Source organism: Criblamydia sequanensis CRIB-18, assembly GCF_000750955.1.
Lineage (GTDB): Bacteria > Chlamydiota > Chlamydiia > Chlamydiales > Criblamydiaceae > Criblamydia > Criblamydia sequanensis.
Window position 1 is genome coordinate 107,868 of sequence record NZ_CCEJ010000001.1, and the last position, 115,343, is coordinate 223,210.

The 115,343-nt window shown below is 38.0% G+C and carries 100 protein-coding genes and 5 tRNA genes (2 of these 105 cut by a window edge); 45 read left to right on the forward strand and 60 right to left on the reverse strand.

The window, feature by feature from the left end:
• Positions 1 to 349 carry the 3' portion of a hypothetical protein gene (locus tag CSEC_RS00360; protein WP_041016437.1) on the forward strand. It extends 554 nt beyond the left edge of the window, so 349 of the gene's 903 nt are visible here — the last part of the coding sequence; its start codon lies off the left edge, out of view; its stop codon occupies positions 347 to 349.
• Here the strand turns inward: CSEC_RS00360 and mfd are convergent.
• Together mfd and alaS are read right to left on the reverse strand one after the other, a co-directional pair.
• The gene (gene mfd, locus CSEC_RS00365; protein ID WP_237559182.1) at positions 346 to 3,651 is read right to left on the reverse strand and encodes a transcription-repair coupling factor; all 3,306 of its coding nucleotides are present in this window, start codon (positions 3,649 to 3,651) and stop codon (positions 346 to 348) included. The two genes, CSEC_RS00360 and mfd, sit on opposite strands and share 4 nt — an antisense overlap.
• Positions 3,648 to 6,281: an alanine--tRNA ligase gene (gene alaS, locus CSEC_RS00370; RefSeq protein ID WP_041016439.1), complete on the reverse strand. Its 2,634-nt coding sequence runs from the start codon at positions 6,279 to 6,281 to the stop codon at positions 3,648 to 3,650. The genes mfd and alaS overlap by 4 nt, the downstream gene beginning before the upstream one ends.
• A gap of 365 nt (positions 6,282 to 6,646) precedes the next feature.
• Between alaS and CSEC_RS00375 the strand changes: the two genes are divergently transcribed.
• The gene (locus CSEC_RS00375) at positions 6,647 to 7,153 is read left to right on the forward strand and encodes a hypothetical protein (protein ID WP_041016440.1); all 507 of its coding nucleotides are present in this window, start codon (positions 6,647 to 6,649) and stop codon (positions 7,151 to 7,153) included.
• Positions 7,154 to 7,159: 6 nt separating this feature from the next.
• On the opposite strand, the gene nqrE is transcribed toward CSEC_RS00375, so the two are convergent.
• Genes nqrE through CSEC_RS00395 form a run of 4 tightly spaced genes read right to left on the reverse strand, consistent with a single transcriptional unit; the run spans position 7,160 to position 10,987 of the window.
• Positions 7,160 to 7,882, reverse strand: a complete 723-nt coding sequence (nqrE, locus tag CSEC_RS00380; protein ID WP_041016441.1) for an NADH:ubiquinone reductase (Na(+)-transporting) subunit E — start codon at positions 7,880 to 7,882, stop codon at positions 7,160 to 7,162.
• A gap of 2 nt (positions 7,883 to 7,884) precedes the next feature.
• Positions 7,885 to 8,526: an NADH:ubiquinone reductase (Na(+)-transporting) subunit D gene (gene nqrD, locus CSEC_RS00385; RefSeq protein WP_041016442.1), complete on the reverse strand. Its 642-nt coding sequence runs from the start codon at positions 8,524 to 8,526 to the stop codon at positions 7,885 to 7,887.
• A gap of 3 nt (positions 8,527 to 8,529) precedes the next feature.
• The gene (gene nqrC, locus CSEC_RS00390) at positions 8,530 to 9,471 is read right to left on the reverse strand and encodes an NADH:ubiquinone reductase (Na(+)-transporting) subunit C (RefSeq protein WP_041016443.1); all 942 of its coding nucleotides are present in this window, start codon (positions 9,469 to 9,471) and stop codon (positions 8,530 to 8,532) included.
• Positions 9,443 to 10,987, reverse strand: coding sequence for a Na(+)-transporting NADH-quinone reductase subunit B (locus CSEC_RS00395; protein ID WP_041016444.1), 1,545 nt, complete (start codon positions 10,985 to 10,987; stop codon positions 9,443 to 9,445). The genes nqrC and CSEC_RS00395 overlap by 29 nt, the downstream gene beginning before the upstream one ends.
• Before the next feature lie 172 nt (positions 10,988 to 11,159).
• On the opposite strand from CSEC_RS00395, the gene CSEC_RS00400 reads away from it, so the two are divergent.
• The 4 genes from CSEC_RS00400 (at position 11,160) to CSEC_RS00415 (ending at position 18,685) form a co-directional block, all read left to right on the forward strand.
• On the forward strand, positions 11,160 to 16,250 hold the full coding sequence (locus CSEC_RS00400) for a hypothetical protein (protein WP_041016445.1): 5,091 nt from the start codon (positions 11,160 to 11,162) through the stop codon (positions 16,248 to 16,250).
• A 118-nt stretch (positions 16,251 to 16,368) separates the two neighbouring features.
• Positions 16,369 to 17,325, forward strand: coding sequence for a hypothetical protein (locus tag CSEC_RS00405; RefSeq protein ID WP_154017588.1), 957 nt, complete (start codon positions 16,369 to 16,371; stop codon positions 17,323 to 17,325).
• Positions 17,313 to 17,981, forward strand: coding sequence for a hypothetical protein (locus CSEC_RS00410; RefSeq protein WP_041016446.1), 669 nt, complete (start codon positions 17,313 to 17,315; stop codon positions 17,979 to 17,981). The genes CSEC_RS00405 and CSEC_RS00410 overlap by 13 nt, the downstream gene beginning before the upstream one ends.
• A gap of 11 nt (positions 17,982 to 17,992) precedes the next feature.
• Positions 17,993 to 18,685 carry a PIG-L family deacetylase gene (locus CSEC_RS00415; RefSeq protein WP_053331647.1) on the forward strand — a complete coding sequence of 231 codons (693 nt, stop codon included), beginning with the start codon at positions 17,993 to 17,995 and terminating at the stop codon, positions 18,683 to 18,685.
• Here CSEC_RS00415 and corA read toward each other — a convergent pair.
• Positions 18,682 to 19,746 carry a magnesium/cobalt transporter CorA gene (corA, locus tag CSEC_RS00420; RefSeq protein WP_041016447.1) on the reverse strand — a complete coding sequence of 355 codons (1,065 nt, stop codon included), beginning with the start codon at positions 19,744 to 19,746 and terminating at the stop codon, positions 18,682 to 18,684. The two genes, CSEC_RS00415 and corA, sit on opposite strands and share 4 nt — an antisense overlap.
• A gap of 116 nt (positions 19,747 to 19,862) precedes the next feature.
• On the opposite strand from corA, the gene bshA reads away from it, so the two are divergent.
• On the forward strand, positions 19,863 to 20,981 hold the full coding sequence (bshA, locus tag CSEC_RS00425) for an N-acetyl-alpha-D-glucosaminyl L-malate synthase BshA (protein ID WP_041016448.1): 1,119 nt from the start codon (positions 19,863 to 19,865) through the stop codon (positions 20,979 to 20,981).
• Here the strand turns inward: bshA and CSEC_RS00430 are convergent.
• Positions 20,935 to 22,350, reverse strand: coding sequence for a hypothetical protein (locus CSEC_RS00430; protein WP_041016449.1), 1,416 nt, complete (start codon positions 22,348 to 22,350; stop codon positions 20,935 to 20,937). The two genes, bshA and CSEC_RS00430, sit on opposite strands and share 47 nt — an antisense overlap.
• Positions 22,351 to 22,668: 318 nt before the next feature.
• On the opposite strand from CSEC_RS00430, the gene CSEC_RS00435 reads away from it, so the two are divergent.
• On the forward strand, positions 22,669 to 23,514 hold the full coding sequence (locus tag CSEC_RS00435) for a CDP-alcohol phosphatidyltransferase family protein (protein ID WP_041016450.1): 846 nt from the start codon (positions 22,669 to 22,671) through the stop codon (positions 23,512 to 23,514).
• A gap of 5 nt (positions 23,515 to 23,519) precedes the next feature.
• On the opposite strand, the gene CSEC_RS13075 is transcribed toward CSEC_RS00435, so the two are convergent.
• From CSEC_RS13075 to CSEC_RS00450, 3 genes are all read right to left on the reverse strand, one after another.
• A complete protein-coding gene (locus CSEC_RS13075) occupies positions 23,520 to 23,915 on the reverse strand; it encodes a YidH family protein (protein WP_041016686.1) in 396 nt (131 codons plus the stop codon).
• 5 nt (positions 23,916 to 23,920) lie between these two features.
• Positions 23,921 to 24,922, reverse strand: coding sequence for a formylglycine-generating enzyme family protein (locus CSEC_RS00445; RefSeq protein ID WP_053331648.1), 1,002 nt, complete (start codon positions 24,920 to 24,922; stop codon positions 23,921 to 23,923).
• 210 nt (positions 24,923 to 25,132) lie between these two features.
• The gene (locus CSEC_RS00450; RefSeq protein WP_154017589.1) at positions 25,133 to 25,822 is read right to left on the reverse strand and encodes a phosphatase PAP2 family protein; all 690 of its coding nucleotides are present in this window, start codon (positions 25,820 to 25,822) and stop codon (positions 25,133 to 25,135) included.
• Between the two features lie 336 nt (positions 25,823 to 26,158).
• Between CSEC_RS00450 and CSEC_RS00455 the strand changes: the two genes are divergently transcribed.
• Positions 26,159 to 27,634: a DNA recombination protein RmuC gene (locus tag CSEC_RS00455; RefSeq protein ID WP_053331649.1), complete on the forward strand. Its 1,476-nt coding sequence runs from the start codon at positions 26,159 to 26,161 to the stop codon at positions 27,632 to 27,634.
• Here CSEC_RS00455 and CSEC_RS00460 read toward each other — a convergent pair.
• Complete coding sequence (locus CSEC_RS00460) at positions 27,627 to 28,028, reverse strand: hypothetical protein (RefSeq protein WP_041016452.1); 402 nt, start codon at positions 28,026 to 28,028, stop codon at positions 27,627 to 27,629. The two genes, CSEC_RS00455 and CSEC_RS00460, sit on opposite strands and share 8 nt — an antisense overlap.
• 276 nt (positions 28,029 to 28,304) lie before the next feature.
• On the opposite strand from CSEC_RS00460, the gene CSEC_RS00465 reads away from it, so the two are divergent.
• Both CSEC_RS00465 and budA read left to right on the forward strand, forming a co-directional pair.
• Positions 28,305 to 29,447, forward strand: coding sequence for a branched-chain amino acid transport system II carrier protein (locus CSEC_RS00465; RefSeq protein WP_053331650.1), 1,143 nt, complete (start codon positions 28,305 to 28,307; stop codon positions 29,445 to 29,447).
• A 103-nt stretch (positions 29,448 to 29,550) separates the two neighbouring features.
• On the forward strand, positions 29,551 to 30,231 hold the full coding sequence (gene budA, locus CSEC_RS12875) for an acetolactate decarboxylase (protein ID WP_272913366.1): 681 nt from the start codon (positions 29,551 to 29,553) through the stop codon (positions 30,229 to 30,231).
• Here the strand turns inward: budA and yidD (CSEC_RS00475) are convergent.
• From yidD (CSEC_RS00475) to CSEC_RS00620, 30 genes are all read right to left on the reverse strand, one after another.
• Positions 30,185 to 30,559, reverse strand: a complete 375-nt coding sequence (gene yidD / locus CSEC_RS00475; protein ID WP_041016454.1) for a membrane protein insertion efficiency factor YidD — start codon at positions 30,557 to 30,559, stop codon at positions 30,185 to 30,187. The genes budA and yidD (CSEC_RS00475) overlap by 47 nt on opposite strands.
• An 11-nt stretch (positions 30,560 to 30,570) precedes the next feature.
• Positions 30,571 to 31,545 (reverse strand): hypothetical protein, encoded by a 975-nt coding sequence (locus CSEC_RS00480; RefSeq protein WP_053331651.1) that lies wholly within the window; start codon positions 31,543 to 31,545, stop codon positions 30,571 to 30,573.
• The gene (locus CSEC_RS00485; protein ID WP_053331652.1) at positions 31,514 to 34,456 is read right to left on the reverse strand and encodes a secretin N-terminal domain-containing protein; all 2,943 of its coding nucleotides are present in this window, start codon (positions 34,454 to 34,456) and stop codon (positions 31,514 to 31,516) included. Before CSEC_RS00485 ends, CSEC_RS00480 begins: the two co-directional genes overlap by 32 nt.
• Positions 34,457 to 34,716: 260 nt before the next feature.
• Positions 34,717 to 36,318 carry a serine/threonine protein kinase gene (locus CSEC_RS12480; protein WP_053331653.1) on the reverse strand — a complete coding sequence of 534 codons (1,602 nt, stop codon included), beginning with the start codon at positions 36,316 to 36,318 and terminating at the stop codon, positions 34,717 to 34,719.
• Between the two features lie 190 nt (positions 36,319 to 36,508).
• Positions 36,509 to 37,954: a type III secretion system cytoplasmic ring protein SctQ gene (sctQ, locus tag CSEC_RS00495; protein ID WP_041016455.1), complete on the reverse strand. Its 1,446-nt coding sequence runs from the start codon at positions 37,952 to 37,954 to the stop codon at positions 36,509 to 36,511.
• A 143-nt stretch (positions 37,955 to 38,097) separates the two neighbouring features.
• Positions 38,098 to 39,186: a hypothetical protein gene (locus CSEC_RS00500; RefSeq protein ID WP_041016456.1), complete on the reverse strand. Its 1,089-nt coding sequence runs from the start codon at positions 39,184 to 39,186 to the stop codon at positions 38,098 to 38,100.
• 100 nt (positions 39,187 to 39,286) lie between these two features.
• Positions 39,287 to 39,790, reverse strand: coding sequence for a type III secretion T3S chaperone (locus tag CSEC_RS00505; RefSeq protein ID WP_237559183.1), 504 nt, complete (start codon positions 39,788 to 39,790; stop codon positions 39,287 to 39,289).
• A gap of 22 nt (positions 39,791 to 39,812) precedes the next feature.
• Entirely contained in the window at positions 39,813 to 41,129 is a 1,317-nt protein-coding gene (fliI, locus tag CSEC_RS00510; RefSeq protein WP_041016457.1) for a flagellar protein export ATPase FliI, read from the reverse strand.
• Positions 41,130 to 41,267: 138 nt separating this feature from the next.
• Positions 41,268 to 41,936, reverse strand: coding sequence for a hypothetical protein (locus tag CSEC_RS00515; protein ID WP_041016458.1), 669 nt, complete (start codon positions 41,934 to 41,936; stop codon positions 41,268 to 41,270).
• Between the two features lie 58 nt (positions 41,937 to 41,994).
• Entirely contained in the window at positions 41,995 to 42,450 is a 456-nt protein-coding gene (locus CSEC_RS00520) for a CdsG family type III secretion system protein (RefSeq protein WP_041016459.1), read from the reverse strand.
• Between the two features lie 174 nt (positions 42,451 to 42,624).
• Positions 42,625 to 42,897: a DUF5407 family protein gene (locus tag CSEC_RS00525; protein ID WP_041016460.1), complete on the reverse strand. Its 273-nt coding sequence runs from the start codon at positions 42,895 to 42,897 to the stop codon at positions 42,625 to 42,627.
• A gap of 249 nt (positions 42,898 to 43,146) precedes the next feature.
• Positions 43,147 to 43,389 (reverse strand): DUF5398 family protein, encoded by a 243-nt coding sequence (locus CSEC_RS00530; RefSeq protein WP_041016461.1) that lies wholly within the window; start codon positions 43,387 to 43,389, stop codon positions 43,147 to 43,149.
• Positions 43,390 to 43,532: 143 nt separating this feature from the next.
• Positions 43,533 to 45,548 (reverse strand): type III secretion system inner membrane ring subunit SctD, encoded by a 2,016-nt coding sequence (gene sctD / locus CSEC_RS00535; RefSeq protein ID WP_041016462.1) that lies wholly within the window; start codon positions 45,546 to 45,548, stop codon positions 43,533 to 43,535.
• Between the two features lie 232 nt (positions 45,549 to 45,780).
• Positions 45,781 to 46,173 carry a type III secretion system chaperone gene (locus tag CSEC_RS00540; protein WP_041016463.1) on the reverse strand — a complete coding sequence of 131 codons (393 nt, stop codon included), beginning with the start codon at positions 46,171 to 46,173 and terminating at the stop codon, positions 45,781 to 45,783.
• Between the two features lie 76 nt (positions 46,174 to 46,249).
• Complete coding sequence (locus CSEC_RS00545; RefSeq protein ID WP_041016464.1) at positions 46,250 to 47,293, reverse strand: hypothetical protein; 1,044 nt, start codon at positions 47,291 to 47,293, stop codon at positions 46,250 to 46,252.
• A 72-nt stretch (positions 47,294 to 47,365) separates the two neighbouring features.
• Complete coding sequence (locus tag CSEC_RS00550; RefSeq protein ID WP_041016465.1) at positions 47,366 to 49,018, reverse strand: hypothetical protein; 1,653 nt, start codon at positions 49,016 to 49,018, stop codon at positions 47,366 to 47,368.
• Positions 49,019 to 49,073: 55 nt separating this feature from the next.
• Positions 49,074 to 49,841, reverse strand: coding sequence for a hypothetical protein (locus CSEC_RS00555; protein WP_041016466.1), 768 nt, complete (start codon positions 49,839 to 49,841; stop codon positions 49,074 to 49,076).
• Between the two features lie 67 nt (positions 49,842 to 49,908).
• Positions 49,909 to 52,761, reverse strand: a complete 2,853-nt coding sequence (locus CSEC_RS00560; RefSeq protein ID WP_041016467.1) for a phage tail family protein — start codon at positions 52,759 to 52,761, stop codon at positions 49,909 to 49,911.
• A 158-nt stretch (positions 52,762 to 52,919) separates the two neighbouring features.
• Complete coding sequence (locus CSEC_RS00565) at positions 52,920 to 53,516, reverse strand: SycD/LcrH family type III secretion system chaperone (RefSeq protein ID WP_237559184.1); 597 nt, start codon at positions 53,514 to 53,516, stop codon at positions 52,920 to 52,922.
• A 44-nt stretch (positions 53,517 to 53,560) separates the two neighbouring features.
• The gene (locus CSEC_RS00570) at positions 53,561 to 54,025 is read right to left on the reverse strand and encodes a hypothetical protein (RefSeq protein ID WP_053331654.1); all 465 of its coding nucleotides are present in this window, start codon (positions 54,023 to 54,025) and stop codon (positions 53,561 to 53,563) included.
• 98 nt (positions 54,026 to 54,123) lie between these two features.
• On the reverse strand, positions 54,124 to 55,260 hold the full coding sequence (locus CSEC_RS00575) for a hypothetical protein (RefSeq protein WP_041016468.1): 1,137 nt from the start codon (positions 55,258 to 55,260) through the stop codon (positions 54,124 to 54,126).
• Between the two features lie 377 nt (positions 55,261 to 55,637).
• The gene (locus CSEC_RS00580) at positions 55,638 to 56,573 is read right to left on the reverse strand and encodes a hypothetical protein (RefSeq protein WP_041016469.1); all 936 of its coding nucleotides are present in this window, start codon (positions 56,571 to 56,573) and stop codon (positions 55,638 to 55,640) included.
• A 39-nt stretch (positions 56,574 to 56,612) separates the two neighbouring features.
• Positions 56,613 to 57,881 (reverse strand): ATP-dependent Clp protease ATP-binding subunit ClpX, encoded by a 1,269-nt coding sequence (gene clpX, locus CSEC_RS00585; RefSeq protein WP_041016470.1) that lies wholly within the window; start codon positions 57,879 to 57,881, stop codon positions 56,613 to 56,615.
• Between the two features lie 183 nt (positions 57,882 to 58,064).
• The gene (locus CSEC_RS00590; RefSeq protein WP_041016471.1) at positions 58,065 to 58,688 is read right to left on the reverse strand and encodes an ATP-dependent Clp protease proteolytic subunit; all 624 of its coding nucleotides are present in this window, start codon (positions 58,686 to 58,688) and stop codon (positions 58,065 to 58,067) included.
• A 187-nt stretch (positions 58,689 to 58,875) separates the two neighbouring features.
• Positions 58,876 to 60,195, reverse strand: coding sequence for a trigger factor (gene tig, locus CSEC_RS00595; protein ID WP_041016472.1), 1,320 nt, complete (start codon positions 60,193 to 60,195; stop codon positions 58,876 to 58,878).
• A 205-nt stretch (positions 60,196 to 60,400) separates the two neighbouring features.
• Positions 60,401 to 60,472: transfer RNA gene (locus tag CSEC_RS00600), tRNA-Gly, on the reverse strand.
• A gap of 94 nt (positions 60,473 to 60,566) precedes the next feature.
• Positions 60,567 to 60,638, reverse strand: a tRNA-Gly gene (locus CSEC_RS00605).
• A 57-nt stretch (positions 60,639 to 60,695) separates the two neighbouring features.
• Positions 60,696 to 60,923, reverse strand: a complete 228-nt coding sequence (gene yidD / locus CSEC_RS00610; RefSeq protein WP_041016473.1) for a membrane protein insertion efficiency factor YidD — start codon at positions 60,921 to 60,923, stop codon at positions 60,696 to 60,698.
• Complete coding sequence (locus CSEC_RS00615) at positions 60,920 to 61,714, reverse strand: RMD1 family protein (protein WP_041016474.1); 795 nt, start codon at positions 61,712 to 61,714, stop codon at positions 60,920 to 60,922. Before CSEC_RS00615 ends, yidD (CSEC_RS00610) begins: the two co-directional genes overlap by 4 nt.
• Positions 61,715 to 61,798: 84 nt before the next feature.
• Positions 61,799 to 61,880, reverse strand: a tRNA-Leu gene (locus CSEC_RS00620).
• Between the two features lie 140 nt (positions 61,881 to 62,020).
• On the opposite strand from CSEC_RS00620, the gene CSEC_RS00625 reads away from it, so the two are divergent.
• Positions 62,021 to 63,172, forward strand: coding sequence for a phosphotransferase (locus CSEC_RS00625; protein ID WP_041016475.1), 1,152 nt, complete (start codon positions 62,021 to 62,023; stop codon positions 63,170 to 63,172).
• On the opposite strand, the gene recO is transcribed toward CSEC_RS00625, so the two are convergent.
• On the reverse strand, positions 63,169 to 63,981 hold the full coding sequence (gene recO / locus CSEC_RS12880; RefSeq protein ID WP_079977916.1) for a DNA repair protein RecO: 813 nt from the start codon (positions 63,979 to 63,981) through the stop codon (positions 63,169 to 63,171). The two genes, CSEC_RS00625 and recO, sit on opposite strands and share 4 nt — an antisense overlap.
• Before the next feature lie 8 nt (positions 63,982 to 63,989).
• Between recO and CSEC_RS00635 the strand changes: the two genes are divergently transcribed.
• Together CSEC_RS00635 and CSEC_RS00640 are read left to right on the forward strand one after the other, a co-directional pair.
• Positions 63,990 to 64,062 (forward strand) — tRNA-Arg (locus CSEC_RS00635).
• 214 nt (positions 64,063 to 64,276) lie between these two features.
• Positions 64,277 to 64,876: a class IV adenylate cyclase gene (locus CSEC_RS00640; protein ID WP_041016477.1), complete on the forward strand. Its 600-nt coding sequence runs from the start codon at positions 64,277 to 64,279 to the stop codon at positions 64,874 to 64,876.
• Between the two features lie 75 nt (positions 64,877 to 64,951).
• Here CSEC_RS00640 and CSEC_RS00645 read toward each other — a convergent pair whose 3' ends face one another.
• Positions 64,952 to 65,926: an alpha/beta hydrolase gene (locus tag CSEC_RS00645; protein ID WP_161780935.1), complete on the reverse strand. Its 975-nt coding sequence runs from the start codon at positions 65,924 to 65,926 to the stop codon at positions 64,952 to 64,954.
• A 382-nt stretch (positions 65,927 to 66,308) separates the two neighbouring features.
• On the opposite strand from CSEC_RS00645, the gene CSEC_RS00650 reads away from it, so the two are divergent.
• The 7 genes from CSEC_RS00650 to CSEC_RS00680 all read left to right on the forward strand — a co-directional run bounded on the left by CSEC_RS00650 (position 66,309) and on the right by CSEC_RS00680 (position 72,525).
• Positions 66,309 to 66,809, forward strand: a complete 501-nt coding sequence (locus tag CSEC_RS00650; protein ID WP_041016478.1) for a GNAT family N-acetyltransferase — start codon at positions 66,309 to 66,311, stop codon at positions 66,807 to 66,809.
• 112 nt (positions 66,810 to 66,921) lie between these two features.
• Positions 66,922 to 68,796 carry a hypothetical protein gene (locus CSEC_RS00655; protein WP_041016479.1) on the forward strand — a complete coding sequence of 625 codons (1,875 nt, stop codon included), beginning with the start codon at positions 66,922 to 66,924 and terminating at the stop codon, positions 68,794 to 68,796.
• Between the two features lie 80 nt (positions 68,797 to 68,876).
• A complete protein-coding gene (locus tag CSEC_RS00660) occupies positions 68,877 to 69,287 on the forward strand; it encodes a GlcG/HbpS family heme-binding protein (RefSeq protein WP_041016480.1) in 411 nt (136 codons plus the stop codon).
• Positions 69,288 to 69,372: 85 nt separating this feature from the next.
• The gene (locus CSEC_RS00665; RefSeq protein WP_041016481.1) at positions 69,373 to 70,692 is read left to right on the forward strand and encodes a glycine zipper family protein; all 1,320 of its coding nucleotides are present in this window, start codon (positions 69,373 to 69,375) and stop codon (positions 70,690 to 70,692) included.
• Positions 70,693 to 70,833: 141 nt separating this feature from the next.
• Positions 70,834 to 71,274 (forward strand): hypothetical protein, encoded by a 441-nt coding sequence (locus CSEC_RS00670; RefSeq protein WP_041016482.1) that lies wholly within the window; start codon positions 70,834 to 70,836, stop codon positions 71,272 to 71,274.
• Positions 71,275 to 71,443: 169 nt separating this feature from the next.
• On the forward strand, positions 71,444 to 72,079 hold the full coding sequence (hpf, locus tag CSEC_RS00675; RefSeq protein ID WP_041016483.1) for a ribosome hibernation-promoting factor, HPF/YfiA family: 636 nt from the start codon (positions 71,444 to 71,446) through the stop codon (positions 72,077 to 72,079).
• The gene (locus CSEC_RS00680; protein WP_041016484.1) at positions 72,079 to 72,525 is read left to right on the forward strand and encodes a type I restriction enzyme HsdR N-terminal domain-containing protein; all 447 of its coding nucleotides are present in this window, start codon (positions 72,079 to 72,081) and stop codon (positions 72,523 to 72,525) included. Before hpf ends, CSEC_RS00680 begins: the two co-directional genes overlap by 1 nt.
• On the opposite strand, the gene CSEC_RS00685 is transcribed toward CSEC_RS00680, so the two are convergent.
• Together CSEC_RS00685 and CSEC_RS00690 are read right to left on the reverse strand one after the other, a co-directional pair.
• Complete coding sequence (locus CSEC_RS00685) at positions 72,522 to 72,830, reverse strand: Rieske (2Fe-2S) protein (protein WP_041016485.1); 309 nt, start codon at positions 72,828 to 72,830, stop codon at positions 72,522 to 72,524. The genes CSEC_RS00680 and CSEC_RS00685 overlap by 4 nt on opposite strands.
• A 1-nt stretch (position 72,831) precedes the next feature.
• Positions 72,832 to 74,409, reverse strand: coding sequence for a hypothetical protein (locus CSEC_RS00690; RefSeq protein WP_041016486.1), 1,578 nt, complete (start codon positions 74,407 to 74,409; stop codon positions 72,832 to 72,834).
• A gap of 213 nt (positions 74,410 to 74,622) precedes the next feature.
• On the opposite strand from CSEC_RS00690, the gene CSEC_RS00695 reads away from it, so the two are divergent.
• The 5 genes from CSEC_RS00695 to CSEC_RS00715 are packed head-to-tail and all read left to right on the forward strand — an operon-like array spanning position 74,623 to position 83,348.
• Positions 74,623 to 75,096, forward strand: coding sequence for a hypothetical protein (locus tag CSEC_RS00695; RefSeq protein WP_041016487.1), 474 nt, complete (start codon positions 74,623 to 74,625; stop codon positions 75,094 to 75,096).
• A 33-nt stretch (positions 75,097 to 75,129) separates the two neighbouring features.
• Positions 75,130 to 78,096 carry a 6-hydroxymethylpterin diphosphokinase MptE-like protein gene (locus CSEC_RS00700; protein WP_041016488.1) on the forward strand — a complete coding sequence of 989 codons (2,967 nt, stop codon included), beginning with the start codon at positions 75,130 to 75,132 and terminating at the stop codon, positions 78,094 to 78,096.
• A 42-nt stretch (positions 78,097 to 78,138) separates the two neighbouring features.
• Entirely contained in the window at positions 78,139 to 80,841 is a 2,703-nt protein-coding gene (locus CSEC_RS00705; RefSeq protein WP_041016489.1) for a 6-hydroxymethylpterin diphosphokinase MptE-like protein, read from the forward strand.
• Between the two features lie 4 nt (positions 80,842 to 80,845).
• Positions 80,846 to 82,777: a motility associated factor glycosyltransferase family protein gene (locus tag CSEC_RS00710; RefSeq protein ID WP_154017590.1), complete on the forward strand. Its 1,932-nt coding sequence runs from the start codon at positions 80,846 to 80,848 to the stop codon at positions 82,775 to 82,777.
• A gap of 1 nt (position 82,778) precedes the next feature.
• The gene (locus CSEC_RS00715; RefSeq protein ID WP_053331656.1) at positions 82,779 to 83,348 is read left to right on the forward strand and encodes a toxin-antitoxin system YwqK family antitoxin; all 570 of its coding nucleotides are present in this window, start codon (positions 82,779 to 82,781) and stop codon (positions 83,346 to 83,348) included.
• A 13-nt stretch (positions 83,349 to 83,361) separates the two neighbouring features.
• Here the strand turns inward: CSEC_RS00715 and CSEC_RS00720 are convergent, their stop codons facing one another.
• From CSEC_RS00720 to CSEC_RS00735, 4 genes are all read right to left on the reverse strand, one after another.
• Positions 83,362 to 84,747: a sigma-54-dependent transcriptional regulator gene (locus CSEC_RS00720; protein ID WP_041016490.1), complete on the reverse strand. Its 1,386-nt coding sequence runs from the start codon at positions 84,745 to 84,747 to the stop codon at positions 83,362 to 83,364.
• Positions 84,748 to 84,749: 2 nt separating this feature from the next.
• Positions 84,750 to 86,087: a two-component system sensor histidine kinase NtrB gene (locus CSEC_RS00725; protein ID WP_053331657.1), complete on the reverse strand. Its 1,338-nt coding sequence runs from the start codon at positions 86,085 to 86,087 to the stop codon at positions 84,750 to 84,752.
• A gap of 69 nt (positions 86,088 to 86,156) precedes the next feature.
• The gene (locus CSEC_RS00730; protein ID WP_041016491.1) at positions 86,157 to 87,458 is read right to left on the reverse strand and encodes a hypothetical protein; all 1,302 of its coding nucleotides are present in this window, start codon (positions 87,456 to 87,458) and stop codon (positions 86,157 to 86,159) included.
• 120 nt (positions 87,459 to 87,578) lie between these two features.
• The gene (locus tag CSEC_RS00735; protein WP_041016492.1) at positions 87,579 to 88,922 is read right to left on the reverse strand and encodes a hypothetical protein; all 1,344 of its coding nucleotides are present in this window, start codon (positions 88,920 to 88,922) and stop codon (positions 87,579 to 87,581) included.
• A 268-nt stretch (positions 88,923 to 89,190) separates the two neighbouring features.
• Here CSEC_RS00735 and rpsD point away from each other — a divergent pair, with 268 nt between their 5' ends.
• Positions 89,191 to 89,808, forward strand: coding sequence for a 30S ribosomal protein S4 (gene rpsD, locus CSEC_RS00740; RefSeq protein WP_041016493.1), 618 nt, complete (start codon positions 89,191 to 89,193; stop codon positions 89,806 to 89,808).
• Between the two features lie 73 nt (positions 89,809 to 89,881).
• On the opposite strand, the gene murJ is transcribed toward rpsD, so the two are convergent.
• Positions 89,882 to 91,429 (reverse strand): murein biosynthesis integral membrane protein MurJ, encoded by a 1,548-nt coding sequence (murJ, locus tag CSEC_RS00745; RefSeq protein ID WP_053331658.1) that lies wholly within the window; start codon positions 91,427 to 91,429, stop codon positions 89,882 to 89,884.
• A 124-nt stretch (positions 91,430 to 91,553) separates the two neighbouring features.
• Here murJ and CSEC_RS00750 point away from each other — a divergent pair, with 124 nt between their 5' ends.
• From CSEC_RS00750 to asnS, 3 genes are all read left to right on the forward strand, one after another.
• The gene (locus tag CSEC_RS00750) at positions 91,554 to 91,751 is read left to right on the forward strand and encodes a hypothetical protein (protein WP_041016494.1); all 198 of its coding nucleotides are present in this window, start codon (positions 91,554 to 91,556) and stop codon (positions 91,749 to 91,751) included.
• A gap of 351 nt (positions 91,752 to 92,102) precedes the next feature.
• The gene (locus CSEC_RS00755) at positions 92,103 to 92,966 is read left to right on the forward strand and encodes a deoxyribonuclease IV (RefSeq protein WP_154017591.1); all 864 of its coding nucleotides are present in this window, start codon (positions 92,103 to 92,105) and stop codon (positions 92,964 to 92,966) included.
• A gap of 36 nt (positions 92,967 to 93,002) precedes the next feature.
• Positions 93,003 to 94,400, forward strand: coding sequence for an asparagine--tRNA ligase (gene asnS / locus CSEC_RS00760; protein WP_041016496.1), 1,398 nt, complete (start codon positions 93,003 to 93,005; stop codon positions 94,398 to 94,400).
• 47 nt (positions 94,401 to 94,447) lie between these two features.
• On the opposite strand, the gene CSEC_RS00765 is transcribed toward asnS, so the two are convergent.
• The 3 genes from CSEC_RS00765 to pseB all read right to left on the reverse strand — a co-directional run bounded on the left by CSEC_RS00765 (position 94,448) and on the right by pseB (position 97,773).
• Positions 94,448 to 95,488, reverse strand: coding sequence for a Rossmann-fold NAD(P)-binding domain-containing protein (locus CSEC_RS00765; protein WP_053331659.1), 1,041 nt, complete (start codon positions 95,486 to 95,488; stop codon positions 94,448 to 94,450).
• Between the two features lie 261 nt (positions 95,489 to 95,749).
• The gene (locus CSEC_RS12485; RefSeq protein ID WP_053331660.1) at positions 95,750 to 96,616 is read right to left on the reverse strand and encodes a glycosyltransferase family 92 protein; all 867 of its coding nucleotides are present in this window, start codon (positions 96,614 to 96,616) and stop codon (positions 95,750 to 95,752) included.
• A 134-nt stretch (positions 96,617 to 96,750) separates the two neighbouring features.
• Entirely contained in the window at positions 96,751 to 97,773 is a 1,023-nt protein-coding gene (gene pseB, locus CSEC_RS00780; protein WP_041016498.1) for a UDP-N-acetylglucosamine 4,6-dehydratase (inverting), read from the reverse strand.
• A 209-nt stretch (positions 97,774 to 97,982) separates the two neighbouring features.
• Here pseB and CSEC_RS00785 point away from each other — a divergent pair, with 209 nt between their 5' ends.
• Genes CSEC_RS00785 through CSEC_RS00800 form a run of 4 tightly spaced genes read left to right on the forward strand, consistent with a single transcriptional unit; the run spans position 97,983 to position 103,856 of the window.
• Positions 97,983 to 99,800, forward strand: a complete 1,818-nt coding sequence (locus CSEC_RS00785) for a DNA topoisomerase IV subunit B (protein ID WP_041016499.1) — start codon at positions 97,983 to 97,985, stop codon at positions 99,798 to 99,800.
• 21 nt (positions 99,801 to 99,821) lie between these two features.
• Positions 99,822 to 101,735 carry a DNA topoisomerase IV subunit A gene (locus CSEC_RS00790; protein ID WP_041016500.1) on the forward strand — a complete coding sequence of 638 codons (1,914 nt, stop codon included), beginning with the start codon at positions 99,822 to 99,824 and terminating at the stop codon, positions 101,733 to 101,735.
• Positions 101,735 to 102,349, forward strand: coding sequence for a regulatory protein RecX (locus tag CSEC_RS00795; RefSeq protein WP_041016501.1), 615 nt, complete (start codon positions 101,735 to 101,737; stop codon positions 102,347 to 102,349). The genes CSEC_RS00790 and CSEC_RS00795 overlap by 1 nt, the downstream gene beginning before the upstream one ends.
• Positions 102,350 to 102,407: 58 nt before the next feature.
• Positions 102,408 to 103,856 (forward strand): tetratricopeptide repeat protein, encoded by a 1,449-nt coding sequence (locus CSEC_RS00800; RefSeq protein WP_041016502.1) that lies wholly within the window; start codon positions 102,408 to 102,410, stop codon positions 103,854 to 103,856.
• Positions 103,857 to 103,913: 57 nt separating this feature from the next.
• Here CSEC_RS00800 and CSEC_RS00805 read toward each other — a convergent pair whose 3' ends face one another.
• Both CSEC_RS00805 and CSEC_RS00810 read right to left on the reverse strand, forming a co-directional pair.
• Positions 103,914 to 104,264, reverse strand: coding sequence for a hypothetical protein (locus tag CSEC_RS00805; RefSeq protein WP_041016503.1), 351 nt, complete (start codon positions 104,262 to 104,264; stop codon positions 103,914 to 103,916).
• 93 nt (positions 104,265 to 104,357) lie between these two features.
• The gene (locus CSEC_RS00810; RefSeq protein ID WP_041016504.1) at positions 104,358 to 105,782 is read right to left on the reverse strand and encodes a DUF1254 domain-containing protein; all 1,425 of its coding nucleotides are present in this window, start codon (positions 105,780 to 105,782) and stop codon (positions 104,358 to 104,360) included.
• Between the two features lie 97 nt (positions 105,783 to 105,879).
• Here CSEC_RS00810 and CSEC_RS00815 point away from each other — a divergent pair, with 97 nt between their 5' ends.
• Positions 105,880 to 106,614, forward strand: coding sequence for a glycosyltransferase domain-containing protein (locus CSEC_RS00815; protein ID WP_041016505.1), 735 nt, complete (start codon positions 105,880 to 105,882; stop codon positions 106,612 to 106,614).
• 1 nt (position 106,615) lies between these two features.
• On the opposite strand, the gene CSEC_RS00820 is transcribed toward CSEC_RS00815, so the two are convergent.
• Positions 106,616 to 107,248, reverse strand: a complete 633-nt coding sequence (locus CSEC_RS00820; protein WP_041016506.1) for a hypothetical protein — start codon at positions 107,246 to 107,248, stop codon at positions 106,616 to 106,618.
• Positions 107,249 to 107,377: 129 nt separating this feature from the next.
• Between CSEC_RS00820 and CSEC_RS00825 the strand changes: the two genes are divergently transcribed.
• From CSEC_RS00825 to CSEC_RS00845, 5 genes are all read left to right on the forward strand, one after another.
• Positions 107,378 to 107,647, forward strand: coding sequence for a hypothetical protein (locus tag CSEC_RS00825; protein WP_041016507.1), 270 nt, complete (start codon positions 107,378 to 107,380; stop codon positions 107,645 to 107,647).
• The gene (locus CSEC_RS00830) at positions 107,647 to 107,958 is read left to right on the forward strand and encodes a hypothetical protein (RefSeq protein WP_041016508.1); all 312 of its coding nucleotides are present in this window, start codon (positions 107,647 to 107,649) and stop codon (positions 107,956 to 107,958) included. Before CSEC_RS00825 ends, CSEC_RS00830 begins: the two co-directional genes overlap by 1 nt.
• 3 nt (positions 107,959 to 107,961) lie before the next feature.
• The gene (locus CSEC_RS00835) at positions 107,962 to 108,933 is read left to right on the forward strand and encodes an RluA family pseudouridine synthase (protein WP_053331661.1); all 972 of its coding nucleotides are present in this window, start codon (positions 107,962 to 107,964) and stop codon (positions 108,931 to 108,933) included.
• Positions 108,934 to 108,952: 19 nt separating this feature from the next.
• Positions 108,953 to 109,393 carry a D-aminoacyl-tRNA deacylase gene (dtd, locus tag CSEC_RS00840; RefSeq protein WP_041016509.1) on the forward strand — a complete coding sequence of 147 codons (441 nt, stop codon included), beginning with the start codon at positions 108,953 to 108,955 and terminating at the stop codon, positions 109,391 to 109,393.
• Between the two features lie 284 nt (positions 109,394 to 109,677).
• Positions 109,678 to 109,935: a KH domain-containing protein gene (locus tag CSEC_RS00845; RefSeq protein WP_041016510.1), complete on the forward strand. Its 258-nt coding sequence runs from the start codon at positions 109,678 to 109,680 to the stop codon at positions 109,933 to 109,935.
• A 1-nt stretch (position 109,936) separates the two neighbouring features.
• On the opposite strand, the gene CSEC_RS00850 is transcribed toward CSEC_RS00845, so the two are convergent.
• Positions 109,937 to 110,009: transfer RNA gene (locus tag CSEC_RS00850), tRNA-Arg, on the reverse strand.
• Positions 110,010 to 110,214: 205 nt separating this feature from the next.
• Between CSEC_RS00850 and folK the strand changes: the two genes are divergently transcribed.
• From folK to lptB, 5 genes are all read left to right on the forward strand, one after another.
• Positions 110,215 to 110,733: a 2-amino-4-hydroxy-6-hydroxymethyldihydropteridine diphosphokinase gene (gene folK, locus CSEC_RS00855; RefSeq protein ID WP_041016511.1), complete on the forward strand. Its 519-nt coding sequence runs from the start codon at positions 110,215 to 110,217 to the stop codon at positions 110,731 to 110,733.
• Positions 110,734 to 110,816: 83 nt separating this feature from the next.
• The gene (gene kdsA, locus CSEC_RS00860) at positions 110,817 to 111,647 is read left to right on the forward strand and encodes a 3-deoxy-8-phosphooctulonate synthase (protein WP_041016512.1); all 831 of its coding nucleotides are present in this window, start codon (positions 110,817 to 110,819) and stop codon (positions 111,645 to 111,647) included.
• 5 nt (positions 111,648 to 111,652) lie between these two features.
• On the forward strand, positions 111,653 to 112,219 hold the full coding sequence (locus CSEC_RS00865; RefSeq protein WP_041016513.1) for a hypothetical protein: 567 nt from the start codon (positions 111,653 to 111,655) through the stop codon (positions 112,217 to 112,219).
• Positions 112,212 to 113,639: a hypothetical protein gene (locus tag CSEC_RS00870; RefSeq protein WP_041016514.1), complete on the forward strand. Its 1,428-nt coding sequence runs from the start codon at positions 112,212 to 112,214 to the stop codon at positions 113,637 to 113,639. Before CSEC_RS00865 ends, CSEC_RS00870 begins: the two co-directional genes overlap by 8 nt.
• A 14-nt stretch (positions 113,640 to 113,653) precedes the next feature.
• On the forward strand, positions 113,654 to 114,391 hold the full coding sequence (gene lptB / locus CSEC_RS00875; RefSeq protein WP_041016515.1) for an LPS export ABC transporter ATP-binding protein: 738 nt from the start codon (positions 113,654 to 113,656) through the stop codon (positions 114,389 to 114,391).
• A gap of 199 nt (positions 114,392 to 114,590) precedes the next feature.
• Here the strand turns inward: lptB and ndk are convergent, their stop codons facing one another.
• A complete protein-coding gene (gene ndk, locus CSEC_RS00880) occupies positions 114,591 to 115,067 on the reverse strand; it encodes a nucleoside-diphosphate kinase (RefSeq protein ID WP_053331683.1) in 477 nt (158 codons plus the stop codon).
• Positions 115,068 to 115,202: 135 nt separating this feature from the next.
• A protein-coding gene (locus CSEC_RS00885; protein WP_041016516.1) for an anthranilate synthase component II crosses the window boundary here: on the reverse strand, positions 115,203 to 115,343 show its 3' end. Its footprint extends 420 nt past the window's final position; the window shows 141 of its 561 coding nt (coding positions 421-561); its start codon lies beyond the right edge, outside the window; the stop codon is at positions 115,203 to 115,205.

Below are 115,343 nucleotides of genomic sequence, written 5' to 3' on the forward strand. Positions count from 1 at the left end.
GCAAAAACTTCTTATCATGAAAAGCACCGGGAAAACGGAAATCTCCATTACCTTTAAATCGGGAAGTTTTTTAGGAGCCAAATTATCGATTGTTGAGTTTGACTCGGCAAAAGGCGAGTTTAACATACAATTCGATCACCTTTCTTCTAAAGCGCATGCGCTCGTCACAAATCCCATGAATCAAGACATTCTAAAGGATTCTTTGAGAGAAAAAGGGTTTGTCCTTCACACTCTTTATGCCACAACTCTTGAAGTTGAAAACCTAGGATCTCTAAGCGAGTCGAAAGAAAGAGAATTTTCAGGGGATTCCCATCAACCTCAAGAGGAAGATGAAAATCATTTTGGCTAGAGACTTGATAGAGCCTTGATGACGTTTTTTTCTAACTCTTTCGGGTCTTGAATTTTGCCGATTAGAAAACGCCTTTCCTTGGCTTCTTTTCCTTTTTTTCGGATGGCTACGAGAGTGAATCTTTCCAGTTTAAGTTCATCAAGTCCAAGTTTCGCAGCAAAAACACGAATTTTTGTCATATGGTAGAGCCAAAGTGCTTCAATTGGAGGCTTGCCGAAACGGTCATTGATTTCAGACCAGATAGCGTCCACTTCCTCAAATGATGTGGCATCCCCAAGACGATGGTAGAGTTCCCGCCTTAAAGAAGGTTCATTTACGTAATAGTTTGGAAGTCGATAATCAAACGGAAAGTCCATTTTTACCTCTGAAAAGACAGAGCTTCCTTGCCCTTGCAAGGTTTTAATGGTTTTAGTTAAAAGCTTGCAGTAGAAGTGAAAACCGATTGCAGAGACATGTCCTGACTGTTCAAGCCCTAAAATATCGCCGGCGCCTCTAATTTCTAAATCCCGGAGGGCAAGCTTCATGCCTCCGCCAAAGCCGACTGACTCTGAGAGCGCGGTCAGCCTCTTTCTTGAAAGTTCCGGCAAGTTCGAGAATTTTTTCACAAGAAAGTAAGCATAGGCAAGTCTATTCCATCTCCCGACACGGCCTCTAAGCTGATAAAGTTCTGCAAGTCCAAAGTGGTCTGCTCTATCAATCAAAATGGTATTGGCATTCGGAATATCAAGGCCGCTTTCAACTATAGTTGTTGCGCATAGAATATCTATATGGCCGCTTTTAAAAGCATGGAAGGTCTTATCGATTTCATCAGAAGACATCTGACCATGAACGATGCCTATACGGGCTTCAGGGATTAGTTTTTTTAACTTATCCGCAGTTTGAGGAAGAGTCTCCACTCGGTTATGAATAAAGTAAACTTGCCCGTCTCTTGTCAGTTCCCTAAGAAGAGCTGTTTTAATCAGAGCATCTGTCGGCTCAACAATAAAGGTTTTAATAGGGATTCGATCGTAGGGAGGGGTATTAATGACAGAGATATCCCTTGCGCCGACAAGAGACATATAAAGGGTTCTCGGAATCGGGGTTGCAGAAAGAGTGAGACAGTCTACACCCGATTTGATTCTCTTTAAATGCTCTTTAGCTTTAACTCCGAAGCGATGCTCTTCATCGATAATGATCAAGCCAAGATCTTTAAAGATCACATCCTGGCTGACAATACGGTGCGTGCCTATGACAATATCTATAGAGCCATTCAGAATCCCTTCAAGGGTTTGTTTGATCTCTTTGGGCTTACAGAATCTGGAAAGAAGACCCACTCTTACAGGGAAGTTGCCCATGCGGTCTTTAAAATTCTCATAATGCTGCATAGCAAGGACAGTGGTCGGCACAAGAAGCGCTACTTGCTTGCCGCCATCTAAGACTGCTTTAAAAGCGGCTCTCATGGCAACTTCTGTTTTTCCATAGCCCACATCTCCGCAAATCAGCCGATCCATCGCTTTATTGGAGATCATATCTTTTTTTATGGCCGAGATGGCGCTTAATTGATCTTCAGTTTCTTCGTAAGGGAATTCTTCTTCAAAGGAGGCTAAATCCGGGCTATCTTCCTTAAAAGAAAACCCTCCTTTCCACTCTCTTTTGGCGTAAAGTTCAAGAAGCTCTTTTGCATAACCGATAATGGCCCGTTCTGTTTTTTCCCTAACCTTAAGCCATTGCTTTCCCCCGAGAATATGAAATTTTGGGCTTTCGTCGTTTGAGCCGATATACTTTGTAACAAGATGGCTTTGATTCATTGGAACAAAAAGTCTTGCTCCTTCAGCGTATTCTATAAGAAGATGCTCTTTTTCAGTACCGTCTGTACTTTTACCGTTTTCCTGGCCTAAAAATTTGCCGATCCCATGGTTTAAATGAACGACAATTTCGCCGGGCGATAACTCATAGATTTCGTTGCCTGCCGTATGGAAAGTGCTTCTTAACTTTTGTCTTCTAACTTTTGTCTTTCCGGTAAACTCTGCTGTCGGCAACACTAAAAAACTAAGAGAGGCTATGGCAAAACCGCTTGTTAGGTAGCCAAGCTCTAAAAGGGTGTTAGTCGGAAGAGAAAGGGAAGCATCGGCAATTCTTTTCTGCAAAAAAGCTTTGTCCGATTCTGTTGTAGATAGAAGATAAAGCCTGCAATTTTTAGCAAGACGGCCTAAGCTAAAAAAGATTTCCTCACCGGAAATTTTTTCCTCAGGGTCTCTTTCCGGCATCAGATAATCAGCAGCCGTAAGAAAAGGATGAGGGGATTTATAGGCGCTTAACTTTCTTTCAAAAAGGTCGAAAGCGACCTCGTAGCCTTCCGCCTTCTTTCCAAAGAAGCTTGTTGATTTTTTTCTTTTTACGGAGATATCAGAAAGGGATTCGATATTTTCATCGGAGAAGTAAATTTTCTGCAAAGGCGCAATTTTTTCGAAGAGTTCTTCAAGGCTTGCAAATTGTGGGTGTTTAGCCCCTAAAAGCCCTATTAGATCGGCGTAGCGATCCTCAATTTCGACAAGTCCGTTAAAAATGACAAGGGTGTCTTCTCCAAGGTAATCTAAAAGAGTCTCATTGTTTTGAGCCTCTTGCAGCATCTCCAGTTCTTTGGCAAGAGTAATTTCAATTTCGCTTGCCTTTTCAACGGATTTTTGACCGATAGGATCGTATTTTCTAATAGATTCTATGGTATTACCAAAAAATTCCACGCGGTAGGGATCCCTTGATGAGACAGGATAGACATCTATAATGCCTCCCCGATGCGCAAATTCCCCCTTTTCCTGAGCTCTTGGAACCCTTTCATAGCCCATTTGAGAGAGTTTTTGAATAAGGGCCTCAAACTCAACTTCCTCTCCCATTTTTAGATTTAGATGGTGATTTTGAAATCTTTTTTTCGGAACTAATTTTTGAAGAAGCGATTGAAGGCTTGAAACTACAGTGACAGGACCTTCTTTTTTAAGAATTTTATCCAGGACTCGATACCTTTCTCCTACAATGTCACGGCTCGGAGGGATGTTTTCATTAGGAAGCGTTTCCCAAGCCGGAAATTCAAGGACCGGTCTTTCAGAAAAAAAATCAAGATCAAAAAGAAGGTTGTTCTCTTCTTTGCTTTCTGCAAGAAAAAGAATGTTTTTACCGGTTGTTTTTTCAGCCAAAACGGAAAGGAGGGCCTTTGGAGTATTCCATAGGCCCTCAAAAAGAAGGGATTTACCGGCTTGAAGGCTCCCTCGGATGTCTTCAATATGGGGTGATTCCGATAAAAGCTGAAAAATTTTTTCTTTTAAATTCATAATGTTTGAACAAGATGATTTTTAGCTTTGTCTAGAGCTTCTTGAAGCCTTTCTGAGGATTTTCCTCCTGCTTGAGCCATTAAATCCTTACCTCCTCCGGAGCCTTCTATAAGAGGGGAAATAAGCTTAATCAGATCAATTGCTTTAATCGATTGACGGCTTGCTTTATCTGATATTTTTGAGAGAACCTGGCATCTTCCGTCAAAAAGTTTTACACCAACTGCAAGCACATCTAAATTAAACTTGCTCATTAATAAATCGGCTAGTGCCTTAAGATCTTCAGGTTCAATTAAGGCAATATCCACTAAAAAACGGATCCCTGATTTCGTCTCAACATGGTTTGCAAGCTTTTCGGCGACATGTGCGAGCTTATCGTTTTTAAATTCTTTAATTTTTTCATTTAATTTTTTTTCTTCTTCAAGAAGGGATGCGATTCTAGATAAAAGCTTATCTTCTGTTGTCTTAAGTTCCTTTGCCGCTTTCTCAAGGGTGTCTTCAGCCATTCTTGCAAACGTTTCAGCGTCAGATCCGCTTATCGCTTCAATTCTTCTAACACCCGCAGCTATGCTGCTTTCTTTTAGAATCCTAAAATAGCCGATGTTCCCAAGTCTCTCAGTATGGGTTCCTCCACATAATTCTTTAGAGAAATCAATATCGATGACCCTGACCTGATCGTCATATTTATCTCCGAAAAATTGTTTTATATCTTCCCGCTTTTGAGCGGTTTCATAAGACACTTCATAAGATTTGACAGAAGCGTTTGATCTTATTTTTTCGTTAACAAGATCCTCGATATTCTTAATCTCATCTTTAGTCATCGCTTTATGATGGGAAAAATCAAAGCGAAGCCTTTTATCATCAACAACAGATCCGGCTTGTTTAATGTGGCTTCCTAAAACTTTTTCAAGAGCCCAGTGCAAGAGGTGCGTGGCGGTATGATTATTGGCAATTTTTTGACGCCGTTCTTGATTGACTTTTGCTATCAGTGAATCATTAATTTTTAACATGCCCTTCTCGATTTTTCCAATATGAGCTGTCACTCCCTTAAAGGGAGATTTTGCATCCTTCACATCAAAGATCACATCTTTAGAGACAAGAGTTCCTTCATCTCCAACTTGTCCTCCCATTTCTGCGTAGAAAGGGGTTTTATCCAAGATGACAAGGCCTTCTTCCCCTTCATTGAGGCGGGACACAAACTCGCCATCTTTTACAAGGGCTTTCACTTGGGCATCAGAGGATATATGGTTATAACCTGTAAATTGAGTGGGCCCTTCTTTCTCTAAGAATTCGAAAAATAAATTGACAGATGCCATTTGTTTGGAGGCTTTATGGGCTTGCTTTGATCTTTCTTTTGCTTCTAATTCGAGCTCATCAAACCGCTTAGAGTTAACAGTAAGGCCTGAATCCTTAGCAAGAAGAAAAATTTCTTCGAAAGGCAATCCGTAGGTGTCTTTAAGTTTAAAAGCATCCTCACCGGATATTTCATTCCCATGGGATTTTGAAGAGGCAATGATTTGATTTAAAATAGTGCCGCCCCGTTTTAGAGTTTTTAGGAATGATTCTTCTTCAACAGTTAAGATCTCGGCAATTCTGCTCTCATTTGTCTTTAACTCTTTATAGTCATTCCCCATGGTTTCTACAAGCTTTGGCAGAATATCCTTTAAAAAGGGTTTATCAAGGCCAAGTTGTCTGCCATACCTCACAGCGCGTCTTAAAACTTTTCGTAAAACATAGCCCCTATCCACATTGCTTGGAACAACCCCGTCTGAAATGGCAAAGGATAAGCAGCGCAAATGATCGGCAATAACCCTGAAGGCAGGGCTTTTTTGGCTATCCTCAGGATTATATTTGACATTAGACACTTCTTCAATTTTTGCAATGAGGCTTCTTAGGACATCTGTTTCAAAAACATTATCGACATCCATAGAAAGGCTTAAAATCCGCTCAAGGCCAGCGCCTGTATCAACAGCAGGTTTTGGGAGGGGCTCAACTGTTTTTGGATCAAGTTTGTTGAACTGCATGAAAACAAGATTCCAAAATTCAAGATAACGCTCACCGGATGCGTCTTCATAAGGGTTTTTAGCGGAGCCATATTTCTCTCCTCGATCATATAGAAGCTCTGAGCAAGGGCCGCAAGGGCCTGTGTCTCCCATGGCCCAAAAATTCTCTTTTTCGCCAAAGCGGACAATTCGTTTTTCCGGGATGTAAGCTTTCCAAAGTTCAAACGCTTCATCATCTTTTTCAAAAACAGAAGGCCAAATTCTATCCGGATTAAAGCCAAATACTTCAGTGGAAACTTCAAAAGCGAAACGAATCGCATCTTCCTTAAAATAATCTCCAAAAGAAAAGTTTCCGAGCATTTCAAAGAAGGTCAAATGGCGTCTTGTATGACCTACATTCTCAAGGTCGTTATGTTTTCCGCCCACACGAATGCATTTTTGAGAAGTAGAGGCTCTAGTGTAATCCCGTTTGCTTTTTCCAAGAAATACATCCTTGAACTGGTTCATTCCGGCATTTGTGAAAAGCAAAGTCGGGTCGTCATGGGGGACCACCAATGAGGAAGGTACAATCGTATGGCCTTTACTTTTAAAGTAATTCAAAAATTTCTTTCTAAGCATCTCAGTTTGCATTTAAAAATTTCCTTTACGTGAGATTGTTGACTATCTTTATGGCACTTAAGTGCTTCTTGAAAAATTTGAAATAAGCGGATAGTCGGAAAAACACCTAAATTTTAAATTACTTATCCCAAATCCTTAATAATAGGTTTTTTAAAGAGATGAATAAGAAATAAAAAAAATAAATTTTTTGTTTTTATTAAAATTTTAAATAAATTCTTAGGGGTAATAGTAGACCAAAAAGATTTAGTTTACAAGCAAAAGCAAACTTTATTCCTTCCTAGGGAAGCGCTTAGCGTAAATAATAGTATTAAACTTGAAAACATGTTATTTTAAAGAGAGGAAAGAAATTAAGCCTTTATAGTCAAAAAGGGTGGTTGATGGAGAAAAAAATGATTTCAGGTAAAGAGACTTTGCATCAAGCTCTTGATTATGAAATTTCAGTATTAAGGGAGCTCCTTGCAAGTTTTTTTGAAGAAGAAAGGGCTCTTTTAGAACAAAATAAGAACGCTTGCGGCTCTATTTTGGAAAATCGGCTTGAGCTCATGAAGCACCTAGAGACCTGCCACCCGGCCGTCATGAAATTGACTTTAAAATTTGCAAAAGATCGAAAAATCAGCTTGCCCAAGATAAGACAAATTAGCTATTCCGACTCCTTTAAATTGCTAAAAAGCTGTCTCATAGAAAACGATGTGGAGCTTCTTACTCAATGCACTCAAATTGAAGCAATTATTGACACGATTGTGGCAAAAAGCGACCGCATAGGACAATTAATAAAAAACCGCGTGTCTCTACCGACGCCCCCTGTTTTAAAACCCATTCCTCAAGAAAAAACCCTCCCAAAAACTCGAGTTTCGGTTATCGGGTTGGATGAGAAAGAAGAATAGATTTTTTTATTCAGGAGAAGACATTTCAGCTTTTGAATCCGGCAGTTTAAGTTCAATTGCTGAAGACTTCTCACCGGATGGGTTAGCAAGTTTTATCCCCGTAAATCCCTGAAAAGCCATGGACATAAGCCCTGTCATAATAAAGGTGATTCCCATACCTCTTAAAGCTGGGATCACATCAGATGTCGCTAATTTTTCACGAATGGATGCAATGAGAGCTATCGCAAGCCACCAGCCAAGCCCTGATCCAAGAATGTAAATAAGGTTAGGTATAAATGGATAGTCTCTTGTAACTGCAAAAAGGCAAGCGCCAAGAATGGCGCAATTAACGGCAATTAAGGGAAGATAGATGCCGAGGGTTAAATAAAGTCCGGGCGTTAATTTTTCCATGACGATTTCAGTCATCTGGACAAAACCTGCAATGACCGAAATAAAAAGCAAAAATTCCAAAAAGTTCAAATTGATTTGGCTTGCGTCTAGGCCAATAAAGCTTAACCAGGATAGAGCCCCGGGCTTTGTCACATATTGATGAACTAACCAGTTTAAAATTCCGGAAAAAAACAAGACGAAAACAACTGCGACGCCAAGGCCATTGGCTGTTTTTAATTTAGTTGAGCAAGCAAGGTAAGTGCACATGCCAAGGAAGTTGGCTAGAAGAAAGTTTTCAATTAAAACAGATTGCAAGAGAAGCCCGAACAAATTAATCGGCAAGTAATTATCCATCCACATGATTAATTTCCTTTTTTATTATTGTAAATATTATAAATCCAAATCATGCAACCGATAATAAAGAAAGCAGCAGGAGGGCTGACCATCATGGCGAAATTTTCATAGGCATTCGGATTTTCTTGGGAAGCATACCAAGAGGTTGGAATCACTTGCAGATTGAATAATTGACCAAAACCAAATAACTCTCTAATACCCCCTACAATAAAAAGAACCCAAGCATAGCCAAGGCCGGCGCCAAGGCCATCAAAAAAAGCAGGCAATGGGGCCACAGATAAAGCCATGCCTTCTGCTCGACCCATTACTATGCAGTTGGTGATAATTAACCCCACAAAAACGCTTAAAACTTTAGAAATTGGAAAGAAGTAAGCTTGTAAAAACTGATCGATGATAATTACAAATACGGAAATAATGGCAAGCTCTGTAATCATTCTCACGCTGTCAGGAGTTATCTTTCTTAAGAGCGAAACAAAAAAGGAGGAAAAGGCAGTGACAAAACTGACCGATAAGCCCATGGTTAAAGCAACAGAAAGCCTGTTTGTTACGCCAAGCGCCGAACAAATCCCAAGGACTGCCACAAGCACCTGGTTGCTGTCCCAGACTTGATCGGTAAAGTAAGAAAAAGGTTTTGATTTATTTACAGCCATATCCTACGTCGCATCTTTTGGTTTAGTTTGTTTTTGACTTGCTTCATGAATTTTTATTAAGAAAGGCCGATAGGGAGCTAAAGTATCCTTATAAGCATCAGTAACGCCATTGCCTGTAAGCGTTGCGCCTGCCATGCCATCGACCGCGCTTTTAGCTTTTGGCGAATCCCCATAAACTTCCCTGACAAGGCCTTTAACGACTGTAATGCCAAGAGGCGCTGTTTTAAAATCGGTTTTACCGCTTGAACTTTCTTGAAATATTTTTTTATTCTCAAACAAGTTCTGCCAATAAGCTTCTGCGATATTGGCTCCTAAACCAGGGGTTTCTTTTTGGTCATACCAAGTAATGCCAATGACGTCATCGCCGTTAGTTTCGATAGCTAAATACCCGTATATGGCATCCCACAGGCCAAAACCGTTAACCGGTATCACCCAACCTTCTGCTTTTTCCTTAAGTGGATCGCCTATATTTTTTTCTGTATTTGGCAAAAGTTTGTAGATGAGCATGAGCGGAAGCTTGTAGTAGCCCACCGTCCTGTAATCCGGTATGTATGTGTCCGGATCCAATCCTACGTTTTTAAAAGTCGTGATATCACCTTTATGATCAACAAGAAGGGGGACGAGCCGTTTGGTATAGACTTCAATTAGTTCATCTTTTGAGGCAATTTTCTTTTGGTCATCAGGGACGAGATACCCATTTTTCTCAAGCTTTGCCGGGATATAGCTATCTTCCTTATCTTTAACAAGAAAATACCCGTTATGATCTAAAATTTTAGCCGCTATCATCATTTGTTTACTTCTATCTAAATCTCTAGCAATCTCTTTTGGTTTGGCAAGAGCACTTGCAATGACAGATAGAATGGTGGCGCAAATCAAACTTAAAACCATCATAAAAAGGATGGTTCCTACGTTACTGCTAATTTTCGTAGGCAAGCTTCCTTCCATGGCTACTCCTTCTTCTTCTATAGAATTTGGCGGTATAGTAATCAAAAAGCGGTGAGAAGACATTTCCAATCAAAATCGAAAGCATCACGCCTTCGGGATATGCCGGATTGATTTGACGTATTACAATAGCAATCATTCCGCAGAACAGCCCATAAATCCATTTAGCAAGCGGCATGGAAGGGGATGAAACCGGGTCTGTCGCCATAAATACAAGACCAAAAGCTAAACCGCCTAAAAGAAGATGCTTATAAGCCGGAAAGGTAAAAGATGCAGGATTCCATGCTCCTTGGTCTGCCGAAAAATACCCAGCACCCACTTGAAATAGCAAGGCTGTAAGGTATGCGCCAATTGCCATAGAGACCATGGTTCTCCAAGAGCCGACACCCGTATAAATCAGAAAAAGGGCACCAAGTAAAATGGCAAGGCCGGAGGTTTCACCTATGCATCCAAGCTTATTGCCTAAAAAAAGATTCCAATCGCTATTATTTCCAATGCCATAATTCAAACTCGCAAAACGATAAGCATCTTCATAAGCGCCGGGAGAAAGTCCAAGACCTCCATCCGCTAGGGGGGTAGTTACAAATTGCTGCATTTGTTCCGGACTAAGCTTTCCGAGAACGGCTTCTTGTCCTGAAGTGGAGGTCCAATTGAGGAACTTTTCCTTCAAGGCTTCATAACTGCTGACATTAGAACCAAGGTCATTAGAAGCAATAGCATCAATCTGAATTCTCTTGATCTCAGGACTTATTTTAAATTGCGCTAATTTAGTCGCTTGCGTAAAGCCGTCGAGTGACCCTAAGCCTGATTCCTGATTCATTTTGACAAGACTTGCCCTAACATCCGGGGCTGAGCTTCCGACCCAAACATTTCCGGACATTCTTCCAGGAAAACCAAAGAAAAGAAAGCATCTGCAAGCAAGGGCCGGATTCACGATATTCATTCCGGATCCGCCAAAAACTTCTTTGCTAAAGATAATTCCGACAGAAACCCCGACGGCTACCATCCAAAGCGGAATAGTGGGAGGAAGGATAAGCGCATAAAGAAGGCCTGTCACAAGAAAGCCTTCTGAAATTTCGTGGCCGCGGATGCATGCAAAAATAGCTTCCCAAATTCCACCCACCGCATAAGAGACGATGATGATAGGAAGAACAATTTTTAAACCTTCACCAATAATTGAAATCCATCGATTGTCTTTTCCCGCAAACCCTAAATAGCTGTCTAAAGAAGAGCTGCTTGCAATAAACTCATTCATTAAATGATAGTCGCCGCTTGAATAAACAAAACTTTGAATCCCTGTATTCCAAATTCCTGCAAGAAGAGCTGGAATCAAGGCCACAACCACAATAACCATCCATCGCTTAATGTCTATGGCATCCCTTATATGAGGGCCGTTTTTAGTATTGAGGGGAGCTTCATATAAAAAAGTATCCCCTGCTGTTACAAGCGGCTTTAATCTGTGAAGCGGCTTACCTTTTTCAGTTAAGGAAAGTTGATAATCTAAAAACTTTCGTAGCATAAAACGTCTACCTAAACAGCTATAAATTGATGTTTTCTAAACTATCAGATTCCCATCAAAAGTCAAATGAAAAAAGGGGTAATTTTTTTGTTGAAAGGAAGAGAGGTTTGTTGAATAACTATAAAGTCGGATAAAAATGAAAAAATGAACTTTTCATTTAATAACATAAATCATGAAAAAGCGAATCGTTTTACTTCTATCGGCAGCTCTTTTTATAGGTTTCTTCGTCTTTATTTTTCATAAAGATTTAGAACGCACTCTATTCCTTAAGAATTTTGAGTCTCATTTTGAAAAAGTCATGGGAGGCAAACTGAAAGTCAAGGATAGACGCGTCAATAATAGCCTAATCGCTTATTCCGGCGTTCAAATAAATAATTTTTCTCTTTCAAGCGCAGACGCAATGTCTTCTGAAATTGAATCTCTAAACGTTGCATACGAAATTGATTTTTTTTCCAGAACAATAGCAATTAACTTAGATTTTGGCAGATCGATTTTTAATATTAAAGGCGATAAGGCTTTAAATAAAATCACTCATTTTATTGAAAGCGAGCCTCATTTCTTATTCTTCAAAATCAAGCCTAAAATTAGCTCTAAAGAGTGTCTCTTAAATATCGAATCTAAAATGAATGGGGCTTTGCTTAAAGCTCATTTGCAATTTGAATATGAAAATCAAAGCCTAATGGATTTGAAATTAACGTTTTTTAATGAACAAGATAATGAGAAATTATTATTCGATTACAACAAAGATTTGAAAAGTTTCAAGCTATCGACTCATAAGTTTTCCATGTCTTTTCTGAATCCTATTCTCGAACTTATTTTTAAGGATAAAGCGTTTCTTTTTGAAAAAGGAATTTTAGACTCTCAAGCATTTATTAAATGGGATAATGGAGTTTTTTTTGAGGGTGGGCTAACTCTCTTTGATGCTTCACTATATGATGTTGATAAAAGACTAAAACTTGAAGCGCCAAAAATTAAAATTTTTCAAAATGAAGGCGGAGGTGAATCTCATTTATTTATAGAGAATTTTTTAAAAATTGCTTTAAAAAGAAAAAATGGTTTTTTGAATCTTTTTTTTACTCCATTTATTGGGGATCTTTGTTTTTCAAGTCAAACGCTACGATTCTCTAAAATCCCCTCTCTTATAGCCCTTAAAGATTACCAAGCTAATTTAAATTTAGAAGGGACCGTTGAATTAAAATCAGGACATTTATTAGCAGAAATCAAAGCTATTTATGAAAAGAATCGTGAAGCGCATCTTCTTTATGATTTGAATCCTTTTCAAGAGGTCCTTTCTCTTAAGGCCGATTTAATGGATATGAAGCTTAAAGATGTGCTGCCTCTTTATAGCTTTCTTTCCAAAAATTCCGAAGAGATTGAGGTTCATCAAGGTTCTTTTAATGGATCTTTGAAATTGGCTTCTTCAAATAAAGAAGATATCTTTGAAATTAGTTCTTTTTTTGTCAGATCGCCTAATCTATACTTTCCTGACACTCGGATTACTCTTTCAGCGGATGAAGTAAAGGGCCATCTTTATGCATTAAAAAATGAGGCTTTAGAAGAAATTGAAAGCCTCCATCTTAATTTAAAAAACGGCTATATAAGAGATGCTAAACAAAACATAGAAATCAATAATTGCCATGGCTCGCTTACATACAAAGACAAGGGTTTGAAAGAGCTGGATTTCACATTTGAACCCGCCCGATTTTTTGCTTCTTTAAAAAAAGACCCGGAATTTGAAGAAAAGATAACTTTTAATCTTTCCGGAAATCTGGATCACTTAGCGAAAAGTTTCTTAGATGAAGATCTATATAAGTTGTTTGATTTTAAAGAAAAAGAACCTTTTCGTTTTTCCGGCGATTTAATTCTTAAAATGCCAAACAGCCATTTAATGCCGCTTTTAAAAGGTCAATTCTTTTTTTCGGAAAAAAATAAAGATCTATTTGTCGATGCCGCTTTAGTTTCCAAAATGAAAACCACCTTGTCCACATTCATAAACCTTAATAATTACGAAATCCACTCCGCAAACTTTAACATGGAGTCTTTAGCCTTAGAGAACTTTTATTTGCCTTTTGGCTATATTACAGGTAAGGGTCGCCTTAAAGGGAATTATGAATCCAAGAAAGGGACGCTTAATTTTTTCTTAGAGGAAGCGCTTTTTGAAAATAATAAGTTCCTTTTAAAGCTTAAACAGATGAAAGACCTCAGTAAAAGTTTTCTTAAATGGAATGAGGAAGGGATTCTGACCGCATCCTTTCCAATAAGCGAAGCTTCATATCAAGATAAGAAAAGCCATCTTGAAGCGTTTAGTTCTTTTTTTGAAATTGGCATAAAGGGGAATGAAATTAAGATTCCTGAATTAAATATTACTTCCATGGGAATTGATATCCAAGGTCATTTGCAAGCGTTATTTAAAGCAGGCTTCGGATTAGACACGTTATTTTCAATAACCAAAGCGGATTTGAATGCTGAAAACTTTAAAAAGATGGCCTCGATTTTTAATGACAACGAGTCCTATTTGAATTTGCCGTTTGATGGAAGGCTCTCTTTTAACGGAAGTTTTAAAAATTCATTTTTTCTGGAAGCTTCAAAAGCTATCCAATCCCATGTGAGCTTAAATTTTTATGATGTATTTTTGAATTTTACAAATTGGGGGGCAAAAACCCGAGACTTTGAGTTTAAGCTCAATTATGACGAAAGTAAAAGTCAATTTTCAATTGATAATTTACAAGGTTTTTTATTTTTAGGTAGGAATGGTGATTTATTCGAATTGCCTCTAGAGGGTGAGATTTTCCTTGATGATGCAAAAAAACAAATTTTTGGATTTGATCTAAAAGCTGAAATGCTTGAGGAATATTTCCGGCTTAAGGGAAAAACTGAAAAAGACTCTCAGGACCGTCTACATTTTCTATTAGACCGAAATACCAGCCATTTTTTTAATAATGGCATCGATGATTTTTCCTTAATTTTAAATGCAGAAAAAGAAATCGAAATTTTTAATTTTTCTTCAATTTTTGAATTAGCTCATTTAAATCCTTACTTTACCAAAATTGAAACCCCTTTTCTTAAGCAATTTAAAGAAGAATTTCTAAAAGATGGTTTTTTTGCAAAAGGGGGCATTGGGTGCGAGGTCAAATATTCTTTAAATAAAGCCTTATCTGAAATTTTCCTAAAAGGCCAGGAGCTGACCGTTTATGGAAAAAAGGTGTCCCAGTTTAATTTAGAGGGTACTTTGAAGGATAAGACATTCAATTTAAATGAACTTTTAATCGATGATTTTTCAAGTTCTTTTGAGATTATTAGGGATGATAAATTTTGGGATGTTAAATCATTTACTATTAATTATGAGAATTATTTAAAACTTGCTTTATCTGGAAAATATAGCCCCTCCGAGTTATTCTCAGGAAAAATTGAACTTCTAGAAGCTGATTTGCATAATGTATCCTGGCTTTATGACAACCCCTCCTTAAATAAACTTTCCCTTGAGGGAAAGACAAAAGGAAAAGGACTTTTTTCTTTGAAAGAAGGAAAAAAACCTGCGTTTGAATGTCAATTGTCTTTAAAAGGTTCAAACATTTCTATAGGGGACTTTTTTATGGAGGAAATCCCTGCATTCCACATTAATTTTGCCTCTGATTCAGGAGTTCAAATTCATAATTTGAAAAGCTATCTAAGATCACGTTTCAAGGATCGAGTTTTTGGCCAATTCAATTGCAAATATTTAAGTATTCCCAAACAATTAAATTTTCTCTCTTTTGCTGAAATTGATTTTGAACTGGATAATAATTATCTTGCGGACTTCTCAACTGCTCTTGAAAGCATTTATTTTACCAAGAGATCAAGTTTATTAAAGACGCTCTTAAAAAAATTAGAATCATCTTATAAAAGCGAAGGGTCTTTTTTATACAAAAATGATGGCCTAGACAATTGCTTAAACCTTAATTTAAGAAGCGGTCAATATTCATTTTTAGGAAGAGATCATCAATTAAAAGACATTAAAATCTCCTTTAAAGACGGCGGATTTTTTTTAGAAAGCGATTATTTTTTAGACTCTCGTTGGCTAAAATTAAGCATTCACAACTCGTTTGGCGCAAGTGAAATCAATTTAGACCCTAATCTAACAAAGTTTTTAGAAGAGCTTCCTTTTAGAAAAGGAAAAAACCATTTTGATCTTTTTAAAGAAGCTTTTTCATTTGATGACCTTCTCTACAAAGGGACTTTAAAGCTGCAAGATAATGATGAAAAGAAACAAGCCGTAACTATGAAGTATGAAATAGATCCTTTAAAAGGCTTTTCTATTTTGTCAGTTATTGGTGAAGTTGCAGATGTCTTTTTTAATTTAGTTAAAGAGAAGGGTTCTTCTTGTTTAAAAGGTAGTCTTGAATTCAATCAGCCGAATTTTTCTTCATTTTTTAATGCTTTGAAGGATAAAAATTTTGAGAAAATCAACGGTCATTTTATCTTGAATGGGTCTTGGGATTTTTCATCTAAAACTTTATTTAAAGGCCATATTCTTGGAACAGAAGTGAATTTTTGCAATCATCTCGTTTCAGATTTATCGGGACTTTTAGATATTGAAGGTAAAAGCGCAATTTTTAAAGACCTTACGATACAAGACCCTTCATTTTTAGCATGCATCCCTTCTTTTATTTTGACCAAAAATGAAAATAAATGGCTTTTCAATATCCCTAAAATGGGAGTTAAAAAAATAAAGACAGATTCATTATTTAATGAAACAGGAATGTCTTATGAAAGCCCATTTAAGATTGCTCTTTTAGATTTTAAAGACATTAAGGGTAATCTTAATGACTTTCCAAAGTCTTTAAAAAGCGAAGGAAAATTAAAGTTTACTAATTTTACGAGAGGGAAAAAAGAGGGGAGGGAAGAGAGTTTGCAAAAGCTAAGTGTTAGCACAACAAACCCTTCATGGCTTGAGCCTACACAAGGAACAGTTTATTTTGAAATTGCAGATAATAAAATAAAGCTTAAACGTTTAAAAGATGTCTATAGCGATGCAAAGGCTTCAAAATTCTTCCTGGCAGATAAAGAAGGCGAGTCTTACATAGATTTCAATAAAGGGGAACTTAACCTTAATTTTCGGATGAAACATACAAACCTATTCTATAAGCTTGCTGAAATGTTTATGTTGTCCTTACGAGGAAATATTCATAAACCTGAAGTGCATCTTGAAAAAATGGAGCGGAAGAACAACCTTAAAAAATCAAAATCGGGAACCGTTCCCAAAAAACGCTTCCTTTCCTTTTGACCTGCACGGATTACATTTTCTTGATAAAAAAGGACTCGCTTGTAAATATAACAAGATCCAATAATGATCGCGTTTCCATCTCTCACACTATAGGATTTACAAGCGGTAAATTTTGATGATGATGCCTAAAAAACTTCTTATCTTAACTTCATTGGCTCTTGTAGGATTCCTTCTTTTTTCCTTCATTAAACAAGTTCGGCAAAAGTCTTTTTTTGGTTTGGATGAAATTTCAAAACCACTTCCTTTCTATGAAAAATGGGAAATTGATCCACTTTCGAATGAGGAAAAAAAAAGTTTAGAAGAAGCTCTAAGTCAGTCTTATTCCTATTTAGGAAAAGGAGCTCAAAGCTATGCTTTTTTAAGCAAAGATGGGCGTTATGTGATTAAATTTTTTAAATTTAAACATCTCCAATTAAATTTTATCCAATCGATCATCCCCGAATTCGGTCCTTTAAAGAAGTGGAAGGAAAACAAATTAAAAGAAAAATCAAAAAAATTAGAAAAGCTATTTGATGCGTATCGTTTAGCCTTTGAGGTTCATAGGAAAGAATCCGCACTGGTCTATATTCATTTGAATCCGACAGACAAACTTCTTCCTGCTTTAGACGTTTTGGACCCATCGGGGAAAAAAGTTAGCCTTAATTTAGACTCTATACCCTTTTTGATACAAAAAAAGGTCGAAATTACAAGATCGATTTTTGAAAGATTGTTTAAAGCTAAAAAAATCGACGAGGTTAAGTTAAAGATCAATCAAATTGTTGAACTCTATCTTAGCGAATATCGGAAAGGAATATTCGATCATGATCATGGGGTGATGCATAACACAGGCTTTATTGATGGACTTCCGGTTCACTTAGATGTTGGGAAAATATATTTTGATGAAGCCATAAAACTTCCTGAAAATGCTTACTTGGATCTTGTTAAAATTGGTTGGAAAATTAGAGAGCACATGCTTAGGAAGTTTCCCGAACATGAGAAGGAAATTACAAAGTATTTAAATACAACTATTGGAAATGCATTTAAAAGACACCTCGATTATGACCAAATCGATGGGGCTATTCTTTGGAAACGCTAGTCAAGCAAGCTTTGGATTTTTTATATCCGCCCGTTTGTTTATACTGCCGATCTTGCCTTTTAGAAGAAAAAAACAAGCCATTTAATTGGTTTTGTCAAAATTGTTCAATTCTAATAGAGTTTTTAACCTTTGAAGATCGTTGCCATTATTGTTTTGAATCTCTAAATAAGCATGAATGCGCCTTAAAGACGGAAAATCTAAAAGTATTTAATTGTTTCGACCATAAAAGTCCGGTAACGGAACTTGTTAAAAGTTTTAACTATAACAAAAGTAAAAGTTTAGCAAGCTCTTTTGCAGCTTTTATTGTTTTGCAGCTCAATCAGTTAAATATTCCAAGTCCTGATCTCATTTCAGTTCTTCCGCTAACATGGCAAGAGAAGCTATTTCGGGATGATTTAAATCAGATTGTAGCAGAGGAACTTAGTTTTTTCTTAAAAGTTCCTTTTCAAAAAATTTTGAAAGCTTCATTTGTTACAGATGTTGGATCAAAAAGAAATGAGATTCGGTTTGCATTAAAGTCGCAAAACCTTCTAGCTAAAAAAAATATCCTCTTAATTTCCCTTTCTAAAAGAACAAGGGAAGAATGGGTTAATATTTCAAGGCAATTTGATCCTCATAATATTAGAAATTTGCATCTTATGCAATTTTTAGTCTAATCAAGGGGCTTATGACTAATTTCGTTGACATTTTAGCAATTGGAGCTCATCCCGATGATGTCGATTTTGGAGCCGGAGCTATTTTATTAAAAATGGCCGCAAAGGGTCGCAAAATTGCTATTTTGGATGTAACTTCAGGTGAAATGGGTACTCACGGGAATGCTAAGATAAGAGAAAAAGAGAGTTTAAAAGCCGGCAAATTCCTTAAAGCGGATAGATTTTTTTTACATTTAAGCGATACCAAGCTTGGGGACACTCTTGAAATTAGACAAGAGCTTACTTCTTGGATTAGGAAGCTGAAACCAAAGCTTGTTTTAGCGCCTGATTTTCAAAAGGAAATGAATCATCCTGACCACGCAGCTTTAGGACTTGCTGTAAGGGCAGCTGCACGTTTTGCTCGTTTCCCTAAAATTTTACCTGACCTGAAGCCCCATAGAGTGGAAGGGGTTTTGCATTACCATTATCCAACCAATCGTATGCCCGATTTCTTATTCGATGTTTCTGATTTTACAGAAAAATGGGTTCAAGTGATGAAGTGTTTTGAGTCTCAGCTTAAGACACTTGATTATATAGACCGTAATTTAAAGGCGGCTTCTTATTTTGGAAGTCTAGTCGGGGTTCCCTATGCTCAAGGCCTATCTAAACATAATCCTATTCTAGTCGGGGATCTTCTTGAGGTTTCGAAAGGAACGCTTGAAATTTAAATCCACTTTTTTCTTCTGAAATAATAAAGCATCCCACAACCTACTGCTAGCATAAGAAATAAAGCGTAAAAGTAGCCATACTTCCATTGCAGCTCGGGGATATTGTTGAAATTCATTCCATAGATGCTGGCAATAAAAGTTAAAGGTACAAAAATTGTGGCCATAATCGTTAAGACTTTCATGATCTCATTCATTTTGTAGCTTAAATTCGAGACATATACTTCTATTAAACTGCTTGAAATATCTCTAAAAGATTCGATGGTTTCTATCGCTTGAATGGAATGGTCATAAACATCTTGTAAATAGAAACGCGTGGTCTTCGAAATTAGATTGGATTCTAATCTTTGAAGCTGGCTTATAATTTCCCTTGTTGGCCAAATGGCTCTTCTTAAGGTTAGAATTTGTCTTTTGACAGCTAGAATTTTTTTTATGGTTTTTGGATTAGGCCGATCCAATAACTTTTCTTCCACTCTATCTAAAACTTCATCAAAGTTTGCAAGAGTGATAAAATAATAATCAATAATGCAATCAATTAGGGCGTAGCATAGATAGTCAGCCCCTCTTGATCTTAAACGGCTATTTTTCACTTTAAGCCTATTCACAACAGGTGCAAAAAGATCTGTTTCGGCTTCTAAAAATGAAACGACAAAATCTTTACCCAGTATAAGACTGATCTGAGAATCTTTTAATTGTTCACTTTCGGAATTAAAATCGAGCTGGCGCATGACAATGTAGAGAGTGTCTTTATAATTATCAACTTTTGAGCGCTGAACGTTGCTTAATATATCTTCTAAAACAAGGGGGTGCAGTTTTAAATGAGACCCGATTTTTGCGACTAACTGAATATCGTGAATACCGGTAATATTAATCCAGGTCACAGGAGGATGCTCTTTTGAAAAGACACATTCATCAAGTGAAGCATTATCTTTTATTTTTAGCGTGTCGGCATCAAATTCGATCAGCTGAACTTTTACTTTCGTATCTTTCGGTTCCCCTGTTAAAACAAGAGAACCCGGCGAAAGACCATATTTTTTTCCTCTTTTTTTGATAAATGAGGTCATTAGTTTTCTCTATTTTTTAGCTTTTTTATCTATATTTAAGACAAGATAAATTAAGATGTCAAATTATTATGAAAGTGCTTTTATGAGTTTTTTCATTTTAACCTAAAAGATTTTTTATGCGTATAGGAATTGTTTGTTACCCAACTATTGGAGGAAGCGGCGTTTTAGCCACAGAACTCGGTCATCAATTGGCCCAAAGAGGCCATGAGATCCATTTCATTACATACGCCATTCCCTTTAGATTAAGGTTAGAAGAAAGAAATATCTATTTTCATGAAGTCATTTTAAACCAATACGACTTATTTCCAAACCCGGATTACGCTTTAACACTTGCCGTTAAGATAGCTGAGATTGCAGTCTCAAATCGGCTTGACCTAATTCACGCTCATTATGCTATTCCTCACGCAACAAGCGCTTACTTGGCGAAAAAAATTTCCAAGGATAAATTTAAAGTGATCACAACCCTTCATGGAACAGATATTACTCTTGTTGGCAGTGATAGCAGCTTTAAAAGCATCGTAAAATTCAGCATTGAAAATAGCGACGGGATCACTTGCGTTTCAAAGGATCTAAAAAAGAAGACCAAGGCATTTTTTAATCTAAAAAACCCAATTGAGGTCATTTATAATTTTTTTATTCCAAAGCCCGAACTTACTGATCAAAAACCCTTTCGAAAAGACTTTGCGCCCTATGGAGAAAAGCTTCTTATCCACGCCTCTAATTTCAGGCCTGTAAAACGCCCTATGGACGTGCTCCGTATCTTTTGCAAGCTAAGGGAAAAAATAAAATGCCGTTTAATATTAGTGGGAGGGGGAAATGGCATTAATGAGATCAGACAAAAGGTAGAAGAGAAAAGATGGTGCAATGAAGTGATTTTTTTAGGAGAAAATCGAGAAATAGACCCTTTTATTGCCTCCTCCGATTTACTTTTACTTCCAAGCGAACAGGAAAGCTTTGGACTTGTCGCACTTGAAGCTATGGCTTATGGTGTGCCGGTTATCGGATCTTGTGCAGGAGGTATTACGGAAGTCGTGGAAAATGGCGCTAATGGCTTTTTAGAGCCGGTTGGAAGTATTGAGAAAATGGCAAATGATGCCCTTCTTCTACTAAAGAATAAAAAGTTATATCAAGAATTTAGTGAGAATGCCAAAAAAAGAGCGGAAAATTGTTTTTCCGCTCCAAAAATAGTTACACAGTACGAGACATATTATCAGAAAGTGCTTGATCTGCCGTAATCTTGGCAACAAGCTTTCTTACCTCCAGGATATGAAAATCGATAATTCCTTCAATGACAGATAACTTTTGCAATGGAGGAGGAATGTTTACCGGAATTTTTCTTTCATTATTCGACTGATAGGCTTTTTTTCCATCCATTCCCCAGGTGAGCTTCTCTTCCGCATCTTCCAAGAGTTTTATTTTGGCTTTATCGAATAGCTCAAAACTTTCCGGCTTCCATTCATACATCATAATAAAGCGATGAAAGTGAAGAGACTTTGCGATCCTTGCAAGTCCATATTTCACGCGAATGACTATTTTATACCGCTCTAAACTTGTTAAAGAGCCGCTTGTGCAGACGAAAAGTTGGGAAAGCTCATTAAAGTGTCCTTCTAGCTCAGGCTTATGAACTTTAGATAGGTTTTCTAAACTATCTTCAACAAAGGACTCTACGTATTTCTTTTCTTCTTTAAAAACCTGACAAGGCAAATTAAAAATTCTCTCCTCTAGACTTGAAACTTTGAATTCCAAATCCGAAATTTCACTTCTCACAGATTTTTTTTTCTCAAGAATCTCAAGCCTTGCAATTTCTTGTTCTAGCTCAATGTCTTTTTTTTCAAGAAAGTTTGTTATGAGTTTAAGTTCCCTCTCTTCTTTTTCAGTCGGATCTTTCTTTAGAGGGAAATCTTTTAGCAACGCCTCCATGTCTTTGACACTGTCATTGAGTTCGTTTTCAAAATCATCAAATTTAGGATTTTCTTCTTTTATCGCTGTTCTAAATCGAAGAATAATTTTTTCCTTAGTATCAAAAATAAAAAGTTTTTTGATTAGAAAGTCGGCCTCTTTTTTTATCGAGGTCAAACTTTTTAAACAATCGAAGATTAATTCCATTCTTTTTGTATCTAAAAGCGTCTCTTTCAATTGACGAAGAAGCTTTTCTTTTTCTTTTTCAGCTTTTTCTTTCAAGGTCAGGATTTCGGATTCTTCTTCTCCTTCAAGTTTTAATTCATCAATATCAAGGGATGAAGAAAGCGAAAGCGATTCTTTTTGCTCTTCTAGCTTTTTTCCATTCATTAAATTTAGAAGCAGGGCGCTATAGAATTGAAGACATTTTCCTAAATAGAGCGGCCATTCCGTTTGGTAAAGAAGGGAAAGTTGTTTATGGGCCTCTTGGGTAATTTCATTGATTCTTAGATTATCAGAAGCGATTAAATATTCTACTTCGGCTTTTTGTATGATTTGACCCATGGTCTCTTTTGAAGACTCCGTATCAAATCCGAGGGATTGTACCGCCTCGGCCTTAAGCTCAAGGCTTCTTCTTTTTTCCTGTAATTTAGGGGGAATTATAGAATCGGTATCCGGAAAACTTTTATCTTGTCCAACTTGCATAGATCTATCTCCACTTTTTGTAAAAACTAATTTTTAATTTTTTAAATCCTAATATCTCCTTTTTTTTATAAATAAAAAAATATATTGATAAATTAAGAATCTGATTTCTTTTTTAGAGGAAAAATAATCAGAAAATCAAGTTATAAATACACTTCTTGATTGAGAGACTGTTTACAAATAAAAGGGATCCCGCAAGGAAAAATTTAAAATTCTCATTTGCCGTAAAGCCTCGGTTTACAATTTTAAAAAAATAGACTATACTCCTCATATATTTGATTTATAAAAAGTTATAGTTCTTTTAAGCCTTAGGAAAAGTTTGTGAAAAAGGTCTTTCTTTTACCCAATTTTATTACAGCTTTTGGTCTGATGTGCGGACTTTTTGCTATTTTCAAAATGAATATGACTGGAATTGGCGAGACGACTACCCCCTTGCTAACACAAATTTCAGGAATTCTTATTTTGGCAGCCATTTTGGACCTTTTAGATGGCGCTATAGCTCGTGTCATGAAAGCTGAAAGTGAATTTGGAGGGCTTTTTGACTCCTTAGCCGATGCCATCACTTTTGGCCTTGCCCCTTCTGTCATTATCTTGAAGACCCTATCCTTAAGGCCCGGAAGCGAGATGTCTTTTTTCTTAACTTTTGCTGCGATGGTATTTACTGTATGCGGTGTTTTAAGACTGATTCGCTTTAACGTCATGAATAAAAAAATAGAGCAGGATGACGAGCTGCTTGCCGCTAGCAAAAAAAATTTCACAGGGTTGCCTATTCCGGCAGCCGCCGGCGCTGCAATTTCTTGTAATCTCTTACTCTCTTCTATAAGCGATGGGATGGAGGAAGGTTTTCCTTTAGGCCTGCGTTCCTGGATCCTTTTCTTTGTCCTGCTTTTCTTAGGATACGTAATGATTAGCCGATGGCGTTTCCCAAGCTTGAAAACTCTTCATTTTAGAGTTTCTTCTTTTAAAGTGGTTATCTTTACGGTTTTTGCGGCTGTTTTGGTTTTTTTCGGGATCCAGCATAACTTTCCGCTTCTATTTTTTGGAGTTATTTGGCTTTATCTTTTGGGGTCTTTAATCTTATCGATTATTCGATTGATTGCAGGAAGAAGAACAAAAGCTCTTGAAGATTTTGAAAGAGCCCCGGAAGATGAGGAACTAGGGGAATAATTTTTTCAGTACATTTCTAAAGTGATAAGCATATGGACAAGAAGAGAAAGTCCTACAATCGAAAGTAAAAGCGATGCTGCAAGAGAAGTGGAAACATGAAATTTCTTGTGGGCTTTTTGATCAAGTTTTCTGATAAAAGAAAGATACTCTCCCGTTGCCAATATTAAAAAAATAACTCCAAGCGCTACTAAAATAACTCCCAAATGGTGCGGGGATTTAGCTGACAGCTTGCCATTAAAATCATCGATTGTTTTTAAATATTGAAAAAATTCGAAAATGCTAAATCCAAAACCTATTAAAGCAAGAGAAGTTCTTATCCAAGCAAGAATGGTCCTATCAGCTGCAAACCGATCCCTATCATAGGCAATAGGGGTTTCAAAATCCGTAAAATCTTTATTCATATTTTTTACTCTTTGCTTTTGGCGCAGCGAAATCCCAAATGATTTAAACTTGTGTCGGGACAAGTTTTCATTCTGGCTGAAATACGGTATCCCTTACAATAACTTTTGTGGCATAGAAAAGAGCCTCCTCGATGCACTCTTTTTTCAGCGTAAGGCTCATCAGGGTCCAAACTTTTATCAGCCCCTTTTGGATTGATGGAAACCCCTTTTTTTGCTTCCGCCTCATAATAAGCATGGTGGTAAAGGTCGCTGCACCATTGCCAAACGTTTCCGGCCATGTCATAAAGATGATTCTCATTGGGAGGGTATTTTCTTACCGGAGTTGTCCCATAATAGCCTTCATTTTTTGAGCTTTGGTAAGGGAATTTACCTTGCCAAATATTAGCCTGAGGATCTTTTTCATTAAATTCCTCATTCCCCCAGACATATTTCTTATCATGGGTGCCTTTAGCGGCAAATTCCCACTCAGCTTCGGTTGGAAGCCTTTTTCCGGCCCATTTGGCATAGGCTTCGGCATCATACCAAGAAACTTGAACGACAGGGTGGTCTTCTTTGCCGTCAATTGAACTTTCAGGTCCTGTCGGGTGCTTCCAATCAGCGCCCCCTTTCCATTCCCACCAAAATCGATTGCTGTAAAAGGGAACCGGCCCATCGCTTGGCTTAAAAACAAGAGAGGCTGCAATAAGCTTTGAAGGATCGGGCTCTTTAGTTCCAATAGGCACCTGAGCCATTATTTCCTCAAGTGTGGGCGCTTTTTCGGCTGTCGTAATGTAACCTGTAGCGTCTACAAATTCTTTAAATTGACGGTTAGTTACAGGGGTTTCATCCATAAAAAAACCATCTACCCTCACCAGGTGGGCAGGCTTTTCATCTTTTTTGGCGTCTTTGTCATCCGATCCCATGGTAAAAATGCCGGGCTTTATCCAAACCATTGCTTTTGGAGCCTGTGAAGCATTCAGGGTTTGAGAGGCAAATAGAACATTTAATATTAAAAGAAGCTTCGTCATGAAAAGCTCACGGATGATCTAGCAATTAAAAAAAGTTTTGCCATTTTCCGATCAAATTTGCAAGTTCAATAGACTCTTATTTGACAAAATAAGGAGAAAAAATTTGAAAGTAGTCTAAATCCCCAGGTCATCTCACCTCTCAGAGAATGTCATTTCTTCCACTTTACTTTTCGGGAATGTAAAATTGAAAAATTTGACCCGGCGACAGCTTTAAGAACCTCTGACCAGATCGCAATCCTGGGTTAAAGGATAAGAAGACTCTTTTTCATAAAGAATCCGATATAGGCCCCAAGCAATGAACCACATCAAAGCCCCCCCTGCGACTACATCTGAAAAAAAATGTCCTCCTTGCGCCATGCGAAGAACTCCAATAGCGGTTCCATAGAGGAAGGAGAAAAGGAAAACCATCCGGCTTAATTGAAAAAGATGTCTTTTCTTTAACCAAAAACCAAATACAAAATAGTAGTATCCGGTAGTGCAATGACCGCATGGAAAAGAACGGAAATGTTCTTTTTCCTTAAAGGTCGGGCCAGGGTCATAAAAAGCTCTATAGTTTTCAGTTCCCCCAAACTCAATGACATGCTTCGGCCTAGGCCGGCCATAAAATTCCTTGAAAACAATGTGCGTGATAAAGCCTGGACCCATAGCAAAAGAAAGCCAAAGAAAAAGAAGCGTTTTCCTATGCATTTTTAATTTTTTGAAAAAAGGAGAAAGTACAAATAAAATAAAGCAAAAAATGCCAAGCAAAATGGCAGGCCAGGGAGTTAATTTAAATAAGTAATGCATCCATTTGGTGTGGGGGAAAGCGAGGCCTTTTTCGCCAAGGCTAAAGAAAAATCTTGAGGCTGCTAAATCTATGGATTCGGAAGTGAAAAAAAAGATGAGAATCAAAACGAACAAAATGAATATTTTAAGATAAAAACGTAAGTTTTTGAACAATTTTGTTGCATGCCTTTCTTTCAATTTTTTAAGAGGCTCTCATTAAAAGGTATAAATTAATTTTGTTGAAGCTTTTTTAAATGAAAAAATGATAAAAAAGAGACCTATTCACTTTGTTTTCTATAAGGAATTGAAAACCAAATTGCGTCAACCTGATTCGAATTTTTTTCCCTTAAGAGCTCGCACTTTGGCTGCAAATAAGTCCGTCCTATTTTAAAATAAGAGGGACTCATTTTTTCGGGGCTTCAAGAGAATAATTTCGAATATGAACCATTATATGTGAAACCAGGGTTTAAAATGCCTGTCTCCCTTCTTTTGATCTGTGTCCTCTTTATTTTTTGCATCTTGCTTCTGTATTTATTTTTTAAAAAGAAAATTGATAGCCAAAGCCATAAGCTTTTGTGGGTTGAAACTTCCTTCACGGAAGCTAAAACTCTTTTAAAACTCAGAGAGGATGAAATTGAAAAAATTAAAGACAAACTCCTCGAGGAGAGCAAAACAAGAAGTCGTTTGGAGGGATTGCTTGAACAGCAAAAAGAGCAGCAATTAAAACTAAAGACTGCAGAAGAAGCTTTGCTATCTGAAATGAAAAGGGGAGAAGAGCTAAATTCGGAGCTTGCCAAAGTTAAAGCTCACCTTGAAGAAGAAAAAAAATTATTCTCGCATAAAGTTCAGGTCTTGGAAGATGCGAAACAGCAGTTTGAGACGGTCTTTAAATCGCTTTCGCAAGATGTTTTAAAACAAAATTCCCTATCTTTTCTACAACTTGCAACAGCTAAGTTTGAAAAGTACGATGAATCGTTAAAACATCAACAGGCTCAAAGAGAGCAACTATTTGTAAACGAGTTAAATCCCTTTAAGGAATCCGTTGGAAAATTCGACTCTTTATTAAGAGACATGGAAAAAACAAGGCATAATGTTTTTAACTCTCTTACAGACCAGATAAAGAATTTAAGTGAAATGCAACTTAAGCTTGGCGCTGAAACATCCAAATTAGCCAATTCCTTAAAATCTACCCAAATTAGGGGAAGGTGGGGGGAAATTCAACTGAAAAGGGTGGTCGAGCTTGCCGGAATGATTGAATATTGCGATTTTGAAGAGCAGGTGGTCGTTTCAAAAGAAAGCGGGTTTATAAGGCCCGACATTGTCGTTCGACTCCCTAATGAAAAATCTATTATAGTGGATGCTAAAGCTCCTTTACAAGCCTATTTGGATGCCCATGAAACTCAAAATGAGGAAGAAAGGCAGCATCACCTAAAGGCGCATTCAAAACAAGTGAGGAGCCATATCCAGCATCTTTCCTCAAAAGCTTATTCTGAAGAGATCAAAGAGTCTTGTGAATTCGTCGTCCTTTTTCTTCCGGGAGATCCATTTTTTAGTGCGGCTCTGCAAAATGACCCCGGTTTAATCGAATTCGGCGTTGAAAGAAAAGTTCTTCTTGCCACACCTACCACTTTAATCGCAATACTTCGCGCTGTGGCTTTTGGTTGGAGACAAGAAAAATTAGCCTTAGGGGCAAAAGAGATTTCACTTCTTGGAGGTGAACTTTTTGATAGGCTTTGTGTAATGGTAGGCCACATGGATACATTGAAAAGGGGGTTGGATGCAGCGGTTTCAGGTTTTAACCAGACTGTAAGCTCCCTTAACTCAAGAGTTGTTCCGACCGCAAAAAAATTAATTGAAAAAGGAGCTGCGTCCAAAAAAGAAATGCCGGAGCTTATCGAAATTGAAAAAGTGCCTAAGGATTTAGAAAGGCTTCATTCTCTTAGTTAAGAAGAAGATAGCCTTTTCTTCTCTTAAAGAGAGATTCAACTTTTGTTGACCTTCGTAGAGGTGTGACTCTCTTAAGATTCAGAGGGGGGTGAGCCGAGGTTTCATCTCTTCTTTCAACAGTTATTTCATATTCTTCCCTGCCCTTTATTAGCGTGCCCTTGAGTATATAGACATTGAATAATTGCAACGCCTTGATAGTTTCCTCTAAATGACATCTATCTACAACAAGAGGCTTACTTTTGTTGTAGTACATAATGTAAACCAGGCCTTCTTCCACATTTTTTACCTCAAGTAGTGTGAAACCTTTGTTTAATAAATCACACTCTAGTTTTCCAATTTCCTGAGGAACGCAATTTACGACGTGCAGCCCTTCGACAGAGAACAATGGATTCATAAATTTCTCCTATTTTAAAAACTATTTGAATTAAATGAGTTTATTTAATATTATAAATCAATATAAAGCCCCTTATAGGCAAAAAATGATAAAAAATTATACAAAAAACAATTATCTAAGCTCATTTTTCCTAAGAAGACTTGTCTCCTCTTTTGTGCGCATCGCGCACACATAATCCCCCCATTAAATACCTTTTCTCAATTTAAAGTTTGTAACTATAAACACTTAAGTGTTGTTACTAAGTAATTTTTTTAATTGTTTTTTTATGGTTGTTCTATGAAATTTTCTAAAAGTCTATCCATCATTGCTGCCGGCCTTGCCATGTTTTCGATGTTTTTTGGGGCAGGGAACGTTATTTTTCCTCTTATGATCGGTTTTACAGTCAAGGAAATGGTTCCTTTTGCGTCTTTTGGACTCCTTATCGGAGCGGTCGGCTTACCTTTCTTAGGTTTATTTTCCATGATTCTTTGCGATGGAGATGTGAATCGATATTTTAACAAGCTAGGCAAACCTTTTGGATTTATAGTAGGTTTTTTCACTATTTCTCTCTTAGGGCCGCTTGGCGCATCTCCGCGATGCATAGCTTTTGCTTCTTCAACCCTTCAAGCATCGGGTTTAACCCTCCCGCACACTTTGTTTTGTGCTTTAGCATGTCTTGTTGTCGGTCTTTTAGCGATGAGAAAAAATAAAATCATTGAAGTTTTAGGTTACTTTCTAACGCCAATTCTTGTTCTTTTGCTTGGAATAATGATGGTTAAAGCGGTCCTATCAGAAGGGTCGTTTCCGGCTTCCGAATTTACAGAGATGCAGTCTTTTTATCTCGGATTGAAAGAAGGCTATCTTACAATGGACTTGCTTGCCGCTTTGTTTTTCGCCCCACTTATTCTAGCGAATCTAAAGCAAAGCCAAGCTTCTTGCAGCCTTTTTAAAAAAGCGTTTTTAAGCTCATTAATTGGAGGTTTGCTTTTAGCTTTAACCTATCTTGGTTTTTCCTATGCGGCAGCGATTCACTCCGAAACTTTAAGCCATGCAAAACCTGAGGCGCTTCTTTCTGAGATCGCATTTAAAATTCTTGGCGATCATGCAGGCATTTTTATTTCTCTTCTTGTAATTTTAGCCTGCTTAACAACCGCTATCGCCCTTCTTTCTGTATTTGCAAGTTTTGTTGAAACTGCCTTTCCTAAAAAATGGAAAATTTCTTACGAAAAAGCTTTATTTTCCGGGATTTTGATAGCCGGGCTCATAGCGACTCTTGAATTTAAAGGAATTACCCTTCTATTAGGGCCGATTCTTGATTATTTATACCCGATTATCATCTTACTTGCTCTAACGCACGTAGCCGAATATTTTTGGAAAGCTAAAAAAGAATTGGCTCTAGACCCGGTTGATGGGAATGAAGTAGAGGGTATTTCGCCTTAGATTTTAATCTTTTGTCTCTATAAATTGCTTAAATACTAATTTTTAAGAGGCAACGCTGAAAAGGCTTAACTTTCTAAAAGAGAAAAACTATCCCCGTACACTAATACAATATTCGGGGATAGAAGCTTTTGATTTAAAAGATTATGATGGTTCACTTCGCATCTCAAATCTATCCCATTATGGAGACTTTGGTTTAGGCAGCTTTAATGCTCTTGATGGAGAATTAATCTATTTTGATGGAAACGCCTACCATGCCACCTCCGATGGACGTTTAAAGCCTGCCGATTCTGAATCACTTCTTTCATGCGCTTATTTCACAAAATTTGATTCAAAGACTTCAGTTCAGTTGGAAGACTTAAGACTTTCATTTTTGTTTCAGAAGATTAAAAATAGCTTTTCCCACCCGGGCCAAATTTTTTCCGCACTTCGTATAAATGGTTTTTTTAACATGATTCGGTTGAGAAGTGTGCCTCCTCAAAAAAAACCTTATCCTGCCATAGAGGAAGTTGTTAAAGAACAGGCTCTTTACATTTACAAAAATGTTTCAGCAACTGTGATTGGTTTTTATTTTCCGACCTATTTCAATGGACTTACTTATTCCGGTTTCCACTTGCATTTTATAACAAATGATTTAAAGCATGGCGGGCATGTTTTAGATTTTGAATTAAATCAGGGAGAGGTCTTTTTAAGCCCTCTTGAAAATTATCTTTATCTTTTACCGGATTATGCTCTGAACCTTAAGGAACAGGATTGTACTTTATCTTGCAGCCATCAGGGAGAGTGATGGTTCTATAGACCCAAGGGTCTTCATTTTCCCGCATTAAGCGGTCACACCCCATGAGAAAGCCTTCAAAAAAGCCGTATTTTCTCATGGCATCTAAAGTATACTGAGAGCTTGATGGGTAGAAATGGCTTCTTGGACCGTCAGCCGGGGAGATGACATTTTGATGAAAGGCAATGGCTGTTTCTGCAAAAGAGCCTAATAATAAAGTATTGCAAGTCGTTTTTTCTTTTTTTAGCTTCTTATTGACAAGATCGGCATCCTTACCCCAAGGGTCTGCCCTGAGTAGTAGGGGGAGGACCGTTAAAATTAAAAGAGCAAATCGATTCATTGGAAACTCATTTAAAAACTTGTTTCGAGCATTAAAATAGGGAATAAATCAAGCGAGGTCATCATGGCTCTGCCTGTATGATTATAGAAAGATTCATTGTATTCTTTAGCTTCAAGACCGGCCCCATTGATGCCGCCAAAGTACCATCCTGTTTCAAGGCTTGCTGTGATTAAGCCCATCGGCCAATTGCCGCTTTCAAAGAAATAGTAAGAGGCTCCGATAAATAAGGCGTTGATGACAAAGGAAGTAGCAGCAGATTTTTTTTGACCGACATACCAATACCCAAGCCCGGGTAGGACGGCGTTGTAGATTTGGGCACGCCTTGGAGATTTCCATTCCCTTCTTATAGAATCACCGAAAGAATAAATAGTGTTGGCGTACTTGGTATCAATGGCGAGGCTTTCAGCAAGGCCCAAGTCTCCGATTCGAAGAGCATCTGAAAGTCTTATAGCAAGGCTTAAGTTGCATTCTTTTTTCTCAATGAGCTGTAAAATTTTATCGGCTTTATCGCATTCCCCAAGTTCTGAATAGCACTCATAGAGAAGAATCAAAAGCTCTCTAAAGCTCGGAAAATCCCCTTGTACGCCTGCCAGATAACTGCTTTCAAAAAATTGAATGGCTTCACAATATTTTTTTCCAAACCAATAGCTTTCAATGATGCAAAATTCTATTTCGTAGAGACGCGCTGTTTCAGCGCGGGGAATTAAAAGCCAGGCTCTTTTATAAAACGTAATGGCACGGTAAAGATCAAGCTCTCTTGCAAAAGCGTGAGCTATGAAAAGCTCTTTTCCCCAGTCTGTTTGCCTTTCGCACTCAGATAGAGGAGGAAAAGCCGTTGGCCTTCTCTCTATATCCTGGCGCGTGATATCAATAGCCGGGCTTGGTTCAAACCGGGCGGCTTTACTGCTGCAGCTTGAAAGGAAAATCGAAACTCCAATCAAGCTGAAGACTATTTTAGTGGCAGTGATCTTTATGATATCTTTCATAATAGTCGTAGCCTGAGCAGCACTCTTTTTCATCTTTTAAGGAATCGCTATCAATTAAATTTAGCCAATCCAGGGTTTCTTGACAGTCCAGCTTCCAAAGATTTTTTGTTCGGCCTTTGACTCTGTAAACATTTTGCTGATGCCTTGTCAGATTATCTATTTGTTCCTCGGTGTCAATTAACTGCGGCCTAATGAAGATCATCAAGTTACGTTTTTGATCAAGGTATCTTTTCTCTGTGAAAAGAGCGCCTATTAAAGGAGCTCCTCCAAGGCATGGGACATGGTCTCTAAATCTTCTTGTTTCATCGTTGATCATACCGCTTAAGACTATAAAGAAGCCATCAGGGACATGAACACGTGTTTTGGTCTTGCTAATTCTTGTTGTGGGTCCGGCAGAGGCATCTGAAAGCGCGTTGCCGGTATCTGTTGAATCGGGAGCAATTGAGCTGACTTCCTGCTCGATCTCAAGTGTGATGATATTTGAGTTCCCAAGGAATGGAGTCACTCGGAGGAGTGTTCCAACGTCCCTAAACTCGAAGTTGCTTGTTAGGATGCTTCCTTGGTCGTTTGAAATACTTTGCGTTCTAAAACGAGTGTTGATTCCAACAAATATCTCAGCTGTGACGTTATCTTCCGTAATAATTTTTGGATTCATAATGACATTTGAATCAAATTTTTGGTGCAAAGCTTTGACAAAAGCTGAAAGCGAACCAAATTCCCTTCCGCCAACAGAAATAGTTTGTCCGATAATTCCAAAACGGTACCCGGAATCGGTCAAAGCAGTAATGGCATCCGGAAAAGCTACCCCTAATTCATCAACAACGGCAGCCCCCAAAAGGTTCGTGCCGGCTGTTCTAAGAAGACCCGGAATTGGGGATGCTCCTGTAAGGAATCCTTGAGCGCCGGCGACATCTCCCCCTGCAAAACGAGAACCCCAGTTGACGCCAAGTTCAAGCGAGTCATCGATGTCAAGTTCCATGATAAGCATTTCAATGAATACCTGACGCAAAGGGGAGTCAATCTCATCGACGAGTTCTTTTATTTTAAGAAGAGCCTCAGGGGTTCCTGTAAATACAAGCGAGTTAGAAGGCTCAAGCCATTGAACGCTATTAATGGCGCTTAATAAATCTTGGTTGATTGCGGTTGTGTCGCTTAAACTTTGGCCAATTCTAGCAATCGCTTGCTCAACGGAATCGCCTTTTCTAAATTGAAGTTTGTGAATATAGAATCTTGTTCTTTCAATGTGGCCAAGGGGAAGAGTTTCAACGGTCGCAGCCCTTACTTTTTTTCCTGAAAAAATTGAAGATCCGGGGTTTAGGACAAAGCGCCATTTTCCGTCGGGTCCAAGTTCCCAACGTCCTTCAGGAGCGCCTGTATCAACGCCTCTTGTCACTCTTCCGGGTTCATACTCCCAGTTGCCGTTTGGATCAGATTTCCATGAACCCGATGGGGGCCTTTCTTGGTCTCGACCGCTTCGATCAAAGGGACTATAAAACCAGTTTCCATTGGAATCAAGTTCCCATTTTCCTTTGACTTGAGGGGTCTTGTAAACACTACCTTCAGGGGGCTCTTCCTGTCCCTCTTCTGTAAAAGGTCTCTGGACTTCTTTTTGCGGGACATATTTCAATTCATTCAAGTCATATATTCCGGTGGTGCCATCATTTTGATCGAGTCTTTGCAATACCGGAATCGCTCTTTCAACAAGAAAGGGCGTAGAGATAATAAAAATACTGTTAGAGGGAGCGTGAGGCACAAAAGTTATAGGTTGGCCTCTTGCGATGGACGTTAGGATTTGCTCAGCGCTTCTAATTAAATCGTCTATAAAAGCATTTCTGACCACATATTGACCAACCACTAAGCTGCTATTTGGCGCATCCACACTTCTGATTAAATCAGAAATTTTTTGAATATTGGATAGGATGTCTGTGACTACAAGATGATTGGTTTCTTGTATCGGCTGAACGATAGCTTTATCAGAAAGCATAGGTCTTATGATAGTGGAGATGGAATCAACAGCGGCTGTGTTTAATCTAAACACACGAGTGATGATATCGGCATCTTTTAAGTCGTTTACCCGTCCGTCCGAGACAATTTTACCGGGCGCTCTATAAGAAGCATTCGGGTGGATAATTAGGGTATTGCCTTCTTCAACGATATCTAAATTTCGAATCCTGAGCTCTTGCATAAGAGCCATGAGAACGTTCTCTAAAGAAGTCGGCTCTTCGGAAATAATTGTAACCGTAAATTGAAGGTCTTCATCTGAGAAGATAAAATTTCTGTTTGAGACGCGGCTAATAAATCTGATGTATTCAATGATGCTGACATTATTGAAGTTAATAAGGATCGACTGTTCTTGAGATTCTTCAGGCGCGTTCTTATTTTCTTCAATTTGCGCTGTAAGGTCTTCTTCTTCTAAATGTTTTAAAGAGCCTCGGCTGACAAAGGAACGAAGGTGTTTAGGCTGGGTTTTAGCCTGAGCATTTTTTGGTGCAGTCTTTTCAATTAAATTTTTGAAGGATTCTTTCGGGAAGGTTCTTGATTCATGAAGAGCTTGTCTTACAGTTGACGTAGGATTTGTTTTTTGCTTCGGAATAATGGTTTGCGGCAAAGAAGTTGCAGGTTCAGCCGGCTCTTCAACTGTGACTTGTGTTTCAGGATGCGAATCAGCAGACTGAAATATAGAATCAATGGCAGAGGATTCAATTCTTTCCCAATTGAAATCATCTTTAGCGTAAAGAGAGTTTATCGGGTCTTTGCTCTTTCTTGAATGACTTTCTATATTTGATAGACTTGCATTGTTTTCTGATTCATCTTTTGATAAATTGCTTGCGAAAAGCGAACTTTCACCGCAAAGATAAGCAACTAAAATGACGCGACATAGCGTATGAGCAGCAAAAAAAATATCCTTCATGGGCCTCGTGTCAAAATTCTATAAAGCGTAACGTTTCATTTACAAAATTTAGTGATCTTTACTTTGTGGAAAAATGCGAGCTAAGCATTAATCAAACAAGCATATTGGTATATGCTACCAAAGAAAGTAAGTAATTTCAAATGAATTAATGTTTTTAAAGATAAAAGTCCACCTTTGACTTTTTTTTCATTATAGTAACAGAGTTTTATAAACTATTAATTACTAGTGCGATAGAAATAGCTCTGGAGGATAAAAAAAATTTAAGGCATTTTTTTGTTGGAAAAGTAAGTAAAAGAACCGATAAAAATGCTTCGCTTTCTAACCCTTGTATTCACGCTCCTTTTCAGTCTATGAATGAGAAGCAAGATTTTTTCTTTTGTCTCTTTTTCTTTTGATTCCAACAAATTTTGTAAAATATAATCTTTGATAGACAAGGTTTCAAGAGGAGACTTCTCATCGTCGCCTGAGCTTAACTTTATGATTAAGCACTCTTCCCCCGGCTTCCAAGGAACTATCAGAGGTTCAAACTTGGCTGTTTGCACTTTTCCAAGTTCACTTGCATTAGATTGAATTTTTAAAGGTTCTTTTTGATCTTTTTTCAAAATCCAAATATCATCGCCGCCGCAAGAGAGGAACTCTAAAGTTTCTTCGATAGGATTTAATTTTAAAAAGTTAAATTGAAAGTGATGGGGCATTCTTTCGCGGAAAAGCATGGCATTCAGCTCTTCTGTCAATTTTTCAATTTTTTCCTCTCTACTATAAAGCGCTTTTACCATACCTCTTAATACAGAGTTGTAAATGACACCTTCGATGCCGGATTCATAGGATTCAATAGTGATAAGTCCATAGGATTTATTTTTTAAAACAAGGAAATCATAAAAAATACTTTTTGAGAGAGTCCCTTTATGGTAAGCATAAGAGCACTCTATATCGCTCCAAAGGGGAGCTTCGGGAACAAGATTATTTTCCGCTAAATGGATGCCTGTTGCGATTTGTCTTAAGGCATCTGAAGGCCCTCCCTCTTTCTGCATATTTTCAGAATGCATATAGCTTGAAATATCGCTAATAAAATCAACGATATCCTGATAGCGATCTTCAGGATTTGCTTGAAGAGCCTTGCTCAAAATTTTTTGCATCCCTTTTGGCATTAGGGATAAGTGGATGCGGCCATGTGAAAGTTTTCCTAAAATTAATTCATAGGTAATGATGCCAAGGGAATAAATATCTGAAGGGTAGCTTACCGAATTTGGATTATTTCTCTGCTCCGGACTCATGTAAATGGGCGTTCCCATAACTCTCATGGAGTTGTCTTCAATTTGTCCTTCTTCTTGAGAGATAAGTTGGGCGATACCAAAATCAATGACTTTAATGATGCGTGAATCTGTAACTAAAATATTTTCTGGTTTAAGGTCTCTATGAATAACGCCGTGAGTATGCAAGTGGCACAAGGCATAGGCAATGTCAATGATGTATTCAAGAGCTTGCTTTAAGGAGATGGGGTATCTAAGCAAAAGCTGTCTTAAAGAAATCCCTTCGATAAATTCCATGGCTATATAAAGACCCCCTTCCCATTGTCCATAACCATAAAGTTTGACGATATTCGGGTGATCGGTCATTGAGATGATTTCAGCTTCATAGAGAAAGCGTTTGATAGCTTCCGGGTTGGAAACGTATTTTGGAGAGAGCACTTTGATTGTGATAGGCTCTTTACTTTCAGGGTGGGTCGCTAAGAAGAGAATGCTCATACCCCCTTTTTGCAGGAGGCTTTCAATTTTGTAAGGTCCAATTTGACGAGGTAAAGCTTCTAGTGATTCAGGATTGAGTTCCTCAAAAGATTCAAATTCGTCTTCCTCATTTTGCATGATTTAAGATCTTCTTTCATTTTAAAGAGATATTAGACTTCTTTTTGAAATTCCATTCGATTATTAAAAATGGCTCTTTTTGACTTCAAAATTTATCAAAAAAAATTACAAAAAAAAATAGCTCATTTTCTCAATCAATTACGAATTATTGAAAGTAGCTATTGATTTCTTTTGAACCCTTAAAATAGATTTATTTTTTTCCGATATCCAGGATGCGGACGCCTAGCACTTCTCCAACTTGGATTAACTCACCTCTAGCAAGCCTTTTTCCATTTAAAACAAGATCCACACCATCTTCCGGTTTTGTAGTCAATTCAATCAAATTGCCGGGCTTTAATTCCATTAACTTTCTTAAGGAAATATGTAATCTGCCAATCTCAACATTTATGGTTAAGGGAACTTCCCCTGTTTTAAGAAGTTCAATCGGGTTTTCCGATTCTAATTTTTGTTTTGGTAAAGCTTCGGGTTTCTCCCGAGTAGGCTCTTTTTTTTCCGGAGCTTCCGAAGAAGGACTTTTGGCTAAGTCAGCTTTGGAGGGTTTGGCTTCCTCTTTTTTTACTTGAGTTTCCTCTAAGTCGTTAAGATCCTCTTCTTCCTCATCGTCCTCGTCATGATAGTCGTCTTCATCATCGTCTTCATCTTCGTGAGAGCTGTCCGTTTCATCAAATTCATCTTCGTCAAAGTCTTCATCGAATTCTTCATCAAACTCTTCAAGAGCGTCTTCGTCAAATTCAAAGTCTTCATCCTCTTCGTCGAAGTCCTCTTCATTATGATCATGAGGTGTCCGTTGCATATTATCCGCCTCGCTGTATGCAGAAGATTCTAAAATTTTTAAAGTATTGCCTTGCAGTTCCCCAAGGTATAAGGGTCTGCCGAGAGCTTTGATAAGAACCCGGCCTTCACCTTTTGCGGGATTTAAGCTAACATAATCAAGTAAGAGAAAGTCGCCTGTTTCAATGGAATTCCATTCATTTTCCTTTAGGTAGGTTTTGCCGATTTCAAGATGTAGAGTAAGGTCTGTAGCCTCGGCAATAGGGGAGCTTGCTATCAACTCTTCAGTAGAAGGGTTGGATTTGGAAACAAAAGCTTTATGAAATTCAGGGGAAATCAATAATCTTCCTGTAAATTGATGAAAGCCGGTATCTATTAGAAGATCTATGGCTAAAGCAGATTCCTGATCATCAATTAAACTCTCTAACTTTTCTATCTTTGGTAAAAATTCCGCTTTCAGGCCTGATTTACCGGCTTGGAAAATGGCTTCAAGGGCGATAAACTTATAAAAGCCTTCAAGGAGCTCCTGATCGTTTTCGTCAAGCTTGGGTTTATTTTCCTTAAAAAGAAGATGAGAAGAAAAGAGGTTTAAATCTTGCTTGGAAACAATAAAGTATAAAAATCCGGGAATGGCCGGGGCTGCAAGTTTTAAGACTTGAGCTTCTACAAAACCTTCTAAGAACCGGTTTTTTTCAACCCATTCAGGGACTTTTTGAGAAATCTCCAATTTGGGAAGTTCTAGCGATTTTTGGATTTTATCTGAAAAATCTTTCCAGGGAAAACTAGAGATGTTGCCCATGGGCTTAACATCTGAAAGAAGAAGGGAACGTGGAATTTTTCGAATCCAATCAAATGATACTGTCATAATTCAAATCCAAAGGTCCAAAAGGTAAACCTTGCCTTATTATATATTAAAACGAGGAAGCGAAATAAAAGCTAGCTCGAATAAAAAAAGCCTGCTTTAAATTTAAAGCAGGCTTTTAAATTTTTTAGCTATAAAGAAAAAGATTATCCGTTTTCTTCCTCATTGTTATCTTGTTCTTTTTTTTGACCTTGAGACTCATCTTTCTCGTCCCTAGTTTTTCTTCCGCTGTCGGCAATAATAGGCTCATCTTTGATTGTCGTTGTTGCGATCATGTGGACTGTATACCCTTTTTGGTCGAGGGCTTGCTTTAAGCTGTCTAAGTTTATATCAAGCACATCCTTAGCTTGTTGTGTTAAATTAGCGAATTGAATATTGATTTCCCCATGAGCTGTTTTAAAAGAAGTCACCGTCACTTCAACTCCATTAAAGAGCCCGGCATTCTTTAAAACCAGGGTGGTTTTTGTCATATCGCTATTCATATTGTTTGTGATTTCTTCACAAAGCTTTAAGATATCGGGAGGGATATCTTGCGCCGAAAGTTTTATTTTATCGGCATAGATGAGCTGATCTTTAGGCCCGAGTGCAAGAACAAATAAGTTTACGCTTGCAAGGTCTTGATCTATTGATTTTTCCGGAATAAGAGAAAGCCCTTTTTTAGAGCTTCCGGAGATTTCAAGATCATCAACCTGTGGAAGAGAATTTTTTATCTCTTCGTCTAAATTAAGTTTTTTAAGAAAAGAAGTTTTTTCTTGAGCCATCTGTCCAAATAATTCAGCCGGAGATTTCACACCTTTTTCAGCATCAAGAGATTTTTTAAAAGCTGTTCTTAAATCTTCATCCTTATTAGCCTCAATGGCAGGTGAACTCCAAGGCTCTTCAGAAGGCGCTACCGGTTTTTCTTTTCCAATTTTTGGAGCTACTTTTGATTCTTTTGCAAGGGTCGGGGTTTGATTAAAATCAGGATCAAGTGATTCTTTTTTTGGCTGTTTTCTTCGATCAACAGCCATTTTTTCTTCCCCAGCTTCTTTTAGAATTTCATCTTCTATCGAGGTTTTCTTGCTGCTTGTGTCCTCATCTTCTTCTTTTCTTTCGCGTCGGGAGAGGATCTTTCTAAAATCTTTCCCTTGCTTTTCTAAAGAGGATGGATGGACGCGCCGGCTGTCCCGATCAACGCTTGATAGGGTTCCTGGCTGAATATTCGGATTAACTTTGAAGAAACTATCAGGTGTCATCTAGCTAGCTTCTCCTTTGACCTTAAGGTCTTCAAATTTTAAAAATCACGTATTGAGAAATATTAAATTTCCCTTAAGTAAAATAAAAATAAAGGAGGGCTTATTCTTTACTCTCCCTCATCTGTTTTAGAAAAATGACGGTTCCCATCTCATCAAGCTCGACTGCTTCTTTAATCTCAATTTCTTTCATCATTTCTTTTTCCCAGTCTTCCCGATGGGTATTTAACTTATCGACGTCTAAACGTCTTTTTTTAAGTTCTTTTTGAGCTTGCTCTAAGTCTTTCCGAGCGACTTCCACTTGCTCTTTCTGTTCCTTTACTTTCTTTTCTTCAACTTTAAGCCTTTCTTTGACTTCTTTAAGATAGACTTTCATTTGAATGATCTTTTCACTTGTCGTTCCATGATCAAATTCGGCTCGAAGCTGTTCTAATTTATCATTATAATGGTTTAAAACCTTGTCCCGTTCCGCTTCCCGCTCTTTCAAGCGTTTTAATTCTTGATCCAAAGCATCTTGCTTAAGCTTAACTACCTTTTCCTGATTTTCAACTCGTCTTTTTTTAACTTCAACGACTTGGATCAAGGGGTAAATTGGCATCTTCATCATGAATAAGATCTATCCTATTAAACTATTTAAAAATGCCCCTTAAAAGTTGAAGGGTTTCTTCAAAAGAACATTTCTCATCAATGTTTTGCTTTAAAAAATTATTCACTTTGTCAACGTGATCGATAGCAAAGTCGCCCGCTTTATCCGAGCCTCGTTTGTATTCGCCGATTTTTATAAGCAATTCATTTTTCTTATAGTTAGCAAGGACTTCTTTCAATTTTCCAACAAGCTGTAAATGCTCTTGCGATGTAATCGATGTAATAACACGGCTTGCTGAAGATAAAACATCAATTGCCGGGTAATGATACTTTCTTGCTAAATCAGCAGAGAGGATTATATGCCCATCTAAAATTGAGCGTGTTTCATCTGAAACAGGCTCATTCATATCATCGCCCGCTACAAGAATCGTATAAAAAGCTGTGATCGAGCCAACATCTGAATTACCCGCTCTTTCTAAAAGTCTTGGCAAGGTAGAGAAAACAGAGGGGGTATAGCCGGCTCTTGCAGGGGGTTCACCGGCTGCAAGTCCAACTTCTCTTAAAGCTCTTGCAAAGCGAGTAACAGAGTCCATCATTAAGATGACGGATTTACCTTGATCTCTAAAATATTCGGCTATAGCTGTAGCTACATAGGCAGCATTTAAACGAAGCTGAGAGGCTTGATCTGAGGTGGATACTACAAGCACAGAACGTTTTAAGCCCTCGGGACCTAGGTCTTTTTCGATAAAGTCCCTAAGTTCACGACCCCTCTCTCCGATTAAACTAATAACGTTTACGTCAGCTTTAGCATTTCTTGCGATCATGCCAAGAAGGGTTGATTTACCACCGCCGGCCGCAGCGAAAATCCCGACTCTTTGACCTTTACCGCAAGTTAAGCTACCGTCGATTGCCCTAATGCCAACAGAAATAGGTTCGCTGATTCTTTTTCTTTTTAACGGGTCCGGCGGATCTTGGATAACCGGGTAAATCGCTTCTGTTTCAAGGGGGCCTTTTGTCTTTAAATCCAAAGGTTCTCCAAGGCCGTTTAGAACCCTGCCAAGGAGCTTTGGCCCGACTTTAATATGAAGAGGCAGCTTTGTTGGAATTACTTCGGAGGAGGGACCAATCCCTGTCATGGGGCCAAGAGGCGATAGAAAAACCTCATCTCTTGTAAATCCGACCACTTCGCATCGAAGAGGTTCGCCTTCTCGTTTAACAAGACATACTTCCCCAATTTTTACATTGGGCACGATGGCTTTAATCAACATCCCGACAACTTCGGTGATTCTTCCATTGACTGTTGTCAATTCGAGTTGATCAATACCTCCGAGGACTTTATCAAGCTGATCTTCAAAATCCATGGGAGCCAATTTCTCCTAAAGTTTTAAGACTTTAAAAAACTTTAATATTAATGATTGAAAAAGGCCCTGCTACAGGGCAGGGCAAACCGTTGTCCTTAAATTTTTTGAAACCTTTACTCGAAAAAGCCTCATCAAAGCTTAAACTTGAACGTTCATAATTGTTTTGGTCGATTCCAGTGCCTTATTCAATAAGCTTGTGAAGAATTCAAGCTCTTGTTGGATGTATCCAACTTTTATCTGTATCGCTAGTAGGTTCGCCGGAGACAATTGCTTATTATTCAAGTGCATGCTCTCAACTTCAAGACCCAAGGTTTTAAGCTGTTCCTGGCCGTTTGTTAAAAAGCCTAGGAATCGATTAATAGGTGTTTGCAATGAAACATCTATCTTGGGTTCAGGAGTGTACTCGAGACCTGCTTTGTCCATAGCTACTTTCAAGCTATCGTCAATGTGGTCAAGTTTGTTGCGCAAAATACGCTGGACCGAGCTTTTAATGTCTAAATCTTTAGTCTCAAGCTTAGTTTTCAAGTCATCAATTTGCGCGATGACTTCTTTTGCTTGGACTGCAAGCCGCTCGGGCGTTGCTGTTTTTGCTACTTGATTCACGCTTCTATTGAGGTGGCGCACTTCATCAAAAAGAGATGATTTCAGCTCTAAATTGTCAGGACCTTTAGTCTGCTTTCCAACTTTCAGGGCATCATCAAAAGTCTCTTTATTAGGCGCAACTCTCGCAAGCTCTTGCTCGATGGCTTGAGCCGGACCGCTCTTTCGAGTGACTTTACTTACTTTTTCTAATTTATCTTCGGTCATAGACAACCAATTTTTTTTAATTATTAAAGTTTAATGGTTGTGGATTCTTTTAACCAATTTACTTTGTTTTTTCGCTTTCTTTTGCGGCATCCGCGAAAAAAGGCGACTTATTCTTTTTTAAATCCTTATCAGCCCATTCAAGAGAGATCTTGCCTAGGCTTTTAACAGTCTCGTCATTTGTTTTTTCCATCGCGTCCCGGATAATTTTTTCTCCCTTTTCCCTCTTCGGCTTTGTGAGTAAAAAGCACATCCCGAGAAAGGTTTTAGCAAGATAATTTTCAGGCTCTTTTTCTAGTACTCCTTCAAATATTTTTGTAGCTTCCTTAAGCTCAAGTTTATTTAAAGAAATATATCCAAGGCCTATTTCCGGTGCGACACTTGTGGGATTCATGACTTGCGCCGCCTTAAAAATACGTGTGGCACTTGTCTCATCCAGTTGCTTAACTGCAACAAACCCAGCTTCTATAAGAAGCGCAAAGTCATCAATATACTCATCCAATTTTTCACTTGCCATACGCGCCCTTGTCATGATCCTTAGGTTGTTAAGTCTTCTAGATTTAAAAATAATCAGCATTTTTGCTAAGCGAATTTCACTTTTGCAAAATACCTAAACGGCGTCAAGCTTTGGGCTAAGAGACTCCAAAGCTTTCGCCGTTGAAGGTGAGGAAAGGAAAAAATCCTAACCTCATTATCCTTTTACGTTCCTTGCCATTGACATGATAGCTGAGTTTGCAGCTGCAATGACAGAAGTTGACATCTCAGACAGTTGAGATAAGTGGTTCATTAACATTTGCATCTCAAACATGTCCCCAATACTGATGGAACTTCTTCTGTTTTTAATCTGGATTAATTTAACTTTCGCACTAATTGTTGCATCATGCACAACATGAAATAAAGTATTAACACTAAATCCAGACTGTACGTTATCGCCATGGAAGAACGTTAAATCTTGGCTTGGCATAATATAATTTCCTCCGTGAAATTATCAATTCCATAAAGAGTCAAACTTATTTGAGGGGCTCCTACTGGAAATTTCATTTCCTAGCAAATCTTGCCTTTCGGAACTTCTCGCTTGTTTGAAACCTTTAAGCGCTTTATTTATCTTCGCGCTTTAAGTGCTTTGCTGGGCCGCATTTAGTTGTTTAAAACTTATTTCTAAGCTCTCTTTTTTAAGGAGCAACAAATGCAGCCCGACAAAGATCTGGAACGCTTATACCGCTTTAATCCTTGTTATCACCTTTAAAAATGCTGCATACCCATGAAGCAAGGCTCCAAAATGATCAAATTCTTCTTTATTCTCGCCGCTTCTCAATACTTGTTTAATCTTTTGGAGGCGCTCTTCAATTTTTTGTTTTAATTCTTTTTGTTTTTCGGCTTTGCCCATTTCCCGCTCTAAATCAAAAACGAATTCTTTCTCGGGTTCTTTCTTCTTTTGCTCTTCAAGTCCAAACATAGAGTTCCTTACAGGTAATAGACGGATTTAATAAAAGAATATACTAAAATATCCTTCCTCTATAATTATATTTTAGCATAAAAAAATCATTTAATCAAGTAATCATCAATTATAAGAAATGTGTAAAGATTTAATTAATTTTACTACTTTAAGTTGATCCTGTACTTGACTCCATCTCTCTCAAGAAAAACAGCTTGAGGAGTAATTTCGGTTATCTTCATAGCATCTAAAAAATCGCCTTTAGTCACAATTTTTCCATCCACGACAACACTTAAAGTTGAGCCTCTTCTTGAAATACCTGAAACTTCATATCTATCGGTGATATCGATCATGGATTTTTCAGGCTCAACGTCTGTTGCCAAGTCTTGAATCTGGTGAATGCCGGAAATGGTCTTTAACTCTTCTAAAACTTCCCTATAATCTCCTTTTTGGGAGATAGGAATGCTTCCTTTTATCGTTAACTCACCATTGACTAATTCTGTTTTTAAAGTCTTAAACCCGCGGTTTTGAAGCATGGCTTTAACCGTATTGGCGAGATTTTCTTCGACGACGACACGATTCTCAAGCAGATCCAAGTAGTTAAAGTTAGCGCTTAAATACTCGGAAAGATCTTCCATATCGGATCTATTTTTCAAGTAACCTGATAAAACAAAGTTCCCGGGGGTGGTCGCCTGAATGTTAACGCTTCTCCACTTAGGGTTTTTAGCGATGATCTGATTGATTTCTTGCCAAACCCCTTCATCTATAATAATCCCGGAATCATCCAAATTTTTTATAAATTTAAGGCCTTGAAGGTTGTAATTTAGCTGTTTTTTTGCGTTATCTGTTAGGACATGGCCTACAAGTAAAAGGGAGCCATTTGATTTATTGTAGTAGTATTGCACAGTTGGAAAAGGGGCTAGAGCATCTTTTAGAAGTGTTTCAGGATCGTACACTTCTTGAACTTGTATCGGTTCGCTTTTAAAAAGAGTAACAACGCCAAGAGCTGTCAAACCAAAGAGGCCTGTCAGTATTCCAATTAATATAAAAGCTGTGAGGGTGGTTCCGGCTTTTTCTTTGAGCTCTTCCGAGGTCATAGTAGGTTTCGGAGGGGGCGGAGGGGGCAGGGGTTCTTCTTTTTTTATCTCTTCTTTTGGCTTGGTTTCTTCCTCTTTTTGTAAGAAGCGGACAATGGAAGGCAAAAGCGGGGAAATGATCGTTTGCATTTCTCCTTCCCTATCAAAAATAACAAAGGATGTAGTTCCAAGAGTGACTACAGAGTTTGGATTAAAGATTTTTTTGCCTTGTATTTTTTCACCATCAACAAGCGTGCCATTTCGGCTTTTTAAGTCTTCGATAGACAGAGTGTCATTTTCTAAAACCTGCACTTTTGCATGCTGTCTTGAAACGCTTGTATCATGAAAAATAATATCGCAAGTGGCAGGGTCTGTCCCAAGAGAGTAAGTTCTACCGGCTTGCATGGTAAATTCAGCGCCGTTATTTGGGCCGGCGATAACTTTTAAAAGCCATCTATCGGTTTCTTGAATATCAAAATCAATTTCCGCAAGAAGTTCGTCGTTATTTTCTTCTTCATCAAACAAAGTGTCGCGTCTTTTTACATGATCTTCGCTATCGTCTTCAATTCCCTCTGATTCTTTAGATTGTTCATGCTCTTTAGATTCTTCAAGGGGAGTATCAGTTATTTCTTTTTGTTGTTCTTCAGGCAAAATAGACTCCTCGATCTTATTCGCAGACACCTGAGAGGTATTAACCTCTCCTTTATCTTTTAATGGTTCTTCTTCTTGAGAATGATTCATGGGCTCATCTTCTGTTGTTTTAGAGGGGTCGTTTTTTTCCTCAAAAGAAGCCTCTTCGGCCTCTTTGTCATTAGTATAAAAACGAAAAATCGTGCTGCCAATTTTTAAAGTATCCCCTTCATGAAGAAGCTTTTGACCGGCAACTTCTTCTTGGTTGATCTCAATTGGGTTGGTTGTGCTTAAATTCTCTACTAATATCCCTTGAGGAGCCTTTCGGCAAATTAAATGTTTTCTAGAGGCTAAGGGGTCTTCAATAAGAAATTGACAAGTTTCAGGATCTCGACCAATAAGCCACTCTTCCCCGTCCTCTAAAGACAGGGTTAAACCCTTTAATTTCCCTTCTTCGGCAATAAGCTTTGGCATAACCCTAATACCGCCAACCTTTAATTAATATTACAACAGCAAAATCTGTGCCATTAGTTAAAAGTATAAATATTAATTCTAATGCTTACTAGCAAGAAATTTTAAATTTTTAGTCTTAGGTATTAAAAATTTAACACAAATTTAGTTTTTGTTGAATCAAATGAAATTAATATTTTCCGTTAAGCATATATTTATAATACCAAAAATCGGCTAGACTGTTAAGTATTTTTGTTTATTTATGTTGGAGAGCCTCATCCCGCCAAAAATCAACCGTAACAATAAAATCTTCCAGGGCCCCTGCGAACACATCATAATTTGATTCTAAAGATAGTTTATTTGTAAGAATAATATTTTTTCCATCTTCGCTTAAAGAAAGAAATCCGCCTTGCGTTCCTTGCCCAAAGAGGTTGCCTTCTAGCATTTCTTGGAAAAAAGCTTCTTTATGAACTTTAGGCGTGGGAGCAATAGTTGAAGTAAAAGAGATGGAACTTAAGCCTTCATTGATTGTGATCGATAAATTTTCATCGATCGGGAGAAAGTAGACGCCGGGCATAGAAGGAGTTAGAGGATTTTCAAGTTTTAACTCGCGGCTGAACTCTTGCATGAAAGTATCTAATTTACCCATTTTATCCTCAAATCTTTAAAAAAATCCCCATCCTCAATGTCCTTTAAAGATGGGGATTTAGAAATCAATTAAGTGCTTATTGTGTGGGTCCAAGGCCTTTATGAGCTTGGAGCGCTTGTTCGTAAACCATTTTCAGCATTTCAAGGCATTTGCTGACAAGTTCAGCCAAGTTCTTATCGGATTCAGAGCTTGATGATTGCAGTTGGGTATAAACATCTTTTAAGCCTTCTTGAACTTTTTGATAACGTTCAATTAACCCTTTTTCAATGGTCGGCCCGATTTGGCCAAAGCTTGAAACCATGCCGCCGATACCTTGCCCTAAAGATCCAAGACCCATACTGGCCGAGCCAAGAACACTTGCGCTTCCGGTAAACCAGTTGTATTTAAATCCTTCCATGCCTCCAGTTGGAGGTTTAGAACTAGCCATGGCCCTATTATATTGTACCGTACGGGTGACAGATCCGGCAGCGCCAAGCATACCTGTAACCATCGATAAACCGCCAAAAGCCGCTTGTATTGCTGAACCGATACCTTGCATCATAAGCATATCGGCTTGTTTTTCAGCAGCTTCTTTAATGGCGTTGCCGATGTTATAAGCGCTTTCCATAATGAGTCCCATAGCGGCCACTCTTGCCCCCATTTCAGTAAGCCTTGCAAGACGCATGACTCTTGCCATTTCCATCATGGCCATCGTAATATTTACAAGATAACTTGCCGCCATCCAGGGGTTCCACCCCGGGATATCAACGCCTGATGCAGCGCCGGTTGATGCAGTCCTATCCGCAGCAGTTTTTTCATTGGTTCGATCCTCAATACCGAGGGATTTGGATACGACGGGCTTGCTTGAGTCAAGTGTTTTTAAAACGATATCGCTTAAGATGATAGAACCATAAAAATCCACAAGGTCTTTATCTAATACAAGAGGGGCATAATGCTGATCATCAAGAACGTCTTTTGAGAAAACTTCAAATATGCCATAACCGGATAGCATTTTTTCCATCAGTTCTTCTTGCGCTTTTGGGCTTGCATCAATTAACGCTTGGTCAGGTTGAGGCATGAATAGTGCTAGCATCTCAGGGTCAAGCAAAGGATTACTGGGAGATTGATTATTAATCGTCATGGATAAACTCCTTTTTGCTTTAATCTTAAGCTGCTTTTCAGATAATAAAAGGGATAAAGCAGCTTTGCATTGTTACACTTGAACAATGCTAGTTTGTATATTTCCGCCATCTTCAACGCCTTCAAAAAAAGCTTGATAGAGAATAGTGGCTAAGTCTTTATAGCTTGTAAGGTCGCTTTTTACTTTTTCCGCATCCATGCCAACTAAGCCTAAGGCTTGATAGATAGCTTCTGAAAAACCATTATAGTCGCCTTTGTTAACGGCAAGCCGGGCTTCCGTTAAGAAAGAGGAAAAATTTTGTATTGCAGCGGCATTTGCATCCCCGCCGACTGATATAAGTGCAATAAGCATATTTTCAGAAAGGCTTAAGCGATTGCTAAATTGAGGTTCCAATTCTTTTAAGAGCCTTTCAGCAACACTTGGGTCATGACTTCCGATTGAAAGATTAAATAAGCTTAAAGCAGCAAGTTCAAGCGCACCTTCTATTATTTTTCCATAAGATGCATTGACTTCCAATCCATAGGCGTTATTACCGCTTCCATTAAAAAAAAGTCTCTCCAAAAGGTTTTGTTCCAAATAAACTCTAGCTATATTCGCTGCTAATTGCTCTTTTGTCTCTAGATCTTTTTCTATCTGTTCTCTGACGATATCAGATTTTTCATCCCTATCTTTATCTTCGCCTACTTTGAGCAGCCCGTTTGAGAAAATAAGCGCAGCTGTCAAATAGGAGGTGGTGAGGTGATGGAATAACTCTCTTGCTGCGGGAGATAAATTTGAGAGCAAAGTTGAAGTAATTCCATTCGATAGGTTTTCTGCGATCATTCTCACACTATCGTTAGCGAGTTGAGTTGGTTTTCCTTCAGCATTGGTTTCCAAATTGGCTAAAGCAAAGCCGATCAAATGAGCGTTTGGCCCCTCGCCTAAACTTAAGGAAAGCGCTGATAAATAGAGGTTTTCAATAAGAGGGTTTAGAATCAGTAGATTTTCTCCGAAATCCTTACTGTTGATGTTCTCTTTTACGAGTGAAAGATGTTCCAGCACATTATTTAGAGCGGTTTGCTTTTCAAAGGAATCGATTTTACCAAAAGAGCCTAAGATATTGGAAAGAGTGTTAATTTCAATTAAATGCCCAAGAAGCACATCAAAGAAAGGGAGATTTCTGCCTTCTGTTTGTAAATAATTAACCCCGGTTTGGGTTACTGTATTTGCCTGTTCTAATAAATTGGCAGCAATGTTGTTAGGCATCGACAAAAATCTTTTTTCAACCAAAGCTAAATCGCTTTTTGGATCAATCGGCTCTAAAGACTTGCTTAAACCAATTAAAATAATAGCAATCCCATTCAAAAGTTGATTTAAAGAGATAAAGGGAGTGTCTTGATCTCTTACATCTTTTTTTAATTCAGCATCAAAACGATCTTTTAAATCTTGGGGAAGCATTTTTTTTAGTTCTTCCATCAAATCCCCTATGGGAGGTTCTTTTTTTTCACTTGGAGGGTTATTTACCCGTAAATTATAAAGCGGGAACTCAAGGGATGGAGAACTTGAAGACGTAGGGTTTCTTCCGTAAGGGTGTCCAAGTTGGATAGACATGGCGATGGAATCTTTGGTCATGCCAACGGCTAGATGCTGTAGAAGAGAGCCCGGAATAAAATCAGGGTGCAAATTCTCTTGGTAAGGCGACGGGCCGCTTCGATGAAGGTTAGGGTCTGTGCCCGAAGTTGTCATGTATCTCTCCTGGAGGTTGAATCCTTTTAGGCAGGGCAACTAAGATAAGTCTTTTTTAAGATCCACCCTCTTTTTTATTTTTTTTATTCAAATCCTCAATATAAGCTAAGAGTCGTTCCTTATTGGCATCCCACATCAGTTTAATTTTCCTCTCTAAAGCTTGATATTTAGGAATATCTTTTGTTCTTTTTAATAATCCATGCATAGAACCATAAGCGGCAGGATAATCCCCAAGCTTTAAGAAGCAGTCCACCAAGTGGTAGTAAGGCAAGGGGTTTAGCTTGTCAAGATAAGCAGCTCTTAAGTACCATGCCACCGCATCTTGAGTATGTTTCATCATTTGAAGACAGGCGCCTGCGTTAAAAATTATTTTTGGAGAATTGGGGATTAGCATATCTAAAATTCGATAAGTGCCATAAGCTTCTTCATACCTGCCGCTATAGTATTGCCGGCTTGCTTCCCCATAAATCCACTCAAGAAAATCAGGTTCCATTTCAAGCGCTTTCGCAAGAGATTGACCGTCGATAAAGATTTGAGATAGATGCTTTCTTATATTATTTTTTTCCTCATCGGACATTTCTCTTGTTTCAGCTACTTTTTCTATAGTGTTGTCTATCCATTTTTCTAGGTTTTCCTTAGTCGGGATATCCTCTTCGGTCATATTTTTTATAGCATCGCTTATAAGAGGTTTTAAAAATGCAACCCCTTCCTTTACTTGCGTTTCAGAGAGCTCGTTTTCCGAATAGGTTTTCATAAGCTCAGCAATAATATCGCTTTCAGTAAGAACCGCTTTTTCTTCAGAAAGAGGATCTTGTTCCTCCATATCCGACTCCTTATCTTCAGGCTTATAAATTCCTGAAAGGGTGCTTTTAGCATCCTTTCAGCGATGTCTAACTGCCGCTTTGCAACGCAAGCCATCCTTGTCCGGAAGAAGCGTCTTGGAATTTTTTGGTTTGCAAAGCGTTAATTTCTTTAATAAATTCAGCTACAGGGCCCATAGATTCAATTAATTCTTGAATGACTTGCTTTAATAGCTTGATTAAAGCGCCGATTTCTTCAATATAGGCCTGGGAAGCTGCAATCTTTTTAGCGATTTCTGCCATTAAAAAGGCAAGTTTTGCTTGATTGATACCCTCTACCATGTTTTGAATACCCGTACCGATACTGCTTCCTGAAATAGCCAAGTTACCGACAACATCTGTTTTATCTTTAACAGACATCTCCTTAAAACCTTTAAAAATTTTGTCCAATTTTAAGGTGTCTTTTATTTTCTTAAAGAGGTCCTCAAGCCGTTTAGCATATTCTTGAACTTTTTTCGTAAATTCTTTTAAGATTTTAGGAGCTTCTTCCATTGCATTTTTTGCAACTTTAGTAATGGCCTCTTTAAGTGCATCGGCAGTGTTTTGCGCCCAGGTTTTAACGTTATTCATATAGAATTTTATGGTGTCAGTGACTGATTTTGTCCATTCTTTAACTTGGTTTATAGCCGTTTTCACAAACTCAACAATTTTCTTTAAAATGTTTGTGACTATTTGGACCACTTTTTGAACGGCTTGGACAATCCTTGCTACCATTTGCCCGACATTTGATAGCATTTGCATAAGTCTCGCAATAAGAGAAGTTATCTGAGCGGTAATATTAGCCACTTGCGAGGCGATCATTCCAACTCCGACAGGAGGCAAAATAGCTGCTATAACGCCGCTAAAGATACTGACGGCAATTGTGATGACAATTGTTACCACCATAACCGCAATCATTACGGCCATTGTAGCCCACATGACATCTTTGTCACTGCCGCCGCAGACTCCCTTGACAAAATCTTTCATCATTCCGGATTTTGAAAGCCCTTCCATAAAAAAGGTAAGGCCTATCATCAACCCTGTCATACCGCCGCCTACAAGGCAGAGGGCAGTGATTGCTATAACCATTAAAGCTTTGACCATAGAGCGCATGAACATCCCAAACTTACTGTCAGGGAATATTTTTTCAAGGACAGTATCTAATACGTTAAAGCACTCTTGCATGAGGTCTGGACCGCCGGCAGCTTGCGATAAAGAGTTTGAAAGCATAAAAAGGGCAAGACCCATTAAAAGCGGGTTTCCTGTCATGACAGCCATGACCACCATCATAACCGACATGATAGGCATAAAAATCTTCATGAAGGTTTTTTTACTATCGCTTTGTTGTTTAGCTCCTTTGCCGCCGCGCGATTTTTTAGCTTCTTCTGCCTGTCTTCTAGCTTCTTCTATTTTATTTTTCTGCATGTCTAAAACAGCAGCATTAAGCATTTTTGAAGCTTTAGATAAGCTTATCTCAACATTATAGAGCATCTCTTGCAATTTGTTTAAATTTTCACCGACTCGTTTGAGATAATCTAGAAGAAGAGCCCTATTAGGGTCATCGGGCGCCATATTTTTTAAAACCTCTTCACCCAATTTTTTGAGATCTTTTAAGAGGGAGGTCCCGTTTTTCATTATGGCTAAAGTGGGAGGATCGACAACCGGATTTGCTACTTTGTTATTGGGTTTCCAGGAAGCCGGCAAATTTAAATTTTCCATGACTTCGGCTGTCGTTTGTTTAACAAGCGTTTCAAGCAGGGTTTTAATAATAGGAGAGGCGGTTTGAGGGTTTTCGAGAGCTTTCAATACGGCAAGCTGCTGATCGACAGGAAGTCCGGCTTTTGCAAGATTTGCAGCGAATGCATCCCTCCATACACCGTCGGTATAGGATTGAGCAAGCTCCTGAGTAAGGGAAGGACTCCATTGCGAAGGCAAGCCTGATCCTTGTTGAAAATTTTGTAAGACTTGGCCAAAAAGAGCTTCATATTTACCTTTTAAAGCAGCTTGATCAGGGTCTTTAGGGTCGGGAAAATTTCGGATGGCGTTAAAAACATTAAATTCTTTTTGTGTGATGGTTCCATCGTAGAGTTTGGTAAAGAGCTCTCCTTTAAATTCATCTAAAAATTCAGCATTTAGCGTTGCATTGAAATATTCAGCACCGGCCGGTGGAATATCCGCATCGCTTGGTATGCCCCACTTTGTCGAAAGTTCAGCCCCGGCAGTCTGTAAAATTTTAGCAAAGGTGACCGCTTGTTCTTTGGTTAAACCGGTTGTGACCCCGTTGTAGTAAGCATTTTTTAAAGCGGTTAGATCTTTCGGATCGCTGACAAGGTCACTCAGTGTATTTTCAAAGACTCTATCTTTTACAGCTCCAAGGTCTTCTTTTAACGATTCTAACTCAGCGGATGACGGCCATCCGGAAGGAGATCCTTCTTGCAAAGATTTAAGAGCTAAAAGGATCTTTGACTCTCCCTGAATATTCGGAAAAAGAAGGGCTAGTTTAATTTTATTCTCTGCTTGCTCAGGTGTTAAGTTGCCATTTTCTTTAAGGAAATTTTCATCCTTAACAAGTGAGAGAAGACGATTTTGAAATTCTGTATCAAAGTTTTTTTGTTGTTCACTTCTTGGTGAAAAAGGCGATGCTTGAGTATCCCCATTTAAAAAATTATTAAGGACTTCCTGTTGGTCAAAAGAGGTTGCACCATACTCTTGAGGATTGGGAAGATGAGGGTTATTGGCATTAAACACATACTCTAAAACATAACCTAAGCTTCCAAGAGAGGATAGTTGATCTGAAAAAGTAGTTTTTCCAGCAGTTGCAACTGCTGCATTTGGATCATTTGGATTTACACCTACACCCCATTGGAAGACACCGCCAGTGCCCAAATTGATGTTTCCACCCATTATCATTCTCCTTCTTAAGTGAACCGGCTTATGGTTGGCGGAAAAAATGCATTATTAAACCGGTCAGTCGTCAGTCTTCTAAAATGATTAAAAACTAGAATCCCTAGTTTTTATCGGTGCGTTATCTTAAAGCACCATTACCCTTACGGTTCGGTACATTACTTTTTAGGTTCTGAAGAAGGGTTTTTTTCCTGATTTCCGGTTTGAAGGTCTTTTTTCAAACTCTGAATTGTCATTTGCGCCCTATCTTTCAGGGTTTTATATTCAGGTTTGTCTCCGCATTGCTGAACCGCGAGCTCTAGGGAGACAAGTGCCGATAATTTATCTTTCATCTGAATATAACAATCAGAAGCATGATAATGCGGGATTGGGTTATGGGCATCGATGGCTGTGCAAAGCATGTAAGCTTCCGCTGCCGCTTTAAAATCTTTGAGCATATGCAAGCATGCAGCAAGGCCCATAGCATATTTAGCTTCCGTACCGTTGACCATGATTAAAAGTCTGAAAAGCTGTCCGGCCTCGCGATACTTCCCGGTATTATAGAGTCTATAAGCTTGTCCATAAATCCCTTCAATCATGGCGTCACTTAAGCCCATGAATTCTTTAGGCATCAGGCGGCTCATCTGCTTGTTAGCTTGATTCAGCTTTTCGTCGCCCATCTTTTCTTTCAGTTGCTTGCCCAATTCTTGAGCTGCTTTTCCTACTTGTTGTTGTTCGCCTTTCATGGCGAGTTCCTCCTCGCTATAGGAATTCATTTTTCTATTATCTTTTTCAGCCTAAAAAACCTGTAAGCTTAAGCCTATTTAAATATAGCGCCTAAAATCGTACTCAACTGTTGTAAAAGGGAGGTAGCCATACTCGTTTGTTGGTTAACCGCATCAGACATTTGGTTAACGGTGGTTTGCAATGTTTTAGCATCGTCTGAAACTACTTGTCTTCTAGATCTCAATTGTTCTGTGTAGGTAGAGTTCGCTCTGTTTAATTCGTCACGAATATCTCTTTGGGATTGCGTATCCTTATCTACTAGATCCCCGTTTTTCATTGTGAACGAGTGAACAGAGTCAAGTTGGTCAGTGTAGGCTTTTTGCCAGTCGGTTAAAAATTTTAAACGGTCAGAGGTGGCAGCTGTTGCTTTTTGCAACACTTCAATCATTCTGACTAAGAGTAAGAATACGCGATCGATTACGTTAGTTCTTGAAAATTCCGAGTTTTGCAAATCAAGGGAAATACTCTCCGACCCGTTTATATAAACTGGAGTGGTCATATGTTCCTCCTAAACGAAATTGTAACTTTAGTTACACTTCTAAGTTAATTATAATAGTATTTCGTATAAACTTAAAAATAATTGTTATTAATATTTTATTAAGCTGGTCTTATACCTTGTGCCATCTTTTCAATTAGCTGTGATATTTTTTGCAGCATAGAGCTTGCGGATTTATAATATTCCTCAAAAACGAACATATAACGACGTACTTTTTCTTTCTGGGTGTCGTTAAAAGATTGTCCGGCAGTAATTGCGAAAGTAATATTTTGTTGGAAAGTACCGGCTCTTGCCGAGTCTGCCCTTATTCCGGAGACAGGGCTTGTTCCTAAGTAACCCGTTCCAACCGGGTTGACGATTTCACCGCTTGCATTAACCGGGTTAATGGGGTTGCCGTTTGCATCAAGTCTTGTTCCACTGCCTTGAAGAGCATTTTGGCTGTAATCTTGACCTTCGTTTGCTCGATAGAAGTCAAGCGTCCACATTTTAGCATCTGTGACCGTAATTTGTCCGTTAGTGCTTGGGGGCAAATCGGCGTAAACTTGTTTTAACCTACCTAGGAAGGAGCTTGTGTCCCCTGAGGTTCCTGGAGCGACTAAGTCTACTTGAGTAATGGCTGCCGATAGTTGAGCCTTTGTATCCTCAAGTTTTGTAACATAAGCATTAACATCTCCAATTCCTGTGATGGTAGTTTGCTTGTCATAGACAAAGTCAGGGAAAATAGGCAACCCGTAGAAAGCACTCGCCATGCGAAGATAGGTTTTCATGTAGTTGGTATCAACACCTTCACCGCCTGCGATGTTAGTGTTTTGAATAATGGTAGTGCCAAAGAAAGGTTTTGCAGTTGGCCTTTCGATAACAAGTCCGCTGCCATCAAATTGGAAAGGAAATTGTCCGACAGATTGAACTGTAACGGTGTTATGCAGCTGTTGCAAAGTGGCTAAGATATCTAACGCTTTTTGTGTCGCCTGTAAGCTATCGTCTAGTTGCTCAAGGGCTGTTGAAAGCACTCTATTGCCTTCCCTCACGTAGTTAACTTCAAGTAATCTTTGAAGTGTGTGAGAGTTTGCTTCCAGCGCATCAGCAGAAGTAAAGAGCACAGAGGTTATAACCGTGCTACCAATAATTGTAATACGTGTTGTGACGCCAGCGCCTAAGGTTTGCCCGGCTTCCAACCAATCTTGGAAGGGGAACACAAAGGGGCCGTCAGCAAATGGGTCTTGAATTGTATTCGGCATAGCTTCTCCTCAATTGCATATGATGATTATATGCATGAAGCTTCGGTCCCGATTTGATGATGCTTTAAAAAGCCTAAAATCTTAGAAGGGGGTTCAAAGAAACTGGCTTTCTTTAAGCTATTTACTTTCGTAACCTTAACTTCACTTAAGTTATAAATTACTTTGAAGAGTTGATGCCAAAAGGCATAAATCTCCAAGAAGATCCTTTTTAATAAAAAGAGGATGTTTTTGAAGATTTGGAGAAAAGCAGATTAATTATAGGATTATACTAACTATAATGAAACCCCCTTCTATTATTGATTGTATACTATTTTTTTTTATTTTTCAATGAATGCTAGAAGTAAAATGAATTGTTAAGTTATGTTAAATAACAATCTCTATCTATAAGCCTTGCATCTGCGTATAACTTCCCCAATCTTAGTGGTATAAGGCGCAAGCCGCTTTTCAACAAATCGAATCCAGTCACTTTCCGTATAGTCTAGATTTATCATGAAATAAGACCAGCGTAAAGGTGAATTCTGTTGAAGCTTAATGGATTGCTGTAATAAAGGGATTGCAAACCCTTGGTGTTGAAACTGAGGGTCAATAAAAAAGCCGGAATAGCGGACCCACTCTTTCTCATAAGGAAGAGTATGCGTAATCATCCAGCCGACAATGTCTCCCTTATACTTAAGGCCTAAACTGTTAATGTATTGGATGAAGATTTTTTCGTTGGTGGGAGAAATGAAAGGGTGAAAGGAAAATTGCTCTTCCAGTTGGCGAAGCCGATTTTCTTCTTTGGGAGTTAAATCTTTCCAGGGAAAGATTTTAAAATCTTCTTGAAGGGTCATCTCTTTTGTAAACCAGGGAGGTTTAAAAGCATAACAGTCAAAATAGTACTTTATATATTTAACGGAAGGGGAGCCAAACCCTTTTTTTTCTAACAGAAGAGATAGAGGGCTTCTTGGGCTTCCTTTCGTATGCTCATAAAGACAGCAGACAATCATGCAGTTCTTTTCTTTTAGTATTTTTTCAACTTCATCTAAAAGAGGTTCTGCGTAAAGAGAAAAAGCAACAGGTGATTTGGCATTTAGACAACTTAACTCAGAAAGACTTGGACTGCTAGAATATGAAATAAGAGCCAAGGCTTGTAAAGTGCCCTTTTGATCAAAAGCGCCAAGACGTATTAGCTCAATATTAGGTCCGAAAGACTCATCGCCGATTTCATTGGGATTAAAGTAAATAGGGGAAAGAGACGGGCCTGCTAAAGTTATCCCGTCTCTCCATACATCGTCGGAAGAAATTTCTTTTTCCAGAACACGTATCTCTGGCATGCTAAAAAAAATCCCTATATTGGATCCGTTAAGTTAAAATTAAGCGGATGCTTTTTTCTCAGCTTTTCTAATTATAGGCTGTTTCTTTTGAGTCACAGAATCTTCTTCAATGATGATTTCTTCTATAGACTCATCAGAGGGCACCTCAAACATGAGATCCCGCATAAGACTTTCTAGAATCATGCGAAGAGCCCGGGCTCCTGTCCCTGCTTCATGAGCCTTTTTGGCTATGGCTTCAAGAGCTTTTTCTTCAAAATGAAGATTTACGCCATCTAATCCAAAAAGCGCTTGATACTGCTTTATAATGGCATTTTTAGGCTGAGTCAGCACTAAAATCAAATCTTCCATACTTAGTTCGTAGCAATTCGCCAAGCTATTGAATCTGCCGACAAATTCAGGAATCATGCCGAATTGGATTAAATCTTCAGGCTCGACTTTTGAAAGAAGGGCGCTTTTCTCATGGCTTGTTAAATCGTCTTTTGCATCGGCTTTAAAGCCAATAATACTCTTTCCAAGTCTTTTAGCCACGATTTCATCCAAACCAACGAAAGCGCCGCCAACGATAAAGAGGATATTTTCAGTATTTACTTTAATATATTCTTGGTTAGGGTGCTTTCTTCCGCCTTTTGGGGGAACGTTTGCAACCGTCCCTTCAACTATTTTTAATAGAGCTTGCTGAACGCCTTCACCGGAAACGTCTCTTGTAATAGAGACATTCGATGTGGTTCTATGAATTTTGTCGATTTCATCCACATAAATAATGCCTTTTTCCGCTTTGGCGACATCATAATCTGCCGCTTGAAGAAGTCTTAAAATGATGTTTTCGACATCTTCACCTACATATCCGGCTTCTGTCAGGGTTGTGGCATCAGCGATTGCAAAAGGCACTTCAAGAATCCTTGCAAGTGTTTTGGCAATTAGAGTTTTACCAGAACCTGTCGGGCCAAATAGCAAAACGTTCGATTTGCTAATTTCCACATTAGCGTCATTATTTAAAAGAGACGAAATTCTTCTATAATGGTTATAAACGGCTACAGAAATGGTTCTTTTAGCCGATTCTTGGCCAATGATGTATTCATCAAGCTTTTCTTTAATTTCTCGGGGCTTTAACAACTTAACTTCAAAAGGTTCTGCGGAAGTCGTGGCCTTTACTTGATTTTTCTTATCTAGAATGCTGGAACAGAGATGAACACATTTATCGCAAATGTAAACATTAGGTCCTGAGATCAATTTTTCCACAGCATCTTCTGTTCGTCCACAGAACGAGCAACTGATGATATCTTTTGGGGGTGGCGTATTTTTAGCCATAGTCAAATGCCTTTAAACTGGATGATTAAGGCTGAATTTCACTTCAGCCGAATAAAAGTAATTTCTAATTAAAAGGTTACCACACTTTTTAGTTAATTGCTTTCAAAATAAAGATTCTTAAACAAAAGACATTCTTTATACAAGTAATCTAAAAATGAGAAGATTAAGCTTTTTCTTATGATCTTATTTGGCAGGTGTTGACTGCGCCACCACTTCGTCAATAAGACCGTAATTTTTCGCTTCTTCAGGGCTCATAAAGAAATCCCTTTCTGAATCTTGGGCGATTTTTTCGATGGGCTGTCCGGTGCATAAAGCCAAGATTTCGTTCAACCTTTTCTTCATGAAAAGAATTTCTTTAGCCTGAATGCGTACATCTTCGGCTCTGCCGCCGACGCCGCCTGAGGGTTGGTGAATCATGATCCGGCTGTTCGGGAGAGCGTATCTACGTCCCTTAGTTCCTGCAGCAAGGAGGAAAGCACCCATAGAAGAGGCTTGGCCAATGCAGTAGGTATTCACGTTGCAAGACATCCATTTCAGGGTGTCGAAAATGGCAAGACCGGCCGTGATGTACCCGCCCATGGAATTGATATAGATGTTGACGTCTTTTTTCGGGTCTTCCATTCGGAGGAAAAGAAGCTGCGCTACAACGACATTAGCTACATGATCCGTAATATCTGTACCGATAAATACAATACGGTCTTTTAATAACCTTGAAAAGATATCCATAGAGCGTTCGCCCCGGCCTGTATCTTCTATAACGTAGGGAGTTAAAGAAGCGAGCGTTCTTCGTTTATCGTCTTGGTACATGTCTAATCCTTCTATTGATCCTTCGAAATCACTATCCTTATTAAGCCAAAGGAAGTGTTTTTTTCAATTCATTATATTTATATAAGGCTTTAGCAAAATCAAGCAATTTAAAAAAGGAAGTAAGCCTTACTTCCTTTTTTGATTCTTAAAGACAGGCAAGATTTTAAGTATCTTAAGAACCTAAAAACTAGTCCCCTGATTTTTTTTGTGCTAAAAGTAAATCAGCTACCTTATCGCTAATCAAGTGATTATAAACGGTGATTAGCACATCATTTGGAGTCTCATCTTGTCTTGCAGACTCAGCTCTTCCGGTTTCAGGATTGAGATAGCGTCTTTTGACAAGTTCGGAGATCACTTCTTGACGGTCTACTTCAATGTTGTGCTTGCTTGCAAATTTTTGAGCAATAAAATGCCAGCGGCAGCTTTCTTCTACTTCATTTTTTAGTTCTTCTTCATAAGCGCTCATCTCTTCGGCAAGGCTTTTTTCACCCCTTGCATGGCTGGTTAATTGCTCAGCTTTTCTTGTTAGCGCCTTGTTTGTCTCTGCAGCAATAATCGAATTTGGTATTTCGAAAGTGTAGGTTCTTGCAATAGCGCGCTCAAGATTATGCCGGGTCTTTTCACGAGCTACTTCCTCATGAGTTCTTTTTAAGTCGCTTGCAATGCGATCATGCAATTCGGCTGCCGTCTGAAGACCAACTTTTTTAGCTAGCTCATCATCAAGGGGGGGGAGGGAGCTGACATTGATGCCTTTTACAGTGACAAGGCAGCGAACAGGGTGGAAGTTCGGGTTATGAGCGCCTTCTTCCTCACGGCTTGTCTCTTCTTTTTTTTCATCGATATTCATGCCGAGAAGGAGCTCGTGAAGCCAGGTTCCAAGCTTTCCTTTGGCCACTTCAATGCGGGTATTTTGGCAGATAAATTTCCCCGGAACATCGAGATCTTCAATGTCAACATCAACAAAATCCCCTTCCTGAACAGGACGATTAGCCACTGCCGTCCAGTCCGCGTATTGATAGCGGATATCTTCTATAATTTGATTGATTTTGGTCTCAGTGACAGCTTCCGGCTCAATTTGATCCCATTTTACTTTAGAAATATCAATTTCCGGGATATCGGGCATCGCTTCAAATTCGACAATGACTTCAGCGCCTTCCCTGCTCAAAAATGGAATTTTAGCTCCCTGGACGCTATCTTTTCTAAAGGGATGAACTTCAGTTAAGCGCATGGCATGGACAAAAGCTTCTTGTAAAACTTCATTTCTCCATTCTTTTTCAACATCTTTAGAAAAATGTTGGATAACCAAATTTTCAGGAACTTTACCTTTTCGAAACCCGGGAAGCGAGATGCCTTTATTTACAGCTTTTACCGCCTTTTGGAGAAGGGATTTTACAGCTTGCCCCCCTACCTCGATTTTAAAGCTGACACGGCAACCGCTATCTCTAGTTAAAAGAACTTTATAGTCGCTATTTTGAAATTCTTGTTGGGAGGGATGATTCTGAGACAAAGGATGATCTCCAATTACAAATTTATTTAGTTTTCAGTTGCCCTTTGAAGATTTAAGTTTTGAAACTTAAGCAAAAAAGGTTTCAAGAAAAGCCATTATGATCTATTGAGACAAAAAAATCCAGAAAATCGTGGAAGGAATCGAGAGGAAGTTTTTTTAAGAAGAATTGAATTAAAATTTGATTGTTTTTGAAAGAATTTAGATAAGCGGGTGATGAGGCTCGAACTCACGACCCTCACGTTGGCAACGTGATGCTCTACCACTGAGCTACACCCGCAATTAGTAAGGCTTGATGTTTTTGACTTTTTTGGACATGAAAAAAAAATTAGCTTTAGGCAGCTCATTTTAAAAGTAGTCTAAAAAAACCTATTAGCGGGTGATGAGGCTCGAACTCACGACCCTCACGTTGGCAACGTGATGCTCTACCACTGAGCTACACCCGCTTAACTTGAGCCGTAAGTATAGATAGAGGTTGTTTTTTTATGCAACAAAAATGGAAGTCAATCTTCTTTTTTAACTTCAGGCACGGGATCATAGCCGCCTTTTGACCAAGGCCCGCAAACAAGAAGTCTTTTCATGGTAAGATAGAAGCCTTTAAAAAATCCATGGTTTGAAATGGCTTCATGGGCATAGTGAGAACAGCTTGGATAGAATCTGCAGACGTTTCCAAGGAAGGGGCTTATAGCCAGTTGATAGATTTTAATTAAAGCGAGAGAAAGAGATTTCATATAAGTTTTAAAATGTCATGAAAAAAAACAAGGGCTACTTCAAGAATAATTAATATAATAATGGCAAGCTCAAGCCGGCTTGAATGTTGATGATTTAATTCATTGCCAAGCATTTCGAATAGATCGTGCATCACATCAAGTTGATGGTTAAGAGCCTTAGCTCTTGGCTGTAAATCAAGCTCTACGGCTGTCATCTGATAGATGGACTCATATTGCGGGTACTCCCAAAAAAATTCAGGCGTATCTAAAACATTGACGTGTAGATTGATAGAGCTTCTTTCCAGAAAAAGAATCCCCATGCACCGGCGAATCTCTTTTCTAGAGAGGGGAATACGGCCGTGTTTCGCGAGCGCTTCAGGCAAATATTTGGTTTTTTCAAAATTGCTTTGGATCATGATTTCAAAAGTTCCAAGCTTCACAGACTGAGCAAGGCCGTGAGAAAAAGCAAGTTTTGTCAATAAGTTATCATCGGCAAGAGAAATAAGGTCATTTTTAAATGAGGATTTACCGTTAATTGAAAAATGAATTTTATCCTTTTCAAAAGGATCTAAAGAAGTTTCCTCAAATGGGCGAATTTCTTCTCTTATTTTTTTAACTTCATCAAAGTTTAAGCCCCAGGAAACAAAAGCTCCATAGGGAAAGAAGAAAACATCCCCTCTTTCTCCTTGGGAACCGATCCAATTTACATAAATGACTTCCCTATGCCTCGCGGCATTTCTAGTTTGTCTAAAAAAGTCGTCTAACGCTTTAGTTAAATAAGAGGCGGCTGTGCAAACTGAGTAGCATTCCATAGATTAATTTCATGGTTACTTTTATTTTTGAAAATGGACTAGGAGGAAATTTAGTGCAAGAGTCTAGAGGAAGGAATTAAAATTTGCGAAAGGGGGGACTTGAACCCCCATGAGGAAACCTCGCTACCACCTCAAGGTAGTGCGTCTGCCATTTCGCCACTTTCGCTTTAAAACGCCTATTAACTTAGCATAAGAGAGTTCTTGCTGGCAAGAAAAAATCTATTTTTTTTCTAAAAACCTTTTTTTAGAAAATTTATTTTATTTTTTATGTATGATTCATAGTGTTCCTACCTTAAAGGACTCTTTATGACTGCACCATTTTCCCATCAACTCTTTCAAGCTTTATTTGAGAAGGCCAAAATTGGATCGAGAGAAACCTCTTGGGCGGGGTTTTGCGAAAGGGAGCAAGAGGTTTATAATTCTTTTTTTGAATCTTTGGAGAGTTCAACTGATCCGAAAAGTGAAAAAGACTCGATTCTTCATTTTTTAAAGGGTCTTGAGGAGCCTCTCTCTCTAATAAATTTAAAAACAGGCCCGATTGAACCTTTTAGCGGCAATCGCCTTTATGAAGTTATTTCCGGGGAAAATAGATACGTCTTAAAAGTTTATCAAACGAATCTAATAGAAGCTTTTGAAGAAGCGATAGCCTCGGATGTATTTCACAGACTTAAGCTAAAATCCCTCTCTACCCCGCCTATTATTAAGGCAGCAAAAATCAGTCTTGCCCATTCTAAAAGAATTTTTTTTCTTATGCCGAAAGTAGATACCCATACCTTCGACATGTTGATGAAGAGTTATCTTGAAAAAAACAAACTTAAAAAAGAGATGGAAGAAAGTTTTTTATCTTTCGGAAAAAGCCTGAATGAATGGCACTATTGCAAAGGGGATTTAGGGGAAAAAAAACTTAAGGCGCTATTTAAGCAACCCCTTTTAGAGCTATATAAGAGGGCCGAATTTCTTCTTAGAAACCAACAAGAACCCTTGATAGAAGTAGATGGATTAAAAAAATATTTTAATGAAAAGCTAAGCCTTTTTTTTAATACGAAATTTCCGGTTGGCTTCATGCATGGCGACCTGCATTTTGGCAATATGGGCCTTGACTTGAACTACAACAGTTTCATTTTTGATCTATCCAGTTCATTTCTATCGTTTCAAAAGAAAAATGTTCCTCATGGAATCCCTTATTTTGATGTGCATAATGTTCTCTCAAATATTTTAAGTTGGAAACTTTTTGGATTAACTCAAGAAGATGCCGATGATTTTTCTAAATCCTTTTTAGAAGGGAACTCAGGAGGAAAAATCCTTGATTTTGGGCTGTCGGATTTCTTCACTTTAATTGAAACCCTAAAAGCGATCCCTCGTTTTTTAGATGAAGAAGAAAGAGTTTTATCAGAAACAAAGGAAATCGGCAAAAAAATTGTGTTAGATAGACTCAAAGAGCTTAATTCCCGTATTTAACAAGAAATTCTTTCTTGGAAGAATGAGTTCGTCATTTTTTTGAAATGCAAAGGAAGGTGGAGAGTGTCAATTTCTTTAAAATTTTTGCAGTGGGCGAGTTTTAAAAGCAGCTCTCTGTCTTCTTCGTTTAAAGAAAAGCATTGCGTTTCTTCCTTGCAATGGGAGCAGAGAAGCATTCCCTCTTGTAAATAACTTTTGTTTAAAGCGGTCTCGCAAAGAGTGCAAGTAGGCGCTATTTTAAATAAACCCTCTAAAAGGAGTGTTTTCAGCCTAAAACTTGCTGAAAGAATCCAAGGGTCTTTCATGGAAGTTAGTCTTTCAAGGTAACAAATCGCCAAGTCAAAAAGAAGGGGGGCGGGCTTTTCAGGCATTTGTGAAGAGAGTACCACACCTGCTATATCAAAAGCTGTCATTAAAGCTTCATAGTTGGAGCGCATTTCAAGAAATAAGTTTATGATCGAGGTTTCTCTTCCCTTAAAAAAATCCCCCTGGCCTTCCTGGTATAGAATCTCAACATGACTTAAAGGGTCTTGAAAAAAAGGGGCTGATCTTTTTTTTAGGGCATTCTGAACAAAAAAGGGTAAAACACCCCTATCTTTTGTAAAAACATTTAAAATAGCATGCCCTTCTCCATAGGGAGTCGTTGACAGAATAAGAGCTTCGCTTCGAAATAAGGGCTTTTGAGACATAATTTCTAATTTTTTAACCTTAGTATGGGAAGAGCAAGAGAAAAAGAAAAGCCCTAATTCCTTAAATTTTAAAGAGATTTTCTTTTGCAAAAAACAAGAATCAGAGTATGATTCATTCATCTTTTTTTGCACCGATAGCTCAATGGATAGAGTATCCGGCTTCGAACCGGGTGGTTAGAGGTTCGAGTCCTCTTCGGTGCAAACCCAAGGCGCTTCCTGATGGAAAGCGCCTTTCTCATTTAAGGGCTGACACGCTTCTTATTTTTTAAATTCATCTCACCAAATTTGGATCATTTTTGCCGCCTAACGGAAAATGGATGCAAAAATTTGGAACTACTGGAGAAATTTCAGGCTTCCGATTACCTTAGGATGGTATCCAAGCTCAAATGAAATGAAATAATGGGGACACGACTTTATGAAATTAAATGAATTAGAGATAAAACTTCAAATCTGTTCGGAAGAACATTTTCAAGAAGTATTTAATTCTTGCATAAGATTATTTGGGACGGCTCAATCCCATATGCACCAGCTTGATGAATATTATGATACACCTGACGGACAGCTTAAAAAACAAGATCTAGTCATTAGGATACGCTCTAATGGTGAAAAGAAAACGATTGCTCTTAAAAGTCCAAGAGTAGAGTTACCAAGCGGCATGACAAATAGAATTGAGCTTGAATTTTTATCTGCCGACGGAGAAAAAGTTCATGAACAGCTTGCAAGTCAAGGATTAAACCCCAATGAAGCCGCAGAAAAAGAACGTTGGACATTCGTTTATAACGATTGCGAGATTGTTTTAGATAAGTTGCCGTTTATTGGGTCATTTATTGAAATTGAAGGCCCCTCAGAAATTGCCATCAACCAAATTGTTTTTTTATTGAATTTAACATCTTGTTCACCTGTTCGGCAAAACTATGGCGAGCTTATGGTGGCAAAATTTCGGCAATTACAATTGCCTCTATCCAATATAAGAGCCACATTTGCACATGAAATAGAATACCTGGCTTTTAAATAGATAGAGGAGAAATGTAATCGCTCGGAAAGTGAGGGATAATTTTCCTGAACTTAAATTTCAATTAACGTAAAATCCCTATTTTGGCCTTTTCAAAACGTCAAGTTTTCGTAAAAGTTCGCCGATTTCTTTTGTCCATTCAACTTTTTGAGACTCTTCATAAAGTGTAATATCAAGAAAGCCATGAATGAGACCGGCAAATGATTTGTGTATGACAGTGACTTTTGCATTCTGAAGCTGAGAGGAGTATTTCTCACCGTCATAAGCTAAAGGGTCATATTCGGCTGTTACAATAAGCGTTTTTGGGAGATTTTCTAGTTTTGAGCTAAAGTCCAAGGCCGCGTAAGGGTTTTTTAAATCTTCTTCATTTTGAATATACTGACTCCAGAAGTATTTCATAGCCTCTTTGGTAAGGAAATATTGATCCGGACACTTATCATAAATCTCATCTAAGATGAAAGGGCTGATAACAGGGTAAATGAGTAATTGAGCTGAGAGTTTAGGGCCATTATTATCCCTTGCCATTAAAGCAACAGCTCCGGCCAGATTTCCCCCTGCGCTTTCCCCTCCGACAAATACATTTTCTCCATCTCCGCCAAAAAGATAGGTATTTTTAGAGACCCATTTTACAGCTTCATAAGCATCTTCTAAAGGTTTTGGAAAAGGAAACTCGGGAGCTAAGCGATAATCAACTGAAGCTATAATGCACCCAAGATGATTTGAGAGCCTTCGGCAAACAGCATCTGCTTCCTCAACACTTCCAAAGACCCACCCTCCTCCATGAAAATAGACCATTACAGGTAAGCTTGTGGTTGCATTCGGGATATAGATTCTTAAAGGTATTTTATGGTTATCGCGCCCCGGAATTTCAAAATCCACAATCCGATTAACAGATTCACGCTCTTTATAATATTCAGACATCGATTGAGCATTCATTTTTCGCTCTTCAGCAAGAGAAAGATTTGATGAATTTGTTTCAAGTTCCTTTTGCCGATCGATAAATGCTTTAAAGTTAGTGTCCTTAAAAAGGTCGACCCTGTTTTCAGATTTCATATTTATATTTCCGTAATAGACATAAAGCAGCGTAAAAATACTAAAAATAAAAAGTGAAAGCCTACAAAAATTTTTAGCTCGTTTATTCATTTCTTGTGATAAATTAAATGATTTGAATGACTTTAGAATACACTTGTGCGGTTATTTTTGGAATTTAATGTTGCTAGCGTCAAATTTTTTTGATTCTGAGGTATCGGGTCAAGAGGTCAAATTGACTAATTTCTATAAAGCTGAAGGTGCTTCTAAATAAGAATTCCCCTTGCGCCTATTAAAAATAAGATTGAATTTTAACCCTTTATACTTTTCGCTTTAAAAAATTATGATTAAATTTTTTTTATTTTCCCTATGGACCTCTCTTTCATTTATAAGTTTAGAAGGTAGTATGAAGGCATTAGAGTCGACCCATTTTTTGATAAGACCTGCAAAATCAGGGGAAGAAGCCATTCTATTTGATCTCATTTTAGAGCTTGCAGAGTATGAAGGAAAAGATCTCGCGGTTTTACCGATAAATATAGAGAGCCTAAAAACCTTTGGATTCGAGGATAAACCCTATTTTTATACGGAATTTGCTGAGGTTGATGAAAAGGTTGTCGGCTACGCTTTATATTATTACGGATTTTCTGCCAATCAAGGCTTCCCCATCCTCTATTTGGAAGATCTTTATGTAAAGCCTGAATATAGAGATTTGGGGATCGGCACCCGCTTTTTAAAGAGATTGGCTCAATATGCCTTGCAAAGAAATTGCTGCCGCCTTGAATGGCATGTTTTTTCATGGAATAGGGAAGCTATTAACTTCTATAAAAAAATTGGCGGTATTTTAAAGGAAAATCTCATCCAAGTACATCTAGAAAAGGAGCATTTGCAAAAGATAACAAGCTACTGATTTTTAAATTCTAAAGCCTTTATAAGGTTTTTTTCTTGTCGTTGACATTTTTCTTTGTTTGGTTTTTTTTAAGAGGACGATTTTCAATTCTCTTAAAAAAAGGAATATTCTTATGCAACTTCTTACATGGCTTAGCGGCGGGTCTACGACATCAAGTTATGAACTGCCCAGAACGAAAGTTAATAATCCAATTGATAGATCTTTGGAATCAAGACTTGAAAATTTAGAAAGCTATTCCCTTTTAGAACTTCAGAAACTTTATGAAGATCTTCTAAGAAGAAAGATCAGTAAAGACAATCCGAACTTGCAAAAAGTCATGTCTTCTATAGAGGCAATGAGAAACGATCTTCCCCTTTTTGCAAAAACTATGGCAATTCATAAAAAAGAAGAGAAGTATTCCTCAAACAGGTTAGAGCTTAAAGAACAGGATCCGACAAAGTTATTTGCCTTTAGTCTTTCTCTTGAAGAAGTGAAAAAAATTGTCGATGAAAGAGGGGATGAGCTTCTTGAAATTACCCTCCTTATGGCTGTGGATGATGAATTGGTAGCTAAAATTGCTGAAAAATGCGTTAACTTAACTAGCTTTGTTGTATTTGGATTTGCTATTCCAGGCTGCACTACAAATGCACTTAATGAAATTAAGAAAATGGTGAAATTAAACACCCTTTCCCTGGACTATTCCTCCTTTAGGGATTGGACCTCAAAAGATATTGTCAGTTTGCTATCGCAAACCTATTTTCAAGAAAATATGACGACACTCAGCTGTTCTGTATTTGATTGCGGAGATTCAGTGTTTCCTCCCATTGCGCAGTATAAAAATCTAAATAAGTTAACTTTGGAATCAGGTTTTGACTATAATTTAATGCCGGTTTTAACTTCCCCAACCTTGCAAAAAACTGTGACTAAACTTCACTTAAAATATGTGTATAAAGTTACAGATGAAATGATAGAGGCCTTAAAAAACTTCACGGAGCTAAAGCATTTAGAGATTACCCCAAGTGAAGAGTATGTTGGCGCAGGGTCTTGGTTTGTGGAATCTCAAAAATTTCAGGAATATTTAAAGTCTAATGGTAAAAATTTGGATGTCTTGATTCTTGGAAAAGAGGTGATTCTTGATGCAAAGATTATGCAAACAATTTTTACCCTGACTCAATTAGAAAAACTAGTCCTTGCCAATTGCAGGCGCGTAAATTTGGATGATGAGCCTTTCCTTGGCCTTCAGAATATGAGGAAGCTTTCTCATTTGACAATGAGACGTTTGGGAGACAAAGATAATAGCGGGTTTGGACCTCGTGAATTTTCTCATTTAGCCGGACTTTCCTTAGTTGAACTTGACTTGAGCTTTCATAGAAAAAGCGGAACTTCTTTAGAGGGTTGGCAACTCTTAACTCATGGAGAAGCGGCAAAAACGTTAAAGGCTCTTTCGATTGAAGGCCTTCAAACCACAGACATTAGGGGAGAAGCTTATAATTTTTTAGGCAATTTATCTCTTGATTCCCTGAGAATTAACAATTGCGGTTGGGTGAATGACGATGTCCTTAAATCCTGGATCGGAACTCCTCTTTCTAGAACACTAAGCGAACTGGAGATAAGGGGTAATGCTTTGACGCCGGAAGCCTTTGTGCTGTTCAATAATTTCCCTGCACTTTCCGTTTTGGGTTTATCTCAAAATAATGGAATCGACGGTGTCAATAAGGCAGGGTATTATTTGACAGAAAACGAACATTTAAGAAGGAACTTGAGAGGTCTTTACATCGGTGATGTCGATGTGGAACTTAATGCTATTCTTAAATTAGTGAATAATTTTGAAAAGTTAGAGGTTTTGATTACAGCCTGCAATAGTGGGGTAACAAAAGAGGAAGAAAAATTAATTAATAATGTTTGCGAGAAGAAGGGAATATCTTATTTGCCGGATGGCTCAGAGGTTAGGTGGCGTTATCAATCTCTTTTACAAACGATAAAATTTTATAAAAAGCAACGAGAATAATTTATTTATAAACTCTTCTAAATTAAAATTTAACTATGTTATTTCTTATATTAAACCGATAACTATCTTTTCGGAGGAATATGAGAGTCATAGAGTCTTTAAACTTGGAAGAAGCGAAAAAGATCATTGCAGCGGCAGAAAAAAAGGCTATTGAAATTGGGCAGCCAATGAATATAGCAGTTGTTGATGCCGGCGGAAATCTAATTGCCCACGAGAGAATGGACGGGGCTTGGATTGGAAGCATTGATATCTCGATAAAAAAGGCCTTTACCTCTCGGGCCTTTGATATTTCTACTAAGGAATTGGGCGAAAATTCTCAGCCCGGCAAGCAATTCTATGGCATCCATCTCTCAAATCAAGAAAAGATCATGATTTTTGCAGGTGGATTGCCTATCAAAAAAAATGGACAAGTAGTCGGGGCCATTGGAGTAAGCGGGGGATCCGGGGATCAGGATCAGGAAGTGGCTGAGTACGGGGCAAGGTCTTTATAATTTACAAAATCTTAATTATAAATTTATTTTAATTAATATATTAATCTATACTATTTTCCTTTAATTTTAAATTAAAGGATAAAAAATGAATTCTATCGGCCCCAATCTCCCAGAGCTTCACGATCTAAGTTTTGAAGTTATTGATTCTATGCAAGAAAGCTCTCTTCCCTTCTTTAAAGAGCTTAATCAATTGCCCGAAACTGCCCTTGAGGTCAGAGCTTTTAAGGCTATCAAAGCGAGTAATATTTATCCAAATAAGGAAGAAAAAGAAAGAGCCCTAGAGATGGCGTCTTATGCTGCGATCATGTACCGCGAGTTGGATGAAATTGAAGAAGTTTTTGGCAATCAACTATTGCCCACTCCAACTGATTTGGGAGTTTTTCTCCCCACAGGACTAAAACTTCAAGCTTTCGGCAAAGAAGGAGAGGTTGTTCTCGCCATTAGAGGAACCGAGCTAGATCAAGACCTGTTGACTATGATTAAAAATCTGATTGCAGATATGGGAATCGGGCGTCATAAATCAAATGAAGATCTCTACCAATCGATCCAAAAAGTGAACGAGAGAGTTTCGACAAGGTATGGGTATGAGATCGAAGAAGGGGTTTTGGAAAAATTTAAAGCCCTTCTAGAAGTTCGTGTTTTAGGAGACAACGATTCAAGCCGGGTTTTTGAGGTAGCAAGCAGGGTTGCGAAAAGTATTGGGGAGGGAATCGCTAAGGGCGGTGCTTTCGGTGTTCTCACAGGCGGTATTATAGGCGCAGCAGCCTTAGGTATTGGTCTTGCAAGCTTTCCGATTGCTGCAACGGCTGCCGGAGCCGTTGGCATTAGCGGCGCTTTTTTTGGCGGCGGCATAAATGGGGCTTCAGAAACAGTCCAATGTTTAACAGTCATGGATGGCTACCCAACTCTTCTTTCCTATGTTAAAGCGACAGATGATTACATAGTGGCTTTAAGAGAGCGCGGCTTAATTAATCAAAGTGTTAAACTAACTGTTGTAGGCCACTCTCTTGCAGGTTATTTAGCAGCAACGACCGCTACCCAAGCGGATGAAATCCATGCCTTTAATGGCCCGGGGCTTCGCTTAGATACAGAAATGTCTGAAATCTGCAATAACTTAGGCTGGAACCGAAAAATAAATCCTATTGTAGAGTATCATTCTTATTCTATGGAAACGGACTTTATAGGCAACTTATGTACAAGAACCGGACCTTTAAGAACATTGACGCTTCCTATTACTTTTGATGCCGTTATCAATGATTTTCCAGCTTGTAATTACAAAGGTCCGCTTGCCCATCATGGGATAATGATCATTCGAGAGCTTATTCGAAATTCTTCCATCATAGGAGTAGAAAAGCCTTTAGCTCTCACTTATCCAAAAAAAGATGAAGGTGAAAAAGAAAATTAAAAAAATCCCTCTCAAGAGGGATTTTTTGTTTAGTTACTTTTAAAAAAGCTCCCTTAATGTTTAATAGCTTCAGTTTTAATTTTCTAAAAATTGAAATTTCCTTTAAAAATGAGGGCAAAATTTTTTAAAGGGAACATTTCAATGTCATGTGAAGTCCAAAAATATATAACTGCTTCTCCTCGTACGCCCTCTCTTTTTGAAAGATTTATGGAAATCAATAGGGGAGAGAAAAACACCCTTAAGAGAAAGAAAGCCTGGGAAGAATGCCTTGAGTTAAGTGAGGAAGTAGCAAGCTACTCCACCACCATTTTCTTGGGTTTAGGAACCATCACTTTCTTTTGTTTAAAAAAATTCCCAAAAACTGCTTTGTTATTAAATCTTCTTTTTTTAATACCTGCCCTATTATTTAGAGATGTGGAAATTGTTTCCGCAAAAGCGCAAGAAATACTGAAGGCAACCCATCAAAAAATTTCTACACCACAGGAGCTTGCAGCAAAACTCCTTGAAGACACGTGGTTTATGAATAAATTTTTTACAAATCTTCTTATCAGACAATTGAACAAAAGGACGTTCAGTTTATAAAATTTTAATAATCAATAGATTAGAGTATCTAAGAAAATTGATTAAAATTTTTAAGTTGAACTTGAGGATCTTCGCTAATCCCATTATAATAAGAATGTAAACCTTTAAGAAGGCCTACTTAGAGATAGACCTAAATTTTAAAGGCTATGTTAAGACGTATGAGGTATGTATGACCCGAAAAATGAAAGCTCTTGAATTCGTAGATAATGGCTACAATATTTCTGTTACCGGAAGGCATGTTCTTGTAACAGACGCAATGAAAGATTATGCTATAGAGAAACTATCTCGAATTGAAAAGTTCACTGATCGCATTATTGATGTTGCTATACGTATGGACATCCAGAGAGCTGAGCACCGTGTTGACCTTTATATGACAGTCGGACATCTAAAAATTAAAAGTTCAGCTACAAGTAACGACATGTACGCGTCAATTGATAAAGCTGTGCATAAATTAGAGACTCAGCTTTTGAAGTATAAGAGCCGACTGCAAGATCATACCGCAAAAAACCTTTCATCCATAGATATGAAAGTTAATGTTTTAGGTTTAGGTGGGAGTGATCTCAAGGAAATCAACGATGAAATTGAATCAGAAAATAACCGTGCTCTTATAGACAGTTATAGATCTCATAAAGTTGTGGACTCTGAGACTAGGCCTTTAAAAACCTTGAACCTCGATGAAGCTGTTATGAAAATGGATCTTTCAGGAGATTCTTTTTTAATTTTTCGATCGGAAGAAGATCAAAAGCTAAAGGTGATTTATAAAAGAAAAGAAGGCAATTACGGGGTAATTGAAATAGAAAGTTAATGCCTGCGGCCGATAAATTGTTTTGTCTTTCAAGAAATAAATGGATTGCCTCTACACCTGAGGAAGGCGTGAGGCAATTTTTTTTGCATCTCATGGTAAAAAATCTTGGATTTCCGAAAAACCTTCTTTCTGTGGAAGCAAGGCTTAAGAATTTTCTTTTTGAATCGAAAAAAATTCCCAAAAGAAGAGCGGATATCATCGGTTTTTTTCCCTTTAAGGATACGCTCAAACCTTTGATTTTAATTGAGTGTAAAAAAGGGCCTCTTAAAGAGGAGGATTTCTACCAAGCCTCAGGATATAACTTTCACTTGCAGGCAGCTTTTTTTGGAGTGGCTTCAAAAAATGAATTAATGATTTGCGATGCTAGAAAAATAGAGCCTGCATTTTATCATATCCCTCCGTATCAAGAACTTGTTCTTAAAGCTTCCCGATTAAAGGATTCTTAAGTCTTTGTCACTAAAAAAATTTCACCGTTTTCAATTTCAATATCATAACGCTTAGCCTCTTCTCCTTCGACGTTTGTGCAAGCGCCTGTCGCGATATTAAATTCCCATCCATGCCATGGACAGGTGACTTTACAGTCTTCAATTGTCCCCTCGCCAAGAGGCCCTCCGTCATGCGGGCATTCATTGGAAAGAGCAAGTATTTTTCCTTCAATATTAAAGAGGGCTATTTCTTCACCCCCGGGGATAGATACGATTCTTGCTTTACCCACCGGAATATCTTCTAAAAGTGCAATTTTAGTTCTCATATCAGTATCCGTGATCTCCGCCGACAGCTCCGCTTGGATGTAGGGCTAAATAATAAGTTACAAGATAAGGATTTCCGCTTTCAACAGTAACCCAGCCGGTTTTTCCTTGAAAAAAAGCTTCTAAGTCTTCACTTTTTGTCGTATCGATTAAAAAGGCTCCATGTGGAGGAATTTCGATTTCTTTTCTTAAAATTTCCAAATCGCTTTCCCTATAAAACTGTAAAAGGATCTTATCAGATTTTTTATAATCCTTTTCAGGGGAAGAATTCATGATAAATAAACAAAAATGCGGGGTGTCAAAAACAAGAGGAGCCCATCTAAACGATTTATTTTTCTTCTCAAAATCAGGATTAAAGGGTTGAAGGTTGGTGCAAATATTACAGCCAAGGATTTCCTTTTTTTGGGTAACGTCTAAAGCAATTTTTATTCTTGAGGGAATAGGGTCTTTTCCGGTTTTTGTAGCAATTAGCCTTATAGAAAGGGGTTCTATGGGATCTTTACCTAAGAAATTGCGAACGAAATTTTTCATTGGAAAGCGTTTGAATTGAGATTCTGATTCTAAATTTTCAAAAAGTTTTCCTTTACCGATTAGGGTTCCATTTAAAGTGTAGATTTCAGCATCGATTGAAAATTGAGAAGGGGTATAGATGGGGTAGAAAGAAAGGGTTGTTTCAAGATCATCTTCAATTAGCAAAGGGAGTATTAAACTTGCGTCATGCCATTTTTCTTCCGAATCCAACCAGTAGTCTTTTTTCGAGGTGGCGGTTGTGCAATCGTAATAAGAGTGGGTGATGGACGCAATAAAGGGAATATCTTGAAAATTACCAACAAGTAATCTTGGAAAAGCCCACTCTATATCGAAATTCAATTTTAGTGTTCCAATTTCATTTTTAAGAAAGGGGGCTAAATCAATTTCCTTTGCCGGATAAATAAATTTTGTTTCGTAAGGAGCGACTTTTCCCAAACGGAATAAATTCTCCTGGATATTTCCATTAGCATTAATAAAAGTAGCTTTGATATTTTTATCTTTATCTTCTTTAGGACCATTTACAAAAGCAAAAAAGGGATTCCCGCCATTCGCCAACGTTATATTAAAGCCGCTTTCAGCAACTTTTGTAACCGTATTGGCCTGATAATCCTCATAATTGTTAAAAATTCGCTCCGCTGTGTGAACAAATGTGCTGAAATCGGCCCCGTAATAGTTTACAGTGGTTGCCGGAAAAGGAAAAACAAGAGGCATGCTTGAAAAAAATTCAAGTTCCAAAGACCCTTCAAACAATTCTTCTCCATACTCCGATTCCTCTAAAATATCCTTAACTTCCACACGGAAAGCCCTGGGTTCTGTAATGAGTGAAAAGGTTCTGCTTAAGAGTGTCCCATCTTTTCTTCTAAGTGTTTTTACAAAGCCGATGGCCGGAATATTTCTTTTCACCATCCAATATCCAAAGAAAAGGACGCGAGATTGGATTAAAGGAGATTGCATGACCGGAAAAATTGCTGAAGCTCGGAAAGCAGGCTCTTTTTTATTCAGACTCTCTTTTTTTGTGGTTTCTTCGAGGTGATCCCAGTAGCTTCGCATGATTTTTATAAAGCCTTAGTTTACAGGTTTTTAGGTGTTTAAGTGGGAACCCGTTTAGTTTTTAGTATAAAAAAATAATTTTAAAGGGGAAAGCATTATTCCTTAGGTTTTTTAAAACCAAAACGATTCCTCTCCATTGAAAAGATATTTTTAATTTGATAATTTTTTATTGGGAGATTTAGAGGATGAGCTAAGTTAACCTTAGGGGAAATTATGGCCGAAAAAGATGATACCGTAGACAAAGCTCTAAATGAAATTAAAAAAATAATGGATTTAATTTCAAAACATAAATCTGAAGCTTTGAATCTTGATTTAGTCGAAGATATTAATGAAAAATTAGATGATTTAGAAAGCAAAGTGACCAGTTTTTCAGAAGACACGGATGAAATGCTTCTAAATTTCGGCATGACTAAGCAGCGAATGGCAGAGGTCGTTAAAGAAGTCCCGATAGACATTGAAGGAGATGAAAAGGAAGCTTTAAAAAGGGCTTTAGAGCTTAAAGATGAAATCATGAAAATGAGAGAGGAATACGCCAAAGAAATCGGTGTTCCCGGAAAGACAACAGAAGAAATTGAAGCTTCAAAAAGTCCCAAAGAAAAAAAACGTGCGGAAAAAAAACTTTCTAAAGAAGAGCATCGGAAGAAGTACAAGAGACTAGGCAGCTCAAAAAAATGGAAGCCTCTTTAATCTATTAATGAAAAGGGTCGTAAAGGTCGATAAATGGATGAAAAGGAGAATTTGGAAAGAAATCTCGCTCTTTTTGGAAAAATTTTTCCAGCAGATGCGAGCCGCATAAGAGAGATACCTTTCACCGAGGTTCATTTTGCTGAAAGTGTGAATGGACTTCCTAATTTGACAATTGAAGAAGGGGGCGAACTACATTTTTTATTAAATAAAGAAAATCCAATAGAAGAAGCTTATCTCTGGACGAGTTCTTTGCCTCTTACTACTATCGATGTCGTTTTTATATATGGTGTAGGTCTTGGATATTATTACGATGCCCTAGAGAGCTGGTTAAATTCAGGTCCGAACAAAAATATCATATTCATTGAGGATAACCCTGAAATTCTTAAAAGGTTTTTTCAAACGGAAAAAGCCGCAAAAATTCTTGCCAACTCAAAAGTTAGAATTTACTTAATAGAAAATTTTCTCAAAGAAGATAAAAAATTTAATGAAATTGCTCTTTTCTATTGTAAAGCTCCATTCAAAATTAGCGCCCTCCTATACAACCTGCGGCAAAAAAGTGAAAAATTAATAAAGCTTAATACTGTATTAGAGTACATGCTCAATATCCAAAAGATCTCTTCATTTGAGCTTGAACACTTGGGGTATAACTTTTTCTTAAATTTCTTTCAAAATCTGGTAAAACTTCCGGAATCGAAACAAGCAAGTTTGCTTTACAATCGCTTTAAGGGCATGCCGGCTATCATCTGCGGGGCAGGACCTTCCTTGAATAAAAACATTCACATTTTAAAAAAGCTAAAAGATAAGGCTGTCATCATAGCACCCGGAACCGCTATGAATGTGCTGAATAAAGCCGGCATTGTTCCCCATTTTGGCGCAGGTATAGATCCAAACCCGGATCAGACGCTTCGAATCCTGACTAACAATGCTTTTATGACCCCTTATTTTTATAAAACAAGAATGAATGCTACAGCGCTTAATTTGATTCAAGGGGATTTGCTTTATTTAAATGGCTCCTATGGATACAAAATCTCTTCTTGGTTTGAAGAAGAGCTTGGACTGAAAGGAACTCCTTTGGAGGAAGGGTATAATGTAGTTAACGCATCCTTTGAAATCGCGAATGCTTTAGGATGCAGCCCTCTAATAACTGTCGGCGTCGATTTAGCTTATTCAGATGATGAATCTTATGCTGATCTAACAGCCAAACATCCTTTAAGCACAAATCCCATTCCATTCAAAACTAAAACTGAGACAGAAGAGCTTCTTTCCAGAATGGATATCAATGGAAAACCTGTCATGACCTTATGGAAGTGGCTTTTGGAGTCTGTTTGGTATTCAAGATGGGTCTTGGAGAACCCTCAAGCAGAGTTTTTAAATGCGACTGAAGGCGGTATCGGATTTCCGGGAGTTTCGAATATCCCTTTGGAAGAAGTTTCTGAAACTTACTTAAAAAAAGATTTTGATCTGGATGGCTTTATCCATCTTTGGATTCAAGAAGCCGAGATGGAAAAAAACGTCTCCTTTAAACACATTGATGAGCTTCTCTTGAAGCTTGAAGTAAGTTTGAACAAGTGCCAAGAAATCATAGGCCGCATTAAACAAGAGTTTGAAATTTTTTCTAAAAATCTAGGCCCTGATGAAACTGCCGTCAATAAGTTGACAAACCCGAATGTGATTCAGCTTTTAGGACAGCTTGAAAATGAAATAGGGTATCAGGTGGTCTTGGACTCTTTCAATGTTTATTTTAATAAAGCCTTTGAAAAAGAAGTGCAAAATTTAACGATTAATGACGATGTTTTAGGAAAATCGGAAGTAGAGAAAAGAAAACTTGAGATCCATGCGGTTCGATTTAAAATGCTTGAAAAGTTGGCGAGGGACACTTTAGTTTTTATTAAAGGTGCCAAGAAATATCTTTCAGAGACAGCTCACTTAATTGAAGATAGCAAATCGTCCCATGAAAGGATTTACGAGAATGAAGGAAAGTATTCGTCCGATGAATCAAAATTGCTGATAGAAGAACCGCAAAATCATCTCTTTATTCAAGAAAGTTATTCTATTCCTTTAGATCGATTCGAAGAAGACTTTCAAGATAAAGGAAAACATGTTTACTTTCGAAAAAGCGGTCTTCTTCACGGCGCTTCCACTTACTATTTTAAAAATGGAAATGAAGCTTACATAAGCTATTATTACAACGGAAATAAAGTAGGAAGAAATAAAGCTTTTTACAAAAACGGCTCTCTTTATTCACTTTCATTTTATAAAGAGGGTAAAAAAGAAGGCAAAGAATGGTATTTATATCCGAATGGAGGATTAAGGGCAGAGCTTGATTACCGCGAAGGAAGTCTGAATGGAGATGTTAAGCTTTTTTACCCAAATGGGACTCTCAAGCGGAGTTTATCCTTTCAGGATGGCCTCAAAGAGGGCCGTGAGGTTTTATTCTCTCCAAATGGCGTCCTTATCATTGAAGCTGAATATTCACAGGATAAGCCGAAAGGTATCGCAAGATACTATAACCTTAATAAAACAGTGATAAAAGAAGTCCATTTTGATGAAGAGGGCAACCCTATAAAAACCCTTTCCGAATTAGAAACCGGTGAATTAAAAGAAGTACCTAAAGAATTAAAGGAAGAAGATTACTTCGACAGTGTCACAAAAGCTACCAAAGCTTTGACATCAGCTCTTGAAGCCGTAAGTCAGAGGATAGCCCTGTTTCTTGGGACTTCTCTTGAGGATAAGGATAATGACTTAAATCGGGATATCAAAGAATTAAGAGAAATGTTAGCAACGATTTCCTCCGATTTAAGCATCTTAAAAAAATTAGAAAACGAACTTGAATATGAAAGCGGGATGTCTTCCAAAGCTTTTAAAGAGCCGATATGGAAATCTCCCTCCGCCAAAAGACTTTTAAATGCTCAGATCTCTGTTCTTACCGAGGATTTAGAAAAGCGATTGATTGATATTGAAAAACGAATCGTAGATTTAAAAAATAAAAAAACCACTTAATTTAAGAAGTTTAATTGGATTTGAATTTTAGGTTAAAGAAGCATGATTCCTGAGGACCGTTCCTACTTTCAATCCAACATTGAACGTTATAAAAACTATGATCCCTTGGCTGCCGAAATCATTGAGAAATGTAATGCCGAACCATGGCACTTTTTTTTTACTCACGTTGGAGAACTGAATCTTTATAAGAAAACTGAAAAAAAAAATTATTTTTACCACTCTCCGGATGGGGCTTTAAAAGAAGCTTTCGAATGGTATCAATCGAGCAACTTTAAATTTTATAATATAGCTTATATTTTTGGGATTGGCCTTGGATATTTTTACGAGCCTCTAAAAGAATGGTTAAGTCAGTCACCCGAACGTACGGTTATTTTTTTAGAAGACGACCCTGCTGTTTTAAAACGTTTTTTTGAAACAAGTAGAGCCGAAAAGCTGCTTCTTGACCCTCAGGTTTACATACAGCTTATGCCGGCTTTAATTAAAGAAACGGCAAGCGACTTTCAAGATAAGTTACAAAATATATTCAAGGCCTTTTTTGATAGAAACGGCTTTTTTTCTTCTCTGCCTCTTTATTCAAAAATAAAAGCTAAAGAATGCGAGGAAATAAGAAAGCAGATTTTTTTTGGAAATAAAGCGCCTCAAATCTTAAACACAGAAATGGTGGTCGGTATTACAGACACCATGAAAAATGTATATTATAAGCTTTTAAGAATGGAAGGAGCCGTATCTTTTAGCGCCCTCGAGGGAAAATTAAAGAATATACCGGCTCTTATTTGCGGAGCCGGCCCCTCCATTTCTAAAGAAATACCTCTTATAAAAGAATATCAGGATAAGGTTCTCCTTATCGGTTCTGGAACGGGGGCCAATGTCCTTACAGCTTCCGGAATTTTCCCTCATTTAATTATGGGTCTTGATCCGACAACCTCCCAAGCCAGTCGATTCAGAGCTAACAATGCCTTTGAAGTCCCCCTTTGCTTTAAAATGAGATTTAGTGAAAACGCTTATAAGATGCATCAGGGACCAAAGATTTATGTAAGAGGTTTTGAAGGCCCTTTGGATCCAAGTTGGCTTGAGAAGCGTTTAGGACTTGATGATCATAATACGATTCCTTCCGGAATTAGTTCCAGCAATTTTGCTATTGAAATAGCTTATAGGCTAGGTTGCAATCCTATTATTTTAGCAGGCATTGACATGGCTTATAAAGATAATAAACGCTATCCGGAAAATATTGCAGCTCACCCGGGAGATAAAAACATTGTCAGAGAAGAGTGGGGAGCCAAACGAGAAACTTTATTTGAGTATAAGAAAAATGATGGGAAGATCATTTTAACAAAAACCGATTGGTTAATTGAAGCTTTGATTATTTCAGATTTCCAAGAAGCTCATCCTGAATTGAAAATTATCAATTCGACTCTCGAAGGGTTGCCTATTGATAAAGTGCTTGAACTGCCTTTAAAAGAGGCGCTTAAACAATTTACAAGCGATGACCAAGAGCTTTTTGTATTTTTACACGCGCTTATTTTAAGACAAGCGCCTCTTTCATTAGATAAAAACCATATTTTAAACACCATCAAAGAATGGTTAAAGAGTTTAAATGAAATCGCGGAGCAAACAAAAGCCTTTGCAGAAGAAATAGAGTCCTTCTCAATTAAAAGAGGAAGCTTTTTTGAAAATGAAGAAAAGGTTAAGGAAAAGCTTAAAGGCTATGATGAAAAGTTAAAGCAAATTATCGCTTTTCCCCAATTAAAAAAAATATATAGCGAAATCTTGAGCGGTAAACTCTACTCACGAAAGAAAATTTTAAAGAGCCATAAAGAGATATTCAATGAAGAAGAGGTGAATGAATTAAAAAAAAGACTTCTTGTTTATGAATATGAATTTTATGAAGACATCGCTAAAAGACATGCCGCTATCCTTGAACATGAAATATCGGATTATGAAAAAAGCGTTCCTATGGATCGAAAAGCGCCCATAAAGCCCTTCGTTCTCCCGGAGAAATATTTTTTAAATGACACGACGCTTGAAATTAACGATTCTGAGCTTGATATTCATCTTAAAAGCTCTTTTAAAAGGGGAGATCTCCAAGAAAGAAAAATCCTTCAGGAAGGATCTTTATTCAAATTGAGTCATTATTTAAATGGAAAATTGCATGGCCCCAGTCTCTTTTATGGCAAAAATCAGGAATTGCTGGCAGAAGAATGGTATTTTGATGGCATAAAGCAAGGAAAGACTCTTTTATTCTATCAATCCGGCAAAGTTTATGCCCTTTTAAAAAGGAAAGATGGAAAAAAAGAAGGAGATCAAACCTATTTTTTTGAATCGGGAGTTATGAAATCAAAGATTCATTTTAAAAATGATCTTTTAGATGGAACTACCGAGTTTTATTATTCATCGGGTCAAAAAAAGCGGGAATTCTCATTCAAAGAGGGAAAGCAAGAGGGTCCTGAGAAGATGTGGAATGAAAATGGAATTTTAATTTTTTCAGGAGAATTCAAAGAGGGAAAACCTATTAAAGAAGCTTTAAGCTGGCATGATAACGGTATTTTATCCCAAAAAATTATTTTTTCAGATTATAAAATCATGGAAGAATCGGAATGGGATGATAAGGGAGAACTGATCAGGTATCATAAAAATGATGCAATGGATGGCTCTCATGAGCATTTAAAGGCATTAAAGGATCTTAAGAAAGAAATTAAAAAGCTGAATCAATTAAGGGGCCGGGAAAAAGAAGGGCGCTTTTGGTAAAATTATGGATCAAGAAGAAGCTATGGATGCGCTTTATAACAATATAGAAACCTGGCTTAGGTCTAGTATTCTACCAAAGGAAGCATTTTTTTTACCAAATATAGACACAAGCGCTTATTCATTTGTAAAAACAAAAGAAGGAGAGCTAAACCTAGTAAAGAAAGAAGAAAAAGGCCTCTTATATTATCACTCAGAAACATCAGCTAAGAAAGAAGCCTTAGAATGGTTTAAAGGGCTTGATCTACGAATCACAGAAATTTTATATGTTTATGGGATTGGTCTTGGGTACTATTACGAGCCTGTTATTAATTGGCTGAGAGGCGATCCCAAAAGAGTTTTGATTTTTCTTGAAGATGATTTGGCCGTGATAAAAAAGTTTTTTGAAACAAAACAGGCTCATAAAATAATCACGGACCCTCAAGTTCGATTAATTTATTTTGATGATATAAAAGATAGGGAAGGGGCTTTAGAGGCGCTTTATTGGGATGTTGTTTTAACTCAAATGACAGTGTCCGCCCTAAAAATTTATGAGAAAAATCGTTTTGATATTTATCAGGACCTGCAGCATAAAATTATTTACGACGCGGCGATTAAAAATGCGCTTGTTGAAGAGTATCTTAAATATGGATTTTCATTTTTTCGCAACTATTACATCAATCTTCTTACCATTTCAGAATCCTTTCAGGGAACAAAGCTATTCGGTAAATTTGAAGGAGTTCCAGGCATTATTTGCGGCGCCGGCCCATCGCTTGAAAAAAACGTTCAAGTCCTAAAAGGGCTTTTAAATAAAGCTATCGTCTTTGGCGGGGGTTCGGCGTTAAATGCTTTAACTTCGAAAGGGATTTTACCCCACTTTGGAATTGGAATAGACCCAAACCCGACCCAAGCCTTTAGATTAAGCAGTAATAAGGCTTATGAAGTTCCCCTTTTTTATCGGAACCGCATGCACTATGAGGCCTTTAAGCTAATCCACGGCCCAAGGCTTTATATTCATGGTTCCGGCGGCTATGATATAGCCGATTGGTTTGACGAGAAATTTTCATTGCAGGGCGACTGGATAGATGAAGGTCATAATGTGGTTAATTTTGGTCTTGAGCTAGCGTATAGAATGGGTTTAAACCCGATCATACTTGTCGGGGTTGATTTAGCTTTTACCGATATGCAAGCGTATGCCAAAGGAATTGTCGATGATACTTCAATAAGGAAGAAGGAAATTTTAGATACAGACGATTTTGATACTTCTGCTTTTCTTAAAAAAGATATTTATGGCGAACCTATTTACACTCTTTGGAAATGGGTGGCTGAATCGAATTGGATAGGAGAGTTTAAAGAAGCCCATAAAGACACCCGAATTATCAATTGCACAGAAGGCGGTCTAGGGATGCCGGGCGTAAAAAACATGACTTTAAAAGAGGTTGAAGAGATTTACCTAAAGACCAATTATGATTTAAAAAATAGAGTTCAAGGAGAAATTGCTTCTGCTGAAATGAAGTGGTTAACTCCTGAGCTTGTCATTGAAAAAGCGACTGAAATGCAAGAGAGTTTAACAAGGTGCATTGGTTATTTTAAAGTTTTAATAGAAGATACGCAAGCTTTGGAGAAAAAATTATCTGAAGAAAAGGTACCTGTCTTTCTTCAAAGTGGAAAAGCGGCGCTTGCTGAAACCGAGCTTGCGGAAGAGCCAGCCTATGAGTTTATCCTGGATTTATTTAATAACATCTATAGCCGTATGCTAAGTAAAGATTTGCATCAAATCAAAGAGAAGATTGAAAACAACGAGATTCAGTCTTTAAAGGAAAAGTGTGAGATAAACTTAAAGAGACTTAAGTTTTTATCAGATGTCGCCAAAGTCAATGCTCTTTTACTTGAAGAAATTGTAAAAGGAAGGGCAAATGAGCTGAATGATCACTTCATAAATAAATTGACAGCGGAATAGTATGGATCTGTATCTTTTGGAAAAAGGATTTCTTCGTCTTCATGACAAAGAGCTTAGCATTGAAGAGGACTTGGAGTTTAATCCACTAATGATTCCTGAAAATCCTCTGCCGGATACAAGCTTTAATGGAACTCATAAGCTTTGCGTAAAACACTATATTGACGGCAGCAAGGAAGCTTTTTTAAAAATTGATAATAAACTTGATGGGGAGTGGAAGCTTTATTACCCGGATGGAGCTCTTAAAATGGTTTCTTATTACTTGCTTGGGGATTTGCATGGGCCTTCTAAGTTCTTCAGCGAAAAAGGACAGCTTTTGACAGAGAGCTGGTTTTTATTTGGAAAGCAAGAAGGTAAAACGAGATGGTTTTACGAAAACGGACAAAAAAATAGCCTTCAGAAATTTCTACACGGTGCTTGGCATGGGGTTCAGAAGTTTTGGTACCCGAATGGGGAAGTCAAGACCATCATGAATTACAAAAACGGGGTATTGGAAGGGGAGGTTCTTCTTTTTACAGAAAACGGTTCTATAAAAAGAAAGCTGGAATTTAAGGACGGGAAATCCGTTTCTTAAATCAGGGGCTTTGTTACTCGCTCTCTTTTTTATATTTATTCAGCTTATTTCGAAGAGTTCTAACACTAATGTCCAAAACTTCAGCTGTTTTTTTGCGGTTTTGCTTATTCTGATCTAATGTTTCTATGATGAGCAGTTTTTCAAGCTCGCCAAGGGTCATTCCGACAGGCAGGTTTTGGCCTTCCTTTATTCGTTCTAAAGAGGGTGTTTCCTGACTTGCTAAAACAGGATCAAGAAGAAGAGCATCCGAATCAATGACAGCGTCCGGGTACATGACAACAGCCCTTTCTATAATATTGGCGAGTTCTCGAACATTTCCGGGCCACCGATAGCTTTGAAGCTTTGCTTTAGCCCTGTCTGAAAAGGTTTTCTTCTTTAAATGGCTCTCGGCGCAAAATTTCTCTACAAAATATTCTGACAGGGGAAGAATGTCTTCTTTTCTATCTCGAAGCGGAGGCAATTGAATGGGGATGACATTTAATCTATAGTAAAGATCTTCTCTTATTTGTTTTGAAGCAATAGCCTGTCTTATATTCCTGTTAGAAGTTGAGATCACACGGACATCCACTTTAACAGGCTTGACACCGCCAATACGTTCAAATTCCTGTTCTTGCAGAGCCCTCAAAAGTTTTGGTTGCAAAAGCGGCGGAACTTCTGTGATTTCATCAAGAAGCAAAGTTCCATGGTTGGCAAGCTCAAATCTTCCGGTGCGTCTTGCATGGGCGCCTGTGAAAGATCCTTTTTCATGGCCAAAAAACTCAGATTCTATAAGGGATTCCGGGATCGCTGCGCAATTAACCTTTATAAAAGGCTTATCGCTTCTTAAAGAGTGTTGATGGATGGCAGCCGCTACAATTTCTTTCCCCGTTCCCGATTCTCCTGAGATGAAGATGCTTGCATTGCTTTTTGCGACTCTTAAAATATCTTGATAAATCTTTTTCATAATCGGACTCTCAGCGATAAATTTGAAAGGTCCTGAAAAAGGAGATTTAGCAACTTCTTCTCTTAAAAAATGGTTTTCGTCAAGTAGCTGGGAATGTTCTTTAGCTTTTTCAATAACAGCTTCAATGGTATCTGGTGTAAACGGTTTGATTAAGTAGTTAAAAGCGCCAAGCTTCATGGCTTCAACAGCGTTTTCAATACTTCCGTAAGCTGTAACCACAATGACGATCGTTTTTGGATTTAAGGACTTAATCTTTTTTAGCACATCGATACCTGTTAAGTCAGGCATACGCATATCAGTGATTACAAGGTCGTAGCCTTCTTCTTGAAATTTAGCTATCCCTTGTTCCCCGTTTTCAGCGGTTGCGACCTCGTAATGCTTTCGCCTTAGTGTTTCCGCTAAAAAATTTCGAAGCAAAAGCTCATCATCTACAATCAATATTTTTTCGATGGCCATCTTTAATAATTACCTTTTTTTATCTTTAATTTATGACTCACCCCTTTTAAGGGAAGCATTAAGGTAAAGGTTGTTCCCAATCCTTTTTGAGAGATCACATCTATCGTGCCGCCGTGTGCTTGCATCACTTTATGCACTTCTGCAAGACCAAAGCCATGACCTTCTTTCTTAGTAGTAAAGAAGGGAGTAAAAATTTTTTCAATATTTTCTTTGTCAATTCCAATACCGGTATCTTTTATTTCGATATAAACGGCTTCTTTTTTTGTGTTAACTGCTATAGTTAAGTCACCTCCCTCCGGCATAGCTTGTATAGCATTTACTAAAAGGTTTAATAAAGCCCCTTTTAAAAGTTCAGGGTCTGCCAATAGGGTCTTGTTGTCTTCTTTAAACTCAAGGTAAAAGTTAATTTTAGGATGGACTCCTGGGTCTGCCTTTAAAGACTGGGTTATATTTGCAATTAATTCAGTTATAGATATTTGTCTTGGAGAGAGATCGACAGGTCTTGAATAATTCAATACATTTGTAACAAGCCGGTTCAAGGTGTCCGTCCCTTGAACGATATAGTCTGCCAGTTTTTGTTTTTCTATATCTTGCGAAAGATCCCTTTTTAATAAGGAAGCAAATCCTTTAATTCCGCCAAGGGGGTTTCGAATCTCATGAGCGACAAGAGCTGCCATTTCGCCAAGCTCTTTTAAGCGATCATTCCTATTGGCTAAAATCTCAAGGGCACGAATTTCTGTAATGTCTCTTATTAGAATAATGACTCCTTCAAGCCTTCTAAAAGATGCATAAAAATCCCCATTTCTATTCTTTTTCTTATCTTCTGCCACGAAATTAGCTGTCACTTCCAATTCTTTTTTTTGACCCTCTTTATCCTCATAGAGTGTAAAACTTGTGCTTGGAAGATCCTTGCTTGCTAGGGCGAGCCTCATTGAAAATCCAAAGACATCGTCTGAAAAATTTTTCCAAAAGTTATTATAAAGCACTTCTTTTTCGGGAAGATTAAATATTTTTTCTGCAGCGAAATTATAAGTTGTGACATCTCCGTTTAGATCTATAAAGAGAAGTCCCTGCGAAATATTGGAGAGTATATTTTGAAGATAAGAGTTTAAGACATCAAGCTCCGCCACTTTCTTTTTCAAATGGACAGTTGCTTCTTCAAGCTCATAGTGGATGGATGTAAACTCTTCTTTTAGAGAGTTGTAAGCGTTTTCAATCCGCTCTGTTTCCTGGCTGAAGAGCTCAAAAGCCTTGCTTAAATGCTCGAGCCGATCGCCTGATTGGCTAGAAGCGATTTTCTCCGCCATGCGTTTCAGCGGTTCAATATTGGATTCACGCATAAGTTACTACTAGCAATTCAAGCTAAATTTTTGAAGAAGGCTACCTAGTATAATTATATAGTGTTTTTTTTATTTATTATCAAAAGGAGGTTTTTGCATTCTGACGAGAAGCTCTATGATTTTCACTTGATCCTCAATAAGGGATTGTTGGATTAAATGGAGTCTTCTATCAATTTCGGAAAAACTGTATATTTGCTGTAATGCCAAACTTTTGTGAATATTGACATTTCGTAAAAGACTCTCCTTAAAAGATAAGAATATATTCTTAACCACAAGTTTGATGATCCTTATCTCTTTTTCATCCAATTTGAATTGAAATTTGTTGCAGGCTTGATCGACGATTGTTAGAACCAAAGGCTTAAAAGTTGTTATGGTACAAGCCGGAGAGGGTTTGATTTTAGTGGCTTGAAAAGAGGAATTGACAGTTTCCTTTCTTCCGATTTTAGCAAAAGCCCCATAAATTTGCTTGGTATAAGCATCTTCCAACGTGTCTTTATCAATAAAAAATTCACTGTTGGCGTTAGAAAAATCCTCACCTGCATTCGCTCTAATCTTTTCGTAAGAGAATTGGGGCAAAAGCAAATTTAACAAAATTCTAACTACCTTTCTAAAATCGGACTGATCAATGGCGTCTATTGTGATTCTTGATTTTGTTTGGGCATTGATTAAATCGATTTTTAGTTTACCTTCCGTATGGGAAGGGGTAACTAGACCAAAAAAATGATGTCCGGAGTAAGGTTTTGGGAGCGCCCACCCTAATGGAATCAAAGCGATCTTTCTTTTTTGAAAATCGATTGTGATTTTTTCTGTGATTTGTTCAAAAACAGGAGAAAACTCAAAATGCTTAAGGTCAAGGTTATGTGATTTTTTCTCAAGTATTCGTAAAGCTTCAACTTTAGCAAGGGTTTTGAGATAGGGCTTAGAAAGTTTTGCCAATTCGGTGAAAAGATCGTTAAGAATGATATTAATGATACTCAATTTAGGAGAATCGGAAAGATCGGCAAGAAGACGGTTAATAGCAGATGTGACACTCGGACCGCTTAAACTGTTGAAAAAAGCAAGGTGTGAGTAAAAGACGTGAGACCCTTGAATATCTAAGTTTTCCTCTGTAATTCGATGCTCAAGACACGCCACCATAATAAGATTGCTTTGTATCTCATGAATATTAGATAAGCTTTCGGTTTCAGGTTGATGAGTCAAAAGGTAATTATAAAATTCGAATACACGATTTGAAAGGATTTCAATTTTGAAATTATTTTCCCGGTAAGAAAGAGCCAGTTTGTTTAATTTCATCAGTTTTTTTGCAATGGTTTTTTCCGTGCTGGTTTGATTAGGAAGTGCTAGAGAGTAGCCGGAAAAAGTTTGAAGCATAAAAATGACCTAAAAAATCGTAAAAGAATAGTAAATATAAAGTTTTTTAATAAAAATAACAATTAATTTTTATTTTAAAAATAAACCCTTGAATTTTCTCAAGGGTTTAATTTTTTAAATCTAAACTTGTTTTCTTTCAGCAACTATTGTAGTCCCAAAGGTGTAGTCCGGAACTACAAGGTGTTTATCCGATTTTTTCTTGCGGTTAAAAGAACGCTTAGAAGGAATTTCATTTCCTTTTTTCTTAAAAAATAAATGCTTGGGCGGCTTTGATTCTTTTTTGTGAAGCGTCAGCTGGAGCTCGCTTTCCTCGCTTTTAAACTTCGAATGGGCATTCGGTCCCTTTAAAATAAAACAAGGGAAAGTGTAGGTCGGAAGATTGTTGAAAACGCCTCTTGTATGCTTTAAGCTGACTAATTCCTTAAGAAAATTAATCGCGGGCTCATGCCGCATAGCATAGTTCCAATTTTCGAATCTGTTGATGGTTTTTGGCATTACCCTATAGGAATAGGCCTTTTGGGGAGTAGATATGACCTGGCTCACATAAGAAGATAGTAATTTGTCATAATCTTCCTCAGAGTAATGAGTTTTAACTTTAACTCGGCCTCTCAAAGAATATCTTGGTTTCTCATGCGGCTCTTCATCTTTCAGCGAAAGATCTTCTAAAGGCAGTCCTAGGTCTTCTGCAAGACTTAAGTCGGCATTAAAAATTTCCTCTTCCGGAATTTCTCTGATTCTACCTGAAATATCAGTTGCAAGAACCTTTTGAAGCTCGCTTAAAGAAGGTGTTTCCTCTTCTTCGCTCTCTAAAGAAGAGACCTCTTCTTCAGCTTCTTCCTCTTCTTCGCCTATCTCGCTTGTCTCCTGAAGAGGAGCTTCCGGACGATAAAGAGGTTGCAGTTGGTAAGGCGACAGGTACCCGTAAGGGAGAGAGGCAGGTCTCTCTTCCTGGTAATGAGCCAAAGGATAAGGCACTCTTGCCGGGTCTATTGGCATTGGCGCCGCAGGGTAGCTGAAAAGGTGAGGTCGAGGCTGAGGAATCGGGTAAGAATGCTGAGGAATCGGGTAAGAATGCTGAGGAATGGGATAAGGATAGCGGACTTCTGGCATATCCATTGGAGGCCCATAAAATAGCGGTTCTTGTGGCATAGGTTGCATGGGCGGGTATAAAGGTACGCGCCTCTCTTGCATAGGAGCCATCTCCTGAGGCATTACAATTGGAATCCCTTGAGGCTGCGCCGGCATTCTATATGGGATGGGCATCGGTGCGTAATGAGGGTTATAACCTATGGTTGAGGGAGGAAAATAGGGGTGTGGATAGGGAACCGGCATCATCACGGGTTGATAGAAAACTTGCTGGCGCTGCCTTCCTTCATCATTATTTAAGGCTTCAGGATGTGGATCGGCGCCCTGGAGTGGTAAGTAGGGGGATCCAGAGTTGGGTTGTCCATTATTTATTTGCATAAAAATTCCTATTAAACATTAATATATTTATAATAAACCTTCCTATTTTACATATAATTTGTATTATAAACAATATTTTACTAACTAAACCGTACCAGTTATAGTAACTATTTATCAGAAATGTATACCGGATTTCTTTGTTGTTAAGAAATCTTTGCATTTCCTTAAGTCTCTTACTTGCAAAAAATCAATGAGTGTGTGATAATCTGCCCTTATTCGATTCCGATCCCAAATTTAATTAGGAATTAAAAAATTTTCAGGAGTATCAATGGCTCGTTATACAGGGAATAAAAATCGCGTCGCCCGCCGATTTGGTGTAAATATTTTTGGAAGGCTCAGAAATCCGCTTTTGCATAAGCCAAATCCACCCGGAATGCATGGCGCTCGTCGAAAGAAAAAATCTGATTTCGGCCTTCAATTAGAAGAAAAGCAAAAGTTAAAAGCTGTTTATGGAATGCTCAGTGAGAAACAGCTTGTTAACGCTTACAATAAAGCGGTTCAAATGGAAGGAAACACACCTCAACATCTTCTTGAGATGCTTGAGTGCCGATTGGATAATATGGTTTACCGCCTAAAGCTTGGTTCTACAATTTTTGCAGCTCACCAGTTAATTTCCCATGGCCACATTTTAGTTGATGGCAAAAAAGTAGACAGAAGATCCTTCATTGTTAAGCCAGGCATGGTGATTTCTGTTAAAGAAAAATCCCGTAAGATGAAAAGCATTTCTGAATCTTTAAATGGTTCACGTGATGTACCCGGATATTTAACTCTCGACAGCAGCTCTTTCTCAGGACAGCTTCTTGCAAAGCCTTCTCTTGATCAGGTCTCCTGGCCAATTGAAATTAATCTTCCTGAAATCTGCGACTTTTTGGATCACACAACCTAAAATTTCAGAAGTTCTATAAGTTTATGAAAAGCCGCTTTTATAAAAGCGGCTTTTTTTTTGGTTTTGATCAGCATTAAAAAGTTTTGGAAACCCGGATACTTCTGTTCTCTTTTAAAATATTAAGCCAAAAGTAGGCGAATGCAGCCATGAAAAAAAGACTATGCAGTGAAAACTTAAGAAAGTGATCTAAAAGAGAATTTTCTTTGAGAGAAATAAAATGCTCAAATGATAAAACAAGGCTAACAAATAAAAATCCGAAAAGAGCAGCCTTTCCTGAATTTTTCCAAAATAGAACATAAAGATCCCCTTTCAAGGCTTTTTCTAAGTTAGCTGAAAGTATGATGACATTCACAAATGAGCTTAAGCTTGTCGCCAAAGCAATTGAGCTTGGTCCAAAATGAAACGCTACAAAAAGGCTATTTAAAAAAATATTCAGAATAACGGTAGTAATAGAGGCTAGGACCGGTAAGCGGAATTCTTTTTTTGCATAAAAAGCGGGCGCCAAAATCATTACTAGCGCTTGAGGCACAAGGCCTAAAGCATATCCATATAAGCACTTGGCAGTTTCGTACGCATCCCTTTCATTAAAAAGACCATGGTTAAAAATTAATGAGACAACAGTTTCGCCTGAGACATAAAGAGCCAGGGTGAGAGGAAGGAGAATGGCACCGGCTGCCGCAATCGCAAAAGAGAGAAATTTTTTTCCTTTTTCCAAATTGCCTTGTTTAAATGAGCGTGTGAGGGGGGGGAGTAAAGCTGTGGAAAGAGCGACGCCAAAAAGAGATAAGGGAAACTGCTCGATTCTTATCGCATACCATAGGTAAGCCGGTCCTTCGCTTGAAGCCATTTTAGCAAAGACTGTGTCAAGCGCGCTATTAACTTGAGTGGCCGCAATCCCGACCATGCTTAAGGAAATGGGCTTAAAAAGAGCTTTTGCATCGCTTAAACGCCATTTATAAGAAGCTTCGCTCTTTTGAGTACTTAATTTTTGATAAAGCTTGGGAAGTGTGATGGCCCATTGAAAAAAGCAGGCTAGTATAATGAAGAGGCAAAGATCCGGCATAGCCGCATCTTTTTTATAACTTAAAGAGAGAGCGCCCAAAATCCAAATCAAATTGAAAAATACCGGAGCAATTCCCGGTAGAAAAAAACTTCCTTCAGCTTGTAGAAGAGCTGAATTTAAGCCGAAAAGACATATAAATAAAAGGCTTGGAAGCATAAGGGTTGTCAGATAAATAATGTCGTTTGCGGAAGAAGAAAACACCTCGCAAAGCCTTAGCAAGGTTAGAAGGCCCATTAAAGCCAGAATAAGTATAGTTAGAAGAAAACTTAAGAAAAGAGCGTTATTAATAAAAAAAGACTTTGCGGCGCTTGCATTTTTGGATTTAAACTCTTCATAAATTGGAATAAAGCCGGAATTAAGAGCGCTTTCTCCAAATAACCTTCTTAAAAGATGCGCAAGTCGAAAAGCTACAAGAAAAGAGCTTATTGTGCTGCCGGCTCCAAAAGCGTAAGCCATGGCGATATCCCTCCCTAGACCGCTTAGCCGGCTTAGGAGCGTACCTGAAAAAAAGTGGCCTGCATGTTTAAAAATGGTATGGACAGAATCTTGTTTTGTCATTAGAAATCTTTATGTACGAAGTTAAAAATTTGCCTTCTTTTACAAAAAATAAGGGAGGAGAGTGTTAATCGATTTTGCTTAAATTAATGAAAACAATCAACGTTATTAAATAATAGGTAGAACTATGGACGCACTACGAGGATGGTTTGCTTCTCATTACAATAAAATTCCGGATTCTAAAGAAGAAGAAAAACCGATTATTAAGAAAAACGCATCAAAGCCCGTCTATAATAAGGAAAAAACCCCATCCCAATCGTTTAAAAGCTCAAAAGATAAAGCTTCCGATCAGGCTGAAAGACTGTTGAATGGCAAGTATTTCTAAAGGATTTTAAAAGACTTGAAGCCCCTTAGAGGCTTAAGATCCTGATTGCTGCCCCAAACTTACCGCAAAATCTTTAGTTTGATTTAGATGTCTCTTTCGGTGATTTGAAGGTATGGGTCTTGCAAGGTTCGCTTAAAGGTTGACTTATTACAACCCAAGCATCTTCGAAAATTACGCTCCTTGGCAACAGATTACAGTTGTCTTTGTCGGATAATATCCTATCCGACAGATTGTAATAAGTCCTAAGTTAAGGTTTGGGGTGGCCATCTGGGTCTTAGGTCTTTTTTATTTGGCAAAGATTGTTTTTTTTAGAGAAAGCCGCTAATATTATTCTTTTAATTAATGGTTTTTATGGAAAATAAAGAGCGACCCATCTTAATTGGCGCCCACACCTCGGCTGCCGGCGGCGTTCATAATGCCCTCCTTGAAGGGGTAAGCATCGGCGCTTCAACCATTCAACTTTTCACCGCCAATCAAAGGCAATGGAAAGCAAAGCCCCTTTCAAAAGAGCAAGTCGATTTGTTTGCTAAAACACTTGCCGAGACAGGGCTCCAAGAAATCATGAGCCATGACAGCTATTTAATAAATTTGGGAAGCAATAACCCTGAAATTTTATTAAAAAGCCGCCAGGCCTTTAAGGAAGAAATTGAAAGATGTCGGTTATTAAACCTGACGTATCTTAATTTTCATCCCGGCGCTTACACCACTTCTTCTGAAGAAGAGTGTTTGGAGACAATTGTTGCAAGTATTTTAGAATGCCAAAAGATTTTAGAAGATAGCCCGACAAGGCTTCTTATTGAGACAACGGCAGGTCAGGGAACAGCTTTAGGTTTTCGTTTTGAACATATTGCGTATTTGGTAGAGAGACTTGAAAAAAAAGTGCCGATTGGCGTCTGTATGGATACCTGTCATAGCTTTGTAGCAGGCTATGATTTAAGAACTAAAGATGCGCTCGATGCGATGCTTAAAGAGTTTGATCGTATCGTCGGGCTTTCTCATCTAAGGGCTTTTCACCTTAATGATTCTACAAAAGGACTCGGATCAAGAGTCGATCGGCATAAGCCTATTGGCGAAGGCGAAATCGGCCTTGAGGCTTTCCGGAATTTAATGAATGACGAAAGGACAAGGTTTATTCCAAAATACCTTGAAACCCCAGGTGGACCGGAGCTTTGGAAAAAAGAGATCGCTCTCTTAAAATCTTTAAATATCAGATAATTTAAAAAGCATTCAAATAGCGAAAAGGGATTTTTAATGCGCGTTAAAGTGAAACAGATCAAATCAGGCGGTGAAAAAAACGCTTTTCTTGGCAAGGAAGTAACTGTAAAAGGTTGGATCCGGACTGTTAGAAATCAAAAAACGTTTAGTTTTGTTGAGTTAAACGATGGTTCAAGTTTGACAAGCTTACAGATAGTTGTCGATCAAAAATTACCTAACTATGCCGAGCTTATTTCAGATTTAAATACCGGAGCCTCAATCGCAGCCACAGGAAAAATTGTTGAAGGCGTCGATAAAAAGCAGTTAGAGATGCATGCGGATTCTCTTGAAATCATCGGTAAATGCGATCCAGAGACTTATCCTCTTCAAAAGAAGAGGCATTCTTTTGAGTTTTTAAGAACAATTGCCCATCTCCGTCCAAGGACAAACACACTTGGCGCTGTTGCAAGGATTAGAAACGCTTTAGCCTACGCAACGCACCAATTCTTCCAAGATAGAGGCTTTCTATACGTTCACACACCCATTATCACAACTTCCGACTGCGAAGGGGCAGGTCAGCTTTTTCAAGTCACTACTTTAAATGTTGACAATCTTCCTAAGACTAAAGAGGGAAAAATAGACTATTCCAAAGATTTCTTTCAAAAACCGGCTTACCTCACTGTTTCCGGGCAATTAGAAGGAGAAATTTATGCTTCTGCGGTCAGCGATATTTATACCTTTGGACCCACCTTTAGAGCAGAAAATTCAAATACTGCAAGACATTTAGCTGAATTTTGGATGATTGAGCCTGAGATGGCGTTTGCCGATATAAACGATAACATGGATAACGTTGAAGCTTATCTCAAATTCGTATTTCAGTATGTTCTTGATAACTGCCGCGAGGATATGCTCTTTTTTAATAAGTATATTTCTCCCGGTGTGTTAGATACCCTTCAGAAAATAGTGGGAACCCCATTTGAAAGAGCAAGCTATACTTACGCGGTTCGCATCCTGGAAAAGTCCGGGGAAAATTTTCAGTTTCCAATTAAATGGGGAATGGACTTGCAATCCGAACATGAGCGATACTTAGTTGAGAAGTTCTTTGATAAGCCGGTCATTATTACCGACTATCCAAAAGATATTAAAGCTTTCTATATGAAAGAAAATAATGATGGAAAGACCGTAGCCGCAATGGACGTGCTAGTTCCTAAAGTTGGGGAGCTTGTGGGCGGAAGCCAAAGAGAAGATCGCTTAGATATTCTAGAAGAGAAATTGGAAAGGCAAGGCCTTCCAAAAGATAATTATTGGTGGTATTTGGAGCTTCGGAAGTACGGGTCCATTCCGCATGCCGGTTATGGGGTCGGATTTGAGCGTCTCATCCGATTCGTCACAGGCATGGAAAATATTCGGGATGTGATTCCATTCCCAAGGTATCCGGGAAGCGCCGAGTTCTAATTAATAATTAAAAAAGTAATCTTTCTTTGATTTGAAAGATTACTTTTTTAAGCAAAACACATTTCTTTGGACTCGTGGAAAGATTCTTGATTTAAATTGTTTTCTTTCTTCAAGAAAAGCTTGCATAGCTTTTTTGTTTCACAGTGAACATGTTCTAGAGCGCTTTTTATTAAAAACAGGTTTTCCCTTTTTCGGCTGATTAAAAGCCTATGCATATCGTCGATATTGTATAGGCAAATATTTGTGTTTTTAACAATTTCAGGATCGACATTTCTTGGAACGGATAGATCAATGATTAGTTTTTGCTCTTTATCGCAAAAGCCAAGAGTTTCTTTCTTTATAAGGTAGCCCGGAAATTTAGTTCCAAGTATCACCCAATCAAATTGCTCCCACTGATCTAAATTTTCCCAAAGAAGCTCCGAAATGCCTAATTTATTTTGTATTTCCAACGTGCGCTCACGGGTCCTGTTGCAAAGTGTAATATTTGAAAGAAGTTGTTTTTTTAAAAAACTGAGCACTTTTAGATTAATTTCAGAAGCTCCGATGAAAAGAATTTTCGTTTTCTCAAAATCGTTAAATATTTTTTTCCCGGTGTTAAAAACGGCATGTTCAAGATCGGAAAGCCCTTTAGATAACGTAAAGCGGGTTCTGATTTCTTTTCCAATTTTTAGACTTTTCTGAAAGAGAAAATGCAGCTCTTTAGCAAGAGGTTTATTTAAACTGTTGTTTATATAAGCAGATTTGACCTGGCCTTGTATTTCAGATTCCCCGAAAAGAGCGCTATCTAAACCGGCGGTTACCTTGGCTAAATGAAAAAAGCAATCCCAGGAAAAAAAAGAATAGAGTTTTTGTTCGAACTCAAAGGAAAGTTCCTTTCTTAAATTTTCAATGATAAATGCATGGCTTTCTGTTAGGTTATGAGAGGAAAAATAAATCTCTGTCCGGTTGCAAGTTAGCAAAAGGATAAAATGGTGTCCTGGATGAAGGACTTTTTCCGTCCCAAAACGCTTTTGAAATGCTTTTGCAAGCGCTTCTCTTACATGCAAATTTGCGAGCTTATGATTAATTCCGATGACTCCAACCCGCATGCTAAGCTACGCTCCTTAAATTTAAGCAAAGTGTCATACTTAATTTTCATTTCAAGTACTGAAAAAAGCCAAATCGCCATTCCTTACCTGAATGGACTCTTTTTAGAAAGGCTTAAAAAGGAGACTTTAAAAGGATTTCTTCATTTATTTCCATAACTTTGAAAATAAATTTTGCCAAACTTTAAGGCAGGGTTGCCAATTAGCTTTCTTTCTATCAAGAAGCTAGAAGGGCAGTCCCCCAAGTATTTAACCCTTAAAAAATTAGCGGCTGAGAAGAAGCCCCATTTTTTTTCGAAGGGCCGGAATAAATTTTAAAATGGCCTCTCCTGCCACTGTTTCCTTATTGAAACTTTCGTTCCACTCAAGACAAGTTTCTAAGCTCACACCATCGCTTAACTTTATTTTTCTTGGGATTTTTATATTGAATAGATAGTCTTCATCACGTGTCCAATAGTGGTTGCACTGCATCTCTTCAAAAGACAAGGTTTTATCATGATAGCCATAAAGGTATTCCGGAGTATGGCAACCAACTAATGTGCCGCAATTAACTCGATCCGGCCTGCAAATGCTTTTCCACATACCGCCCTTATAGCCTTCATTTAAAGTTAGACTTTCAATCAAAAGCTTATTTTCCGGGATTTTTTTAACATTAGAGGTGCCGAACATGACCCACATGACACGAACCCCGCCTAGCTTATTATCCTTTTCGTAAGGCTTCAGCACTTCTAAAAGGGTACTTTTTGTTCTAGGGACTAAAAATTCATCTGAATCGATAACGCAAAGCCACTTTACTTTGTCTTTCAAAGCCCGGATCATGCCATCAGTATAAGCAAGGCATTGGCAGGCATTCCACTCCTGATTATTTGTAGATTCCATGTTCCAGCTAAGAAGTTCTACTTCGCCGCTGTCTATGTAAGGTTTTAAAACTTTTTTGGGGTTATCTTGGCTCAAGTTGTTATAACAATAGAACTTCTGAACTCCAAGCAGTTTATGGTATTCGATCCACTCTTTAAGGTAGGGGGCTTCATCACGAAAAATAAGAAGCGCTCCGAGCTTATAGTTGTAGTCGGAGAAAAGAGAAGCAGAATGGAAAAAATAGGCCAATAGTAAAAAGATTCTAGCTTGCATAGATAACTCATGATAATAGGTTTCAAGAAAAAGCGATTCTGATAGTTTTAATGAGTTATCTCAATTTTTTGAAGTGAATAATATCGATAGTATTATAAAAAAAGCCTTTTCCAGATTCGTGAGCTTAAGAATTTTTATATTTTCTCTTCCGAGATTAACTTTCTAAGCTTTTCGATCGAAAGCCACTCTTTATTGTTCTCAGAAGTATAAGCAAATCCTTCAGGCAAAGTTTCTTTTGACCGATCCATAAGAAAAGGATCTAGGAAAGCGGGATTTCTTGAGTGCGTTTCAGGGATGATGATGTAGTGAGTTTTTTGATCTACGGTATGCGGAGCATCTTCCACACAAATCATGATTTCATGAAGTTTTTCTCCCTCCCTTGCCCCTGTATAAATGTGTTCAACTTTAGGGGCAATAGCTTCAGCCAAATCTACAATTTTCATCGATGGGATTTTAGGAACATAAAGCTCCCCGCCTCTTGCATCGACTAGAGCAAAAATAACAAAATCAACGGCTTGATCAAGAGTAATCCAAAACCTTGTCATCCTAGGATCGGTGATAGTTAATCTCTTAGCGATAAGCGCTTGGTTTTGCCAAAGGGGAATGATGCTGCCGCGGCTTCCTATAACGTTGCCATAGCGAACGACTGAAAAGATAGGCGAACCTTTTTTGCCGACATAAACATTACCATTAATGAATAACTTATCAGCGCAAAGTTTGCTTGCCCCATATAAATTTATAGGGTTGCAAGCCTTATCTGAACTTAAAGCAATGACTTTTTGAACCCCGGCTGTTATTGCAGCTTCTATGACATTCATCCCCCCGATAACGTTCGTCTTTAAAAATTCAGAAGGATTGTACTCAGCTGCAGGGACTTGCTTTAAAGCCGCGGCATGTATAATATAATCCACATCATTAAAAGCGCGTGTCAGTCTTTGAAGATCCCGAACATCTCCTAAGAAAAAACGGATTCGAGGGTCGTCAAAGATCGGATCCTCTTGACGCATAACCCATTGCTTCCATTCATCGCGGCTAAAAATAATCACGCGGCGAGGATCGTACTCTAGGAGAATTTTTTTGGCGAATTTTCTCCCGAAACTGCCGGTGCCTCCGGTAATCAGGAGAGATTTATCTTTAAAGAAATTTTTATAATTCATATTTCCTGATGCATTTTAAGCGTGAACTCTTTTGGAAAAAAAATTAGTCTTAAAAAAAATTGGGTATCCCATAAAAAAGAAGCATCGTTTATTCTTTTTTCCAAGAGACTAAGGGGAGACACCTTTTTTCCCTCTATAATTTTTATTAATTTCTAAAATCCATCCATAACATGAACTTGTTATTTTTGTTGAGAATATAAGGTTTTCCTATGGCAAAAAAATATGATGAAAGCACGGTACAAACCCTAGACGCGCTAGAGCATATACGCCTGCGTTCGGGGATGTATATAGGCCGGCTTGGAGATGGTTCCAATCCCGATGATGGGATTTATATCATGCTGAAAGAAGTCATAGACAATAGTATAGATGAATTCATCATGAATCACGGGGATGAAGTAGATGTTCTTGTGGATTTTGACGAAGGGAAAATCTCTGTAAGAGATTATGGGCGTGGAATTCCTCTTGGAAAGGTCATTGAATGCGTAAGTCAAATCAATACAGGCGCCAAGTACAATGACGATGTCTTTCAATTTTCCGTCGGACTTAATGGGGTTGGCACAAAAGCTGTCAATGCGCTCTCTCAACATTTTTTTGTAAAAAGCCATAGGGGAGGACAGTTTTTTCAAGCTGAATTCAATAAGGGTAAATTGATTCAGGAGAAAAAAGGAAAAACAAGTGAGGCGGACGGGACTCTGGTAGAGTTTATCCCTGATAAAGAAATTTTTAAAAAATATCGTTTTGAGAAAGAGTTCATTGAAAAAAGGATGTGGCATTATGCCTACTTAAATTCTGGCTTGAAGCTCAAATTCAACGGTGAAATAATTTTTTCAAATAATGGACTTTTAGATCTTTTAAACGAAGAGGTTAGAGAAAGCGAACAGCTTTATGAGCCTTTGCATTACCGAGGCAAATTTCTTGAGTTCACCTTCCTTCATACCCAAAGCTATGGCGAAACCTTTTTTTCGTTTGTAAACGGACAATACACAGCCGATGGCGGAACCCATCTTTCCGCTTTTAAAGAAGGCCTTTTAAAAGGGGTCAATGAATTCTCTAAGAAGAATTTTCAAGGAATGGACGTTCGGGAGGGGATGGTAGGCTGCGTTTTAGTAAAAGTAAAGGAACCGATTTTTGAATCCCAAACTAAAAATAAACTTGGAAACACAGAAATTCGGGGCCCTATTGTCCAAGAAGTTAAAGAAGCGGTCGTCAATCTCCTCTATAAGTACCCTGAAATTGCAAAAAAAATTATCGAGAGAATCGTTTTTAACGAGAAGCTTAGAAAAGAGCTTGCCGCTGTAAAAAAAGAGGCTAAAGAGAAGCAAAAGAAAATTTCATTTAAGATCCCTAAACTTCGCGACTGCAAATATCACCTTGGAGATTCATCCTCGAAGGGAAGCGAATCGATGATTTTTCTGACAGAAGGGGATTCAGCTTCAGCATCAATTGTGGCGTCAAGAGACCCTCTTACACAAGCTGTGTTTTCTCTTCGCGGAAAACCCTTGAATGTGTTTGGCATGAAGCTTGACCAGCTCTATAAAAATGAAGAGATGTATAACGTAATGAGCGCTTTAAATATCGAAGATGATTTAAGTAATCTTAGATATCAAAAAGTTATCTTAGCGACCGATGCAGACGTCGACGGGATGCATATTAGAAATTTGCTTATTACTTTTTTTCTAACTTACTTTGAAGGGCTTGTAATGAATGGCCATCTCTATGTGCTGGAAACACCCCTATTCAAAGTTCGCAACCGGGAAAAAACCTTTTATTGCTATAGCGAAGAAGAAAGGGATAAGGCTATAAAAACCTTGAAAAAAGGCGTTGAGATCACAAGGTTTAAAGGGCTTGGCGAAATTTCTCCTAATGAATTCAAACAATTTATTTCGAAAGATATTAAGCTCATCCCTGTGACAGTAAGAAATTTTTCAGATATTAGGCCCACACTTGAGTTCTATATGGGAAAAAATACTCCTGAGCGTAAAAGCTTTATCATGGAGAACCTTATCAATGAAGAGAAACTTTTGTAACCTTTAAAAGCTTGAATAATTATGGATGATTTAAAGCAGCAGATGCGCGGGAATTTTTTAACCTACGCCTCTTATGTAATTTTAGATAGGGCTATACCGGATGTCGTTGATGGGCTTAAGCCGGTTCAAAGGCGCATTCTTCATACTCTTTTTAGAATTGATGACGGAAAATTGCATAAAGTGGCAAATGTTGCGGGTCAAACCATGGCTCTTCACCCGCATGGCGATGCGCCGATCACCGATGCCCTTATAAACCTTGCGAATAAAGGCTTTTTAATAGACAGGCAAGGTAATTTCGGCAATCTTTACACCGGAGATCCGGCGGCAGCGGCAAGGTATATAGAAGCTCGTTTGTCACCTTTAAGCAAAGAAACGTTATTCAACCCTGACTTAACAGAAATGGTCCCATCTTACGATGGCAGAAATCTTGAGCCTGTTACACTTCCTGCAAAAATTCCCTTGCTGCTTATGCAAGGAGCTGAAGGGATTGCAGTTGGAATGTCGACTAAAATCCTTCCTCATAACTTTATAGAACTTCTCGAGGCTGAGATTGCTATATTGGAAGGGGAGGATTTCCTCTTGATTCCGGATTTTCCGACAGGCGGCATTTTAGATGCTAGCGATTATAGAAAGGGGCTTGGAAAAGTTAAGCTTCGAGCTAAAATAGATAAACCTGATGCCAAAACCTTAGTCATTCGTGAAGTTTGCTATGGGACAACAACTGAGAGTTTGATTCAATCCATTGATGAAGCCGCAAAAAAAGGGAAAATCAAAATTGAATCCATTGACGACTACACCTCTGAAAATGTCGAAATTGAGATTAAGCTTGCAAGAGGCCACTATGCCGAAGACGTTGAAAAAGCTCTCTACGCTTATACAGAATGCGAAGTTTCTCTCTCCTCGCAAATTGTAGTGATTAAAGATAATTTGCCATGGGAAACCGATGTTCATGAAATCCTAAGAAACCATGTTGAGCTTTTAAAGACATATCTCAAAAGAGAATTAGAAATCAAAAGAGATCATTTACTCGAGAAAATATTTGAAAGGTCTCTCGAGCAAATTTTTATCGAAAATAGGCTCTATAAAGCCATTGAAAATATAAAATCTGAAGATAAATTGGATGAAACGGTTGAATTGAGTTTGGCGCCTTATCATAAATACCTGATGAGGGTGCCGACAAAAGAAGATCGTCAGCGGCTCCTTCAGATACCTATTCGAAGGATTTCAAAATTCGATATCAACGAAAATGAAGAAAAAATTGCTTCTTATAATCAAGAGCTTGATGAAGTCGAAAAGGATTTAAAAAACATCAAAAAGGTAGCTATCCGCTTTATCAGGAATTTGATTAAGAAATTTGGAGATGATTATAAAAGAAAAACAGAAATAAGCTCGATTGAGGAAGTCGACAAGCGATCCATGGAAGTTCGAAAAATTAAAGTTGGTTTTGACCCGATCGGAGGCTTTCTTGGAACAAAAGTAACTGCCGATATCTCATTGGAATGCACAAATTTTGATAGGCTTTTGATTTTATATAAAGATGGCAGTTATCGAGTCATTCCGATTCCAGAGAAAAATTATATTAAAGAAGGAAATAAATCGATCGCCTTTGTTGGCATTGCAGATAAAAAAACCCTCTTTAATGTTGTTTATAAAGACCCTGAAACTCACATGGCATTTGCTAAACGATTTGTCATTAAGCAATTTATTTTAGAGAAAGACTATGAATACCTAGAACCTGGCATGGAGCTTAGTTACCTCTCAACAGATGTTTCTCCGGCTCTTGAAATTATCTTCATTCCTAAACAAAAGCAAAAAATAAGTAAAATTATTTTCGACATGAATGGAGTGCTAGTGAAAGGTGTTTCCGCAAAAGGTGTTCGCATAGCAAACAGACCCGTAAAGAAAATTAAAGCGATAAAAGATTTTGAGAATTGATGACGATTCAAATCGAAATTAAGACAGTTAATAAAGATTGCTTAGAAGTTTATATTGATGAGGATTTGGTAAAAAAAGCTCATAAAAAAATATTCGGGAATCTTTCTTTGGGGAGAAACAATTTTTCAAGTTTAGATGAGCTTGAGCAATTGCTCATTGAAAAAGAAAAAAATGGAGCTAGAAGCTATCTTGCAAGATGTTTAGGCAGAAAAAATCTTCACTCATTAGAAGCTGATAAAATTTTAAGTAGTCTTTTTGTTTCTTTTAATACCATTCAAGAGGTCTTAATGGATTTTAAAGACAAAGGCTATCTTGATGATGCGCGGTATGTCACCCAATTTATCCATCATCATTCAAGCCGGGGAAAAGGCTCGAGGTGGATTCACCAAAAGCTTAAACAAATAGGCCTCGAAGAGAATGAAATCAGAATGAGCCTTCATCAAATGGACGCTCATTCTAATCAAGAAAGCCTAAGCGCTCTTATAACCAAAAAATCAGCCCGTCAAGATATCAACAATCCAAAATTTAAAAGACGCTTAATTGGTTTTTTGATGCGAAGGGGTTTTAGCTATGAAGACATCTCTAAAGCTTTATCCATTGACGAAATAAGCTAATTGATTAAGATAATTTTGTTCCTATAACAGGAACTTAATCTATAGCTTAGGAGGAATTATGGATGGCGTCAACCGAAGTGGCGTTTATACCTCTCAACCTTTTGAAGAGGAAAGAAAGCCTTTAACCCCGAAAGATGCAGAAACAATCAAATTACTAAGCAGCATTATAGTTAAAACAAATACCCCGCACACCCCCCTCGCTGCTTTGGCTGTCATTTATTTTAGATCCGGATGGTATGCAGAAGCACTTGAAATGACAACTAGAGCCCTTGAAAGCGCCCCAAAAATACAAGACGTTTTTCAAGCGGTTCTTTGTAGAGCCGAATTTGAATCCAGCCATGGCATGAAAGAAGATGCCGAAAGAGATTATCTAAAGTTAAAAGAGTGTCAAAGTGCGATCCCTGAATCTTTTCAGTCAAGAATTGAAGCTTTAAAAAGAAGTTTAGAAGTGCCTTTAGAAGATGGTGTTAGCAATCGGATAAAGGAGATTACCCTTTCTCTACCGGGATCTAAAACCCCTTGGCTTTTGCATAAAGAACGTTCTCAATGCTACTTATATCAAAAGCAGTACGGAAGAGCTTTGCTCGATATTAGAAGGGCCGCTTCTCTAGCCCCGAACTTATATGAAGTTTGGGAAGCTATTTATTTTAGGACCCGATACCTCATGCAAAAAAATATGCTTAAGATCGCTTTTAAATCGCTAGATGAGCTTAGTATTTGCTTAGACCAAATGAAAGAATCAGAGAAAGAAAAGCTGGAAAAGTTAAAAAATACGCTTGTAAGGCAAAATTTAAAGCCAAAAAAAGACCCCATTTATCAATTGGCAAGCGGCGGCTGTAAAGAGCCCTCTCAAGCCTTTCAAGCTCGTTTAAAAGACTTTAAGGAAAAAGAGGCGGAGGAAAAAGAAGATCTGCTTTCAAAAGCCATTTCCCTAAAGAAAAAACATGAAGGGAGCTTGCAAAGACTCATAGAGGATTTAAAAATTGATACTCACGCCGGTCCGTTTCAATACTACCGAGCAGAAGCTCTTTACCATGAAGGAAGGTATAGCGAGGCTTTAGATATTTTGAATGCCTCTATTGAAGACGAGATTGAGAACCCTCATCTCTATTTTTTAAGAAGCTGTATTTACTATTCGCTACAAAACTTGGAGAAAGCCCTTGAAGACATTGAACTTGCGCTTCTTCTGTCTCCAATTGAAGTTAAGGAATACTTGCATACAGCTGAGATTATTACAGCCAGATTAGAGGGCGGGGTTTATGTTTCTTTAGATTTTCAAGAGGAAGCAAGAAAAAAACTTGATATAGTTAAAAAGAATATATTTTTGCATGGAGAAAGTTCGGAGCTTTTATTTGAGAAAATTAACCTTCATTTGATGCTTCAAGAACAAGAAGAAGCCAAAAAAGACGCTTTAAAATTAAAAGAGAGGCTGTCAGAGGATGACCCTCACTATGAAAAAGTTCTAGATATCTTGCAATTTTTAAACGGGGAAGGGACGAGTTCTTAAAAAAAATCTTAAAAGACCTTACGCCTCAAATTTTAAGAGGCGTAAGGTAACTATGAATTAAAATCCTTGGTCATTCCAGTTGTCATTAAAACCATCACCATCACCGTCACCATTACCATTGCCGTTCGAATTTTGCTGCGGAGCTACATATACAGGAGCTTGATTCTGATTGTTAAGGTTTTGGTTGTTGATCTCGTTTTGAAGCGCTCTATTTTCTAAAGCCCTATTTTCAAACCGTTCTTGATTGTATCTATTATCAAAATGGTTATCTCTTCTGAATTGATCCCCTCTATTCATTTCACGATTCATATCGCGGTGGCCTGCGTTAAAGTCTCTTGCGTGCGAATCAGCAGGGATAAAAAAAAGAGTAAAAACAAAAAAGAAAGCTGACGTTGAAATCCATTTCATACAAACACTCCTTTTTAGGATGCCTATTCCATTATAATAAAAAAGTTAATTTTATATCGAAAAGAGACAATAGTGTTTTTATGTTATTATTTATCAGTTAGTTATATCTAACTTTTGAATAGGTGGAGGCGTCCATTGCCCTTTCAAAATTTCATCTTTCGGCCAATATAGACGCATCATTAATACAAAAGGGCCTTGGGGGGCAGGGAGCCAATTCGCTTCCTTGCCCTTCTCAGGCTTTGCATTTTGTATATAAAGATCTAAAGATCCATCCTCGTTATATTGCAGGGCATTTCTTGGGCTTAAAGTGTAGCGGTTTAAGGGATTGTCGACAAAAAAGTAGTCCTTATCATACATAGTTAGCGACCAGAAGCCATTTACCGGAGGGGTTTCACCTTTTTTAAAGTGAAGGACATATTTATTTTGCCCTGAGAGAGGTTTGCCGCTGCCGTCTACTTTAGCTTCCGGGTAAATGGCGTCTTTTGGAAGATTGGCGCCAAGGCCTATAGCTGTAATAAAAGCTCTTTGTAGATAATCTGTCCCATAGGTTCCGGTATCTAAAGTAAACGTCCAGCCGTTTACTTTTAATCCGGCTGATTTTTCATGCTCCATGATTTTCTTTTGGGCTTCTTTTGGCGTATCAGCTAAACTGTCAGCTATATTTCTATTAAGCTTATCGAGTTTAAATTCTTCGCCGGGTTTGAGGCCGATTTTGGCCATGGCAGCTAAAATGGGAGCATCCATTTTTGAAGGGGGGTTATCCACCATAAGGCTTGAGAGCCTATTAAAAAACTCCTCAAGGGTCAATTGATTAACTTGATCTCTAACCGGGGTTTTCATATCAATATTTGGGTCTAAAATCCCATCTGTCGGAGTATAAGGCTTACCATAGAAGCTTAAAGGGGTTAAACTATATTGATCTTGAAGAGCATGCACTTTTTTATAGTCTTCAGGGGTTCCTGAAGAATAAGTCCTTCCGAGTATCCAAACTAAATTAGTCGGCGATTTGAATTCTTTTAGTCCCTTGGGCAGGGGGCCTGTCCAATTGGGCCCGGTAATTACAAAATCTGCCGCATCCGTGCCAAATGTTCTTGTGCCGGGCACTTCAAAGACGTTTGTCCAAGCGCTGAGTAGTGGCATCAAATAATATCTTCCCATTTCATTCGGGACATGAAGAACGTAAGGCTCTTTTTTTAAATCGATCCAGGCGCTTGAGTAAAGGGTATCGGCATTTGGAGCTGTCACATCTTTAAAAGAGGCGTTAGGGTACTCTCTAGCGTTGGCAAATTGCCCTAGAGGCGCTTTAAAGCCATTTGACTTTAGAGTATTAGTCATGACTTTCTTAGTCAAATCCATCGTGACAAGCGGGTAGCCATAAATATAGGCTTCTTCTGCAATTTTTTTCGCTTCTTCTTCATTTATTTCATGAAGAGATTTGGTTTGCTGAGCCATCATAAGATAAGCGGGTATCCCGATTAACGCGAGAGCCAATATAATTTTAAGAAGCGATTTTGCCATAATCTTTCCTTTTAGAATTAGTTATGTCATGCTATTAATTTATAATTAACAAATTTAAGGTCTCAATGCAAGTATAGTTTTCACCCTAGAGGTTAACTTGAAAAATTTCACCCTATTTATTTTTCTTTTAATAAGCTCTGTTATCGTTTCAGCGGATGAATCACTTCCTTTGCACATCTGTACAGTGGCCTCAAGACCAAAACCGGGCTTGCAGCAACTTCTTTTATCGGCAGAAAAATTTGGATTAAAGGTTGAAGTTTTAGGGATGGGTCTTCCTTATAAAAAAAACGGCCAAAAACTCTCTTACATGAAGATGTATTTGGAAAATATACCGGATACTGATCTCGTTCTTTTTGTAGATGCCTATGATGTTATTTTCCTAGCGAATGAAAATGTCATTAAGGATAAATTTTATTCTTTTAACTCGCCTTTTGTGATTTCAGCAGAAACCAATTGCTTCCCGTTTCAAGAACTTGCAAGCGCTTATCCTGAAAGCCCAACACTATTCAAATACCTCAATAGCGGGACTTATATGGGATATGCAGGCTATATAAAATTTTTACTGAATGAATTTATTATTGAAGAGGATAAATCCGATCAGGGGCAGTTGACTAAATTGTTTTTAAGAAGAGAGCATGAGATAACTTTAGATTATTACTCTGAACTTTTTATGACTTTGCATGGCATTAGGGGAAACCAAATAAAGCTTGAAAAAGACCCCAAACTAGTACACTGCTTGCTTACGGGATCAACTCCTTCGATTATTCACGGCAACGGCCTTGGAAAAAAACTCTATCAACATATTTTCAACACTCTCTTCGGTAAGCAGTAGTTTATTGGATATGATAGTGCCGAAGTTTCCCAATTGTTTTTATAAGGTTCTTGTCTTTTAGATATTCGCTTGAATAAATGGCTTCAACAGTCCTATCGCAATCATGAACAAAGACATGAACATCTTTTTGGGCATGGGCAAAAGAGGCCGCTGCTACGATGCTCTTCATTCTCCCGGGGCACTCATCATCCCAACCTGCCGGGGCATCCACAAAAATAATATCCCATTTAATTTTGTTAAGCTCTTCCGGTAGCTCTAATTGCAAAACTTCGGGTTTTTTTAGAAGATATTTCCACTCTTTCCTTTTTGTATTATAGACCACAGGATAGGCATTAAGGTCTGGAATTTGACCTTTGATTAAGTTTAGCCAGTAGGGGTTATCTTCTAGAAAATAGGTCGAACCCGCTTTATTTAAATCAACCCAGAGTCTGCTGTCTCGCCCTACTCCGAAGACAAGAAAATTACAAGGGGTTCTATCAAGAACGGTTTCAGCCAAAAGGGCATACTCGGCATAGGAGAGCTGACGAGGATTATCTCGAACTAATTGCTCTATTCTGGTTTGGATTTTAGGGGGTAAAGAGAGCAAGAAGAAGGGAATTAAGGAGCTTAAAAATATAAGGAAAATCGCTTTCATAATATACTTTTCTGTAAGTCAAATTTAAAGGATTTATTAAGAAAAAACCTGGTAGTAAACCTTTATTGAATTATTAAGTATTTTTTGTTATTATAATAAGTAAGTCTATGACGCCTAATGGAGTTACCTATGGCAGAAACGGTTTCTAATGTCCCAGCCTCGTCCGGTACATCCGGCGCTTCCGGCGCTTCAACTACAGGTACCGGAAATTCCGGAGGAAGCGGCTACACAACTTCGACAACAGTCAGTTCTCTTGAAGAACTAAAGCGGATTGCCCCTGAAGTTTATCAAAAAATGCTTGAAGGCATCGCTATGAATATGGTATCGAAAATTAAAAAGCAAGCCGATCGTTTAAAAGAAATTATGCGAGAAGCAAGAAGGCAATCAGGCATTCGATAATGATCTTTCAAGACAGCTGTCTTTTTTTGGGCTTTCCCCTGGATTCAAAAGAATTTGAGCTGTATTTAAATAATGAAAAAGGAAAACTTCTTTATTCATTATTTGTCGATGTTGACGGCCCTTATTTAAAAAAAGTTTCCGTCAAGGGCACGCCATATCTTGGCAAATACCTTCCCAAATCGATTGATAGCCCCAAGCTAAAATTAACTGAAGCTAATATTTACAGTATTCTTTCAAAAATATATCCTGATTATCCATTCAAAAAAACTCCGCTGCGATTGCTAGCTCTATTTTCAGAACAAGAAACATAGTCAATGTCACAAATTTCAAATGAGTCTTTTAGCGAAGATGATGAAGAAGAGGAAGAGATTTTTATCATCTCTAAGGAAAACGCCAATATTAGGCTAGATAGAGTCCTTCATGACCATTATAAAGATCTTCACTCTAGAACCTACTTTCAGTACCTCTTTCAAAATCAATGCATACAAGTTAACGGGAAGGCTGTTAAGAAACAATTTAAACCCAAAGTTCAAGATCGTGTTTCAATCACTTTCCTATCTCTTGAGCCAAGTGATTTAATTCCTGAAAATATTCCTTTGAAAATCATTTATGAAGACAAGGATATTCTTGTTTTAGATAAACCTAGGGGAATGGTTGTTCATCCAGCCCCGGGTAATTGGACAGGAACTCTTGTAAATGCGATTTTATATCACGTCACAGGCATGCAAGAGGCTTTTAAAGATGAAGAGAAAAGACCAGGTATTGTCCACCGGCTTGATAAGGATACTTCAGGGGTCATTATTGCAGCCAAAAATCTTGCAGCGCACAAAAAATTGATTCATTCTTTTTCCGAGCGGAAAGTTTTTAAAGAGTATTTAGGGGTCTGTATTGGGAATCCGGGAAGAGGAATAGTCAATGAACCTATTGGCCGGGATCCCAAAAATCGAAAGCAAATGTGCGTTGCAAAAACAGGCGGCAAAGAAGCGATCACAGAATTTGAAACTTTAAAAACAGACGGAAAATTCAGTTTGGTTCGCTTTGTTATAAAAACAGGAAGAACACATCAAATAAGAGTTCACATGCAGCATAGAAAGACCCCTCTTTTAGGAGACACGGTTTATGGAGATCTAAAGCTGAATAAAAAATTGGGCATCGAAGGACAGCTTTTACATGCCTCCAAGCTATCTTTAATCCATCCGAGTTCTTTAAAACCATTAACTTTCACTGCCGCAATTCCGGATGATATTGAAAAAATGGCACATAGGATTTTAGAAAAAAATAATTAGAAGAAGAAGATAAGTTTAAATGAAAGTTTTAGTTCAACGAGTTCTTGAAGCTTCTGTCATTGTAGATAATAAAATTGTCTCAAAAATAGATAGAGGCCTTCTTTTATTTTTGGGCATTCGTAAGGAAGATCGAATTGAAACGACTAAGTGGCTTGCTGAAAAGGTAAGCCATTTAAGAATTTTTTCAGATGAAAATGGAAAGATGAATCGCTCCTTAAAAGAAGTAAATGGAAAAGCTTTGGTGGTCAGTCAATTTACGTTATATGGTAATTGTCTAAATGGAAGAAGGCCAGACTTTATTCAAGCTATGGGAGGACCTCTTGCTAAAGGGATCTATGAACAATTTTTATTAGAATTAAGGAAAAAAGAGATCCCTACAGAAGCTGGGCTTTTTGGTGCGGATATGAAAATTTTTCTTATTAATGATGGCCCCGTTACTTTATTAATTGAAAAAGATTAATATAGTTAAGTAAAATTAAAATATTAAATTTATGTTAAGAGATTAATTTTAAAACAGCGGTTATTTTTTTAAATGCATAATTAATTTAAAAGTAAATGCTTAAGGAAGTTTCTTCTTTTTGTTAAAAATTAATATTTATTTCGATGGAAATTTTAATGTTGATAGATTAGCCTTAATTTAGGGATCTTACTCTACCTATAGGCATTCGAGTAGAAGAAAGTAACCCTTAAAAGGGTGCTTTTCAATTGCACTGGAGAAGTAATATTCAACAGAGGATCGAGGAAATGAAAGAATTTGTGGCTTATATTGTCAAAAACCTGGTTGACCACCCCGATAAGGTAAAAATCAATGAAATTGGTGGCACTCAAACCCTAATTATCGAGCTTTCCGTGGAAAAATCCGATATTGGTAAAATCATCGGTAAGAAGGGAAAGACGATTAACGCCATTCGAACACTTTTGATGTCTGTGGCTTCTAGAAACGGGATTAGAGTAAATCTTGAAATATTAGAAGATGAAGAAGGCGAAGTTCATCAAGAGTAATTGGACTGAGTAGGATTCGAACCTACGACCACCCGCTTAGAAGGCGGGTGCTCTATCCACTGAGCTATCAGTCCATAAAGAATGAAAATCTTAACCTTTTGCTTCAAAATTTTCAAGCAGTTATTTTTCTATTTTTATCATCCCCCTTCATAAGTTTAAACCTTTCTCTTTTGCAAAATTAAAGGATAAACCGTATTATTTTTGCTCTTAGAAGGTTAAGTATTTCTGAAAAATTATCACACTTTTTTTTAAAATTCCAAAAGGCCTTTTCTTTTATCTATGGCAGCACAAGACGTTTATTTAGGTTTAGGCGGCAATATCGGTGATACAAAAGAAATTTTTAGATCTGTTGTAAACACCCTTAAAGGTTTTTCAGATTGCGAGTGGGTTGGGATTTCAAAACTATATAGAACAAGCCCCGTCAGCTCAATTCCGCAACCTCATTTTTTAAATGCAGCCTGCCACTTAAGAACAACTTCTAATTTAGAATTTTTTTTTGAAAGAATTGAAAGCCTTGAAAAAGCCCATGGTAAAATTGATAAAACAAAAGATGAGCCTCGGACGATAGATATTGATCTTTTATTTTTCGGAAAAGAGGTGCGAATGGATCAAAAGCTTTCTCTTCCCCATCCAAGATGGAGTGAAAGGCTTTTTGTTTTAATCCCTCTTTTTGATTTAACTCCTGTTATTCATTTCCCTCTAAATGACCTAAAGTTTGATGAAATTAATCTTTTGGAAAAGATCAGAACATTTGATAATAAGCAAAATGAGTGCGTCCTTTTTGATAGTTTTTTATAAAAAATTATAGATACTCCCTATTCGAAAGCGAGTGTGATCTGATATAAATAAGCCATTTGATAAGCATAAGGAATAGACAAAGAATGAAAAATGTAGCTATAGCTGATTTTGAAATTGGGGAAAATAAGCCATTAGCTTTTATGGTCGGGCCTTGCGTAATAGAAGATGAAAGGGAAACCATGAAAGCAGCTGAGTTTTTAAGCTCTTTTTTTAAAGCCAAAAAAATTCCTTTCATATTCAAATCAAGCTTTGATAAAGCTAATCGATCTTCTATCCATTCCTTTAGAGGGCCCGGGTTAAAGAAAGGTCTTGAGATTCTAAAAAAGGTGAAAGAAACCTTTCATGTTCCCGTTGTAACAGATATTCACGAAAGTTCTCAAGCAAGTCCTGCGGGCGAGGTATGCGATCTCTTGCAAATTCCGGCTTTTCTTTGCAGACAAACCGACTTACTTGTTGCGGCAGCACAAACCGGTAAACCGGTCAGTGTCAAAAAAGGACAGTTTATGTCGCCTATGGAGATGGGCAATGTGGTTGAAAAATTAAGGGAAAGCGGTGCCAGTGAAATTATTTTGGTTGATAGGGGAGCCTCTTTTGGCTATCAAAATTTAGTAAGCGATATGCGCTCTTTTACCATTATGAAAAGGTTCGGTGTGCCTGTTTGTTTTGATGCCACGCACTCAGTGCAATTGCCGGGCGGTGAAGGCACGAAATCCGGGGGTCAGAGAGAATTCATTCCTGTCCTTGCAAAAGCCGCTGTTGCCGCAGGCGCTAATTGTCTTTTTATTGAAGCGCACCCAAATCCAAAGCAGGCTAAAAGCGATAGTGCCACACAACTATCTTTCGATGAGCTAGAGGAGCTTGTAGAGGATCTTATAGCCATCCACGCAGCCATTAATAGGAAAAAAAAGAGTTAATCTTTATGTCCGAGAGAAAATGGGGTTTCCTTTTTTTTTTATTATTTACAGGGGTTTTGGGATTTACAGCCTACAAGTTAAATCCCAAAGAAAGGCATTTAAATAGGATGGAGACTCTTTTAAGAAGCGATTCAAATGATTCTTATGAGAAAGAGGCTGTGAAGCATCTTAGAATTGGTGTTAAAAAAGAGATTTTTTATCCTAATCGAACAAGGAACATTGAGATGAGCGCCAATTTTTCAGAACTTTTATTTAAAAAAGAAAAGAAAGATTATGTATTAGTGGAAGAGTTTGACAATTTTTGCTGCCTGGAGAATAAAAATAAACAGCCTCTTTTAGAAATGACAAAAATTCTTTCTAAAAGAGCGACTTATAATTTTCAATCTGATCTTCTTAAAGCTGAAAAGGCTTGGTTTTTTAATAAAAAGAAAAATCTTTTAAATGCCGAATTCTCTGGATTGCAAATGAAAGCTGAGATCCTGGAAGGAAATTTAAGGAAAGGGTTCCAGTCCTTAAATGCTAAAGAGGTGTCCGGTTTAAAGATGAATGATGAAAGTCAAATGAATGAATAATTGGCAACTTAAGTTATTTTGTATTTTTGCCGCGTTTACTTTAAATGCGCTTGAATTTTCTTCCCTTCCTTTTGAATTTTCATCAGAAATGATCGAGTTTTCAAACAACAACTTGCATCTTAAAAAAAATGTTCTTTTAAAAAATAAAGACTTTAAGCTTCTTTCAGATGAGGCTCGAATCCAATTCATAAAAAAAAATGATAAAGAGATTGGTTTTTCAACAGTCTCTCTTACAGGAGGGGTCGAGGCTTATTTTAAAAATGGAGGAAAATTTAACTCTTCCACAGCTTTACTTGATCAAAATAAACTCATAGCTCAAGCTTTAGTCGATGGCTTTGAAAAAGTATCGTTCTCACACCCTTTTGCCATAAGAAATAAGAAAGGGCTTCTTAATATCTCAAGCTTTAAAATGGAAGCTCTTCTTCTTCCTGAAATGGAAGGTCAGAAAACCCCTCTTCAAACAATTTATGGTAAAGGGGAAGTCGTTTTTAGCATTGACAACTGGCTTAGGATGACAGGTGATGATTTTCAATACACTCCAATGGCAACAAAAGATTCTAATTGTTTCGGACAAGCTTACTTTGAAATTTCCTCTTTTAAAAACAAAATCTCTTTCATTTATGAAAAAAGCCTTCTAGTCTATGGCAAAAAAGCAATTTATGATCCTTCTATTGGAAAATTACTCGTTTATCAACCGGAAGGTTCTTTTTTACTATTCACTAAAGAGGGTGAGCATAACTTCTTTTTTGAAGCCGATGAGTTGACATACGATTTTGCAAGCGGTACCCTTGAGCTTATGGGCCAAATCGCTTTAGAGTCTTTAAATTTCGGAAAAATTAATGTGCTTGGAGAATTAACTGTAAGTCTTGATAAAGACCCTAAAAAATTCAAAATGATTCATGCGGAAGGAGAGATCAAATATTGCTTCGGAGAAAGCCTCTTAAACCTAAATGGGGTGGCCGCATTTGACCCTATCTTAAAAAAATTCAGCCTGGAGAAAAAGGGAAAAGAGCAGATTCATTACCTACGAGAGGATGCAGACTTTTATGCCGATCATGCTTTTATTTCTTTTAAAAAAGATTCATTAAAATTCATTCCTGAAAAATGCTCTCTTATCGGCGATGTAAAAGGAGTTCACAAAGCCGCATCCAAAAATGAAAGGGATTTTAAGCCCATCCAATATGTCGTGGCCTCTGTGATTGAAATGGATTTTTTAAATAACAAAATGGAGATGAGGGCTGAAAAGCCATCGAGGGTGCTTTTTTATGATAAAATTAACAAAATGCAAGTAAGCGCTGATGGCCTAAAGCTATCTATGGATATCAACCGAACTTTTCAATTTGCTAAGGGAATTGGTGATGTCCGTTTTCGGTTTGTTGAAACAGAGCTAAATGAAATGAAAAAGAAATTTAATTATTAATTAAGGAGAAGAGAATGGAGGAGGCTTCGCTTATTCGTTTTGAAGCAAGAGACCTGATTAAGCTATACGGGGGAAAAAAGGTAGTCGACGGGCTTTCTTTGTCTGTTGGAAAGAGCGAAATTGTAGGCCTTCTCGGTCCGAATGGAGCCGGCAAAACAACTGCTTTTTACATGGTTATGGGCCTTATTAGACCGGATAGCGGCAAAGTAATATTCGATAATAAAGAAATCACAAGGCTTCCCATTCATAAAAGGTCTAAAATGGGCATGGGGTATTTAGCGCAAGAACCTTCCATATTTAGAAGCTTAACCGTAGAAGAAAATATTCTTTGCATCCTGCAAAACTTAAAAATGAAATCTAAAGAGAGAAAGCAAAAACTAGAAGAGCTTCTCGCTGAGCTTCATTTAGAAAAATTGGCTAAGAAAAAAGCGGCTACTTTATCCGGCGGTGAAAGAAGAAGGCTTGAAATTACAAGAGCGCTTGCGACAAACCCAACTTTTCTGCTTTTAGATGAGCCCTTTGCTAATGTCGACCCGATTTCTGTTCAAGAAGTAAAGGAGTTAATCAGACTTCTTTCAGCAAAAGGCATAAGTATTTTAATTACAGATCATAACGCTCGCGAAATTTTTTCAATAGTTCATCGAAGCTATATTGTGAGAGAAGGAAAAGTTCTGCTTTCCGGAACCCCCCAAGATTTGATGGAAAGTGAAACCGCAAGAAAGCATTATCTAGGAGAAAGCTTTTGTCTTTAAAAGATCTCAATCTTAACCGATGAGACCGGATGAGACTTCTTTCGAAACTCCATTCAATTCTTAAAACAACTGTTATTGGCATCTTTCCTAAATTTTTTCACGCATAGGTTATCCTACGCTTTAAAAATTTATCAAAAAAATTGCTCAAAACCTGTCCAGTCGTCTAATCAAAGCGGGTTTCGAAAGAAATCTATTTTTTTTAGAAGCGCTCTTGCAACTCGCTTGGTTCGAAGAAAAATAGCAGTTCGGTTTCAGCATTTTCAACACTATCAGATCCATGAACCGCATTTCGAGTAACACTTTCAGCGAAATCACGCCTGATCGTTCCCGGTTGGGATTTAGAAGGGTCTGTTGCGCCCATGATGGTTCTATTTTTAGCAACCGCATTATCGCCTTCTAAAGCGATTGCAATCACAGGCCCTGAGCTCATAAAAGCGACTAGGTCTTTATAGAAAGGCTTTCCTTCATGAACCTTATAAAACTCTTCCGCTTCTTTCGGTGTCAGTTTTTTCATTTTTATGGCAGAAACTCTAAGGCCTGAATTTTCAAGCTTAGCTAAAATTTGCCCCGCCACATTTCGGCTTACAGCGTCCGGCTTAATGATTGATAGAGTGATTTCTTTATTTTTTGCGATCGATTTTTTTTCCGTTTCTTTACTGCATGCGGCTGTAAGCATAACAAGAGAGAGGCTTAAGGCTATTGAAAGAGCTCGAATCATAGAGTGAATCCTTATTTTTTTAGGGTTAAAATCATGAGAAACTTGGAGTATGGCAAAAAAAGTTCAAATAAAGAAAGAAATTTTAAGAAAAGTTTATTTTTTCAACCTTAAAAAGTTTGAAAGAAGAGGAAAGCTTTGCTCTGTTAGGATCGACTCCGGATGGAACTGAACTCCTTCAAAATCGTAATCTTTTGCTCTGAGGCCCATAATAACTCCGTCTTCTGTCCAGGCGGT

Bases quoted from the DNA above. Each gene is read 5' to 3' on its own strand.
- CSEC_RS00455 (WP_053331649.1), top strand. From the start codon at position 26,159: ATGCCTGTCTCCCTTCTTTTGATCTGTGTCCTCTTTATTTTTTGCATC.
- CSEC_RS00655 (WP_041016479.1), top strand. From the start codon at position 66,922: ATGCAACTTCTTACATGGCTTAGCGGCGGGTCTACGACATCAAGTTAT.
- CSEC_RS00800 (WP_041016502.1), top strand. From the start codon at position 102,408: ATGGATGGCGTCAACCGAAGTGGCGTTTATACCTCTCAACCTTTTGAA.
- yidD (WP_041016473.1), bottom strand. From the start codon at position 60,923: ATGAAATCTCTTTCTCTCGCTTTAATTAAAATCTATCAACTGGCTATA.
- CSEC_RS00755 (WP_154017591.1), top strand. From the start codon at position 92,103: ATGGAAAATAAAGAGCGACCCATCTTAATTGGCGCCCACACCTCGGCT.
- CSEC_RS00830 (WP_041016508.1), top strand. From the start codon at position 107,647: ATGATCTTTCAAGACAGCTGTCTTTTTTTGGGCTTTCCCCTGGATTCA.
- CSEC_RS00805 (WP_041016503.1), bottom strand. From the start codon at position 104,264: ATGAAATGGATTTCAACGTCAGCTTTCTTTTTTGTTTTTACTCTTTTT.
- CSEC_RS00575 (WP_041016468.1), bottom strand. From the start codon at position 55,260: ATGCCGAATACAATTCAAGACCCATTTGCTGACGGCCCCTTTGTGTTC.
- CSEC_RS00445 (WP_053331648.1), bottom strand. From the start codon at position 24,922: ATGACGAAGCTTCTTTTAATATTAAATGTTCTATTTGCCTCTCAAACC.
- CSEC_RS00690 (WP_041016486.1), bottom strand. From the start codon at position 74,409: ATGCGAAGCTACTGGGATCACCTCGAAGAAACCACAAAAAAAGAGAGT.
- CSEC_RS00825 (WP_041016507.1), top strand. From the start codon at position 107,378: ATGGCAGAAACGGTTTCTAATGTCCCAGCCTCGTCCGGTACATCCGGC.
- yidD (WP_041016454.1), bottom strand. From the start codon at position 30,559: ATGAATCGATTTGCTCTTTTAATTTTAACGGTCCTCCCCCTACTACTC.
- CSEC_RS00795 (WP_041016501.1), top strand. From the start codon at position 101,735: ATGACGATTCAAATCGAAATTAAGACAGTTAATAAAGATTGCTTAGAA.
- CSEC_RS12480 (WP_053331653.1), bottom strand. From the start codon at position 36,318: ATGCAAAATGAGGAAGACGAATTTGAATCTTTTGAGGAACTCAATCCT.
- CSEC_RS13075 (WP_041016686.1), bottom strand. From the start codon at position 23,915: ATGAATAAAGATTTTACGGATTTTGAAACCCCTATTGCCTATGATAGG.
- CSEC_RS00395 (WP_041016444.1), bottom strand. From the start codon at position 10,987: ATGCTACGAAAGTTTTTAGATTATCAACTTTCCTTAACTGAAAAAGGT.
- CSEC_RS00415 (WP_053331647.1), top strand. From the start codon at position 17,993: ATGACTAATTTCGTTGACATTTTAGCAATTGGAGCTCATCCCGATGAT.
- CSEC_RS00820 (WP_041016506.1), bottom strand. From the start codon at position 107,248: ATGAAAGCGATTTTCCTTATATTTTTAAGCTCCTTAATTCCCTTCTTC.
- CSEC_RS00685 (WP_041016485.1), bottom strand. From the start codon at position 72,830: ATGAGAACTAAAATTGCACTTTTAGAAGATATTCCGGTGGGTAAAGCA.
- nqrE (WP_041016441.1), bottom strand. From the start codon at position 7,882: ATGTGGATGGATAATTACTTGCCGATTAATTTGTTCGGGCTTCTCTTG.
- pseB (WP_041016498.1), bottom strand. From the start codon at position 97,773: ATGAATTATAAAAATTTCTTTAAAGATAAATCTCTCCTGATTACCGGA.
- corA (WP_041016447.1), bottom strand. From the start codon at position 19,746: ATGACCTCATTTATCAAAAAAAGAGGAAAAAAATATGGTCTTTCGCCG.
- CSEC_RS00480 (WP_053331651.1), bottom strand. From the start codon at position 31,545: ATGAAAGATATCATAAAGATCACTGCCACTAAAATAGTCTTCAGCTTG.
- CSEC_RS00580 (WP_041016469.1), bottom strand. From the start codon at position 56,573: ATGCCAGAGATACGTGTTCTGGAAAAAGAAATTTCTTCCGACGATGTA.
- CSEC_RS00520 (WP_041016459.1), bottom strand. From the start codon at position 42,450: ATGGCAAGTGAAAAATTGGATGAGTATATTGATGACTTTGCGCTTCTT.
- CSEC_RS00565 (WP_237559184.1), bottom strand. From the start codon at position 53,516: ATGAATTCCTATAGCGAGGAGGAACTCGCCATGAAAGGCGAACAACAA.
- CSEC_RS00515 (WP_041016458.1), bottom strand. From the start codon at position 41,936: ATGACCGAAGATAAATTAGAAAAAGTAAGTAAAGTCACTCGAAAGAGC.
- CSEC_RS00530 (WP_041016461.1), bottom strand. From the start codon at position 43,389: ATGTTTGGACTTGAAGAGCAAAAGAAGAAAGAACCCGAGAAAGAATTC.
- CSEC_RS00670 (WP_041016482.1), top strand. From the start codon at position 70,834: ATGTCATGTGAAGTCCAAAAATATATAACTGCTTCTCCTCGTACGCCC.
- sctQ (WP_041016455.1), bottom strand. From the start codon at position 37,954: ATGACAGTATCATTTGATTGGATTCGAAAAATTCCACGTTCCCTTCTT.
- CSEC_RS00430 (WP_041016449.1), bottom strand. From the start codon at position 22,350: ATGCAAGTTGGACAAGATAAAAGTTTTCCGGATACCGATTCTATAATT.
- CSEC_RS00700 (WP_041016488.1), top strand. From the start codon at position 75,130: ATGGATGAAAAGGAGAATTTGGAAAGAAATCTCGCTCTTTTTGGAAAA.
- CSEC_RS00545 (WP_041016464.1), bottom strand. From the start codon at position 47,293: ATGACGATTAATAATCAATCTCCCAGTAATCCTTTGCTTGACCCTGAG.
- CSEC_RS00810 (WP_041016504.1), bottom strand. From the start codon at position 105,782: ATGGCAAAATCGCTTCTTAAAATTATATTGGCTCTCGCGTTAATCGGG.
- CSEC_RS00730 (WP_041016491.1), bottom strand. From the start codon at position 87,458: ATGCTTCAAACTTTTTCCGGCTACTCTCTAGCACTTCCTAATCAAACC.
- CSEC_RS00460 (WP_041016452.1), bottom strand. From the start codon at position 28,028: ATGAATCCATTGTTCTCTGTCGAAGGGCTGCACGTCGTAAATTGCGTT.
- CSEC_RS00865 (WP_041016513.1), top strand. From the start codon at position 111,653: ATGTCCGAGAGAAAATGGGGTTTCCTTTTTTTTTTATTATTTACAGGG.
- CSEC_RS00790 (WP_041016500.1), top strand. From the start codon at position 99,822: ATGGATGATTTAAAGCAGCAGATGCGCGGGAATTTTTTAACCTACGCC.
- CSEC_RS00715 (WP_053331656.1), top strand. From the start codon at position 82,779: ATGGATCTGTATCTTTTGGAAAAAGGATTTCTTCGTCTTCATGACAAA.
- CSEC_RS00555 (WP_041016466.1), bottom strand. From the start codon at position 49,841: ATGGAGGAACAAGATCCTCTTTCTGAAGAAAAAGCGGTTCTTACTGAA.
- CSEC_RS00570 (WP_053331654.1), bottom strand. From the start codon at position 54,025: ATGACCACTCCAGTTTATATAAACGGGTCGGAGAGTATTTCCCTTGAT.
- murJ (WP_053331658.1), bottom strand. From the start codon at position 91,429: ATGACAAAACAAGATTCTGTCCATACCATTTTTAAACATGCAGGCCAC.
- ndk (WP_053331683.1), bottom strand. From the start codon at position 115,067: ATGCTTACAGCCGCATGCAGTAAAGAAACGGAAAAAAAATCGATCGCA.
- clpX (WP_041016470.1), bottom strand. From the start codon at position 57,881: ATGGCTAAAAATACGCCACCCCCAAAAGATATCATCAGTTGCTCGTTC.
- CSEC_RS00465 (WP_053331650.1), top strand. From the start codon at position 28,305: ATGAAATTTTCTAAAAGTCTATCCATCATTGCTGCCGGCCTTGCCATG.
- alaS (WP_041016439.1), bottom strand. From the start codon at position 6,281: ATGCAAACTGAGATGCTTAGAAAGAAATTTTTGAATTACTTTAAAAGT.
- CSEC_RS00705 (WP_041016489.1), top strand. From the start codon at position 78,139: ATGATTCCTGAGGACCGTTCCTACTTTCAATCCAACATTGAACGTTAT.
- CSEC_RS00615 (WP_041016474.1), bottom strand. From the start codon at position 61,714: ATGGAATGCTACTCAGTTTGCACAGCCGCCTCTTATTTAACTAAAGCG.
- rpsD (WP_041016493.1), top strand. From the start codon at position 89,191: ATGGCTCGTTATACAGGGAATAAAAATCGCGTCGCCCGCCGATTTGGT.
- CSEC_RS00785 (WP_041016499.1), top strand. From the start codon at position 97,983: ATGGCAAAAAAATATGATGAAAGCACGGTACAAACCCTAGACGCGCTA.
- CSEC_RS00660 (WP_041016480.1), top strand. From the start codon at position 68,877: ATGAGAGTCATAGAGTCTTTAAACTTGGAAGAAGCGAAAAAGATCATT.
- dtd (WP_041016509.1), top strand. From the start codon at position 108,953: ATGAAAGTTTTAGTTCAACGAGTTCTTGAAGCTTCTGTCATTGTAGAT.
- CSEC_RS00680 (WP_041016484.1), top strand. From the start codon at position 72,079: ATGCCTGCGGCCGATAAATTGTTTTGTCTTTCAAGAAATAAATGGATT.
- CSEC_RS00765 (WP_053331659.1), bottom strand. From the start codon at position 95,488: ATGCGGGTTGGAGTCATCGGAATTAATCATAAGCTCGCAAATTTGCAT.
- CSEC_RS00400 (WP_041016445.1), top strand. From the start codon at position 11,160: ATGAAAAAGCGAATCGTTTTACTTCTATCGGCAGCTCTTTTTATAGGT.
- folK (WP_041016511.1), top strand. From the start codon at position 110,215: ATGGCAGCACAAGACGTTTATTTAGGTTTAGGCGGCAATATCGGTGAT.
- CSEC_RS00525 (WP_041016460.1), bottom strand. From the start codon at position 42,897: ATGCCAAGCCAAGATTTAACGTTCTTCCATGGCGATAACGTACAGTCT.
- CSEC_RS00625 (WP_041016475.1), top strand. From the start codon at position 62,021: ATGACTGCACCATTTTCCCATCAACTCTTTCAAGCTTTATTTGAGAAG.
- CSEC_RS12485 (WP_053331660.1), bottom strand. From the start codon at position 96,616: ATGCAAGCTAGAATCTTTTTACTATTGGCCTATTTTTTCCATTCTGCT.
- CSEC_RS00505 (WP_237559183.1), bottom strand. From the start codon at position 39,790: ATGATGAAGATGCCAATTTACCCCTTGATCCAAGTCGTTGAAGTTAAA.
- CSEC_RS00845 (WP_041016510.1), top strand. From the start codon at position 109,678: ATGAAAGAATTTGTGGCTTATATTGTCAAAAACCTGGTTGACCACCCC.
- sctD (WP_041016462.1), bottom strand. From the start codon at position 45,548: ATGCCAAAGCTTATTGCCGAAGAAGGGAAATTAAAGGGTTTAACCCTG.
- asnS (WP_041016496.1), top strand. From the start codon at position 93,003: ATGCGCGTTAAAGTGAAACAGATCAAATCAGGCGGTGAAAAAAACGCT.
- fliI (WP_041016457.1), bottom strand. From the start codon at position 41,129: ATGGATTTTGAAGATCAGCTTGATAAAGTCCTCGGAGGTATTGATCAA.
- CSEC_RS00650 (WP_041016478.1), top strand. From the start codon at position 66,309: ATGAAGGCATTAGAGTCGACCCATTTTTTGATAAGACCTGCAAAATCA.
- CSEC_RS00590 (WP_041016471.1), bottom strand. From the start codon at position 58,688: ATGTACCAAGACGATAAACGAAGAACGCTCGCTTCTTTAACTCCCTAC.
- CSEC_RS00710 (WP_154017590.1), top strand. From the start codon at position 80,846: ATGGATCAAGAAGAAGCTATGGATGCGCTTTATAACAATATAGAAACC.
- bshA (WP_041016448.1), top strand. From the start codon at position 19,863: ATGCGTATAGGAATTGTTTGTTACCCAACTATTGGAGGAAGCGGCGTT.
- CSEC_RS00750 (WP_041016494.1), top strand. From the start codon at position 91,554: ATGGACGCACTACGAGGATGGTTTGCTTCTCATTACAATAAAATTCCG.
- mfd (WP_237559182.1), bottom strand. From the start codon at position 3,651: ATGAATTTAAAAGAAAAAATTTTTCAGCTTTTATCGGAATCACCCCAT.
- nqrC (WP_041016443.1), bottom strand. From the start codon at position 9,471: ATGGAAGGAAGCTTGCCTACGAAAATTAGCAGTAACGTAGGAACCATC.
- hpf (WP_041016483.1), top strand. From the start codon at position 71,444: ATGACCCGAAAAATGAAAGCTCTTGAATTCGTAGATAATGGCTACAAT.
- CSEC_RS00560 (WP_041016467.1), bottom strand. From the start codon at position 52,761: ATGGGTGGAAACATCAATTTGGGCACTGGCGGTGTCTTCCAATGGGGT.
- kdsA (WP_041016512.1), top strand. From the start codon at position 110,817: ATGAAAAATGTAGCTATAGCTGATTTTGAAATTGGGGAAAATAAGCCA.
- CSEC_RS00720 (WP_041016490.1), bottom strand. From the start codon at position 84,747: ATGGCCATCGAAAAAATATTGATTGTAGATGATGAGCTTTTGCTTCGA.
- CSEC_RS00645 (WP_161780935.1), bottom strand. From the start codon at position 65,926: ATGAAATCTGAAAACAGGGTCGACCTTTTTAAGGACACTAACTTTAAA.
- CSEC_RS00725 (WP_053331657.1), bottom strand. From the start codon at position 86,087: ATGCGTGAATCCAATATTGAACCGCTGAAACGCATGGCGGAGAAAATC.
- CSEC_RS00735 (WP_041016492.1), bottom strand. From the start codon at position 88,922: ATGCAAATAAATAATGGACAACCCAACTCTGGATCCCCCTACTTACCA.
- CSEC_RS00375 (WP_041016440.1), top strand. From the start codon at position 6,647: ATGGAGAAAAAAATGATTTCAGGTAAAGAGACTTTGCATCAAGCTCTT.
- nqrD (WP_041016442.1), bottom strand. From the start codon at position 8,526: ATGGCTGTAAATAAATCAAAACCTTTTTCTTACTTTACCGATCAAGTC.
- CSEC_RS00540 (WP_041016463.1), bottom strand. From the start codon at position 46,173: ATGGGTAAATTAGATACTTTCATGCAAGAGTTCAGCCGCGAGTTAAAA.
- CSEC_RS00500 (WP_041016456.1), bottom strand. From the start codon at position 39,186: ATGACACCTGATAGTTTCTTCAAAGTTAATCCGAATATTCAGCCAGGA.
- CSEC_RS00640 (WP_041016477.1), top strand. From the start codon at position 64,277: ATGAAATTAAATGAATTAGAGATAAAACTTCAAATCTGTTCGGAAGAA.
- lptB (WP_041016515.1), top strand. From the start codon at position 113,654: ATGGAGGAGGCTTCGCTTATTCGTTTTGAAGCAAGAGACCTGATTAAG.
- CSEC_RS00835 (WP_053331661.1), top strand. From the start codon at position 107,962: ATGTCACAAATTTCAAATGAGTCTTTTAGCGAAGATGATGAAGAAGAG.
- CSEC_RS00870 (WP_041016514.1), top strand. From the start codon at position 112,212: ATGAATAATTGGCAACTTAAGTTATTTTGTATTTTTGCCGCGTTTACT.
- CSEC_RS00485 (WP_053331652.1), bottom strand. From the start codon at position 34,456: ATGAAGGATATTTTTTTTGCTGCTCATACGCTATGTCGCGTCATTTTA.
- CSEC_RS00665 (WP_041016481.1), top strand. From the start codon at position 69,373: ATGAATTCTATCGGCCCCAATCTCCCAGAGCTTCACGATCTAAGTTTT.
- recO (WP_079977916.1), bottom strand. From the start codon at position 63,981: ATGAATGAATCATACTCTGATTCTTGTTTTTTGCAAAAGAAAATCTCT.
- CSEC_RS00405 (WP_154017588.1), top strand. From the start codon at position 16,369: ATGATGCCTAAAAAACTTCTTATCTTAACTTCATTGGCTCTTGTAGGA.
- CSEC_RS00550 (WP_041016465.1), bottom strand. From the start codon at position 49,018: ATGACAACTTCGGGCACAGACCCTAACCTTCATCGAAGCGGCCCGTCG.
- CSEC_RS00695 (WP_041016487.1), top strand. From the start codon at position 74,623: ATGGCCGAAAAAGATGATACCGTAGACAAAGCTCTAAATGAAATTAAA.